We start from the raw sequence: 115,343 nt of genomic DNA, 5'->3' as shown, positions 1-115,343 counted from the left end.
CATAAGGGCTGTGCCGCAAAAAACGGCTCCGGCCGCTCCATCGGATTTCCCTGATAGGAATTTCTTCTATTTTCATACACTCTATCCTGATTCATGCCTGTTTTATTTCCTTTTTGCTCTTCCTTATACCATATGCACACCGCCGCCATTCTGCCGTTTTCCAGATCTCAAACACAATTTCACTTGCCAAAACCGCCGTTCCGTACTAAAATACAACCTGTATCTATTTTTCCGATACATCATATAGGAGTGAATATCATGAATCTGAATATGCAAGCTTTTAACATCAACACGCTGCTTGGCGGTCTCGATAAAGTCCGGGACGTCATGGGTGTTTACCAGCAGCAGCTTCTTCTGATTGTGATTGTTTTTGCCCTGCTGAACTGTTTCTTCGGCTATGCGCTCCGCAAACTCTGGAGCGTCATTCCCGGATTTTTTCTCGGCGCGGCCGCTGGTTATGCAGCGGGTACCTACACGAATCAGACCACGACGATCACCCTGGCGCTTGCCGTCGGCACCGGTCTTCTGACCGCAATCATTGCCTTCGTCCTCTACCGGATCGGACTTTTTCTTCTGATCTGCGGGCTCGTCGGCTTTTGCCTCTGGCATCTCGTTAATCCAAACGATATCACAGGTTATGGACTCGTCGCCCTCGTTGCTTTCGTGATCGGCCTGATCTGCGTTCCGTTCGAACGCATTTCCGTAATCCTGGTCACCTCCATCTGCGGCGCCCTCACGACGATCCGCATGGCATATTTCTTCAAGGACCTCGATCTGAACATGATGTTCTGGATTGTCTCTGCCATTCTCGCCGCAGCAGGCATGCTCTTCCAGTTTAAACCGTGGAAAGAGGCGGACTACTGGGAGGATGACGACGAAGAAGAACGCGAACACCGTGCAAAAGTTCGCGCCAGACGGAAGCGCAGATCCGGTTTCGATCCTCTTCCATCCAGAAAGAAGAAAAAGAAACGCCGCGGCTCCTCTTCCTCTTCTTCCGGCAACGCAAGAGATCCGTACCGCAGCTATCAGAAACCGTCGAACCGTACCCGTGTTTCGCAGAACACCATGTACGATTTCCGTTTTGTTCCGGAAGAACCTGACGATGACGACGATGAGAAAGATCTTCCGAAAATCATCCGCCGCCGGCCATCCGCAAAACCGGCCGCTCCGGAGGAGTTTGACGAAGAAGAAACATCCCCAAAAGCTTCCATGGGCGACACGAAGCCGTATACCTCTCCTTCCAAACCGCAGATCACCGAGGACGGCATCCCGGATGTCGATCTCTCCGCGATCCGGCAGCAGATTTCCGAAGAGGTACAGAGAATTTACGAAGACGATCAGAACTCGTAATCCGCACTGCAGCGCAGAAAACCCGGCAGGCAAAGGAACATTCCCTTGTCTGCCGGGTTCATTTTTTATCCTGATTTTCAGTTATAAAGATACTTCTGATTTGTCTCCAGATCGATCGTGTCTTTGTCGAGCCACTGATATCCCGTATCGATCTTCTGATCTACCGGAAGTCCCTGAATCGCGCGGACGGCCGCCACGATTGCCGCATAGCCAAGACCGTACGGATTCTGCGTTACAGTACCGTACTCGCGTCCCTCCTGGATCGCTTTCTGCTGTTTTTCACCGGAATCAAAACCGACAATCTGAATCTGCTCAGTATTTTCCATATCTGCCAGCGCATCCAGCGTCTGGTCTGCCATGTCTTCGTTCGTACAGAAGATGCCCTTCAGAGCCGGGTAGGTTTCAAGTGTATTTTTCAGCATGTCCGCGATGGATTCTTCTCCATCTCCGTAATTCACCTGAACCACTTTCACATCGGTATATTTTTCTTCGATCTCTTTTTTAAATGCTTCCACGCGCTCTACGCTGCTCTCGGTGTTGTACTGATGTGCAACAATCGCAACCTCTCCGCTGTTGCCGATGGCCTCACAGAGATGATCTGCCGCAAGCTTTGCTGCCGCTGCGTGATCAGTCGCACATGTCGAGGTGATCAGATCACTCTCGATACCGGAATCCGCGATGATGACTGGAATCTGGCTGTCGGAAGCCTCTTCCATCTGTGCCTGTCCCGACTGCTGGTCAATGATACCAAGGATCAGCGCGTCCGGATTTTCCGAAATGACAGAGTCGATGATATTGATCTGAGAGTTGGTGTCACTTTCATTTTCCGGGCCTTCAAATGTCATATAAACTTTGTCGTTTCCGGTGTAGCCAAGCGAGGCGTTCAGATCGTCAAGTGCCTGCTGCGCACCGGCTTTTACGGCTTTCCAAAAACCGGCACTTAAGTCTTTTGCAACCACGGCGATGTAAGAGCCTTTTTCAACGTTAAGTCCATCCACGGTGTCGTACAATGCTTCCATGCCGTCTTTGTGCGGAACGGTGATTTCTATTCGTTTTTTGTCTGCTTCTTTTCCTTCATCTCCAGAGCTTTCAGAAGATGTGGATGCACTGGCTGACTCTGCTGTAGAATCTGCGCTGGACGATGAGGCCTCCGGGCTTTCTTCTGCCGCCGGAGTTTCTGTCACTTCCTGAGACGACGATGCTGCGGTGCTCTTGTCTGTCACTGCTTCTTTTCCGCATCCAGCTGCCGAGCACAGCAGGATTCCGGAAAGCAGTACTGCAATCATTCTGCGTTTCATAATTCTCCCTTTCTGCTTTGCCTGATGAATCATTTTCCATTACTTTTTACAGTTTTGTTACATAACCTTTCTCTATTATACACAAACCGTAAAAATAGTCCAGTCCTGTTTTCTTATGATTTTCTGAACTTTTTTGCAATTTCACATAGTTCTGAATAGTTACACAAAGCTGTGGAAGATTTCACCTTCTGGTTTTACGGTAAACGAAAGCCGTTTGCCTGTCCGCGGATGCTTCAGCTCGAGATGATGCGCGCACAGCGCCAGAGATCCTTTCTCCTTCGCCCCATATTTTGCATCACCCGCCAGCGGATATCCCGCATGGGAAAACTGGACGCGGATCTGGTGGTGGCGGCCCGTTCCGAGGTGGATCTGCACCAGGGTTCGGTTCTCCTGTGTCCTTATCACTTCATATTCCAGCACCGCTTTTTTCGCTCCGGCGGTGCCTGGCTGTACGACGCGGGATGTGTTGCTCCGTCCGTCTTTTACAAGGAAATCCTCAAACTTCTGCACGCCCTGTTTTTCGATTTTTCCCTCACAGACGGCGAGATACTCTTTCTTCATCGTCCCGTCCTTCACCTGCCGTCCCAGTTTTCCTGCGGCGTCTTTGTTTTTCGCAAACACCAGCACGCCCTCAACCGGCTGATCGAGCCGGTGAACGACCGCCAGATATGGAATCTGAGTCCGCGCCTGACCCGGTGTTTCCGCCCTTGTCTGCTTCGCCAAATAATTCAGCAGCGCATGCTCCAGATCCATCTGTCCCATCCGCGCATTCTGCACTGCCATACCCGCGTGCTTGTGAACAACAAGAATATCGTTATCTTCCATTAAAATATCTTCTCTGCAAAATCCAGCCACTTTCTTCTCCTGTTCTGACTTCTTATTTTCGATACACGGATTTCTCCGCTGTTATGCTTTAAGAAGTATGCACCATTTCCGCCGCATCTGTCAAGAAAAACATGCCCGGCGGACGAATTACACAACACAGAAAGCGATCGCCATACCAATCATTTTTTCTGATACAGCGACCGCTTTTTCTTTATTTTCCATATTCAGTTTTTTCTCTACTTTCAAGGATTTTCACTGGTTTTCTTTCTTTACCGATCTGTGATCTTTGTTTTCGCTTTCGTTTGATATTTCAAAGATCGTTTCTCTTCCATTTCCCTGTTGTAGATTTTCTTTTTTTCGGGAAGATGTTCTTTTTCAGAGGCTTTTCCTTTGCGGTTAAGATTTCCACTCCGAAAATCTTTTCCTTAGGATTTCCTAAGATCTGCTCTGATCTCATGTTTATCAAAAGGTTTTCTTTCGAACTTCTTTTGTATGGATCTTTATCTCAGGTTTTCTTTCCTTTCGGAAGTCTCTCATCTTAAGAACATCTTCCTTTTCCCTTTTTTTCCATTCTTCTATAGAAGATTTCTCGTCTCTTTCTATGAAAATGGTTTGTTCTCTTGAAAAGGGGGTCCCAAGTCTTTCTCTTTGTACCTCTTGGTTAGGTTTTTGTTTTCTTGTTTCTTTGTGATTTTAATATAACAGATCCGCCAGTATTTGTCAACACATTTTTAAAATATTTTTACTGTTTTTTTATATCGCTTTTCCTTTTCTTAATTATTGTGTTTATTTTCTGAATTTTATATTGTTTTCTGATATTTTGTTTCAAATAAGTGCGCAGAAAAAGAGCTATGAAACAGACTTTTCTCCTGCCACACAGCTCTTTCTCAAATACTTATCCTCTATAATAGTTGATCAGGCATCCCTTGCGGATGATTTCTCTCTCATAATCGGTCAGCGCGCCTAACGTCATCTCGAACAGAACAAGTGCTCCGTCTTTTACAACGTACGCTTTGATCACATCAGCTTTCTCTTCCACTGCCTTGCGGATCTCCGGTACAAAGATGTAATCTCCGTTTGTAAACGGCAGATCTCCCTCCGGGATCAGGAATGGAAGCATGCCCCAGTTGATCAGGTTGGAGCGGTAGCGCTTCGTTGCATACTCGTTGGCGATGTTTGCCCAGCCGCCTAATACCTTCTGGCAGGAAGCTGCCTGCTCACGCGCAGAGCCGTCGCCCGGTTTTACAGCGAAGATGGTGGATCCGACACCGACGTTTGTCTTGTCGATATCCGGGTACTGGGTGTGAATTGCTGCAAAGACCGGTTTCAGTTCCGGAAGTGCCTCTGCCGGGCAGTTGCCTTCCTGGATGGCTTTCTCTGCAACCTGTACTTCTTTTGCACGTCCCACATAAGCCGGATCTTTTCTGGACAGGGTAAACTCTGCCAGTCCAAGCGGGTTGGAACGGAAGGACGAAGTCTCGCCGGATGGAATCAGCTCGTCGGTGGTCGTAACCGGATCATGGATCTCAGAGACAACCTTCAGAATCAGGTTCTCAGCAAGCTGCGGCATTGCCGGCCAGTCTTTGATGTTTGGTCCGAACTGAATTTCAACAGATGGATCTGCCACGCCCTTGCTGTCGAAGACACGGTTCTCGTAAATCTTCTTGTCGAAGTGGTATGCCGGTTTGGTATACGTTCCGGTAAACTCATCTGCTGCAGTCAGAAATCCCTTGTTTGCTGCGGTTGCGGCGATGGAACGTGCATCCATCAGGGCAACGGAAGAAATCTGTCCGTTCTGGATTTTGGATCCCTCGCGGTTCGGGAAGTTTCTGGTGGAGTGACGGATTGAGAATGCATTGTTTGCCGGGGTATCGCCTGCGCCGAAGCACGGTCCGCAGAATGCAGTCTTGACGATCGCACCGGTCTCCAGCAGGTCTGCCAGTTTTCCGTTTCTTGCCAGCTCCATATAAATCGGAGTACTTGCCGGGTAAACACTTAAGGTGAACGCATCGTCGCCAATGCTGTGGCCTTTCAGGATATCGGCTGCGTCGCAGATGTTCTCAAATCCGCCGCCGGCGCATCCTGCGATGATTCCCTGGTCTACCAGGAGTTTTCCGTCGTGTACTTTATTTTTCAGAGTGAACGGAACTTTTCCGTCGAGGCTGATGGCTGCTTTCTTCTCTACATCGTTCAGGATGTCATCGAGGTTTGCTTTCAGCTCTTCAATGGTATAAACATTGCTCGGATGGAACGGCATCGCGATCATCGGTTTGATCTTGTCGAGTTCTACTTTTACAACGCCGTCATAGTAAGCAACCGCGCCAGGATTCAGCTCTTTGTAATCTGCGCTTCTGCCGTGGATCTGATAGAACTCGCTGATCTTCTCATCGGTTCTCCAGATGGAGGACAGACACGTTGTCTCGGTTGTCATAACGTCCACACCGATCCGGTAATCTGCGCTTAAGGAAGATACGCCAGGTCCTACGAACTCCATAACTTTGTTCTTTACGTAACCATTTGCAAAGACTGCACCGATGATGGCAAGTGCAATATCCTGCGGTCCTACGCCCGCCTGCGGTGCGCCTGTCATGTAAATTGCGATCACTCCCGGCATAGCGATATCATATGTTTTGGAGAGAAGCTGTTTTACCAGCTCCGGTCCGCCCTCGCCCATGGCCATGGTTCCGAGTGCACCGTAACGGGTGTGGGAATCGGATCCGAGGATCATTTTTCCGCCGCCGGCAAGCATCTCGCGGGCAAACTGATGAATTACTGCCTGATGAGGCGGTACATAGACGCCGCCGTACTTTTTCGCACAGGTAAGACCAAACATGTGGTCATCTTCGTTGATGGTTCCGCCGACTGCGCAAAGGGAGTTGTGGCAGTTGGTCAGCACGTACGGTACCGGGAATTTTTCCAGTCCTGACGCGCGCGCGGTCTGAATGATTCCAACAAAAGTAATGTCATGCGATGTAAGTTTGTCAAATTTGATCTGCAGATTTTCCATGTTGCCGGAAACATTGTGGTCTTTTAAGATTCCATAGGCAATGGTTTCTTTTGCAGCATCCGCCGGACACGGCACAGCGCCGGTACGCGCTTTGAGTTCCGCGCGGCCTTCTTCTGTATCCGGGATGATGTCGATTCCGTTGACAAGGTATGCACCTGTGTTCAGTAATTCAATCATGTCGTTCCTCTCCTCTTGTTGTTGATAAAATGTCAGGGTCAAAAAGTCTTTTGACCCCTTCGATACCCGGATTGCTCCGTGCTTTGCACTCCCGCAATCCTGTACGGCTCTGAACGGTTTTACAGATTTTCGCTGTTGTTCATATACGTCATGTAGCTTACGACCATCATGGCAATTTTAAAGGTCAGCGCATCGTCAAATTTACGAATGTCGAGTCCTGTGCTCTTCTCGAGCTTCTCCAGACGGTACACCAGAGTATTTCTGTGTACATAGAGCTGACGGGATGTCTCGGACACATTCAGGTTATTTTCAAAAAATTTATTGATTGTGGTCAGTGTTTCCTCATCGAACGTATCCGGCAGATTTTCGCCGAAGACTTCGGTCATAAACATTTCGCACAGCGGAATCGGGAGCTGATAGATCAGACGGCCGATGCCGAGGTTGTTGTATGGTACCACGTTTTTGTCTGCGTAGAAAATTTTTCCTACTTCGAGTGCCATCTTCGCCTCTTTGTAAGAACGCGATACACTCTTGATCTCGTTGACCGGATTTCCGTAGGAAACGCGCACCTGGGACATGGCCTCCGCATTCAGCATATCCACCAACATTCTTGCGGTCTGGTTCATATCCTCGAAGGTGTCGGTGTCTTTCAGTTCTTTTACAATGATAATGCTCTTCTCATCGACTGCGGTGATGAAATCTCTCGGTCTTGAAGCAAAGAGGCTCTTTACTGTCTCCTGTGCGCTGATGTCTTTTTCCAGCTTCGTCTCTACCATGTAAACAACGCGGCGCACATCTGTGTCGATGCGAAGCTTTTTCGCGCGGTTGTAGACATCCACCAGAAGAAGATTGTCGAGAAGAAGGTTCTGGATAAAGTTGTTTTTGTCCAGACGCTCTTTGTATGCAATGATAAGATTCTGAATCTCACATACGGCAACCTTTCCGATCATATATGCATCGTCGCTGCTTCCTTTAGAAATCAAAATATACTCCACATTCTGGTTGTCATATACTTTAAAATAATGATATTCCTGTACAATCTGGCTGTCCGCAGCGGATAATACAAAAGAACGGATGCTTTCTGCATCAATCGCGGTTTCCGGGAATGTGGTCACCAGCAGAACACCATCCGTATTCGTCACACATAAATCAATTCTCGTAATATTTCTTAATTCATCAAGGGTTTTCTGTAATACCTGACTTGATACCAAATCTGCCACTTCCTTTCTCCTGGCGTATTTTACTCCAGGGTGCGTCTTATCTATAACTATAGCTTATTTTTTTCTCATTGGCAACTATTTTTTGCTTCGCAAAAGGAGGGCGGTGCATATGCAAAAAGGACCGGCATCCGAACGGATGTCGATCCTTTTCTCTATGTTTGCGCATACGCGCTGATGTTCATATGGATTAGTTGGTAATGGTGATCTCTGTCTCTTTGTCGAACAGATGAACTTTCTCCATATCCAGAGCAAATTTAACGGTATCTCCGCTTCTTGCAGTTGTACGAGGATCTACGCGGGCTGTCATTGGGAAGCCTTCGCAATCGAAGTACAGGTAAACTTCTGCACCTAACAGCTCGTATACGTTGATCTTGCACTCAACTACGCTGTCTTTGGAAGTTTCGATGAACATCTGAGAATCATGTACGTTCTCAGGACGGATACCCATAACAACGGTCTTTCCGTCATATCCGCCGTCGATAACAGCTTTTGCTTTGGAAGCCGGCAGTTTCATGTTGTATTTACCAACAGTAAGAGTAACGTCGTTTCCGTTAACTTTTACTTTTGCATCCAGGAAGTTCATCTGCGGAGATCCGATGAATCCTGCAACGAACAGGTTGCCCGGTGCGTTGTACAGGTTCTGCGGGGTATCTACCTGCTGAACAACTCCGTCTTTCATAACAACGATTCTGGTACCAAGTGTCATAGCCTCGGTCTGGTCATGTGTTACGTAGATGATGGTAGCGCCCAGTCTCTCATGCAGTTTAGAAATCTCGGTACGCATCTGTACACGAAGTTTTGCATCCAGGTTTGACAGAGGCTCGTCCATAAGGAATACTTTAGGATCACGTACGATTGCACGTCCCATAGCAACACGCTGTCTCTGACCACCGGAAAGAGCTTTCGGTTTACGGTCAAGCAGTTTCTCCAGGTCAAGGATTTTAGCTGCTTCTTTAACCTGTTTGTCGATCTGATCTTTCGGAACTTTTCTCAGTTTCAGACCGAATGCCATGTTATCATATACGGTCATGTGCGGATACAGAGCGTAGTTCTGGAATACCATTGCGATATCACGGTCTTTCGGCTCTACATCGTTTACTACTTTATCGTCAATTTTCAGAGTACCATCGGAGATCTCCTCAAGACCTGCGATCATACGAAGTGTTGTAGATTTACCACATCCAGATGGTCCTACGAAGATGATAAACTCTTTGTCAGCGATTTCCAGGTTGAAGTCTTTTACTGCTTCAAAACCGTTCGGATATCTTTTTGTAATGTGCTGTAAAGATAAACTTGCCATTTTTGAATCCTCCCTAAATAAACATCATGCGTTTTATTATGAGTTTTGCATTTGCATCTCTCTTGCTTATGGGACTAGTATACCTTTTCTACCCGCATTCGACCATGCCACAATTACACAAACTTTCCTCCGGCAGATTGGCAATTCTGCTTTCGGATTTTCTCGAACCGTTCTCTTCTGTCCACTTTGCACAAACAAAATGTTCACTCTTATACAAAATGACGAAACGAAAAGTTTATATTCTCTTCATTGCATTTTTCTGAAAAATTCGCTATACTTTTCTATGATGTCTGCCAGCCGGAACGTTAATCGGCGGCACACTTAATTCAACAGAAAAGAGGAACAAATTATGAGTTTTTTCAGCCTGGACAGTAAGTTCTCGCAGATTATGGGCCGTGTCTTCGACCTGATGATGCTGAACATTATTTTCCTTATTATGTGTATCCCGATTGTGACAATCGGCGCCAATTTCACAGCAATGTACTACGTCACGCTGAAGATGATCAAAAATGAGGAGACGTATATCTTCCGTACCTACTGGAAATCCTTCCGCGAAAACTTCAAGCAGGCAACTGCCATCTGGCTCATCCTGCTGGCGGTTCTGATTGTTCTGATTCTTGATCTTCTGCTGGTCATGAGAATGCCGGGTACCATCACCTACCTGCGTTTTGTTTTCCTGGTACTGATCTTTTTCGAGGCCATGGTACTTTCCTATGTATTTCCGGTACTGAGCCGCTTTGACAATACTGTAAAAAACACGATCAAGAACTCCATCCTGATGGCAATCCGCCACCTGCCGTGGACCATCATGATCCTGCTCGTCAATCTCTGTCCGCTGCTGATCTATGTATTCTCCACGACAAAGATTGTCAGCTATCTGATTCTTCTGATGTTCCTTCTGGGCTTTTCCACGGTAGCGCTTGGATGCTCCTGGTTCTTCGTAAACAAAATCTTCCCATTCTATATGCCTGAGGAAGAAAACGAGGTTCTGACACCGGAAGAAGAATCCTTACGGGCACTCGAAGCGATGGACAGACCAAGCCCGCTGACTGAACGTTCCGATGACGCTGCTCCGGCTGAAACTACCGATGCTGCAGAAACTGCTTCGGAAGAGGAATCTGCAAGCCCGGCTGAACAGCCAGAAACAGACGAATAAATAAACTGCATTTCATAAATAACGCCCCGCCGGGAACCGCATCTGCTGCGTGTTTCCCGGCGGGGAGTTGTCGTTTTCTATTCTCTTTTATTTTTCAACACTTCTCAGGCATCCTGCTGTGCTTCCTCCTGTACCGCTTCCGGTACGATCATCGGAGGCATCGGTTTTTTCTCCTTTACAGCTTCATCAAACGTAATCGTAACCTTGAACAGGTCGCCGTCCAGATAAATGTTGAAGCTTCCATGCTGCAATACCGTTAGGTTCTTTGCGATTGAAAGACCCAGGCCGCTGCCCTCGGTGCTCCGGCTGACATCGCCGCGGATAAAACGCTCCGTCAGTTCATCTGCCTGGAAGTTCAGCGGGTTCTCGGAAATGTTCTTGATCGAGAGCTGAATCTTTCCGTCTTTTTTGATGGCATCCACATAAACCCGTGTTCCCGGCATGGCATATTTGCAGACATTTACGTACAGGTTCTCAAGCACGCGCCAGATGCGGCGGCTGTCCGCACGGATCAGAAGCGGTTCCGGCTGGAGAATACAGATCAGGTCGAGATTGCGGCCTTCGAACCGCTCCGCAAATTCTCCGTTCACCTGCTGTACCAGTTCATTCAGGTTCAGGTTCATGAATTCCAGTTTAATATTTCCGGAACTGATCTTCGATGCCTCGACAAGGTCCTCCGTCAGCTGTTTCAGGCGCTGTGATTTTTCGTCGAGTACGCGGATATAATCTTTCGCTTTCTCGTTTTCAATATTTTCCCGTTTCAGCAGATCGACATAATTAATAATAGAAGTAAGCGGTGTCTTGATATCGTGGGATACGTTGGTGATCAGATCCGCTTTTAAGCGCTCGCTCTTCATCTGCTCCTGCACTGCCGCTTTCATTCCCTCTCCGAGCGAATTGACAATTCCGGCAAGCTGAAGGTTGTCTTCCCCCTGCAGCTCCGTCAGGTCAATCTTGTAATCCAGATCGCCCGCAGCAATCTCTTTTAAGCCATGTTCAATCTGTTTTCTTCCGGATGCCTCGCGCAGCAGAAGAAGCAGCACTGCGGCATCCATCACCAGGGTAAGGAATACGCCGAACATTCCGAAGCCGCAGCAGAGAATGATCTGCACGCCGCAGAAAACGCAGAACATAAGGATCGTTCGCTCCGACTCCTGTCTGCCTTCATAGAAGGTTCTTCCGGCAGACACGATCCGGTGGCCGACGCAGTACAAAAACGACTGTTTCCAGACGTTGCGTGCTTTGATCCGGCGCACCAGTGAGCAGTACGGAATCAGTGTGATCAGAAATCCGGCGAGGATGCCCGATGCGGCCACCAGGCTTCGCCATGTATCTGCTTCATTTCCATAGGATCCGCTGTAGATGTAGTTTCCGTCAAAATTCTGGATATAATGAACGCCGCCGTAGGAAAGTTCGATGCAGACAGCAACGATTCCAACTGCTCCCATCACAATCAGGATGGCGGCTGCAGCTGCGATTTCCGTGTACCACTGATCGAAAAAGTAAAGGCGGATTTCTTTGTTTTTTCCATTTCTTCCTGCCTGCAGTGTGAACAGGACCAGGCAGACCAGCGTTCCGATTCCGCCAACTGCAATCATCAGAAGAAGGAGCTGCATTTTCGGAAGCCACTGGCTGTAGATCTCACTGTACTGGGAGAAATAGTCGCTTGCTGCCAGATCCGGATCCAGTGCAACAAAGATCTTCTGATAATTATCTGCAATCTGATTGTTCAGTAGATAGCTTCTCGCTGCTTCCACGGCCGGGCTGTTTTTTCTTGTTGCATAAGAACGGACTTTGTCGGCACCGCCGGTCCGGTCAACAGCAAAGGCGAACGGATAGGGCGATTTCTGCGCAATGGCTGTTGTGTAACTATTTTTCCAGGAATCCACATTCGTATAGATATTTCCTTCTTTATCCTCCAGACAGTACCAGAGATTGGCATCGTCCGCATCGACGCTGATGCCGCTCTCCTGGTTTTTAAAAGCAGCAACTTCTTCCGTGACCCCGGAAAGTGTCATATACAGATCGCGGATGGATACCTTTTTCAGATTTGCCGCCGCGTACTCATAGAGGTACGTTCCCGCTTTCGTTTTCTGCGTTTCCAGGCTCATTCCCTGATCGTATAGATACAAAAACTGGGAGGAAACATCAGCAGGATCAATTTTTTTCTCTTTCAGGCTTTTCACTGCATTATCGGAAGGAAAGTAGACCTCGCCGTCCGGGGAAAAGCTGTCAAACGTCTCTGCATCTGCCGCGCTCACTTCTTCGGTGAGTGCGGCTACATCCGTCTCTTCTGTTTCCTGGCTCACGTCAGTTCCATCTTCGTATGCAAGATAGGCTTCTTTGTCAATTCCGGCATCGTTCGTCGCATAATTGTCCGCAGTATACGCTGCCACCTCATTGAGGTCTGCGCTGCTGCCGTCATCGTACATCTTGACAAGCTGGTCAATGGTGTACGTTGTACTTATCCCGCCGCTTCCCTCTCCATCGGTTGCAAAGGCACGGTAATCAATCTCTTTTGTTCCGTCGTATCGACCGTTTGTGCCGAATTTACTCATATCATTATAGTAGCTCATGACGTTATGAAGCTGCCGCTGCACCAGTGTGCCGCATGCGGTGGTTTCTTCAAACGCATACTTTTTTGCTGCCGCATTCGGCGTCAGGCCGACGCTGGAAAGCATCAGTGTCTGAATGCCCCCGAACAGCGCACTGGCGGCAAAAACGATCAGCAGAAGAAAAACGATCAGCTTCCCCGTCAGGCTGTAGAGTTTTCGTTCTTTCACAATTATTCACTCCTTATTATTGTTTCTCAATCTTATACCCAATTCCCCATACAACTTTCAGATAGCGCGGCTCCTTCGGGTTGATTTCGATTTTCTCACGGATGTGACGAATGTGGACCGCAACGGTGTTGTCCGCACCGATCGCCTCCTCGTTCCAGATGCTCTCGTAGATCTGTTCAATCGAAAATACCTTGCCTGGATTTTTTACCAGCAGCAGGAGAATGTTGTATTCGATCGGGGTCAGTTTGACTGGTTCGCCCTCGACGCTGACTTCTTTTAAATCGTCATTGACGAGAAGCCCGCCGACCTGATACACATTTTCTCCGTCGTCCGCCGGAAGATTTCCAAGTTTCGTGTAGCGCCGCAGCTGAGATTTCACCCTCGCCACCAGCTCGAGCGGGTTAAACGGCTTCGTCACGTAATCATCCGCGCCGATGTTCAGTCCCAGAATTTTGTCCACATCCTCTGATTTTGCGGACAGAATAATGATCGGAATACTGCTCTTTTCCCTGATTTTCAGCGTCGCACGGATGCCGTCCAGTTTCGGCATCATGACGTCGATAATCAGCAGCTGAATCTCCTCCCTCTCGAGCATCTGGATGGCCTGCATGCCGTCATATGCTTTCAGCACATGATAGCCCTCCTGGGTCAGATAAATCTCAATGGCGTCTACAATCTCTCTATCATCATCACATACTAAAATGTTGTACATTTCTTCTTTCTCCACCTTTCATTTTTTCTTTTCCGGCACTTTTTTTCCGCGCCGGACCTCCCACATGATTCAAAGATGATTGTACCGCAAATTCCCTCAAGTTGCCAGATGTCTTTTGTTTTCATCCTTACTGTACCAAAGGAATCTTTAGGTCCGCAAAGGAAAATCTTAAGTTTCTATAAAGTTTTGTCTGTGAATTCAGAGCTCAAACATTTTTTAGACAATTGCAATTATTTTCTTAGCACATCCTGCTTGCCGTCTATGCGGATCTCAATAATTTAAAGATCATCAACGACCGGTACGGGCATGAAGAAGGGGACTTCTCCATCCGCCTTGTCGGACAGTTTCTGCAGGATTCCATCGGCAAACGCGGTGTCTGCGGACGCATCGGCGGCGATGAATTCGCATATCTTGTTCCGTGTTCCGACGAAACAATGTCCAGGGATCTGTACCGGACGCTGCACTCCGCATTCGACATTTTTAATAGAACGAACGAAAAAGCATATAATATTACCGTTTCCACCGGCTTTTATCTGCTTCCGAAAGACATGGATTCCACACTTCCGGAGATGCTCGCGCATGCGGATGCAATGCTTTACGAGGAGAAACAGAAACGAGATAAGAATGTTGCGAAAATTTTACCAAAATAGGAATTGATTTTTTTCTGGAAAGCAGTTAGAATACTTGAGGGATGATTTTTGAATCCCGTATTTCAAGCGAAACAGACCGGCAAAAACGGCTGTTTGATCAAAAAATTTCTAAAAAAAGGCAGGTGAACAGAATGGATAGTTGTGATTCTCATGGGCGAAGTACCAGCATAGGACGGGAACCGGAAAATATGCAGGATGACGGCCATCCTTCTGTCCTGCTTTAATCTTAAATATTTTCCCTTCTTATCCTATGAAAACCCGAAGTAAGACACATGATCCAAACCAGTTTTGAAACGTAATTCTCTGGTTCTTTTTTCGTGTGCTTTTACTGCCCTGTGAGGGTTCCAACATGCTTTTTCGCACCGACAGCACGCATGTTTTTTTCTGCTGTCAAAAAAAAGAATGGAGGATAACGAAAAAATGGAAAAACGAGTACAGGATTATACCCAGGAGATCCTGGATACAATCCGCAGTAACTCTTCTCCGGCTGTCATGGGCAGCCGCCTGGAAGATTACCACGAAAATGACCTGGCAGATGTTCTGCCGCTTTTAACGGTTCCGGAGCGATGCAAACTGTACCGCATTCTGGACACGGACATGCTGTCCGATATTTTTGAGTATGCTGAATCCGACAACGTAGCCGAGTACCTCGAAGAGATGGATGTCAAAAAAGCCGCTTCCATCCTCTCCAAAATGGAGACCGATGCACTGGCCGAGGTTCTGCAGAAACTCGACAAAGCAAAGAAAAAACTTCTGATCGAACTGCTCGATCCGGAAGTACGCCACGATATTGAGATGATCGCCTCCTTCGATGAAGATGAAATCGGTAGCCGCATGACGACAAACTGCATCATCATCCGCGAGGATCTGAATGTCAAACAGGCGATGAGCAGCCTGATCGATCAGGCCGCAAAGAACGACAACATCTCTACCATCTTTGTTGTCAATGCGCAGCAGAAATTTTACGGAGCGATCGATCTGAAAAACCTGATCATCGCAAGACGCGACGAGACGCTCGAGGATCTGACCGTAACTTCTTACCCGTACGTATATGCAGAGGAGCCGATCAACGAGTGTATCGAAGAACTGAAGGATTATTCCGAGGATTCTATTCCGGTCCTCGACAATGACAACCGCCTGCTCGGTGTCATCACATCATCAAACATCATCGACCTGGTTGATGATGAGATGGGTGAGGACTACGCGATGTTCGCAGGTCTGACCGCAGAGGAGGATTTAAAAGAGCCGTTAAAAGACAGTATGAAAAAACGTCTTCCATGGCTGATCATCCTGCTCGGTCTTGGCATGCTGGTTTCTTCTGTAGTCGGTATTTTCGAACAGGTTGTCACAACCCTTCCGATCATCATGACCTTCCAGTCCCTGATCCTTGACATGGCCGGAAACGTTGGTACCCAGTCCCTGGCTGTTACCATCCGTGTCCTGATGGATGAGTCCCTGACCGGAAAACAGAAATTACAGCTTGTTTTCAAGGAAATGCGCATCGGTTTCTGCAATGGTCTTCTGCTTGGTGTTCTGTCCTTTGCTGTCATCGGACTTTTCATCTTCTTATTCAAGGGAAAGACCATGATGTTCGCATTTTCCGTTTCCGCCTGCATCGGCATCGCACTGCTGCTGGCAATGCTGATTTCCAGTGCCGTCGGCACCTGCATTCCGCTGTTCTTCAAAAAGATCCACATCGATCCGGCGGTTGCTTCCGGTCCGCTCATCACGACGGTCAACGACCTTGTCGCTGTCGTTACATTCTATGGCCTGAGCTGGCTGTTCCTGATCGAGATGCTGCATCTCGCAGGCTGATCTTTTGATACGACTGAAAAATTTTTAAGAGGCAGATATCAACTTTTTCTGGTTTCGGAAAAAGCTGATATCTGCCTCTTATCTTTTCTCTTCCCTTCTTTACATTCCAAACAGAAACCGATATAATAGCAGGTAACGGTGCTTTTATGCTTTGACGTTTCACAGTGCCGCAAATATTTTGAAATGAGGGTTTTTGAAAACATGATTGTCAATCTCATCACCACAGTCTACAACTTTCTCTGGGGCGATCTTTTTACGATTCCGCTCCCGGGCGGCGGCAGTCTCGGAATCTCCCTTCTGATTCTTCTGCTGATCCCAACCGGCATCTATTTTACGATCCGGACACGTTTTCTTCCTATCCGTCTGTTCCCGGACATGATCCGTGCCCTGTCGGAAAAGAAAAATGAAAAAAGCAGCCTTTCTTCTTTTCAGACACTGATCGTTTCCACCGCAACGCGTGTCGGTATGGGAAATCTGGTCGGCGTTGTCGCTGCAGTCTCCGCCGGAGGCGCAGGTGCTGTGTTCTGGATGTGGGTGACGGCTATCATCGGCTCGTCTACCGCGTTTATCGAAGCTACGCTCGCACAGCTTCACAAAGAAGAAGATCCTCTGTACGGCGGCTACCGCGGCGGTCCTGCCTACTACATTCACGATCTGGTTGAAGACCACCTCAAGAAGAAAAAACGATACGTTCTGCCGGCTGTTCTGTTTGCCATTGCCGGTCTGATCTGCTGGTGCGGTATCAGTCAGGTAATCAGCAACTCCGTGGCTTCTTCTTTTAAAAATGCATTTTCCATTCCGCCGCTTTACACCAGTATCATGCTGGTGATTCTTTCTGCAATCATCGTACTGCGGAAAAATGCAACCGTAAAGGTGCTGGATTTTATAGTTCCTGTCATGGCAGTCTGCTATTTCTTTATCACACTGTTTATCATCGCAGTCAACCTCCGTCAGATTCCTTCTGTGTTTGCACGCATTTTTGAGGAAGCCTTCGGACTTCGTCAGATGGCAGCCGGCGGTTTTGGTGCTGTTCTGATGAACGGTGTAAAGCGTGGTCTGTTTTCGAATGAGGCCGGTTCCGGCTCCGCTCCATGCGCCGCTGCCGCCGCAGAATGTGACCGCCCGGCCAAAGCAGGCCTTGTACAGGCGCTCGGCGTTTTCGTTGACACGATCGTCATCTGCAGCTGCACCGCAATGATCATGCTGCTCGCACCAAAGGATCTGATTGATGGCCTTTCCGGCATGGATCTCTTACAGACCGCCATGCAGTATCATCTGGGAAAATTCGGTGTGATTTTTATCGCACTTACGCTGTTTTTGTTCAGCTTTTCCACGTTCCTCGGCATTTTGTTCTATGCAAGAAGCAACGTTGCCTACCTGTTCGGTGACAAGTGGTGTTTCCAGACCGCTTACAAGGTTCTTGCACTTGTGATGCTGTTTATCGGCGGTATTGCCGCATACACTTTTGTGTGGGATCTTGGTGATGTCGGCATCGGACTGATGACAATTTTCAACATTATTGCACTGTATCCACTTGCAGGCGAGGCACTTTCTGAGTTAAAATCATATGAGGAGTCGAAGAAATCGTAAATCCTGTGGATTGCTGTTTCGGACCGAAAAATGGGTTTTTGAAAAAGGAGGTTTTTACACATGATCATTGAACCATCAAACTACACGTATGAGACAATGCCGGACTACACAGACGCGGTAGACGGCGCCGTGGAAATTCCGGTGACCGGAGAGGAAATTGAGATCCGCTATGCGCATGAAGTTGTCTACGACGAGGCACACAATCTTCATCTGGAAATTTTCACACCATTCCAGATGGCGCACCCGGAGCGCACCTGGCCGTGCATCACATTTATTCAGGGATCCGCCTGGATGAAACAGTATGTCTACCAGAAGGTCGGCATGATCGCCCGTCTGGCGCAGCGCGGCTACGTTGTTGCAATCGTCGAATACCGTCACAGCGGAATCGCACATTTCCCAGCGCAGATCATCGACGCAAAAAATGCGGTACGTTTTCTGCGTGCGCATGCGGAGGAATACAAGCTGAATCCATCGCAGATGTTCCTGATGGGAGATTCTTCCGGCGGACAGGTTTCTTCCGTTGCCGGCATGACCGCAAAGAGCGGAAAACTTGACGAGCCGATCAATGAGGAAAGCTGCGAGGTATGCGGTATTATCGATCTGTACGGAGCTGTTGATGTGACACTGCCGTACGGCTATCCGATAACGCTGAACCATCAGAAACCAGACAGCCCGGAGGGCATGCTGATGGGCTATGACATTACCGAGCATCTTGAGGAGGCTAAGGCAGCCTGCTCCAAAACATACGTGAACGAGGATTTCCCGCCGATGCTGATCGCACACGGCACCAAGGACACGATGGTGTTCTGCCAGCAGAGTGTCGATCTCTACCACGCATTAAAGGATGCCGGAAAAGATGTACAGCTGTATCTTCTTCGCGGCGCAGACCACGGCGGTGCCGCATTCTGGACCGAGGAAATGATTACCGTTTACGATAACTTCTTCAAAAAATGTTTAGGTGAATGACATGAGAATTGCTTACTGCGAAGATGAACCGGCGCAGCGTTCCCGGATGGAACTGCTGCTCCGCACCTTTGCGGAGCGAAAAAGGCTTGCTCTGACCGTGGAAGCCTTTTCAGACTCCGCCGCTTTTCTGTTCCAGTATCCCGGCTCGTATCCGTTTGATCTCATCTTTCTCGATATTGATCTCGGCGGAATGGACGGCATGGCGCTGGCGCGGAAAATCCGTGAAACGGACAGTGAGGTGCCGATTCTCTTTCTGACGAATCATAAAGAATATGTTTTCGAAGGATATGAGGTGCAGGCGTTCCGGTATCTCTTAAAGCCGGTGACAGAGGATACACTGTTTCCGCTGCTCGAGGAGCTGCAGGCGATGCGCGGACAGGAAAAGCCGCATCTGCTGCTTTCACTTGGCGGGGAGACGCAGAAGCTGTTTCTCTCCGACCTGCTTTTTGTGGAATCCGATAATCATTATCTGACGCTGCATACAGCCGCCGGAATGGAAACTTTTAAGAAAAATCTGTCGGAGTTCCGCGAAGAACTTTCTGCCGCATGGCAGGCTTCTGGTGAGACGGGGGAATGTTTTGCGGCCGCACACCGGAGTTATCTTGTGAATCTCGCTCATGTGGAGCGGATCACGCGGACGGAATGTCTCTTGTCGGACGGAACAAAAATTCCGGTCAGCCGCGGATGCTATGCATCACTCAACCATGCGTTCCTGCAGTTTTACCGGCCGAATGCGTTTTAAAGGTTTTGCATTTTTTAATTTCCAATTCCGAACGAACCGAGGTGATGTTTCATGGCGCACATTCCATTTTTATCCCATTATCTGGAACGCAAAAATATCGAATACCAGAACCAGCTTCTCGCCCGCCAGGTCGAGGAAGTGCAGAATATCTATCTGACAATGCGCGGCTGGCGCCATGATTACCACAATCATCTGCAGTCAATGAAGGCATATGTTGAGATGGGACAGTATGATAAGCTGCAGGAATATCTCGGGCTGCTCGAAAATGATCTCGATCAGGTCAACCAGCTCTGCGACTCGGGGAATGTGAATCTCGATGCGATTTTAAATTCCAAAATTTCACTCGCCGAAAAGAACGGCATCCGCGTGGATTACAAGGCAGCCTGCCCGGCCAATCTTACGGTGAGTGATATTGATCTCTGCGCGCTGATCGGAAATCTGATTGACAATGCGGTGGAAGCATGCGAGGGCCTTGCGGATCCCTATATCCGGCTTTATATTGGTGTGCTGAAAAACCAGCTGTATATTTCCGTTACGAATGCAACAAAGGATACTGTGCGGAAGCTGGACAGCGAGTATATCACCACGAAGCGCGGAAATCACGGGCATGGGCTGAAACGGATCAATCTTGTTGTGGAAAAGTACGAAGGATATATCAACCGGCAGAACGAGCCCGGCGTTTTCGTGACGGAGATTATGCTGCCGCTGTAAAAAGCTCTTTCCAGAATTTTTTGATTTTGTCCGATGATTCTACAGAAAAATTTTGCAGAACGTGAACACTTTTTTTTGCTGTTCGCGTTCTTTTTTGTTCCATTTACGTACTTTTCCCCCGTGTTTTGCATGAATATGGTAGGATAACTACAGTTCACGAAAGACATGTGACAGAGGAGGTCTTTATGTATTCATTATGGTCTAACTACATTTATATTCATCGGGAGCTGTGGCATTACAGCAAAAAGCCGTTTCTCTTTCAGGCACTCGAAATCGTCTCACAGGTGCTCACCGGCTTTTTCGGGATTCTGCTTCCTGCCGGGATTCTCCTGTTTCTGGAACAGAGCAGCGGCTTTTCCGGATTTGCACTTGGAACGCTCGTTCTCTTTCTTTGCTATGCCGTTGTTTTTGTCAGCCACACCTTTCTGCAATCGCGGAACGCCTGGCAGTATACCGAATTCCGGACCGGCTTTTTTACGCGCCGCCTTCTCTGTCATTTCATGCAGATAGATTATGCGGTTCTGACAGAACCAAAAACGCTGCAGCTCGCCGAAAAAGCCGTCGGAGCCACCTGCAGCAACTGGGTCGGCGTGGAAGGCATGTTCCGATACGATGTCACAATTTATTCTTCGTTTCTTGGGCTGATTCTCTACGCAGGACTGATCGGAACCGTCCATCCGGCTATCATTCTTCTGCTGCTTGTGCTCTCGGTTCTGCAGTTTCTCAGCTACCGCCGCGCGGCTTCTTACGAAGTCCGCCGCAGAGACGATCTGTCTGAAATTGAAGTATCGCAGCGCTATTTCCAGAAACAGTCGTACAACACATCCGCCGGAAAGGATATCCGTCTGTATCAGCTGAACGGATGGCTCGATGGTGTTTATCGCCAGCTCAACAAGCGGTATCAGAAAATTCTGTTCCGCATCCGCAGCGCCTACTTTGCAAATGATCTGCTGACACTTACACTACAGCTTCTGCGCGACGGAATCTGCTATGGCTTTCTGATTTACCGTCTATCCCACGGCACGATGACCGTATCCGGCTTTGTGCTTGCGCTCGGTGCCGTCTCCGGTTTTTCTTCATATTTTAACGAGATCACCGCCGCGCTCTCCAAATCCGTGCTCTGTCTCGAGCAGATCCGCTGGCTGCGGGAATTCTTCGATCTTCCGTTCCCGGCCGGCCACACGCTGCCGTTCCGTCCGGAACTTGCGGAAGAAAAACCGCTGGAAATCTGCTTTTCCCACGTCTCGTTTTCCTATCCGGGCGGCGATAAAAGGATCCTCGATGATGTCAGTTTTACACTCCATGCGGGCGAGCATACGGCACTTGTCGGCATCAACGGCGCCGGAAAATCCACAATTGTCAGGCTGATCTGCGGGCTATATCAGCCGACGGAAGGGAACATCACCATTAACGGCATTCCCCTTGGCAGTCTGAATCCGGCGCAGTATTACAAAGCAATCGCAGCGGTTTTTCAGGACCCGTTTGCACTTTCGTTTTCGATTGCAGAAAATGTGAGCTGCTCCCCGCTGGAAGAGACCGATCGTAACCGTTGCCGAGAAGCACTCATCCGCGCCGGACTCTGGGAAAAAATTGCAAGTCTGCCGCAGAAAGAAGAAACCTATCTTGGCAAGGATATGGCGGACGACGGCATTACGCTTTCCGGCGGTGAAATGCAAAAACTGATGATGGCGCGGGCACTCTATAAAAATTGCCATCTGCTCCTGCTCGATGAGCCGACGGCTGCGCTCGATGCAATCTCGGAAAATAAAATGTACGAAACCTACAGCACACTGCTGAAAAATAAGACTGCGCTTTTCATCTCGCATCGTCTTGCATCGACACGCTTCTGCGATACGATCCTGTTTCTCGAAAACGGAAAGATCAAAGAATGCGGAACCCACGATGAGCTGATTGCCCTCGGCGGATCGTATGCGCATATGTTTGCGGTGCAGAGCCAGTATTATCAGGAAACGGAGGAAGATATCTGATGAAAATGAAAGAACGGTTTCATGCCATCTGCCGCTTTTTAACTATGGTGAGCCAGGGCAATCACCGCGTGCTGTTCTGGCTTCTCGGAAGCGCTTTTGCAGCTGCAACGCTGCCGTATCTCTCCTTGTTTTTCTCGGCGCGAATTTTGAATTTACTGCTTGCAAAGTCGTACCGCGCCTGTCTGTATACTGTTGTCGTCTTTCTGCTTACGCAGTATGGGCTGGGATTGTTTGAAAAAATCTGCCGTCAGTATCTCGACGGCCAAAAAGAACTCTGTCTTGCACGCACGGAACAGAAAATCACCGCAAAGGCGCTGGAGCTGGAGTTTGAGAAATTCGAAAAAACAGAGACGATGGATGCCATCCGGCGCACCAACGTCTCCTCCATGGGATCGGGAAATGTGGGTGACCAGCTCATTGTCATTCATACGCTGATCACTTCCCTGCTCTCGGTTCTCTATGCCCTGTTTTTCCTGCTCCGTCTGTTTCTTCTGTCCGACAGCAGCAGGAAGAACTTTTTCACCTCGCCGTTTTCGATGCTTGCACTGCTCCTGCTCTGTGGTGTACAGCTTGCACTTTCCTCCCGCATCAACCGCAGGAGTACGCAGAAAAAGATAGAGCTGAACCAGGGCAACGACCATTCCAACTCGGTTGCCAATTATCTCGTTAATGTGATGCTTGAAGAACGGCGCGCGGACGATATCCGCATCGGTCATCTCGATCATTTTCTCGACGTACAGTTTGGAAAAGCCATGGAACACTTTCTGCCGATGTACCTCGACTTCGCCCGCTTCTCCGCCATCACAGACGGAAAAAACGCGCTGCTTTCGCTCCTTTCCAATTTCGCTGCGTACCTTGTGATCGGCGCCAGGGCTCTGTACGGCGTTCTCCCCATTGGGGATGTTCTTCTGTATGCCGGTTCCGTGACACGCGCCATGAGTGATCTTCAGACATTTCTCGCAACCGGATCGGAGTTCGACTATATCAATTCCTATCTCTCGACCTATGAGGATTTCATTGCGCAGCCGTCTATGGCCTACGACGGTACACTGCCGATTGAGAAACGCGACGACGGCCAGTACGAATTTGCGTTCCACGATGTCTCATTCTCTTATCCCGGTACGAATATTCCGGTACTCGAACATGTGACACTGTCCTTTGCCGTCGGCGAAAAAACCGCCCTCGTTGGCCGTAACGGAGCCGGAAAGACAACACTCATCAAGCTGCTCTGCCGCCTGTATGAGCCAACTTCAGGTTACATCACCCTGAATGGCATTGACATCCGCAAATATAGCTACAAAGAGTACACGCAGGCATTCTCCGTCGTTTTCCAGGATTTCCACCTGTTTTCCCTCCCGCTCGACGAAAACATCGCCGCCGGAACCGAGATTGATGAAGCTGCTTTGCAATCCTCTCTTGCAAAAGTCGGTCTCACCGACCGTGTACAGCAACTCCCGCAGGGCGTCCGCACCCGCCTTTACAACAACAACGGCTCCGGTGTCGACCTTTCCGGCGGCGAGGCCCAGCGCACCGCCATCGCCCGCGCCCTCTACAAGGATGCCCCGTTCGTCATCCTCGACGAGCCGACCGCAGCCCTCGACCCGATCGCTGAGGCCGAAATCTACAAACAGTTCAGCCAGATGACCGCCGGTAAAACGGCTGTCTACATCTCCCACCGCATGAGCAGCTGCAAATTCTGCGACCGCATCATCGTCCTCGACCACGGCCGCATCGCCGAAGACGGAACCCACGACACCCTCCTCGCAAACCACGGCATCTACGCCAATCTTTACGAAACCCAGGCCCAATACTACACCTGAGTCCTCACCCTCCCGTCCCCCACAACGTAAATGGGAGTCAGAAAAACACAACCCCTGGCAGTTCGTGCTAAGAACTTCCAGGGGTTGTGTTTTTCTGGCTCCCCTCCACTTATTTCAGGAATGCAAACGGCTCCTCATCATGAATAAAATGCATCAGATGATAAGAACACATAATTGCTACATTTTCTTCCTTTAAGATTCTCTTTGCCTCCTCGCGGTCAGCAAGGACAACTTCGATCACTTCGCTCTCTTCGAGGTATTTGCGGCTGATCTCGCCCTCGCACCAGCCGTAAACGGCAGAGCATGCTTCATCGGTCAGGCCGATTGTGGTGAAGAACGGTTTCTCGTAGCAGGGATCTACTTTCAACGGGTGAAACGTAAGACCGGTCTCCTCATGCATCTCGCGCACGGCAGCCTCATGGAACTCCTCGCCCGGTTCCACCAGGCCTGCCGGGAATTCGTAAATGTAGTCATCAATGGAAACGCGGTACTGGCGCACCAGGACAATTTTGTCGCGCTTTTCCCCGTACAGACTGTACATCAGCACGCCGTCCGGCGTATTTTTTCTTGTTTTGATCTTCATCTGCTCGATGGATTTTGCGCGGGAAGCCACATAATAGCGGAAGTGATGGTTTACTTTGTTTGTTCCTTCCACCAGGTAAAGATTTACGAACGGATTTTCCGTCTGTTTTGTGATTTTTTCAACATTCGGCATAAGTAACAACCTCTTTCTTTTCTCTTTTACTGGTCAAAATCTGTCTCAAACACGCCCTCCGGGGTGCGCATCGTCAGCACGCCGAGGTTGAATTCATCATCCATCACCGTGATGTGGTACTCGAAAATCACATCATCATCAAATTTCGATAATACCACATAGGAACCGTTCTCTTTTCCCTCGATCTGGTCGCAGATGTCATCGTAAACATCGCTTCCCGAAATCGGCCGCGGATAGCCGGATTCTTTAATTTTCTTTTCAATCATTTCATATAATTCGTTCATGTTCTGCCCTCGTTTTTCTTTTTATCGGTTATGTTTCATTGTACCACGAAAAGACCCGCGGGGACAATCCATTGCGGCGATTCACCGTGAACTTTTTTTATTTTCATACATCTTCTGGTCCGCCTGTTTCATGATGACGGATTCCGAGATTTCCATGTTTTCCCGGACCATTCCGCCGACGGTGCCGTTGATTCTGTTGTACGCCGTCATGATGCCCTCTGCACCGCTCTCCTCAATACATCTGCGGAACGGCTCGAGATACAGCTCATATTTATTCCGCGGGTCAATCGAAGAGTTCTTCCAGCCGCGGCCGACCTCGGTGTTGTTTCCATAGAAGTGTTTCAGGGTTGATGCACAGCGCAGATATTTTGGATCGTCGCCCTGCATTCCCTCGATGTAAGCGCCGGCCATTTTTCCGGTCAGCACAGGGTCCTCGCCGTAGCCCTCCTCGTTTCTTCCCCATCTCGGATCACGCTCGAGGTCAACGGTCGGTGCCCAGCGGCTGCGGGAAGGATGTCGTCACGTCCGGCTTTCCTTTACGATCTCAACCGCCTCTTTCACCAGCTCTTCAATGCGGTCGAATTCGTTGTTTTCAATCATCATATTTTTTACCATCCAGCTTCCGCCGCATGCTGCGATGCGGTCGTATGCCAGGTATTCTCTTACATTCTGCGGGTTGATGCCGCCGGTCGGCATGAATTTCATCATGGTGTACGGTGCTGCGATGGCACGGATGTATTTCAGTCCGCCTGCCGGTTCTGCCGGGAAGAATTTCACCATGGTGAGCCCAAGACCGATCGCCTGCTCCATCTCAGTCGGGGTCACGATGCCCGGGATCACTGGTACTTCGTGTGCCTGGCACCATTTTACTACCTCCGGGTTGAGGCCCGGGCTGACGATAAATTTTGCTCCGGCTTTCACGGCGCAGTCCGCCTGCTCGATTGTGAGCACAGTTCCGGCTCCCACCAGCATCTCCGGGAATTTTTCGCTCATAATGCGGATGGATTCTTCTGCCGCATCGGTGCGGAAGGTCACCTCGGCGCAGGCAAGTCCGCCCTTGCAGAGAGCTTCGGCAAGCGGCTCTGCTTTTGCTGCATCCTGTAAAACGACAACCGGCACAATGCCGTATGTTCCAAGCTGTTCGAGAATCTGATTCATGATAGCTGTTCCTCCGTTTTGATCTTTATCTGAAAATTATTCTGCATTCTGTTTTTATTTTATTCCCTTGTATCATAACCGGACAGGTTATTTTTTTCTATTGTGCGGATTGCCGAATACATTGTAAAACTTGCTGTTTTGTGATATGCTGGGAATTGTTGTTATGGTTCAAAAATATCATTTTTTTGCAAGGATGCTTTTATTATGAAAGAAAAACTGCAGACGAAATTTGCCACCCGGCAGTACATGATTTCGGATACGTTTGAGTTATACTATTACAGCACCGACGATGTGCCCGGCGTAAAAGAACATACGCATACGCATTATGAGTTCTATCTCTTTCTCGAAGGGGCGATCTCACTGGAAATCGACGGAGTGCTCTACACACCGACGCCCGGCGATCTTCTTCTGATTCCGCCCGGCGTGCCGCATCATCTGGTGATGCACGACCTGTCTGTGCCGTACCGCCGCTTTGTGTTCTGGGTCAGCGCCGCTTTTGCAGAACAGCTCCGCGCCCGTTCCGCCGACTACGTTTACCTGATGGAATACGCTGCCGAAAATCAGAAATATCTGTTCCCGCTCGATTCCGTCGAGTTCAACACGATCCAGTACCGCACCATCCGACTGATTGAGGAAATGCGGTCCGATCATTTTGGAAAAGAGACGCAGATTTTTCTCTACGTCAGCGACCTGCTGATGCAGATCAACCGCACGGTGTATGAACAGCACCACCCGCTCACCCGGAAGGCGCAGCTTTCGCTGTATGAACAGCTCTGTTTCTATATTGATGAGCACCTGTCCGAGGATCTGTCGCTCGAACGGCTGGCGGCGGAACTTTTTGTGAGCAAATATCACATTGCACACGTTTTCAAGGATGAAATCGGCATGTCGATCCACCAGTACATTTCCAAAAAGCGGCTGGCAAGGTGCCGTGAAGCGCTGCTCGGCGATGTACCGGTCACGAAGGTGTATCTGCTGTTCGGATTTCACGACTATTCGAGTTTTTACCGCGCGTTTAAAAAAGAGTACGGGATCTCGCCGAAGGATTTTAAAGAACTGCATACCGTTACCAGCGATTAACACGGTCGTTCCAAATGCACTGTTTACTTTGTACTTTTCAGGAGGATTTTTAATATGTTTCAGATGTGGGGAAAATTAGTGGAAAACAATCATATTCTTCAGGATCTTACCGTCTGCATCGACGATGAGGATACCAGAACGCACAAGGTCTTCCGTGCGCTCGATGAAATCTGTGATGCCTGGAATCTGGCGAAGCCGATCTGGCTCGATACGAATATTTCGGAGTTTAAACGGAGATCGAAAACACGGTTCACACAGGATAATTTTATTGAATCGCTGGAGTTTGATTATCTGGAAATTCAGATTACAGAGGAATAATGTTCTCTCGTTTTTGCAGCGAATAAAGCAAATGCAAAAGCCGGGCATCCGGCGGAACTTGGGAGCGGCTGTTCTTGCAGTCCCCTCTGCGGTTCCGTCGGATGTCCGGCTCTTTTTATGTATTTTGTCCCTGGATTTGTATCCCTTTTATACCACGCGGTTTTCCATGCCGCCTTCCAGGTACGAAGCAATATTTTTCTGCACCAGCCCGATCAGGCGCGTGCGGGCTTCCTTCGATGCCCAGGCGATGTGCGGCGTGATGTACAGGCGGTCGTCGTCCGCCATTTTCAGTAACGGACTGTCACTGCGGATCGGCTCGCTGGAAAGTACATCGAGCGCTGCTCCGGCGATCAGGCCCTCGCGCAGGGCACAGCAGAGGTCACGCTCATTCACGATCGAGCCGCGGCCGACGTTGATCAGAATTGCGTTCCGCTTCATGTTGGCAAACGTTTCGATATTCATCAGGTTCTCGGTCGCCTCATTTAACGGGGCGTGGATGGAAACCACATCAGAATCCTTCAGCAGACGATAGAGATCGACCCGCTCGTAGTCCGGATCGTCGTGTGTACCGGAGGTGGAGTAATAGATCACACGGCAGCCGAATGCCTGTGCAATCGAAGCCACTTTTCTGCCGATCGCGCCAAGGCCGATGATGCCCCACGTCTTGCCCTCCAGCTCGGTGAACGGTCTGTCCATGCAGGTGAAAAGACTGCTGGCGGCGTAGCTGCCGTTTTTTACGTAATCATCGTAATAACGGAGTTTTTCTGCCAGATAGAAGTACATCGCAAAGGTGTGCTGGGCCACGCTGACGGTGGAATAGCCGGCGACGTTCGTCACGGCGATGTTGTGGCGCTTCACATAATCGAGATCGATGTTGTTGATGCCGGTTGCGGTGACGCAGATCAGTTTCAGGTTCTCCGCGCCGGACAGGGTGCGGCTGCACATGCGCACCTTGTTGCAGATGACGATATCCGCCTCCCGCACACGCTCCGGGCATTCCTCCTCCGTTGTTTTTTCATATACTGTCACTTCTCCAAAACGGGAAAAGCCGGACAGATCCATGTCCTTTCCCAGTGACTCTGCCTCAAGAATTACAAGTCTCATGTTGGTTCCTCCTTTTGCAGATGATGATTCTGCTTTATCCGGGAAAGCAGTGCCGCCTGTCTGTTTTGAAAGACGGCACTGCCTGAAATATTTTTATCTTAGATACCTGCGGACTGCCGATTCGGAAATATGGTCATGTCGATATGCCATGCTCCCCGGCCTGATCCCCTGGTATTTACACGTATTCGCTGATAATCTCCCTCATCAGCTTCTCTTCCTCGGGCGTCAGCATTCCGGCAAACCTGCTCTCGGCCGCGGCGGTCTGGCGGATGCCCTCCCTGACTTTCGAAATCCTCGCTTCTTTTTCCGGATCTGCGAACAGTTCATTCCGCTCTTTGGCGGACTCGCTTCCCGCAGTCTGCGGTTTTGCTTTCGCCGCTCCGGTTCCTGCCTGTGCCATGGTTTCCGCCTGCACCGGCTGCCGTTCGGTCTGCTGTACGGTTTCCAGCACCGCACTCTGTTTCGTCGCTGCAAACTCATTTTCCAGATAGTCTGTCCAGCCGTTCAGCAGAATTTCCTCTTTTCCGCCGAAATCCAGACAGAGCCGGAAAAAGACAAGGCCTCCGGCGAGCGCGGTGCCCGTTCCGAGGTAGCGCATCAGCTCCGCCTCTCCATAACGGTATCGGTAGATCGCCCACAGCGAAAGAATCGACAGCGCCAGAACCGTGAGGATCATATTCTGGCTTCCGCGCAGAAGCGTCGGGACTGCCATTCCCGCTGACCTGCCCTGTGCAATCTGGCTGCGCATAAACGCCCCGGCATTCGAAAAGGGATGCGCTTTTCTCTGACACGTTTCCAGCACCGACCTGGTCCATTTCGACTTTGGTTCCTTCAGCCTTCCGAGATCGCGGATGGCCCGGGTGTAGAAACGGTTATTCCAGAACAGGCACCACACACCGGCGATTCCTGCTGCTATCATTGCGTATAAGAACACATTTTGTTTCACACAAAACTCCAGCATTCTTATTCCCCCTGATGATTTTTGAATTTGCCTGTCATGATCATATGCCGGTGCTCCCGTTCCGTTGCGGTGCATCGGCGGATGCCGCGGCAGAATTTGCGCGCACAGGATTCTTCCGCAGGCATATCGGCAGTGGAGACGTGTTACAGTTCCCAGGTACCTGTGAACTGTAACATTCGCAGCCCTCATTGAAAATTTTGCTTCGCAAAAGTAGGGCTGCTCACACCTGAATCACTTTCTTACGCAGCAAAACAGCAAGTGTTTTACTGCTGAGCAATCCGTAGTGAGAATCTTCTTGTTCCGATGTGCCACAGTATAGCACTGCCGGAAAAATTTGGAAACAAAAAACGTTCGTCAAATTCTTTGTGATTCTGTGCTTTTTCGCGTGAATTTTTATTTTTCGTTCCTTCAGGGGACTGCTTTCGTGCCGGTTCGCGTGGTTTCGCTGGTTTTCGCCTGCCCGTTTGTCGATTTTTTCTTCTTGCTTTTTTTAGATTACAGGCGTTTTACCATTTCCTGCAGCAGGTTGACACAGTGGCGGGCTGCCTCGCTCTCAAAGGTCGGGTAGTCCATTGTTGCGCTGTCGTCTGCTTTGTCGGAGATGGCGCGGAGTACGACGTATGGAATCTTGTTCAGATAAGCGCCCTGCGCAATCGCAGCGCCTTCCATCTCGGCGCAGGAACCGTTGAATTCCTCGATCAGATGGTTTTTCACTTCTTTGCTGGAAATAAACTGGTCACCGCTGACCACGCGTCCGCGGAATACCTGGATTTCCGGATTGACTTCCTTGCAGACTTCCTCTGCCACCTCTGCGAGGTGCTCGTCTGCCGGGAAGCTCAAAACGCCCATCTGCGGAATCTCGCCGAGCGGGTATCCGAAGATGCGCACATCCATGTCGTGCTGAACAGCATCGGTCGAGATCACGATATCGCCGATGTTGATTTCATTCCGCAGGGAGCCTGCGATTCCGGTGTTGATGACACAGTCCACGCCGTAATCATCTACAAGAATCTGCGTGCAGATACCGGCGTTTACTTTACCGATTCCGCTGCGCACAACAACCACTTCTTTTCCGTTCAGGTAACCGTGGTTGAACTCCATGGATGCTTTCGTGCGGATTGTAACGTCCGTCATCATTTCCTTTAAGCTTGCAACTTCAACTTCCATTGCACCGATAATTCCGATTAACTTCATGTTTATGATATCCTCCAATAACTTTACATGTACTCTCCGATTCTTTCTGTTCTTGCTTTTATGAAATCATTTTTGTCAGCGGTCAGCCGCTAAAGTAAGAACGGAAAACTCCGGGAGTCCATTTTCTTTTCCTTCTGGTTTCTTTGTAATTCCTGTTACAGTATACAATAAATTTGGGATCTGTGGTATCTTTTTTCTTTGCTGTTTTCGTAATCTATGGTATAATAGCAGGAACCGAAGAATTATCGTGGCTAAAGTTCACGATAATGTTCTAATTTTTTATTCACAAAGGAGGATCTTATCGATGGAATATACAACAAAAGGTACCTGTTCCAGAAAAATTCTGTTTGAGGTAGAAGACGGTAAAGTACACAACGTACAGTTCGTAGGCGGATGCAACGGAAACACACAGGGTGTTGCAAGACTCGTTGAGGGCATGGACGTAAACGAAGCCATCTCCCGCATGAAAGGCATCGACTGCAACGGACGCGGAACATCATGTCCAGACCAGCTTGCAAAAGCACTGGAACAGGCTATCCAGAAATAACTTTTTTTACGCTTGCTCTTTTTTATTATAATAACTCCCCGGGGAATGCTCACCCCGGGGAGTTTGTAATTTATCCACTTCTGTTTTTTCTTTTCTGATGCAGCACAGCTTCCCTGCCGCCTGCTTTCTTCCGGTTTTTCTTCTATATTAATAGCTCAGTCTTTCTTCCAGCCACCGGACTGCTTTATCTGTCCCATTTGTCGCAGAGACTGTTGATCTGATCAGCAAATTTCGAAAGGTCTTTGTTAGCACCGCCTTTGTTTCTTGTAATGACGGTGAGCAGCCGCTGACCAGCCGCAACGAGACGATCGAAGACGGCATTTCCGCTGCTTCTCGTGCGCAGTGTTCCAGCGTTTGCCGTTGTTTCCTTCTGGATCGGAATGCCAACGGTTTTTTCGATGAATTCATTTTCTTTCAGGTCAAATACCGTGCCGGAGAACGGAGCCATCGCCGGGTAGCGGAATTCGTCCCACAGTTTTTCTGCAAAAATTTCCGTCACTTTATCTTCGCCGTGCGTTACGAAAACGCGGTCCGGTTTTGCCCGCAGACTGCCCGCCCATTTGAGCAGTCCTTCCTGATCTGCGTGGCCGCTCATGCCCGGGAACTGGATGATGTGCGCGTTCACATGAACCTCTTCCTGGAACAGTTTCACCTCCTTCGCGCCTCCGATCAGCGCCCGTCCCAGTGTACCGACGGCCTGATAGCCGACGAAGAGAACCGTACTCTCCTGCCGCCAGAGGTTGTGCTTCAGATGATGCTTGATTCGTCCTGCATCGCACATACCGCTCGCGGATATGATGACCTTCGGGGTTTCGTTGAAGTTGATGGCTTTCGACTCATCGGATGTAATCGAGAGCTTTAAGCCCGGAAACAGAATCGGATTAATGCCCTGCGCAAGGAGCGCAGCTGCATCGGAATCGTAGCACTCTTTCTGATGATCGCGGAAAATATTGGTTGCCTCAACGGCAAGCGGACTGTCCACGTAAACCGGGAATTCGCCGTGGCCGTGAACCAGATGTTCTGCCTTAATTTCACGAATAAAGTACAGCATCTCCTGCGTTCTTCCAACAGCAAACGACGGGATCACGAGGTTGCCGCCGCGGTCGAGCGTTTCCTGAATGATTTTTGCCAGCTCCGGTACATAATCCGGTTTCGGACCGTGGCTCCGGTCACCGTAGGTGGATTCCATAATCACGTAATCAGCGCTCTCTGGGTACTCCGGGTCGTTGATCAGCGGCTGATGGATATTTCCGATATCGCCGGAGAAGAGCAGTTTTTTCGTCACACCGTCCTCTGTCAGCCACAGCTCAATGGATGCGGAGCCGAGCAGATGACCGGCATCGAGGAAACGGATCTGAATGCCGTCCGATAGTGTCACACGCTGATGATACGGAATGCCCTCCAGTAAGCGGATCACGCCGAGGGCATCCTCCATTGTGTATGGTGTGACGTAATCTTCTTTTCCCGCCCGGCGGTTCTTGCGGTTCCGCCACTCGGCCTCGGCAAGCTGAATGTGTGCGCTGTCCCGGAGCATGATGTCCGAAAGCGCTACCGTCGCCGGAGTCATATAGATTGGGCCGCGGAAGCCGTGCGCATACAACAGCGGCAGATTTCCGGTGTGATCGATGTGCGCGTGCGTGATCAATACAAAATCAAGCTGGGATGCCGGGACCGGAATTGGTTTGTTTTCGTAAATATTCGGTCCCTGTTCCATACCGCAGTCCACTAAAAACTTCTTTCCGGCAGCCTCCAGATAATAACAACTGCCCGTCACTTCATGTGTTGCTCCAAGAAATGTAAGACGCATAAGATGCCTCCTGTTCTCCCGTTTTGTTCGGGGACAAAATGTTGTCACTACGGGTCAAAACACGCGTTATGCGTTTGGCCCGTTATCGCGGCCAGCAGTCATCAAGTTCTCATGCCAGCATGGTCTTTGACGCGTTGTCCGCGAAAATAATCTGAAATTTCCTTTGTATTTTATGCTTATTCTCTCTTTTTTGATTATTATAGCATAATATCTGGCGGATTCCAACGGAATTTTAAGGCAGATTACACAACAATCTTGATATTTTTGTTCAATTATGGGCATCGGCTTGTAGAAGCGTACAGAAAAGAGGCACCGGTATTCCTGCAGTAATACCGATGCCTCACTTATCGGGGTCAGCCGATGTTCCGTATGATCACTCACACGCTGAACATAGTAACACATGATGACTCAGATCTGTGTTGTGGTTGGAAAAAGGAATTTCGACGCGTTGAAAATCCTGAAAGATCTGCGTTTTCGTCTTAATATATTCATTGTTATAAGGTTTCTATAGGGGACTGGCCCCGGGATTTTTAAGGGGTGAGGGAGTTGCAAACTACTAGTCTAAAAATTGTTTCCGTTCATTTACTCTACTCTCTTGTGCTTGTATGAATTATACTTTTGCTTGTTTTCAATATTGATATCTACATGTTAGGTGAAAAATTATTATCCAATATAGATTCCATTGGTTGAACTTCCACCATTCTCAGTAACACCACTCTTAGTACAGGAATGATAACCTCTTAAACGGTAATAATAACCTTTTTCTACTTTTATTTCCTTACTCATAAATAAAGAATCCGTATTATAGTCTACATTTTCCCACTTTTTGTAACTATAAAAACTGCCTGATCCTGTCGAACGTTCCAAATAAATATTTAATTTTACAGTTCCACAAGTAACATTACACTCTGTTCCGCCACCTATTCCAATATATCCATTACCATTATTTGTAATTCTCACAAACCCCTGATGAAGATATGTACTTCTTGCCACGCTTTGGTAATTCCCAATTGATTCTGTTTCATTTGTCAATACAGATCCATCAATTGTATTACCTAAATAATCTAATGCATCTGCCTGTACACTCACCGTATTTACAGCCAGCGTCAAAACGAGCATCGCACAAAAAAGTAAGCTTTTTAAATTCATAACCTTTTTCATACTTCCTCTTTCCCCTCGTCTCATCTACATGATATATACGTATTAATTTTAAATCAATTACATATTATACTGCATTTCATTCAAAATTTTTATCAATTCCTCTTTTTCTATTTGACCACTTAACTCATAATATCCATCTTTATATTTCCATATAACATAATAATTTTCTTCACCATTTTCAGATATTGTTCCCATTTCAACCTCTACAGTGTCATCAAGCGTCTCTACTTCAACTTTTTCCCTATCTTTCCAATTACCTTGCGATAAATCTTTCTCGTTTGCTGATAATTGAAAATACACTATGTGTTCATTATATCTGTACTTGATAATAGCCACCTGTATTTCTTGTAATATAGAACTCCCGCTATATTCCATTCCTTCCGGAATATAATAAAATTCAGGTACCGCTATATGCAACTTATCCCTTATTTCTTCTTTTACCTTATCCCAATCTTCTGCTGTATATTTTCTGTCTTCTCCATTATCAACCCATGTAGTATCTCCTGAATTCCGAACCCCACTAATCGTCTCCACCAACCGAATCCGATTCGCCTCGCTCGTCATACTGGCTCCAAACACGCAAGCTCCCACAACCAACACAACACCAGCCGCCTTTGCCGTCTGTACCCAGTGTTTTGTTGTTTTCGCTCTCTTTGCAATCTTCTTCTGTCTCTCCGCCTGCTTTTCGCGTTCCACCTTTCTCTCCACGATCTGGCGGCGGATCTCCAGTGTTTTTTCTGTCGGGTTGCCTTCCGCGTCCGCGAGTCCTTCCTTCTGGAGTCGCTGCTGGAAGCGCTCGTACATTGCGTTCAGTTCTTCCTCTGAAAGTGCAGGCGCAGCCTCCGGCTCCTGTTCTGTTGCTGTGTTTCCTTCCTCTGCCTTTACAACTGCCGATTCCCCTCCCACCGTTTTCGAATCCGCAGCCATTTTTTCTTCCATCGTCTGCTCCAGTTTCTTTTTCAGCTGTTCTTCTTTTTCTATCTTTTTCATCTTCTTCCGTTCCTCGGCATTTTCCATGTTGTAACCGCTCTTGACTTTTTTTCTTCTTGAGGGGATAATAAAAGCCAAATGATATTATCAAATTCCAGGGAGGAATTCTCATGAAGCATATTGTTCTGACAGGCGGAGGTACCGCCGGCCATGTTACCCCGAATATTGCCCTGATTCCAAAATTAAAGGAAGCAGGTTATAAAATCTCTTATATCGGTTCCTACGACGGTATGGAGCGCAAGCTGATCGAAGATCTCGGCATTCCGTACTACGGAATTTCATCTGGAAAGCTGCGCCGCTACTTCGATCCGAAAAACTTTTCCGATCCATTCCGCGTCGTAAAAGGCTACTTTGAAGCAAAAAAACTGCTCAAAAAGTTGAAACCAAACGTTGTCTTCTCCAAAGGCGGCTTCGTTTCGGTACCGGTTGTCCTTGCCGCCAAAGCATGTAAAGTCCCGGCGCTCATCCATGAATCAGATATGACGCCTGGCCTGGCAAATAAGCTATGTATTCCGTCCGCTGCAAAGGTCTGCTGTAATTTCCCGGAAACCGTTAAATGTCTCCCGGAAAACAAAGCCGTTCTGACCGGAACGCCAATCCGCCAGGAACTGCTGTCCGGCGATGCGCGGGAAGGCCTGAAGTTCTGCGGATTCAATGCCGCAAAACCGGTTATTCTCGTCATCGGAGGAAGCCTCGGTTCCGTCGCTGTCAATAATGCGGTCCGTTCTATTTTACCAGAACTTCTGAAAGATTTCCAGGTGATTCATCTCTGCGGTAAAGATAAACTGGATGCATCCTTAAACGGCACCGAAGGTTACGTTCAGTTCGAGTACATCAAAGATGAGCTCCCGGATCTCTTCGCCGCAGCAGATCTGATCATCTCCCGCGCCGGCGCAAATGCGATCTGCGAAATCAGTGCTCTGGCAAAACCAAACATTCTGATTCCGCTTTCTGCCAATGCCAGCCGCGGAGACCAGATTTTAAATGCGCGTTCCTTTGAGCGTCAGGGTTACAGTAAAGTTCTGGAAGAAGAATCCGTGAATGCGCAGACTCTTCAGTCCGCAATCCGTGAGGTTTACGAAAACCGTCAGACCTATATCAATGCGATGAAGAAGAGCAGCCACACCGATTCCATCGGCCACATCCTTTCCCTGATCCAGGAATGCGAACGTAAATAGTAACTACAGAAATCCCCTTTCTCTGGCTTTGTCAGCAAAGTGCTGGCAAAGCCATTTTTTCGTCCGGGTCATTTTCACCCGCAGATTTCCTATGGTGATACCCATTTCGGATGCTACTTCCTTTTCCGAACGCTCATGCACCTTGATTTCACGCGTAATATAATAACCCGATTCATCATGATCTTTCAGTGCATCCATCACTTCCCGAAAAAAATGATTTCTCTCCTGCTTTTCTTCCTCTGCAAGCGTCGGAAGTTCCATCTCTTCCGCCCGAAGATCCTCATCCAGTTCGTTCCAGTCAAAACGTTGTGCTTTTCTTTGATAATCAATTCCCAGATTCTTTGCAGCGACACGGACCCAGCCTTCTACTCTGTCTTCATCCAGCGCATCAATATTCAGGTACAGTTTCACCATCGTTTCCTGTGCGATATCATCCGCATCGGCTTCATTGTGCACCACCTGCATTGCGGCTGAATAGGCTGTCATTACATACTTTTTATATATTTCTGAAAAGTTATTTTTGTCCATTGTTCTCCGCCCCTGTTCGTCTGTCATTGATTCTTTTTCTGGCTGCTGCCAGCCTTTTCTCAGGCCTTCAGCTCTGCCGTCACGCTCTCAATGATCTGCTCTTTTACCGCATCCTCGAGAGTTCCCTGCTTCCATGCAGCAATACCGGCATTGTCACCTTCATATCTTGGAATCAGATGCATATGGAAGTGGAATACCGTCTGTCCTGCTGCCTCACCATTGTTCTGTACCAGATTGAAGCCATCGGAATGAAGCGCTTTCGTCATGGCCGTCGCCATTTTTTTGCCGAGAATCATTGCTTTCGCTGCGGTTTCATCCGGAATTTCATAAATGTTTGCAAAATGCTGTTTTGGAAGAATCAGCGCATGTCCTTTCGTTGCCGGTCCCTGATCCAGAATGACACGGAACTCATCATCCTCATACAGTGTCGCGGTTGGAATTTCTCCGTTTGCTAATTTACAAAAAATACAATCCATGATCTTTTTCTCCTTTACTTTTTTTAATTTTTCTGTTGTTCCGAATCCCGTTCTGCACGGTTCCGAACAACTCTATTTTCTCACTATTTGTCGAAAAATGTCAAATAATGCAGAACGCTTTTTGTTGCGCGCTCCCCCTTTCAATGCTAAACTTTTGCCTAATCAAAAATCATTACCTACGCATCATAAGGAGGATACGGCTATGTCAAAAGAACCAACAACCAATTCACAGGGCTTATCGGAAGAATGTCACGCTATGATTTCCCGGATTTCACATGAGGTTCGAAATCCTGTTGCGGTTATCCACAGCTTTCATCAGCTTCTTCTTTTAGCGCATCCGGAGCTTTCCAACGATCTCTATTTTCAGAAAATCCAGGAAAATATGGCTTTTCTGAACTCCCTGCTCGATGAGCTCTCCTGCTATAATCATTCATATCGGGCGGTACGCGCTTACGTGAATCCTTATCTTCTGCTCCAGAATCTCTGTGCCGATACCGGCGTTCTCCTCGAAAAACAACAGGTTTCCATTGAACTTGTCAAGGAATCTGCCATTCCGCGCTTTGCCCTTGATACCACGCAATTTCGTCAGCTTTTTCTGAACCTGATCCGAAATGCGGCGGAAGCAATGCCTTCCGGCGGAACGATCAAAATCTCTCTCTGTTTCGACGGTGACTTTCTGACCATCCGTGTGCAGGACACTGGCTGCGGAATCCCCGCCGAGGATCTGCCGACTCTCTTTGACCTTTTTGTCACACATAAGAAAAACGGAACCGGCCTTGGACTTGCCATCTGCAAGGAAATTGTAACCGCACACGACGGCACGATTTCCGTTTCTTCCGTTCCCGGGGAAGGAAGCACCTTTACGGTCGTTTTCCCCTTTTCCTGATCCTTGCCATTCCCGGATAGAGAACCGCCATCAGGACTGCACCTGCCAGAAAACCGCCGATGTGTGCGAAGTTGTCCACATTTGAAGACTGGAATCCGACCAGCAGCGAAAGGACAGCCATGACGGCCATCCTCCGGAAGGTGAGATCCTCCAGCCTTCCTTTCCGAAATGCCAGAAGAACAAGCATCGCTCCGACAGCAGAAAAAATCGCTCCCGAAGCGCCGGCGGAAACTGCCGGTGCTTCCCCTGTTTTCATCAGGGACAGTTCATGCAGATACGAGCACAGATTTCCGACGAGTCCGCCGCCCAGATAGATGACCAGATAACGGATCTTTCCAACTGCGCGTTCTAGGTAATCCCCAAGGAACAAAAGAAGCAGCATGTTGTTGATCAGATGCTGGATGCCAAAGTGAAGAAACATACTCGTAAACAGGCGATAGTATTCTCCGCTCTCAATCAGCGGCGCATACGCCGCACCGCAGTCCATCATATGTCTGGAGCTCTCTGTCCCTCCGGTCAGTGTGACTGCAAGGAATACCAGAATATTGCATACGACGATGACCAGATTGATGCTGTTTTTTGACCTCTTCCACATACGGTCCACGATATCTTCGTTCGGATCGTAACTGTTTTTCCTTTGTTCTTCCATTACATCATTTCCTTATCTGTGCTATTTTTTTATTATAATTTAATTCACTTGTAAATGCAAGAAATCGTCAAATTTTTTTCTTTTTTGATAAACGTTTTTCGACAATTATTGACGCTTCACGACGGCTTTCGACGTTTTATGACATTATTTTTTACATTATTTCTTTTTTTAATTTTATGCATAATTTTCTTTTCTATAATATTTTTGTTTCATTCGCATAACTTTTTTCTTTGATCATTCTGCCATATTAAAAATAACGCATCCAGCGCTTTCTCCAAATCGAAAAAGTGTAATGCGTCATTTTTCTCTAATTTCTGTTTTTCTCTCCCGCCTTATACCGGTATTTCTTCCCGGCAAATGAGATATCGTCTCCATCCTCCAGCTTCTTTTTTGTCTCGCCCATCAATGGAACGCCATTCACCGTTGTTCCGTTCCGCGAATTCAGATCCAGCAGATAATCTCCCTCTTCTGTACTGACCAGCTTTGCGTGAAGGCGGCTTACCGTACGGTATGGCAGAATTACATCTGCCGCCGCTGACAGTTTTCCAATCAATGTGCTTCCGCGTTCAATCGGAATCAGCGGAAGATCAATCGGATCTATCGGAATCAGATATGCCCTTCCCTCATCCTCCGGGCTGGTCAGCAGTTCCGTTTTTCCAAACAGATCCTCTTCATGCCCCTCCAATTCCATCAGGCTGTGCATCTTTCTGTTTTCCTGTTCTTCATTCTTTTCCCATGTTTTCTCTTTTTCGACTGAGGAATCCCTTTTCCATCCCTGCTGTTCTGTATCGCTTTTCGGATTCCATGTTCTATCTTTCTGTTTTAAGCCCTTCCGATTCTGATATTCCGAAAATACATCTCCTGTTTCTCCTTGTTTCCGGATTCCTGCGGCCTTCCCATAGCTTCCTGTTTCTGTTCCCGACTGCCGCTTTTTCCATCGGCTGGCAAGTTCCAATGCCAGACTTACAATTCCCACAACAGCCGCCGCTCCTCCCAGCACCAGATACCAAACAGTTTCGGCCTGTGTCCACCGCAGTGCCAGCACACCTCCCAGAAATCCGATGCAGATCACTGCTTCCACAATATTTTTCCAGCGTCCTTCATCCTTTTCTTCCTCCGCTTCCACAAAAAAATTTTCCGCCGCTTCCGCTTCTTGTTCTCCCCAAAGTGTTTCCTCCATCTGTACAGGCGGATTTTCTTCCCTAGGACGCTCTTTTCCCTCCTGCTCCGTCGTTTCTTTCTTCTCTTTCCCTGTCTGATATAAGAGTGCCTGAATCATCTCAACCGAAAAGATCTCCGCCGAAATCTCCCGATACAGTCCATACCCGAGTACCACCGCATCCTGCTCCTGGTGATCCAGCTTCGGCAGCAGATATTCCATCAGCTCCCGGATCTGCTTCTGAAAACAGCCTGTGTGTCCCTGCTTTCCCGGCAGATAACAGAAGGAAAAGTTCTCCAGATTTGCATCTGCAAAAACCAGCTCCGGCTGCAGAACGAGACCGTCCGGTGCAAGCAGGTACTGCCCCAGTTCTTCGAGAAGATCCAGCAGCTGTTCAAACAGTTTCCGCAGCGCCTCCGCCCCAATCGAGCGCTGTTCAAACACACTCTGAAGCGACTGCTTTGATGTCACCTCATAGTAAAACAATGTTTTATCATCCATTTTCCCGATTTTGCAGTCCAAAAGCCCTGGGATTGTGTTTGTCAGCAGCATACGGATCTGATACGACGCCGTGTCCGGCTCTTTTTCCTCCTGTAAAATAACATATGTATGATTCAAATCTCTTTTATAATCAATCTGCATTTCTCCGCTTCCGTCCTTACTTCTGGTTCCAGATCTGTTTTACTGCCCGTATCTTCCGGATCGTTTTCACCGGATTGTTTCTCCTGATTTCACTCAAAACCGAATATTCCCACGCGTTCCGGCTCCAGATTGGCAGAATGTTTCCTTCTGCTTTTATCTGAATCTCTTTTTCTCTGCACACCGTCTGTACGGTCACCGGTTCAGCCGGAAGCGGTATCTGGGAAATCCACCATTCCATCCGGCTTTGGGCGGCTGCCTCTCCTTTTTCCACAGACAGGCGGCCTTCACTGGCGGCAAGCATTGTGCTTTCATATGCCGCAAATGTATACCAGCTCCGTGCGTGCACAAAAAATGTCAGCGACAGCAGAAGAAAAATCACCATCAGAACAAGCGGCACGACCAGAACTGCCTCTACCGTAATACTTGCTTTTCTCATTTTCACTTTCAAAGCATTCCGCACCTCCCCACAAATCCAAGCAGCAGAAACGGCACCAGCGGTATAGAATCCTGTTTCCGTATTTTCTTCCGCATCAGAAGAACTCCGCAGAGTACCGAACAGAGAATGAGTCCCAGCGTCAGAACGCCGAACGTCTGCCCAAATCCCAGCCAGATTCCAACCGTCAGAAGCAGAAGGCCGTCCCCGTATCCCACCTGTTCCCGTGATATATAACTGAGCGTCAGAAATCCTGCTCCCGGCAGCAGGGACAGCAGCCATTCCAGCCACGATGTCTGTTCCACCAGAATCTGCCATCCAATGCCTGCAAGGAATAAAACACCGGTCAGGACAAGGCTGATCTGCCGTTTCCTCACATCCATCCCGGCAAGAATCCCAAGATACAGCAATATAATTGCACTCTTTACTTCTTCCTGATACACAGCCGCGGCCTGCCACTCAAAATGTGATTAAATATACTTATCACATCGAGATAATGTAAGTTCTCACGAATCTTACTTACTGCTTCAGTGTGTATACTTTTGATTGACCGAAATCATATCTACTCGTAGGTCCATGTACACTCCACAGTCGTTAATTCCCGAAATAGCCTTCGGTACATACTTACATTTGCTTCCTTATGCAATCTTGTAAGTTTTTACGTCCCTCAGATTCAGTGCCGCATTGAAATCCCTGTCTTCGACATAGCCACAATGACATCGAAATGTTCTATCGGAAAGTTTTAAATCTTTCTTGATCGTTCCACAACAATGGCAGATTTTTGATGATGGATACCATCTGTCTGCAACCCGAAGTTCAATGCCATTTTCTTTGCTTTTCGCCTTCAGTTTTATTCTGAATTCGTAAAACTTCTGCGAAGCAACTGCTCTTGAAAGATGTTTGTTCTTCATCATCCCCGATACATTTAAGTCTTCAATCGTTATATAAGATGGTTTGGTTTTTACGATCTCTGCGATTGTCTTATTGATGTAATCCGTACGGATATTGTCTATTTTATGATGAAGTTTTTGTACCTTAAGTTTTTGTTTTTGTATATTCGCTCTTTGAGTGGACTCTCCTTTCTTTAGATTTTCATACTTTCGGGAGAGACATCTCTGTTCCCGAACGAGTCGTTTTTCTAATTTCTTTAATCTTGCTGATTTGTTGATATTCTTATAGGTCTTACCATTTGAAACAATGGCAAAATCCTTTAGCCCCAGGTCGATGCCGATTCCTTCGTTAGAAGGATCAGCAGTTTTGTTGTCAGGAATTTCTATAAGAGCCGAAACATAATATCTGCCCGCTTTCATGGAAACATGCCCGCTTTTTATGGTATATCCTTCTTTCGTCGTAGGAATGTATCCTTTTTCTTTGATGCGAACCCATCCAAGCGACGGGATGTTAACTCTGTGTCTCTCGCAGCGACAATCTTTCGGATTATTCTTTACGAAATACATCTTCACATCAGATCTGCCTTTCTTTTTGAACTTCGGAAAAGCACTTTCATGATCGAAGAATTTTTTAAATGCAGTTTGTCCATGATTTACCGCCTGGGTCACTGCTTTTGAGTATGCTTCCTTAATCCATAAATATTCTGGATATTGTGGAAGATATTCATGATTCAGCCAGACTCTGAATTTACTGCTGCTCATGAATTTTTCGCCATTTTGATAAAGTTCCTTGTTATGGGCCAGATAGAAATTGTAAATAAATCTACAAGTTCCTATTGTTTTATGAATCCTGACTTTCTGCTCTTCTGTCGGATGGATTTCCGTCTTGAAGCTCTTTAGCAATTTCCTCGTCCCTCTCTATTTGTTTTTTATACTTACGAAGTCCATACAATCTGCAGGAGAACACATGAAGTATGGAAACAATGTCCTGTACAAGTTCTTCCTGTGGTGATAATTCTTCATTGTTTACCACCACGATCGTTGTATTGAATTTCATACAGAATTTTTCAAACCAATCATAACCGAATCGGATAAATCTGTCTTTGTGGGTTATGATGATCGTTTTTACTTTCTGTTCCATTACTTCATCTAATAATTTATTCCACTTTTTGCGGTTGTAATTAAGACCACTTCCATACTCTTCGATACATTGGTCTACAATGATTCCTCTGGCATTACAAAACTGTCGCAAAAATGCGACCTGGTTTTGCAAATCGTCTTTTTGATTTTTTGTAGATACTCTGGCATAAATAACTGCCTGACGTTTATCATTTTCGATATTTATGCCTTTGAATTGAAGATATTGGTCATACGTATAATAACGCCTGTCGGTCGGAGTTCGATTTGCTTTTAAAATTCCTTCTCTGTCCCAACGCTGTAACGTTTTAACAGATATCCCTAACAGTTCAGCAAAATCTTTCGGCTTGTAGTTTGTGATATTTGATGTGTTCATAATATGATTCTCCTTTTACATATTTAAACACGTTATATCACATTTGACAATATATTTAGTTACTTATATTTTCCTCCTTTCCGCAAACCCGAGTTTCTGTTTACCGTCCTTCTTTCCGGTCTCACCCGGAAAGAAGACACCTGCTCTGCTCATATCCGGCTTTCTTACGCCGCCTTTTTCGCGCATTTCGAGCACTGCGGCAGTCCATCCGTCTGTTCCAGTGCTACAAGTTTTACTTTACGTTTCAGCCCTTTGCAGGAAAGACTGTTATGATACCGGTTTCCGTATTTCGTATAGTAAACTTCCGCACCCGCAGCGCCATTTCCCACGCACTGTTCGCATTCCTTATATTTTTCTCCATCCTGATTCCGTTTCCACGCAAGCGCACCCGGTGAGGAAACCTGGATCGAAAGATTGATATGACTGCACGACGAATCGGTATGATACACACTGCCGTTCTCAGTCACCCACACCATCTGTTTTGCTTCGCCCTCTTCTTCATCCGCCTCCTCTTCTGTCTTTCCGCAGAACAGATGCACTTTCGCACACGCTGCAATTCCCCGGTTCCGCACCGGAACGAGGCGGTTTCCCATTTTCGGCCAGTAAATCGCTTTCAGTTCCAGCCATCCATTTTTCACACGGCTTCCTGCCAGTGTCACCATTCCATTTTCGCGGATTTCTTTTGGAATCTTTGCTTCTGCATAAGCAATGCACGCGGCCGTTTCCGGTATTTCATACGTTTCTTTTCCCGTCTCATCCACCGCGTAGGCACAGACGGAAAGATACCGCGCGGACTCCTGCAGAGATACCGTCAGCATTCCATGCAGCCGGTAAAGATCCACGATTTTTAATAACACAAGAACCGCGATCAGAAAGACAGGAAGTGCCAGTGAAGCTTCCACCGTCAGGCTTGCCCTGTTCCATTTTCGTTTTACAAAAGGCTGCTCTCCTGATCCGGATTTATAAAAATTCCCGGAAGAGTGGATAAGTTTTTTGATAAGGTTCCAGAAATAAATGTGCCGTTCAGAAGAACACCCTTTTGTATCCCTGCCGGAGTCATCCCATTTTTCAGGCTGCTCCCTGCATCTCATATCCATAATTTCTCGTAATCTCATACTCTCGTTTCCCAATTACCGCCGTAAAACCGGCTTCCAGTTCATCGACACAGCAATCCAGTCGGAAACCCGGCTGCTGCTGTTCTGTCCGCATATTGTATTCCACCAGATCCATCGCTCCAAACGTTACCGCTTTTCCCGATTTCTGCATCAAAAGCAGCCGCAGATAATCGGAATACTCCATGCCGCCCGGTGCATTTTTTCTGCTCTGATCCCCTGTTTCCAGCAGTTTCGGAAGCTGTTCCAGAGAAAGCTGCCACGATTCTGCCGTTTTGAACAGTGCTACTTTTCCACCATCCAGCAGTTCCCGCAGATCCAGAATGCTTTCTGCAAATGCCCAGCACACGGCAAGTGCCATTTTCACAACCGGCATCGCCGCCGGAACTCCAAATGACGCGGCAATTACCCCCGCCATTGCTTCCATCTCGCCCTGCTTCTGCGCATCTTTCGCCAGATACACCAGATTTGCCGCCTCCCGCAGCGCCAGCAGACGGTTCACGGTTCCCGCCAGATTATCCTGGTCACTGTTTTTTCCGCAGAGCACATATTCCACCTGGCACTGCAGCCCTTCCTTCTTCTCCTTGCTGGTAAAGCACGGAAATTTCCACAGAATATATTCGGACGAAAGCATCTTATCCACAAAGCTCAGTTCTTTTCCACACTCTGCCATGCCAAACCCGCTCTGCAGCTCCCGTTTTGATGCAAGAAACGATACACCCGTTTCCCCCTGCGACAGTGCCTGCCCTTCCGGGAGGACCAGTCCTAAAATTCCCATTTTCATTACTTTTTGAATGACCTCAATCGGATTCACAAAATCTTCCGGTACCGGCTGCTTCTGATCCGGTTCCGAAGGCGTGCCGTTTCCAGATTCTCCTTCACCTTCTGTTTTTTCTGTTCCCTCTTCTGGCTGTTTGGATTCTTCATACTGTTTTAAAACCTCCTCTTCCTCGTAACCGCTCTGTCCGTCCTCCTGACGTTTCAAGGTTTCCTGTTCTCCTCTTAATTTCTGGGAAAGCTGCTGTATTCCATAAGTTCCAAGGCTGGCTTTCATTGCCTCACAGATCTGACGGGAGAAAGCACTTCCCTCCTCGTCTGTCGCAAGACGATAGCCGCCGAGATAAACTTCTGTAACCTGTCCGCCAGATAAACTGCCTGATAGAATTCCCATCCCCGATGCAGTGGGGGACAGAACTTCTCCCGCAGTTTCTGCGACTTTTCTGCTCATGGTTTCAGGTTTCCAGACACCGCTCTTATCCCCGCCGTTATAAAAAAACAGCTCGTACTGTCCCAGCAGTGTTCTGTCATACCCGGCAAACAGAGAATACAGTCCCTGTTCCATTGCGCAGGCCGTCATCACCCGTGCATGGGCATTTCGCACCGACGCAATTGTCCCGGAAATCAGGGAAAGCATCAGTATCAGAACGAGACACAAATATGCTGTTATGCTTCCGGCTGCCCATCTTTTCTGTCTTTCTGTTTCCCTCATGGGATACAGCTCCTTCCACTTTACTTTTACTTTTTCGAACTTTAGATGCCGTGGATCGGATAAAGGATATACCGAGACACAGATATGCAAATGACATATAGGTCCGTACCGGCTTCTAAATTTTTCTTTGGAGTTCCGTATTGGACATTTTCCCGTTTATACGGTGTTGCTCTGGTTTGTGACCTTCTCCATCAGACTGTTGACCAGACTCACAAGCTGCTTTTTAAAGATTAGTACGAGTCCGATCAGCACAACGAGAATCAGAATCACTTCCACAACACCCACCGCATCTTCCTCTTTCCAGAACTCCGATATCAGCTTCATAATTCCCACCTCCCTCTCTTTACCAGCTGTTGTGGGGATAAAAACATCCCCTATGCATAAAAGGACAAAAATGCCGGAACCGTGAGTATGACCAATACAACCGCAAGCATCATGCCCATCGGAAGAAGAAGCTTTGTCGATGCCTTTTCTCCTGTTGTTTTCGCCTGCCTTCTTCTCTCCTCAAAGGCCTCCTGCGATTCCTGTTTCAATAATTCCAGCAGTCCTTTACTGCCTTTTTTCAGATTCTGCGTCAGCAGAACAGCAAGGGAACGATACGCTCCGGTTCCCATACGCATTCCCATGCGCTGGTACGCTTCCTGCTCGGAAACACCGTTTTCCATCTCCTGGCAGGTAAATACAATCTCTTCATAGGCAAAACGTTTCTGCCCGCCAAGCGCCAGATTTTTCCGGTAATCCACTGCAATCCGCTCGAGTACTTTCCGCATCCCAAGCCCAGCACCCAGAAGAAGAACCATTTTGCTGACAATTTCGGGATAATCCCGCAGCATCTGTTCTTCTCTTTTCTGCCTTTCTTTTTCTTGTTCCTTTCCTTTTGCCGCCCAGCAGACTGCTCCTGCCGCCGCGGCAAGTGCCATAAGTTCCAGACCTGTCAGATCCGGCACTTTTGACCATGTTACAGTTTCTCCGTTCAGTGTCTCCGGCAGATAATAGGCTGTTTCTTCGGGATGCGCTTCGTTTTCTTTTTCCACTGCTTTTTTCAGTGCCCTAAGAACCGCATCCCGCCCTTTTATCTCCGGTGGATAGACCTGAACCTTCCGTATATATTCTGTTGTTTCCCCCTGAAGTTCCAGTTCCGCTTTCAGCGTAACCTCCACTCCTTCTTCGGGAATCTCGTCTGACAGCAAACCCCGGCTGTCAATCAACAACGGCCTGTCTGTTTCCCAGCTAAGCGCCACCGGGCTTCCCGGTATTTCCGTAACCAGATCCATGTTTCTGTTTACCGTATGAAAAGACAGATTCTCACCTAAGATGATTTCATCCAGCGCCTCTATCGCCGCACTGAACGCCTCTTCTATCTCTTCTGCGCTGTAAGCTCTTGCAGGTACAGACAGTGTAATTCTTTCCGGTTTCTGATTTCCAACAGAAACCTCAAGTTTTTCCTCTGTCGGTTGGCTGCCTAAGGCACCCCGTTCCAGTTGAAGTTCCGCTTTTTCATCTCCTGAAACTTTTCGCACTCCGATCGGAAGGCAGAGTGCAGTGCCCGCTATAAACCCTGTCGCTGCAAGGCAGAAAATCCGTCTCACCAATTTGTGATCTTCCGCCTTTTTTCTCATCCGGAAATACCAGATGAACAGCCCCGCCCATGCGGTCAGACAAATCCACAACATTTGATTCCTCCCCTTTTTTGCGGACGAATCGTTATGATTCGCAGTCTTACTTTTTAAACTTCAATTGCTTCTTAAAATTCAATGTCCAGAATCTTCTTTCCAAGCACCCATGCCGCCAGATACACGGCAAGGCATCCGCTCATGAAGAAAACCCCGATTACATTCCCATACATCACACTTAAGAATTCCGGAAAGGAAAGCTGTACATATCCCAGAATTCCAAACGGCACAACACTCATAATATTCTGCTCGAACCGCCGGGAAGAAACGCCCGCACGGATTTCCCGCATCGTGTCAATTCTCGTACAGAAAATATCCCACGTATTCTGAAAGATCTCGCAGACATTTCCTCCTGTCCGCTTCGCAATCACCAGTACACTTGCAAACGTCGCAATATCGTCAATGCGGCTTCGCACCGCAAGATCCTGAAACAGTTGTTCCACCGGCACGGAAATCATCATTTTATGACGCATCCGGCGCAGTTCCTGTACCAGAATGTTTTCTTTTCCCAGCGACTGTTCCAGCTGTCCTGCCGCCTCCAGCACTGCATTTTCCATGGAATAGCCGGAACGCAGTGCCGTGTGCATCCACGCAATCAGATCCCGGAAGCTGTCGTACAGCTCCTCTTTCCGTCTCTGAATCCGGTTTTTCCGATACGTGTGAAAACATACGATTCCAACCGGAACCACAGCAATGCATGCCCACCACGCCCGGTAACAGAGCAGGTTCACAGCGGCGGCAATCCCAAGACTGATTCCCGCTATTTCGAGATATTCCCGACCGGTAAATTCCCAGGTCTGATAGTCAATCCCCTTCGTCTCCTTCTCCTCTGCCATGCCCGTCTTTACCTGGCTTCCCTCACGTATTCTCATCCTGTTTTCCCCTCCAGTTTTTCTCTGTGTACCAGTTCGCCTGTCTTTTGCAGGCCTCTCCCATATTCTCTTCGAAACAAAGAAACCGTTTTGATTTCGTCCTCCTCCATCCCTGTGATCTCTGCGATCTCCTCCACCCGACGGCTTCCATCCTCCCCGCGTCCTAAATGCACGAGAATTTCGATTCCCGATGCAATCTGGCGGCGGATTGCTTCCAACGGGAGCTGCACTCCCATCAGTACCATCGTTTCCAGACGGGAGATCATATCTTTCACGCTGTTTGCATGTGCCGTGCTCAAAGATCCCGCATGCCCGGTATTGAGTGCGGATAATAATTCAAACGTTTCCGCTCCGCGCACTTCGCCGATAATTACACGGTTCGGCCGCATACGCAAAGCTGCGCGGATCAGATCGCGGATCGTAATTTCTGTTCCTGATTCCAGATTTGCCTCTTTTGCTTCCAGCCGCACCAGATTCTCCACACCCTGGATCTGCAGCTCTGCATTGTCTTCGATGGTTATGATGCGCTCGCCCTTTGGAATGTAGGCGGAAAGCACATTCAGAAATGTCGTTTTGCCAGATCCGGTCGCCCCGCCGATCATCATGCTGTAGCGGGTCCGGACGAGGGCCTGCAGAAACTCTGCCGCCTCTTTTGTAATACTCCCGATGGAGACCAGAAATTCCATCGTCACCGCCTGCTCCGGAAAGCGGCGGATGGTCAGAATCGGTCCGTTTAATGCGACCGGTTTCATGACAACGTTGACGCGGTCTCCATTTTCCAGCCGTGCATCCACAATCGGATTCTGTTCATTCACCACGCGGTTGCACCGGCCTACAATCTGCTGAATCACATCCTCCAGCTTTTCCGCGGAGGTAAAGCTTTTGCCGTATCTCTCGATTCTGCCGTTCCGTTCCACGAAGATATGTTGATAACCGTTTACCATAATTTCGGTAATTCCCGCATCTTCCAGCAGCTCCTGCAGGACATCGAGCCTCCGCACACTGTAGAACAGCTGTCTGCGCAGCTCCGCCTTCTGTGCCACCGGAAGATACCGTGTTTCTTCTTCCCCTAAAATCAGACGGTCAATCTCTTCGAGAACCTCTCCGTCATCCGGTTCGGATGCGATATCGATCCGCTCCATCAGTTTTCTCCGCAGAATTTCCGGCATTGTCATGTTTCTTCTCCTCTTCTGCCGTCCCGCAGAATCTGACGCACATAGTCGCCCAGCTCGCTCCAGACAAGCTCCTCAAAGTAGGCTTTTCCCGTCCGGTTTGCCGTGTGGAACGGAACGTGGATTTTCCGCATCTTGTCCAGCACCGACTGGCAGTCCCACCGGCGCAGCAAATTTTCAAACTGCTCCATTTTGGCCGCAGAAATCACATCATTCCTTATCGGAACGTAAATTTCATTGCAAAAGTCCAGAATCTGATACAGATCCGCCACGCCATCCCCGAGGTCGAGAATCAGCACTTCATAGCTGCTGTTCTTCTCAATCTCCTGAAACAGCCATTTCCATTCTTCATATTTTGCAGTCTGAATGTCCATCGGCGATGCGGCGGGCGGCAGATAATCCAGGTTCTGCATTGACTGGACCATTCCGCCCAGTTTGTAGATGATGCCCTGATTTTCCTGTCTCGCATAATACAGAATATCGCTCATTCCCCTGTCGTAGCTGCATTCCAGCAGCCGTTCAAATCCGGAATAGCTCTCCATATTGAGATACAGCACTGCCCGCTCCTTCGCCAGAATCTGCCCCATCGTCAGGGCAAACGAGGTCTTCTGCGTCCGTCCGACCGGCGAATAAATGCCGATAATACGCATTTCCTTTTTCGGCAGCAGTGCAGGCGATGTATCGACACCGTTTTCTACGCCGTAGCACGCCATGACCTCGCGGATCACCTTTTCCGACGACTGGTATTTGTAGACCGCCGGATACTGATCCAGCACCGGACTGTGTACGCCCTCAGACAGAATGATAATCTGACGAATCGGATACCGGCGGATCTCTTCTTTCATCGCTTTATCCGAAATCAGAAGAATCTCTGTTTCGTTATTCTTTGCGAACTCCAGAAACATCTCCGCACTGGAAAATGCATGCACTTCGAACGGAATATTTCTCTTCTGGTTCAGATATTCCATAAAATTGCGTGCATATTCCATTTCCGTGTCACAGACTGCAAAAACACTCTTTTTCTTTGCAGTATTCAATAAAATCCCCCAATCCAGAGCAGCACTCCCATCAGCACGGGAACGGAAAAATGGATACACTCCATGCCCCACTTCCCATCGTAATAGGGAACCGGCTCTGTTTTTTTCTGGTATTTTCTTTTGGTAAAATAAGTTTGGAAATAATTGAAAAATTTGGTAAGACGCTGCGGTAAATTTCCGCAGACGAGAATAATTCCGATAGATAAGACCGCTCCAGACAGGAACGACACAATCATACATTTCAGGATCGCTGGCACACCGAGAAAGCCTCCAACAGCGGATAGGAGTTTGATATCTCCCGCGCCCAGCATATGAAAATAGAACAGAATGTAAAGTGCGAGTATCGGGAAAAGCATCCCAAAAAGAAAAATACCCGCTCCCGCGGCGCCATAGCGGATGAGCTGTGTAACCAGCCCGGCGATCCATGCGGTGATAATCCATTCATTTGCAATTCTGCGTGTTCTTAAATCCATCCATACCGCCCCTGTCGCAACTGTCAGTACCAGACAGTGCTGCAAAGACATTTTGTCTCTCACCTCCTGTTTCGTTTGGGTCAACTTGATTGTGAGGTCATTATAGTTGCCTCTTTTCGATTTGTCCAGCGGTTTTCGATAACTTTTTCCGGTTTGTGAATTGCCTCCAAAAATGCGAGGAAAATTTCTCACGCCGATTTGAAAAGTTGCGTGAAAGGTTTTTCGATTTTCACGGATTCGTAGAATCGTATCGCAATTTCTGCACTGCTTTTTGGCTATAATTTTTCAGGCTAAAACGATGTGCAAAAAGCACGCCGAAAAATTCCGACGTGCTTTTTCGAAAGGAGATTAGCATAAAATTCATGTTCACGCACAGGGGCAAAATCCTGCACGAGAAACATCTTTACTTTAAATTTCCGGATACAGCTCCGCAATAATCGACAGCCACCGTCCGGCCGGTGTCAGCCATACTTCTTTATACGTGGCGTTATTTCCAGACGGCCAGTACGGCTCGTCCTCATTTTCCAGTGTTTCAATGCCAACCGGCATTTCACCTGTCATTTCACCCGGATAATTCGCATCCTGCTGCGAATACCGTGCTCCTTCACCGTAAATCAGCGACTGGCAGAACGGATTTTTCCCCGACATCCAGTAGAGCTGTTCGCGGGCAATTTCTTTTAGTTTTTCATCACCAAAATATCTTCCCACGATACCGGCTGCCTTACCCATTCCGAGCATAATTGCTGAATTTCCGCGGAAAGAAAACCATACCGGGAACATTCTGACATAGTAATCATTGCCGAGAACAATTCCGTTTTTCAGCTGCTTCGCATAATTTTCTTTTTCCTTTTCAAATTCTACCAGGAGATGCAGCAGTTCAAACGTCTCTTTATCTTCTGTCTCTGACATATGATGAATACCAGCAGGGATCATACCGTACGGTGTTGCCATCGCATACAAACCTTTCAGATAATCGCCATACAGCCGCAGACTCTTCTCCCATGCCGGTTTTTCTTCTGCCTCCGGAAATGCACGGCAAAGCATCTCAATCGCCTGAACAAAGGAATGATCTCTTCCCTGATGCGTGAAATGCACGATTGCTTTGTGGCTCTCATCACGATAGAAGAATCCCTTCATTGGAACCCCATCTGTTTCGGTCTCCTGGCATGCCAGCAGTTTCGCGCCAAATTTTTTTGCCTCTTTTTCAAACTCTTCCGATGGCTCATTCGCACAGATCGAAGCTGCCGCCCACACAGCCGCCGCATAATACTGGGATTTTCCACTGTTCAACGTATGCTCCCACATAATCGGCTTTTCCATTCCCTTTTCCAAAAAACGCTGCTTTGCAAAGCGGAAATCTTCTTTCGCCGTTTCTACGCACTTCCAACCCAGATCCCGATCGAACTCTTTTAAGACAAGACCTGCCTGTGCCTCCACTGCCGCACAGAAAAAGTTCTGGAATGCCTGATTATGCACTCTTGTTTTAACATCATCACCATCTCCAATCAAACCTTCTGTCCAGATTCCAAGTCCGACACTGCTCGCACGAAATCCATCTCCAAAACGGCTTTTTAACGTAAATTCCAAACCCCAGAGTCCCTCTTCCATCAGGCGGTGATATAGAAGCGGATCATCTTTCACACGGCTCGCCAACTCCAGAATTTCCTGCGCTACTTCCGCAGTCTGAAGCATCTGTTGTGACATATCGCCCGCATCGTGCCAGCCTCCGCCAAACGAAAGAATCGCGCCGTTGTGCTCACAAATGACATCAGTGTGACACTTTCCATGCTTATTCGGCACCGGGCAGCCACAGCGCTCACAGAAGATAAAGTTCAGTGCCTTCCATATCGCATCTTCCATCACCTTCTCTCCGATTTCAAATGGATCACTCAGAAGTTCACCAATCTGCAGCCGATAAAATCCCGGCTTTATAATTTCACTAAATTCAAGAATCTCAAAGGTGCCATAACGGTCTTTCTGTACAACAACCGGTTTACTTAAAACCTCATTTCCCGCTGCATCCAGCACACAGAAGCTCTTCTTTCCGGTATTGGCAATTGCTGTCTTTTTACCGTTTTTCTGATAGCCGGAAGTGGAATACGAAATATGATCCGTCTCACACTCCCAACCTTTTTCCTTTTCCGCCTTTTCTACTCTCTGTAATTCAAAATTCTCGAAATCAAAGGCTGCTTCCGGTCCGGTTGAAGTATCTTTTCCGTCTGCATCAATGACGATAGAAATCTCGGTGATCACATCCCGCGGCAGCTGTGCAAATTCCCAGATTACCTGATTCCACTCATGGTTCACCAGGTTCACTAGATGCTGTCCCTCTCGGAAATACGGATCCGGAATCGGGAATTTTCCCTCGTTTTTAATATGGATACGAAAGTGAATACTGTGACCGCCCATGCACTCCGGTTTTACCCGGAAATACAGACGGTTATAACGCTCCCAGTTTTCTCCTGCAAACGGAAAACGGATCACACAGCGAAAATCATCCTGCGCTTTTTCCTGGCTGTGACTGTCTGTTTTTCTTGCAGTCGGCAGCGTAACATAAATCGTTTTACCGCCTCTGCTTCCCATTCCGTCCCGTCCGGCAACGGCTCCTCTTCCACTGTGTTCCGGAAGTTTCTGTGTGCCGTCCCAGATCACCTTTTTTGCAAGAATAGGCTTTTCTTCCCGTTCTCTTTCCAGTGATTTTTCCTGATGCAGCGGAAGCGGCGAGTGGACGTAACCTGTCTGGATCAGTTCCTTTCGAAATGTTTCTTTCACAGAATTATGCCTCCTCTTTTTCGCTGTGTGTTCTGAAATAACTTCCCATAACTTTCAGACGATCGTTTGGTTTCGTCAGATCTCTTCCGCCGTCCTCGGTCAGATAATATGCCATTACCTGCGGCACTGCTGAAAATTCGAGACATGCAAACTCACCTCCGCGGATATCCAGCTTCAGATCACTCTCATCTACCGTCTCTGTTCCGATCATCAGTCCATTATGATTTACTTCTTTCATGAAACGAGCCAACGATTTTGCTTTTTCCGATTCCTTTCCGCCATCATTTAAAACGATCACGCAATGATTGTAATCATATCCATAATTCGGTCCATGCATGCCCTCTTCCAGCTCATAACCGATGGAAATAACCTGCGGCATCTCCCAGAATTTTACAGCAGCCTCAAGTGAAACACCATACAGACTCCCTGCTCCTGTAAACACAATGCAGCGTGAACGCATCAACTGACGTTTTCTTGCTTCGAACCAGGTATATGCCTGCTCTGTAATTGCTCTGTGACTGTCCGGCACTTTTGCCACATCCCACTGGTAATTGTCATACTGTTCTTTCGTCAGATGGCCGCGCATCAGACCAAGCTTCAGACCCATCAACATATGGTTCAACACGCTTGTTGTATAGCCGATCGTTCTCTGTCCATACTCCTCCAGTCCACAGTTCAGGCAGACATGGCATGGCGAAATTTCTGCCAGCATCGTCTTCGGTCCTTCGGTAAAACTCATGCACAGATATCCAAGTTCCGTCATTTTTTTCATCACTTCACATACCACTTTGGATGAACCAGTCTGCGAGGTAAAGACATGCAGTGCGTGCGGATTATATACACGGCCTTCTTCAATATAATCGTTTGGATATACGACTTTCGTGCGAATGCCGGAGGCCTTCTCCACAAATACCTGTGATGTCATCGCAACCGTGTTGGAAGTTCCTGAACCGATAAAAACGATTTCATCGATTGTACTGAGATGATCTTTTACATAAGCCTCCATCGGCGAAAACGCTTCATCCTGTTTCTCCAGAATATACTCGATACAGGAAGGAATTCTCTTGATGCAATCCATTAATGTCACCATGATTTTTTCTCCTTTTCATTCATGTTTTCGTTATCGTATTTTCCCTGAAATCCAAGTCCGATTGCTGCAGCCCCCATAAGCCCTGCATACGCCGGATCCAGTCCGCTGATTTTGATTCCGCGCTCCAGATGTGATTTTGCTTTTTCCGTTACGTTCTCTACAATCCGTTCCGCCAGATGACCTTCCCCGGAAATCAGTCCTCCCCCAAGGATCACAATTTCCGGCGAAAGCACGCACGTCAGATTGGAAATCATCAGTGCATTCATGGCAACAAGTTCATCCAGAATCCGCACTGCCATCTGGTCTCCCTTGTCTGCTGCTTCGATCACATCCCATCCGGTCACCGTTTCTGTCAGTTTTTCTCTCAGAATGGAATCCGGATACTCTGAAATCATCTTTTTTGCCTGTGCCATCAGTGCCATGCCCGATGCAAGCATCTCTACACGTTCTCCCTTTCCCCCTGTGAAATTCATAAATCCCACTTCTCCTGCCCACTCGTCTGAGCCGCGCACCAGAAGTCCGTTTACAATCATTCCGGCTGCAAGACCCGTACCAATGTTCAGATATATCATGTTTCTGCAGCGTTTTCCTTCTCCAAATTCATTTTCTGCAATGACAGTGCATTTGACATCGTTGTCCACATGGCAGACTACGTCAAATTCTTTTTCGATTCGTTTTCTCAATGCAATCGGCTCTTTGTCATCATAACCGATCCAGACACCCCCATGCGGATCGATGTTATCGTTGATGCCGATACCCATTTTTTTCGGACGTATCCGGTGTTCCCATCCGATTTCACGTTCATAACATCGGACACCTTCCACCAGTTTTTTTACTTTTTCCTCTTTGCTGATCGCTCCTGTGGCAAAACGGAGTTTATTTACAATAGTTCCGTCTTCCCGCACCTCCGCAACCAGCATTTTTGTTCCGCCGATATCGACGGCAATACAGTTTCCCATATGTCTGCCTCTTCTCATTTTTCATTTACATTATGAATCCATTTTCCGCTCCGCAGCCGCCATTCGCTTGTAAATACTTTAATGACCTGATCACACTTCAACGTTGCATATACAGCCATCACCGGTGCTTTCACGAGAAATGCCATCACAAAGCCCATCGGCACGGTAACTCCCCACAGGAAAATCAGATCGTTTGCCATCTGGAATTTTACATCTCCGCCCCCACGGAGAAGCCCCATCATGTTCATCGACTGAAGTTCCATAAAGGGAAGAATAAATGCCATCACATACATCAGCTGCCGGCAGTATGCCATCGTTTCTCCCTTGATGTGGTAAATTCCCGGAACCAGCGGTATAGCCACCAGTGTAAGCGCACTGCATATCAGACCCATGAAAACGGCAATCCGTTGAAACGTCTTTTTCAGCGGCAGAATTTCCTCATATTTTTCTGCTCCGATGGTATTTCCGATGATGACGCATGCTGCCGCCGAGAGTCCCTGGCAGAGTACACTTGTCAGCTGTGTGACGGAACCCGCTACACTGTTCGCAGAAACAACTTCGTTGCCAAGCCTGCCCAGTACGATTGCCTGTGCAGAAACGCCGAGTCCCCAGAACATCTCATTGCAGATGACAGGAATACCGGTCGAAAAAAACACGTTTGCAAGTTTTTTGTCTACATGCAGCATTTTTTGCACGCGGATTCTGATTTTATCCTCTTTCCGATAAACATACCATACAATCAGAATGAATTCTCCGATACGCGCAGCCAGTGTTGCAATCGCCGCTCCTGTCACCCCAAGAGCCGGAAATCCCAGATGCCCCTCAATCAGAAGATAGTTTCCGGAGATATTTAAAATCAGGCTGACAATCGCAGAATACAGGCAGATATTTACCGTCCTTACAGAACGGAGAACACCTGTTGTAATATTCGTAATCGTATAAAAAAAGTACGACCACACAATAACCCTTAAATATTCACTTCCTATTCGGATGGTTTCTTCTTCCGGTGTATAGATGCTCATCACCTGTTTTGGAAATGCAATGACAACAAACATCAAAATCACGACAAACACAAGTGCTGTGCGATAGGCGTATGCCAGAACCTTATGGATCCGTTCGATATCTCCCTTTCCCCACGCCTGGGAAATCAGAACACTGGCTCCCGCCGCAATTCCCGGGACTGTCATCGCCACAAGAAAGAAAATCTGGTTCGCCTGAGATACTCCCGCCAGAGCAACTGTGCCAAGTTTTCCCACCATAACTGTGTCAACCAGGTTGACCAGAAAACCCAGCATACTCTGCAATCCAAGCGGCACCGCGATGGCAAGAATATTCTGGAAGAGCGATCTGGAATCTTTTTTCATCTTGATTTTTCCTCCATCTGACGTTCCAGCTTTTCTCAGATCACGGAACCGTCCAGTTTGACCTGCCTTTTCAGAACAGGCCGGGAAACCTGTTTTCTTTCTTCCCGGCCCGCTTTACCTTTTGCTTTTTCCTGTTTTTTTAATTTCCATCCGGACGGAACAGTTTCTCTGCTTCCTGTAATCTTGGAGTCATCCATTCTGCCAGGGAATCTACATTCATAGCATCAAGCTGATCGATGAATTCCTGATAATTCGCATCAAACTCTGCATCATCTGCGGAAAGAATGACTTTTGCTTGGCCCGTCTTGATGTAGTCTGTCATCTTATTCTCCAGAACCTTCCAGTCGCCGTCAGATTCCTTCGGAGCTGCATAAACAAACCACTCCTCATTGTCATACGTTTCACGGATTGCATCGTTACTTTCCTGATACTGCTCCGGCTGAACTGCACAACGGGACTCTGCTTCCAGAATCTTGGAACCGCCGAAGTAGAAGTTGGTATTGTACAAATCTGTGTTAGTGTTATCATCAATCGATTTCTGCCAGTCCTCGCTGAACTCTGGCAGACCTTTGTCATTTAATGTATAGTCGATACCTTCACGTCCCCACTGTGTCAGTTTCTGTCCTTCATCTGAAAACAGGAACTTCATCAGACGAATGGAGGCTTCTGGGTTCTTATTGTTTTTGGTAATAAAGGTTCCGCACCAGCCAATTTCAGAGTTGATCAGTTTATCATCCGAGAGCGGTTTCATCTGATAAATCTCTGCATCTGGCTCAATATCCTTCAGTCCTGTCAGAATATCCGAAGCAGTTCCCTGTGTATTTCCAACTCTTGCGAAGGCTTTTCCGCTGGACATTGCTGACTGTGCATCCGCAGACTCCCAGGAGAAGTTATCTGCGTTGATATAGCCTTTCTGATACAGATCGTTGCAGTATTTCAGATATTTTTTGAACGCTTCTGTTTTGGCTGTGATGGAATAGGTTCCGTCATCATTCAGTGCATAATTCTGTAAAGTACAGCCATTATATGTTTTGAATGGATCCAACGTCCAGGTTGTCACTGCAAATACAAGAGGTGTCACCTCCGGCCATTTCTGTTTGACAGCCTCAAATACATCTTCCAGTTCATCCAGATTGGTCGGCTCATCCATGCCCAGTTCATCCAGCATGTCTTTTCGATAATCGATGCTTGCAACCATCGGAACGGCCCTCGTATTCTGCCAGTCTTCATTCGAGGATGCATGAGAAAATACAAAGTAATAATGGTCATCCTGTGAGAATGCCTTTGCGTTGACGATATGAGAATTGTCCACATCCCAGTCCACGTTGTATTTTTCGATTAGCTCATCATACGAATAGCTGATATCCGGGTCGGATAAGGTATCGAGCATCTGGCTTGTGAAAACGAGATCCGGAAGTTCTCCGGAAGACGCCATAACACCGAGCTGTGTATAATCCGTTGCTTTTGTCGGCACGAGACGAATACCGGTTCGCTTTGTGATCTCATCTGGAATAACACCCGTAAAGCTTTCCGTACTGTACCAGGTATGATTTAAAAATACGGTAAGTTCAATCGGATCATCTGGATCGCCAATCATCCACGGGTTATCCGGGTCAACCGTTGTGGTTGATCCTGTTGTGCCTCCGGTTTCCGAACCGGATTTGCTGTCCGAACTCTGTCTGTCCGAACTCTGTCCGTCCGAACCACATCCTGCCATACTTCCTGCTGCCAGAATTGCTGCGAGACATGCTGCTGTGATTTTTTTCATCTCTTTCATTCGCTTTTCTCTCCTTTACTTAAAATAGATGAATCGTTATCTACACCCGTCCTGAAACAGGTCATAGTTCTTATGATTTCACTGCTCCGACTGTCATTCCGGTAACGAAATACCGTTGAAAGAACGGATAGATACAAAGAATTGGAACGACCGCCACAACCATTGCCGCAAGCTGAATGGACAGTGTTGTCGTCTTTGCAGCTGCCTGCATCGCCGCATCTGCTGCATTTCCCGAAGCACGGGAGCTGTTGATGACGGAAATCATCAGATATCCTACTGTACGAAGTCCTTTATTGTTTGGAATAAAGAATGCGGACTCATACCAAGAATTCCAGTGGCCAACCGCTGTAAAGATGGAAATCGTTGCCATCAATGGTTTACAGATGGGAAGGATAATCTTTCGGAAAATCGTGAATTCGCCTGCCCCGTCCAGCCTTGCCGACTCACGTAGTTCTTTGGGAATATCCTGGAAGAACGATACCGCGACAATCAGGTAAAACAGGCTCAGACATCCCGGTACCACGTACACCCAGAACGTATTTAACAGATGCAGAGTACGAAGCAGAATGTAATATGGAATGACTCCACCGGAAAAATACATGGCAAAAATAAAAATGCTGTAATAAACTTTTCGGAATACCAGTTCCTGAAAACTCAGGCCGTAACTTACAATCAGGGTGAAAAATACGGTCATGAAAGTTCCAAGCACCGTACGTGCCAGGGTAACCGCAAATGCCTGTCCCCACTGTCCATCGCGGAACAGCTTTGCATAATTTTCGAGTGTAAATATTCTCGGCAGCAGATAAATCCCGCCTCGCTGTGCATCCAGTCCCTCGTTGAAGGACATGATGACTGCAAGATAAAACGGGTAGATACAAATCAGAACCATGATGATCATGACAATCGCTACAAAAATATCAAATCCGATATCTCCCTTACTTCTTTTTCTTTGTTTTTTCTTTTCCATACGTTCACCTCAACTAGAATAATCCGTTTCCGGAAACTCGTTTTGATATAAAGTTGCTGATGAAAACCAGCGTTACAGAAATCACCGACTGGAACATGCCAACGGCAGTCGCGTAGGAATATCGTCCGTTAGAAAGTCCTGTTCTCATAACATATGTCTGAATGATATCCGACACTTCCATATTTCCCTGATTCCCAAGCAGATAGCACTGTTCAAAGTTGGAACCGCTGAGTCCTCCGCCGAGCAGGTTGCCGAGCGCCATAATCAGAACCACCGTGATCGTTCCTGCGATGCAGGGAAGTGTAATGTAACGTATCCGTTGTGTACGGGTTGCTCCATCCATCTCGGCTGCCTCATACAATGATGGATCGATTCCGGTAATCGCTGCGAGAAATACGATTGCCCACCAGCCAGTATCTTTCCAGATGGCCGTCAGAACCGCCATTGCAGTAAAATACTTCGGACTGGTCAGAATTTCCAGCGGCTGTTTTGTCAGATGCAGCGCCATCAGCACATTGTTGATGACTCCTGTGTCCGATGCCAGGATTCGAAGCATACCTGCTACAATAACCCAGGAAATAAAGTATGGAAGATAGCTCACTGTCTGGATAAACTTTTTCGCTGCCTTATTCCGTACCTCATTTAAAAGCACAGCAAACAAGATCGGAATGGGAAAACTGAAGATCAGCTTCAGGATACTGAGTACCAACGTGTTCCGCATCAGCTCCGGAAATTTATATTCCGTAAAAAATTCTTTGAAATATTTCAGACCCACCCATTGACTTGTAAACATTCCTTTCAGTCCGCCGGTGATCTTGTAATCTTTGAAGCCGATAATCAGCCCCACCATCGGAGCATAGTTGAAAATCAGCACGTAAACGACCCCCAGCAAAACGAACATCTGCAGATACCGTTGCTTCCAGAACACTTGCCATACACTCTCTTTGTTCTTTTTCTTCCCTTCTTTCATATTGTACCTTCTTTCTCAAATTTCCACCGCCTGTTCCGTTCCGGCTGCGGTACTTCTTTTTGATACTTAAAGAATACAGGATTTGTTTTTATTTTTACACTGTCCGATTTTTATATTTTATGTCATTTCTTGCGGTTTCCTGTCGTTTCTTCTTCTCTTTCTTGCAATTTTCACAAATCACAGCTATGTGCAAGCAGAAAAAAGCTCCGCGTCAGAATTTTTTCTCACGCGGAGCTTTTTCTTTGCATTTTTTTATTCTATTTTATTTTCTCCATTTCGAAGCTGCTGAGGAGTGATTTCAAGCTTATTTTTAATCAGCCGATACAACTGTCGTTCTGTTTTATATCCCACTTTCCCGGCAATGTCCTGCACCGAAATGGATGGCTCGTACAGCAGCATGTAAATTGCCTGCTGCAGCCGCATTTCATTTACAATTTCAAGAAATGTCGTATCCCATTCTTTTTTAAAAAGGCTGCTCAGATAACTTTCTGTTTTTCCTGTGTGCTCTGCCAGCATGGAAAGTGAAATGGCATCCTGATAATTTTCCCGGATAAACTGAACACTTCTCTGCAGTGGTCCCGGAATCTGACCTTCCTTCAAATGCGGAAAATAGCATTCATACTCCTTCAAAAGATTTGGCTCTTTCTTTCCCTCATCTTCCAATTCTCTGGCTATCCGGCAGATATCCCGTCTCAGTTCTTCCTTGTCTACCGGTTTCAACAGATAATCTGCCGCATCCAGTCGAAGGGCCCGTCTTGCATATTCAAACTTATCATAGCCGGACAAAATCATAAAATGACGACACCAGCCTTTATTCTTTGCCTTTTCAACCAGATCCAGACCGGACATGCCCGGCATTTCCACATCCGTAATCATCAGATCCACGGGATTTTCTTCCAGCAGCAGCGCCGCCTGTTCTCCGCTCATCGCCGTCTGCACTTCACAGGATAAATCCTCAATTTTCCCGATCACAGCTTTCAGCCCCATCAGAATCAGACGTTCATCATCTACGATCAGTATTTTCATTGCCGTTTCGCTCCGCCCCCTTTGGATACATATTGATTTTCAGCCGTACACGGCAGCCTTGATCCAGCGGTTCCACAAAGATACCGGAACCAAGGCCACACAGCAACTGAACGCGCTCATTGACATTATACAGTCCTACGGAAGTGCTCTCTTTTTCTTCGGTTTCCTCCGCTTTCCCGGCAAGCCGCCGATGGATCTCTTCCAGGCGCTCTGCTGTGATTCCCGTCCCGTTGTCCTCTACGTCGATAATCACATATCCATTTTCACACCATGCATGAATATGAACCCAGAGTACACGGTCCTGATAGCGGAAAGCATGCTTAAAACAGTTTTCCACCACCGGCTGCATCATACAATATGGACATTCCACTTCCGCACAGGTCGGCTCCATTTCCACCCGATACTCAAAATCGTCCCGCATTCGGTAGGAATACAATTTCAGATAATCCTCCGCATGCTGAATCTCTTTTTCCACCGTAATCATTTTCCGCTGATACGACAGGTTATAGCGAAGAATTTTCCCAAACAGATTCATCATCCTCGATGCCTTTTCATTTTCTCCGAGTTCTACCAGCATGTCAATATTTTCCAGGGTATTATACAGAAAATGCGGCTGAATCTGAGACTGCATCGCATAATAGCGGGCGTGATTTGCAAGGCGCACTTTCTGGATGACCTCTTCGTTCAGTGCATTGACACGGCTTGCGGTCTCATTATAGCTGTGGATCATCGCACCAATTTCATCCCGGCTGCCGTTTTCCTGATACAGTTCCATCTTTTTTCCTTCTGACTGCTGCATATGTTCGGAAAAACGCGTGATTCGCTTTGTGATGGAAATATAGAAAATATAATAGACAATAGAAAAAAATGCAAACAGTAGCAGCGCTGCAATCACACCATTCCACAGCGAAGAATTTCCCAGCACGGACAAATTAGGATAATAGTAATCCATTGTTACATCCAGTTTCTCCAGTTTTCTCGATGCATGATTTTGAAACACTGTGTCCTCTTCTGGTGCTTCACATAAATATATAGCTCCGTCTTTCTCGCAGACCCGCCAGGTCTGCTCTCCATACGTCAGCAACAGCAGTTCTTTGTCTCCTACAAAACGCATGGTTCCGAACAGCGTATTAAAATCGCAATCGACTTCCACATAGCCGATCCCGTGAAATCCATTCACATTATACAACTCCTGATAAATCCGACATACTATGTTCTCCTCTTCCGTTTCAAACACAAGTTGTTTAGAGGTATACTTCATCGGAAGATTCTGGTCCAGCTCCTCATTCTCCTCTGCATTTAAGACATACCGCGGATCGTTGCTTTCTTTTGTCTCACCGCGCCATACACAGATATTTGTAAAACCTGGATTGGCCGTTTTTATCTGGTCAAATGCCGGTTTTACGTATTGCAGCCACATCTGTACACCTTCTCCGGTAGTCAGATCATAGCTGCTGACGTATTGCAAAAACATGGAATTGTACTGAAACGAATTCCTGCAGTATTCCACCTGCGATGAAATATGATCAACAGCAAGGCATGCCTGTTCCAGTACTTCTGCCTTGCTTTTGTCATATTCCCCATCCAGCCTTTTTACCAGCGTGCCAACATAAAACGCCCCCATGATGGCCGCCGGAATACATAAAAGCATAATATAAAAAAACATCATTTTGCGGAACAACGGCATATCCCGCAATTTATCCCCAAATTTCTTTTTCCACCTTCTCATACGATTTTACTCGAACACGTTACTGTATAAAATCCGCATACTCCGCCCTGCTGACCTTCTTCAGGTCTTCCGGCGCCATGCACAGTGTCGTTCCGATTCGTCCTCCGCTCACGTAAACCTTGTCAAAATCTGCCGCACATTCCTGAATCACTGTCGGATACTGTTTTTTCATGCCGATCGGGCTGCAGCCGCCACGGACGTAGCCGCTGACTGCGGTAATGTCTTTCACATGGATCATCTCAATGGATTTTTCCCCTACCGCTTTTGCCGCTTTTTTCAGATCCACTTCCTCTGCAATCGGAAGAACTAATACATAATACTGTTTACTTTTTCCCTGTGCCACAAGCGTCTTAAACGACTGCTCGACCGGCGCACCGGTTTTTTCTGCAGTATGGAGACCATCGATAAATTCGTCGCATTCGTACTGAAGAACCTCGTATTTGACCTTCTGCCGGTCCAGAATACGCATTGCATTTGTTTTAATTTCTTTCTCTTTTGCCATGTTTGCTTTCTCCCTGCTTTTGCTGTCTTACATGATATGTTTCTTCACAGTCGGAAATTCTATTTTTTACCCTCCGGTGCTCCCTGCAGTGCATACAGTTCTTTTTTGAGCTGTTTAATTTCTTTTTTCATCTCAATATTTTTCTGTTTCAGCCGTACCACGGCATCTCCGGCCTCCTCCGGTTTTACGGAAAGCAGGCGGGCGATTCCAAGCGTATTCACATGCTTTAAGCAGTAATCCGCATACGCTTTTTCACCGGAAAGCATGGTCACGCGGACGCCGCCTTTGTATTTCTGGGCACTTAAGATTTTGATCAGACGGATTTCCCCTGTTTTTGCAACGTGGGTTCCGCAGCACGCACAGCTGTCGCAGCCTTCGATCGTCACAATCCGCACCTGGCCCTCGATCTCTTTTTTGCTCCGGTAATCCATGGTTTCCAGCTCTTCCTTTGACGGATAACTGATCGTAACCGGAACATTTCGAAGCACGGCTTCGTTTGCCTCCTGCTCCACATCGTAGAGCTGCTCCTCGGTCAGAACGCCGTCAAAATCAACGGTAATGACATCACTTCCCATATGGAATCCAACGTTGTTGAAACCGTAAATCCGATGCACGATACCTGACACGATATGCTCTCCGCAGTGATTCTGCATATTGGAAAAACGTTTTTCAAAGTCAAGTTTTCCAACTACCGTTTTGCCCGGCTCGAGCGGTGCTTCCACGGTATGCCAGATTTCGCCGTCGATTTCCTGTACATCCGTTACAAAAATTCCATCCAGTGTTCCCTCATCTGCCGGCTGGCCGCCGCCCTCCGGGAAAAATGCGGTCTGATCCAGCAGCACGCGGTACATGCCGCCCTCGCAGACGCTCCGTTCTACGGTTGCCTCAAATTCACCCAGGTACGCATCCTGATCAAATAATCTTGTTGTGCTCATAATTTTTCCTCTTTTCCGTCTATTCGTTTACAATGTCAATCTGGCACATTTTCATAGCTTCCAATGCATTTTTATGACTCTGCGGCGTTACGCCCGCGCACGCGGATGCATCGACAGAAATCGGCACTTCCGGATAAAATGCTTTCAGCAGCATGGCATTGGAAATCACGCAGATGTCGGTGCAGAGTCCCACGAGTTCAATGAATTCCGGCACGCCGCCTGCCAGTTTTTCGATCTCCTCCGGCAGATTTTTTGCACCGAAGGTGATTTTATTCATCACCACGGCCTGTTTTTTCTCCGCCATTTTCTGAATTGTATCCTGCAGTGCATGACCCTTCGTTCCTTCGATACAATGCTCTACCGGAAGTTTTCTGCCCTCGGACGTTTCCAGATAATCCGCAAAATGGGTATCTCTGGTGCAGATAACAGCTCCGTCAAACGAATCCATCACCTCTGCAACGCGGTCAACAATCCCGACCGCCTCTTTCGTGCCGAGACTTCCGTCGATAAAATCATTCTGCATATCTACTACAATTAATACTTTCATCTTTGTTCTCCCTTCTGGGATATTTTTTTATAAATGCTGCATCCAGCTCAGTGCCAGTGAAATCCAGCTCTGGCACTCTTCGCGTACTGCGTTCTGGTATTCATAGCTCTGTGTCTCCTCGCTTGCAAGGCCAAGGCCGTGGCCGCCGACCGGATAAATATGCATTTCTACCGGAATCTCCAGTGCATGCAGTGCAGTAAAGAACAGAATGGAGTTTTCTACCGGCACGCAGTCGTCCGGCGCGGTATGCCACAGGAAGGTCTTCGGCGTATCGAGGCTGACCTGATTCTCGAGAGACATCTCGTCTACCAGCTCATCGTACCGGTCTCCCAGCAGATTGGTGAAGGATCCGCGGTGCGCTTTCGGACCGGATGTGATAACCGAGTAGGATAACAGCAGACCGTTCGGACGAAGCTGCTCTGCGTCTACGCCAAGTTCTTCTGCAAGGAATGTTTTCTTTTTCCAGAACACACCGTACGATGCTGCCAGATGGCCGCCTGCGGAAAATCCCGCTACTACTACTTTGTTCGGATCAATATGATATTCTGCCGCATGCTCCCGCAGATGTGCAACGGTCCAGGCAAGCTGGCGGAGTGCCGTCGGATAGTGAGCTGCCGGAGCAACACTGTAATGCAGAACAACAGCGTGGTAACCGGCTCCGACAAACTTCAGCGCAATCGGCTCTGCCTCACGCTCGGACACCCATTCATAACCGCCGCCCGGGCAGATCACGATGACCGGGCGCACGCGTTCCGGAGCAATCTCACGCGAGTTGTCCAGAAAATACGTATATAATTTTGCAGTTTCTTCTGTATCTTTTACTTTGACATCTAATACCTGATAATTCATAAATTCTTCCTTTCCCCCAATTTTTCCGGGCATGGGCACGGCCACAGCCGCCAATTTTTACTCTGTTGTCATTATACCGTATCAGCGCAAAATATCAAGCGTATCGCACCAGACACTTTTTTCTTTTCAAATCCAATTGCTCATAGTATAATAAATTTATATTTGCATGTTTTTGAGCGGCAAAAATAACACATAAAGGAGTATATTGCAATTATGGATTCCAATCTTATTGTCCTTACCGATCAGGACGGAAATTCTGTCCGTTTTGAGCTTCTGGATATCGTAGAATACAAGGAGGATGAGTACGCCGTTCTCTATCCGGCCGACGGCGGCGATGACGAACCGGTACACATTCTGCGCATCATTTCCGAGAATCTCGATGTCAACGAAGCCGAGTTCGAAGGCCTCGATGACGATGAACTGATCGACACCATTTATCAGATCTTCCGCGAGCGCAACGATCTGGACGACTGATTCTGCCACGCAAAAAGAGCAGCATTTTTACCTTTCACACGTCGGTAAAATGCTGCTCTTTCTTTATTCTAATTTTTCCTCTTTCTTTGTTTCAATCCACAGTCGGTAATTTCACAGAGTCTGACATGTCAGCAAAATGCTGACTGTGGTTTGCCTCATGTCAGTGGGGGATACCGATTTCTCTCCGCCCGCCACTGCCGTTAACTTTCTTATTTGCAATTCATCTCACCACCTATAGAGGTGAGAGAATCCTTGCTATTATTTGTTGAATATTTTTCCAATATCGCAGCCAGTGGAGAGAATATCTCTTTCTGAGGGACATTACAATTTATACTGCATAAAATTTCCATTATGCACAAATCCAAAATCTGTATACAACTTAACGCCCATATCCGATGCCGTAATCTGTATTGTTCCGCATCCATATTCTTTTGCATCTTCTATCACACGGGACAGCAATTCTTTTGCAATACCTCTTCTTCGATACGCCGGATCTGTAAACATACTGGACAGTAATCCAATTCTGCCGCTCGGGCATCCAAAGTATGGAGGTTTTTCTACAAATGACATTCCACTTGTTGCGATGATGCTCTCTCCGTCAACAGCAATCCAAGATACAAAAGTACCATCCGCCATATGACGTTCATAGTAATCTTTTAACGCAGGTGCTAAATCAATTTCTTCTTTTGCCCCCTCTTCGCGAAGCTGATGGATTCTCATCTGAATGAAAAAATCCAGTTCCTTTTGGGTAAGTCTTTTATATTCGATTGCCATTTTTATTTCCTTCTGCTTATTTTCTCACATCCAGCACCTGCACATACGGGTCGTCCTTTGTGCATGGTTTCCAGTCGTCTTTTCCCTCTGCGTTCGGGTTTCCGGTTTTCATGAAATTGGTCCAGTCGTCCATCATTTCTTTGCTGAGGGCATAGTCGCCTTCGGTTTTCGGGCGCCAGCTTCGGCCCAGGGTTCCGAACATGTACCAGAGTTCGGAGGAATGGAACGCTCCGGCGTCGTCACCTAACAGGGCACGGGTGAAGTAGTAAACGTAAGCCGGTTTTCTTCCGAGTTTTTCCAGCGCAATGCTCCAGTTGATGCATCCCTTATAGATGCCGCCGTGCTCGCCTTTTTCTTTCATCTCCGGGAACACGCCGATGTCGTCTGCGGTTGATCCGAGCATATATGGGATGTCCTTGATTTTTCCTTCGGTTACGGCATCGTTATAGCCGCAGGTCAGCAGATGATTGTCGATGTTCGGTACGAAGCTCAGCATTCTCGATGGATTTACGCGGCCAAACTCCTCCTGCAGCTCCACAATTTTCTCAGCCGGAATCGCACGCAGTTCTTCCAGCGATTTTGCTCCGCTAAGCTCTATAAATTCCTGGCCGATGGTTTCTGCCTCGGAAAGCGGCATATCGCGGTTCAGTCCGGTGTCGTAGCCGCCGGCGCTCTGGAAAATGGCTTTGCTGATCCAGTTTTCAGTCAGCGGAGAACTGACGAGTGTCTGTACGCTCATGCATCCCGCGGACTGGCCGAATACGGTGATATTTTCCGGGTCGCCGCCGAATGCTGCGATATTTTCTTTTACCCATTTCAGTGCTGCGATCTGGTCGAGAATCGCGTAGTTTCCGCTTCTTCCGACACCGCTCTCCTCGGACAGCCACGGATGTGCCAGAAATCCGAAAGCACCGAGACGGTAATTGATCGTAACGAGAATCACGCCGCGTTCGCAGTAAGCAGATCCATCAAATTCGGATTCGTGGCTGAAGCCGTGCATAAACGCGCCGCCGTGAATCCAGAAAGCAACCGGCAGTTTTTCATCCACTGTATTTGCCGGTGTCCAGATATTTAAGTACAGACAGTCCTCACTCTGCTTCATGCCGAATTCCGGGTCGAGATAAAACTCTTTTCCATAGAAGGAGTCCGGCTCATGCTCGGTCTGCGGGCAGACGCATCCGAAATGATCCGCCTTATAAACGCCCTCCCAGCACGCCGGCTCTTCCGGCGGGCAGAATCGTTTTTCGCCTACCGGCGGCTTTGCGTACGGAACGCCGCGGAATACCGTGTAGCCGTCTTTTTGCACACCATGAATCTGTCCATATTTTGTTTTTGTCTCTGTAATTGCCATAAGTAAAAATCCCCTTTCCATTTCTTATAACTGTGATAAAAACCCTCATACAGATTTAGTATAGCAAATCTTTTTCTTCGCTTCTATATGCACAATTCCAAATAATGGCACCCAGTTTTGTAACTATTGATTATTGGTTATGCAGACATTTAAAAATCCTCTTGATTTATTAGCACACAGAAATAATAATATTTTGTATATAAGATTGACTTATTATCACTGACAAAAACCTTTCATGACTGATCTGGTTTACTTTGACCGGTTTTGGTGCTACACTTTTCTTTGCTTCAAAACGACATATTTCATAGTGAGGAGGAGTATTTAGTATGAAAGCCATTTTAACAGATCTTCTGGCAATCATCGGCGTTGTGCTGAATGGTCTGCCGCAGGGTCTTCTTGCTCTGACGTTTGGATTTGCATCGGTTCCGACGGCGCTGGCATTCTTTGTTGGTGCGGTGGGCAATACGATTACGCAGAGTGTCGCACCAATTTCCTTCCAGGCGGAGACGATCACTTACGCCGGAACGGCTGGAAAAGACCGTTCGGAACGCTGTACGATGATTTTTATCGGCGGTGTGATTATGGCTCTGATCGGAGTGTTTGGACTGCTGACAAAAATCGTAAACTTTGTAGGTGAGGATGTTGCCTATGGAATGATGGCCGGTGTCGGTATCATTCTGGTAAAGGCCGCGATCGATATGATCAAGAGTGATGCCATTTCCGGCGGTGTTTCCCTGGCCGCAGCACTGATCACCTATTACTTTACCAAAGCCAGTGCCAATACCCTGGTTTATACCATCGTCATTTCCGTTGTAGCATCCTGCATTGCCAATGCATTTTTCAACAAAGAGAAATCCAGCATTGTCGTAGAGGATGATAAATTTGTCCGCCAGAAATTTACAATCAATGCCAACGTAATTCTCGGCGCACTCGGTATGGTCTGCCTGAACATTGGTTCCAACATTTCCTTCGGCGGAATTACCGCAGGAATGGCAACCGGTGGAAATTACAACGTCGATAACCTGACCGTGATTTCTTCCCTGGCCGATATGTTTTCTTCCTTTTTCGGAGGAGCCCCGGTTGAGGCAATCATTTCCGCAACTGCCAATGCACCGCACGCTGTATGGGCTGGTGTCATCATGATGGTTGTGATCGGTGTAATTCTGCTTCTGAAACTGCTTCCGAAAATCGGAAAATTTGTTCCGTCTTCTTCGATCGCAGGTTTCCTGTTTGTACTCGGTATCTTCAAAACCGTTGTACTGGATGCGCCGTCTGCCTTCGCTGTCAATGCAGCCGTCGGCGGAACCACAATGGTTGTCACTGCAGTAACAAACCCGTTCCTCGGAATGCTGGCCGGTGTTGCTGCAAAACTGCTTGGATTATAAATTCAGTAACATAAGAGGAAAATCGTATGAAAGAATACAGCATGGAGCTCTGCGGAGTGAAAAGAACACTTCCATTTATCCCGATCAGTGAGGAGATGGCGTTTGCAAGCTTTGTTGTCCTTGGTGACACCGAGCTGGTAAGTGCATGTGCGCCGGAGCTGGTCGCAAAAATCGGAGAAGTCGATGCCATTGTCACCGCAGAAGCGAAAGGTATTGCCCTAGCGTATGAAGTAAGCAAAGAGCTGGGCCATAAAGAATTTATCGTTGCACGAAAAAGCACAAAATCCTACATGAAAGATGTGGTTTCCGCATCCGTTCATTCGATTACAACAGCGGGTGAGCAGCATCTTTATCTGGATGGAAAAGACGCAGATAAAATCCGCGGCAAACGTGTCTGCCTGCTGGATGATGTCATTTCCACCGGCGAGTCCCTGCACGCACTGGAATGCCTGATGGCGAATGCCAGTGCAGAGGTTGTAAAAAAAGCAGCGATCCTTGCTGAGGGCGATGCTGCTGATCGAAAAGATATTGTATTTCTGCAGAAGCTTCCGTTATTCAAAAAGACGGGCGACGGAGAGTACGAAGTCATCGAATAATTGCCAATCCTTCTAATGCATATAGAGAATAGAAAAACGGTGCAGTTCTGAATTTCTGCCATGAATTCAGAACTGCACCGTTTCTTTTTAAAAGAGACGCAGAAGCATCATATACGAAATGGTTCCAAGAAGGATGGAGACGAGGGTCTGGTGTTTCCATTTGTAGGTGATAAAAACGACCGCTGCTGCGAGCAGTTTCGGTACTGCGGCAGAGATACCGCCGGTGGGAATATCTTTCATACAGTAAATGATCAGTACCGCCATGATGGCAGACGGCAGTGCCTGGCCGAGTCGTTCGAGTGATGCGGGCATTTTACGGCTGCCGGAAAATGCAAGAAACGGGAGTGCACGGAGTCCGAAGGTGATCAGAGCGGAGACAGCGACAGCGTGTGCTTCTCTGCTTTTTCCCATTGGTCAATGAAGATAATGAGAAACAGGGCTGTCATACAGAAATCAAGGCCCGTCAGGTCAAATGGAACGATCTGGCCTAAAATGCCGCCAAGAACCGAACCAACTATCCAATAGCAGCGGCTGAACAGAGCGACGAGGAACATGGTGTCCTCTTTTTCTTTTTTCGGAAGATCTAAGGTACAGTTTACGGCGTATGTCTCATCGGTCATCGTGTGAATCATGTACAGCTTGCGGCGCCCCATCTGTTTGAATTCCTTCAGGAAGGTAATGCTGTAAAAACTCTGGCGGCTGTTCATCAGAAGTGCAGTGAGCGCAATGGTGATGAGGGAAGCGCCGCTAGAAAGAAACGTAATCAGAACGAACTGGAACGCGCCCGTATAGACCGTCAGACTTACCAACAGTGAATCATACCAGGGAAAGCCGGCGGATGCCATCATCATGCCGTAGGCCATGCTGACGAAAACGTAGCTGCAGAAAATCGGGATGGATTTTACGAAAGCAGTTTTTAAGGTAGTGGAAGAAAATCGTTTCATAGATAAAATATCCTCACGTAAAAATAAATTTTAAAAATTAAATTTATCATACTATCTATATCATAGTGAGTCAATAGGAATACCATTTTACGCCAAAAGAAACGGATGACCTTCATCACCCGTTTCTCTCATTCTGCTCCAATCAATACATTCTTCCCCGCAAATGCAAACCCATAATGCCGGATCCTTTCCTGCGGCACGCCAAGGGCCACCAGTTCTGCGTCGTATTTTTTATCCACGATCTGTTTTAAAGCCTCCTGCACCGCATCTTCCAGTGTCTCCTTTTTTACCCGGCTGCAGACTTTAAATTCAATAATAATCGCCGGATCTTTTTCTCTATTCTTCGGAATCATCATCACATCATACCGTCCAAATCCACTTTCCCGATTCGACCGGATCTGATAACACTCCGCACGCTCTGCCATCAGTCCCAGGACGAAGCCATGATAGAATCGTTCCGGCTCCAGACTTTCACTGTTCTCTCCGCCAACGTCAAAATGGCTGAAGGTTGCAAGTGACACTTTATTCATATAATAATTCATCGCTTCCAGATCGCCCTGCATCAGTGCTTTCACAAAGCTGCTGTACCCAGCTTCCGATGCTTCAAACCATCCGCGGAACATATCATCAAACATGCTCACCGTTTCCAGATTGGTGATACGGAGCTGATACCACGGCTTCAAAGTAATTCCGCGATACTCCACCTCTTCCGCTTTCAGATAACCGCTCGCGAGAAGCAGACTCCAGATTGCATTTTCATTGTAATCCAGCTGTTCAAACACCATCTGCTCATCAAAGTTCACCGTGACTGCCTGTCCGTTCAGTAGATCTTCCATATACTCTTTGATTTCCGGCGAGGCGGTGCGGATCAGCTTTCCTGCCAGACCGTTCGAACTCGTATCTGCCCAGTACGGGCGCAGTTTCTTTTCTTTTAAATAATTGGTAATCGACCATGGATTGTAGATATCGCGGTGTCCGCCAAAGATAAATCCATCATACCACTGCTTCACAACGTCCTTTTTGTCTCCCATTCCGAACTCGTCCAGAGATGCAAAAACTTCCTTTTCGGTAAATCCAAAACAGTCCGCATACAGATCCGATGTCGTCGTCACCACACGCAGATTATTTAAGTCAGAAAAAATACTTTCTTTCGAAACCCTCGTGATTCCGGTCATCATCGCACGTTCCAGATAAGGATTCGTTTTAAACGTCGCATTAAACAGACTCCGCACAAACGTTGTAAATTCCGCCCAGTAGCCATGGACATACGCTTCCTGCATCGGCGTGTCGTACTCATCCAACAGAATAATCACTCTTCTGCCGTAATACCGCGCCAGATACATACTCATATTATTGAGTGCCGCTGCGGCCTCCGCATCGCCCATATGCAGATTGACCTCGTTGTATGCTTTCTTCTCATTTCCGCTCAGCAGATCCCCATCCAGAAGATACCGGTTTTCTTCATATACTCTCGCAATCTGCTGTTTGATCTGGATTTTCGCTTCCGAAAGCTGATCTGCTTTCACGGCTGCAAAACTCAAAAAGATCACCGGATATGTTCCCTGAAGTTCCCGATATTTTCCTTCTTCCCAAACGCCAAGTCCTTCAAACAGATCGCCCCGGACGGCATATTTATTAGAGAAAAAGCAGTCCAGCATGCTCATATTCAGTGTCTTGCCAAAGCGGCGGGGGCGGGTGATCAAGGTGATTTCATCCCCGTTTTCCCACCAGTCCTTGATGAAGTGAGATTTATCCACAAAGAAATAATGGTTTTCCCTTAAGGATGCAAAATTCTGTTTTCCTATACTGATTACTTTTTCCATCCATCACACCTGCTTTCGGAATTTGTCCTTTTCTCGATTATACACTATCCTTTCCTGAATTCCAATCTTAAAACATCCTATTCGCCGCAAACGTAAAAAACAATAACGCCAGAAACAGCACTTCCAGCACCGCTCCCAGAATGGTAATGATCTTTCCCGTCTTCTCTTTCCAGATTTTTTTCATCCCCAGATACAATAGAATTCCGATCACCGCGCCAAGCGTATTATCGATCACATCCGTAATATCACTCGCGCCGATCGCAAAAATATACTGCGTCACCTCAAAAAACAGGCTCAGTCCCGATGCAAGGAGAATGCGGTTCTGGATTTCGCTGTCCGGATAGAAGGCTGAGATGCAGAGGCCGAACGGCAGAAAGACCAGCATATTTTCGATAATTTCACTAATCTGCACTTTCCCGTTCACCACAACCGACGCCGCATACGGAATCAGATTAATCCCCCGCAGGTGCGGAATTTCTTCCGGGCGCAGAGCGAATTTGAATAAAATGCACCAGACAAGTAGCGCCAGGTAAATGCCGAATACCACAAGTAATGCTTTTGATTTTTTCTCGTTTTTCCAGGTCATGTTCTTTCCTCTCTCATCTTCACTTGATAAGAGGATTCTACCAAAACATTCTTAGGATTCCGCTTCTTCTTTTCCAAAGAAATCCCTATAGATTTCCTAAGATTTTCTGATGCTCAGATTCTTTTACATTTCTTCATCATGCCAATTTATTATATCTTTCATATCAATTATATCTTTTACATATCGCAAAAAACTGTGTATAATACCCCGTGGGCAGAGAAAAGAAGCGGGATGAAAATCCCATATTCCCCTGGGACAGCAGTATTCTCCCCACTGCTGTCTCTCCTTTCAGTGAAGGCTGTCGCAGACAGTTTTCTGTGGTGTAGGTAAAAGAGGAGGCCGTGCACTGAGCACAGCCTCCTCTTTTCGTGTTTTTCATCTTTATTTTTTCATCTTTATTTCTTAATCTCATATCCGCAATACTGCATCACCAGCTCACAGAACATTGCGTTTGCCCAGGAGAACCACTCTCTGGTGTAAACGGTCGGATCATCTACGAAAACACCCTCGTGCATCAGTCCTGTACCGCCGTCGGTTGCCATCAGTTCGTGGATCATCTGATGTTTCTCCTCTTTTGTCGGTGCGGTCAGTCCCTCGATGGCTTTGGAGATGTGCCATACGTAGCGGACCGGTGTGTGCGGGCTTCCGATACCGGAAAGCTTCGTTCCTGCATAATAGAACGGGTTTGCCTCGCTTAAGATCAGCTTTCTTGTGTTGTCAGCCACTTCCTGGCTTTCCGGCTCGTAGCCGAGATAGCTCATAGCCAGAAGACTCGGTACATTGGCATCGTCCATCAGATTATACTGGCCAAAGCCGTCTACCTCGTAAGCATAAACATCGCCAAGTCCCCAGATATGGGTGGTACCGTAAGTCTCAATGGCCTGTTTTACGGTCTTTGCCATCTCTTCTGCTTTCTTCGCAATCTCCTCTTTTCCGCCGACGAAATCTGCGATCTCCTTCAGATAATTCAGAACGACAACCGCAAACATGTTGGACGGAATCAGATAACCGTAACGGCAGGAATCATCGCTTGGACGGAAGCCGGACCAGATCAGGCCGATGCCGGATTTTACCTGCGCACCTTTTCCATCGCGGGAAAGCGTATCGGTGTAGGAGCAGTTTTTACGGATGAAGCTGTACGGGGATTTCTCCTCGTGGTTCATTTCAGTCTCAAATACAGTCAGGATTTTGTCAACACCTTCCCAGAAAACCTCGTCAAACTGATCCGTTCTTCCGGTGTTCTTCCAGAACAGATAGGAGAACTGCAGCGGATAGCAGAGAGAATCGATCTCATACTTTCTCTCCCAGATCCACGGTCCCATATCGGTCTCGTCCTTCTCCCAGCAGTTGCCGTTCGGTCCTTCGTTGAATGCGTTTGCGTATGGATCAATGTTGATGCACATAAACTGGCGGCGGATCAGGCCTGCGATCAGGTCAGCCAGCTCCGGGTCGTTCTGCGCCGGAACAAGGTACGGGCGCAGCTGTGCTACCGAGTCACGCAGCCACATGGCCGGGATATCTCCGGTGATGACGTAGGTGCTGCCGTCCTCCATTTTCTTTACGGTTGTGTCGAGGGTATTGGAGTAGCATCGTTCAAACATATCAACGATTTCCGGCTCGTCTTTCAGTTTTTCTCTCAGGCTTAAAATCAGCTCCTGAATGGACTTTGGTAAGGTCTCTTTCATTCTTTTTTCATCCTTTCGCTCAATTTTTCTCATTTCCCGTTATTCTACAACAGGGCATCTCCGCAATCGAAAATGCCCTGTTGTAGTTCTTATAAAATTAATGTATCAGACTTATTTCTGTGCGTCAATCTGTTTCTGAGCTTCTTCGCGGATGGTCTCCCAGCCTGCGGTCTCAAGCTCTGCATCGATTGTTTTTACAAGCTCTCTCGGATCCTGTGCGCCGGTGAATAACTCAGAATAGTATTTCTCATATACGGCACGGCAGTTTGCAAGCTCTGTTTCGATGTTGGAGGTATCCAGGTTGAATCCAAGCATCTCAGACGGAGTTGCTTTCTCGTTCAGCTCTTCTACTTCATCCCACTGGTTGAAGTCAACATCGTCTGTCTGAGTTACGTTGAAGAAAGTACCCTGGGTATATCCGGCCATACCCCAGTCAGTGGTCAGGCGGTGTACCTTATTGTCATCGGTGTACTCGAAGTCTTTTCCTTCTGCTCCATAGTAGAACCAGTCACGTACTTTGGAATCCGTATTTACCAGGTTCAGAAGCTGAAGTGCTTTGTCCGGGTGCTTGCATCCGGAGTAAATACCATTGATGGAACCACGTACAGTTGTGTTGGAAACGACTGTGTTGCCATACTGTACTGCTGAACAATTGGCGATACCATTGTTCGGACCCCATGTTGTTTTTGCAGCGCCGCTCCATCCCTGTGCAACAAAGAACATTGCGTATTTGCTGGAATCATCTGCTGTCGGAGCGTCTCCGTTGATGATGCCCTCCTGATACATTTTACGAACGATATCCAGGTTGGAAAGGATTTCTTCGTCATCCAGCGGATTGACAACGGTCTTGCTGTCATCGCCGTATTTAACGCCGATTGCCGGAAGTCCGGAGCTTAAATCATCGTAGTTCAGGTTCAGCAGGAAGTTTGCACCATTTTTGGACATGAAGTACGGAGATCCGCCTTCGCCCTCTTTTACTGTCTTCAGAGCATCGTACAGAGTATTGAAATCTGTTACAGAATTTACATCAATGTTATATTTGTCTGCAATATCCTGATCCCATACAAAGTACTCGGAAAGGGAGCTGTCTTTGTAGGTCGGTACGCCGTAGATTTTTCCATTTACTTCTACTGCTTTCCAGTAATCTTCCGGAATCATGTCATACAGCTCGGAAGCGTTGTCTTTGAGCAGATCTGTAATGTCCATCAGTGCGCCGGTGTTCACCTCAGAAGAGTAACGGTTCTGGTCGGTGAACAGGATATCGAAATACTCGCCGGAGTTTGTGATAACGCTTCTTCTGTTATCCCAGTCACCCCACGGAACGATTTCCATGTCTACATTAACGCCGATTTTCTCCTCCAGATATGGGTTGATCTGTGCAAGCCACTCATCATAATCCTTCGGCATTCCGTTACCAACCTGAATCCATTTCAGTGTAACAACTTCATCTTTTGCATCACTCTTTGAAGAGCTGCTGCTTCCGTTGCTGCTTCCGCAGCCTGCCAGCATGCCACCGGCCATAACAGCAGAAAGTGCAAGAGCTAAAAACTGTTTCTTTTTCATTGTAGCATCCTCCTGATATAAAATATAGAATGTTGAAATTATCCTTAACCGAAGCCTTTTGCTTCAGTATGAGATCCATAAAGGTAAATGGTCGATCAGCCTTTTACCGCACCGACCGTCAGACCGGAAATGAAGTATTTCTGGAAGAACGGATAGCAGCATGCGATCGGGATGATGATGATGATTGCCATCGCCATACGGGCGCCCTCTTTTGGCATCGAGTTCATGTACTGTGCCGTGGTAACGCCAAGAGACGGGTTGTTTGCCATCACCTCAATATTTCTCTGTACGTGATCCAGCAGAGCCTGCAGGGAATACAGCTTGGTATCGCTGATGTACAGGGAAGACTGGAACCAGTCGTTCCAGTAACCGAAGGTGAGGAACAGGGCGATCGTTGCCATCAGCGGTTTCGACAGCGGCAGGGCGATCTTTCCGAAAATCTGGAACTGGGTTGCTCCGTCGATCTGTGCCGACTCAATGATGGATTCCGGAATGTTGGTCTTGAAGAACGTTTTACAGATAACAACGTTGAACGAAGAAACACAAAGCGGAAGGATCAGCGCCCAGATACTGTTTTTCAGGTTGAGGAACTGTGTGTTAACTACATAAGAAGAAATCATACCACCATTGAAGATCATTGGAATAAAAACGACCATGGTGAAGAATCCGTTCAGTTTGTAGGTGCTTCTGGAAAGAACGTAACCCATCAGCATCGTAAGGGCAACTCCGATTACCGTACCGATAACCGTTACCGCAACGGAAACGCCAAGTGCAGTCACAATCATCTGTCCTTCCCGAAGAAGGAATTTGTAGGAATCCAGCGAGTATGCACTCGGGATAAACTGGTAGCCATTCATCTTGATCGAATGCTCGGAAGAAATCGAGATCATGAAGATGAATACCACCGGGATAATGCAGGCCAGGGCAAGGATCACAAAAATAACATTGAAAATTGCATTTGTAGATCCCTGGATCTGATTTAAATGTGAAGAGGAAGCCAGATCAAGATCTTTTTTCTTTTTTGCCATTTTTGTACCTCCTTAAATAATCGCGCTGTCTTCATCAATCTTCTTCACAATGGCATTGGCAAGAAGGATGGTGATGCAGCATGCAACAGACTGGAAGAATGTTGCCGCAGAAGTCATTCCGATCGGAGTGGAAGACTGCAGTGCGTTGTATACATATGTGTCGATAGTTGCTGTCGTTTTGAAGATCGAACCGCTTGCTCCCTGAGAAAGCTGGAAGAACAGTCCGAAGTCGGAGTAGAAGACCTTTCCGACATTCAGGATGAACATCATGATGATGACACTCTTTAAGCAAGGCAGGGTAATGTGCCATACCTGCTGTCTCTTATTGGCGCCGTCCATAACGGCTGCCTCGTACAGTGTGGTATCAATACCGGAAATGCTGGACAGGTAGATAACCATGTTGTATCCGGTAGATTTCCACAGATACATGAAGATCAGGATAAATGGCCATACACCGGCACTCATGTACCACTGAATCGGTTCCTTGCCTGCATTTCTCATTATACTGTTGATCAGACCGTTGTCCTGGTTCAGGAATGCATCCAGGAAGTAGGAAGCTACAACCCATGACATGAAATATGGGAAGAACATCATCGTCTGATATACCTTCGACGCTCTTTTGTTGTGCAGCAGGCTGATCATGATAGCCAGTCCTACGGAAAATACCATACCAAGAACGATAAATGCAAGGTTATACAGGATTGTGTTTCTCAGGATGACGAACAGGTCGTTGGATCTGATCAGGAACGAAAAGTTTTTGAAGCCGGCCCAGTCACTGTGGAGCAGGTTATAAATGAAACTCTTTCCGCCGGTGATTTTGTAATTCTTGAACGCAATGATCAGACCGAACATAGGCAGGAAGCAGAACAGAATATACCAGATGGTGGTCGGCAGCGCCATGACGGTCAGCTCCGTGTCATTCTTGGTCCAGCGTCCTTTTTTCTTTTTGCTTGGTTTACTCAAGATTTTTTCCTCCTTCTCCCGATTGCTCGGGCTTATCACTTGATCCGTTTATCTTACAAACGGAATCCCGGTAAATAATCTTTCCGGGAATGCGGTATACCTCGCCGCTCTTTTTCTGCGGTTCATTCATATGTTTGATCATACGTTTTGCCGCAAGACGTGCAATCGCGTCGGTGTCAACCGCAACCGTGGTGAGCGACGGACTGCACAGTTGTGCATAAATGGAATCATCAAAACCGGTCACGGAAACATCCTCCGGTACGCAGATTCCACGCTCTTTTAATGCCTGCACTAATTTGAATGCGGTGGCATCGCAGTTACAGACAAATGCGGTGGGCAGCTTCTCCGGTAGCAAAAGCGGAATGGCAATGCCTTCCTCGCTTCGGTCCGGGATTCTCCACTCATTTTTCGGGGAAATTCCCTCCTCCAGCATTCTCCGCAGATATCCGAGATATCGGTCGGAAATACTGGTTGTACTTCCTACGGTTCCGACAAATCCGATGTCTGTGTGGCCCTGCTGGATCAGGTAATTGGTCAGCTCATAGGAGCTGTAAATATTCTCGGTGATGACGGAATCGGATTTGTGGGTTCGATCGTAGATGTCCACATACACTTTCGGGAGATCAATCTGTGCAATCTGCTCCCGGACACCCTTATCGAGAATACCAAGAAAGATCAGGCCGTCGAACAGCCCTCTGGTCTGTATCGTGTTCATGTCCGACGGGAGTGTTGCTGTTGTCGGAGAAATCATGATACTCGAACAGGATGCTCTCTGCAGCTCGTAGATGATCCGCTCGTACATTGCCATATAAAATTTTCCTTCGTCTCCGGAGCTGAACCGCGGACTCATGATGATACCGACTTTTTTGCTCTTCCGTTTTCCGTAGTCCGGAAGGACATAACCGGATTCTCTCGCAAGCGCAAAAATCTTTTCTTTCAGTTCTTCTCCCACGCCGTCTTTTCCGTTCAGCGCCTTGGAAACTGTTACTTTACTGATGCCCAGCTTATCTGCCAGGTCCTGCATGGATACTGATTTTCTCTCTGCCATGTTACCAACAGCCCCTCTATTTGTTTCTTAACTTGTGTTTAGATGTTAACATCTTTTAGAAAGATTGTCAATAGCCTTTTCGTTATTTTGTATATTAAAATTCTTATTTTCCAGTCCTAATTTGTATAGATCGAGGAGTATTCTTCTGTTTCTTTTGATTTTTTAGACAGAAAATCTGTGTTCTTGTGTTAAGTCACATAACATCTTAATATTAACGCAGTACTTTTTCGCCTGTTTTCATTTTTAACGAAAAAGCAGCGGAAAGTCTGACTTTTTCGTCTTGTTGTCGCCCTTTCGCTGCCTTTCACTTTTCTATTATCTTCCGTACTGCTGCCGGATCGCCATAGCCGCATTGATTGCCACCGCCAGAAAAAAGACGGCTACAGATATCCCTGTTCCCATTGTTACTGCTTTGAACACCCATAAAATTGTTCCGCCAATCCCGGAACCCAGATTAACAATATAGGCATTTTTATAACAGGCCGCCAGTCCGATACAGGCAATCGCACTGCAGACAAAAAAGAATGTATCAAAGAAAACATTGATATCCAGTGTTCCATTTACTTTTGAGAGGACAGCCGCTATAATTCCAAACAGTATCATCGCTCCAAGAACCGTAAAGCTCAGCTCCCTGCGGTTCATCTTCCGCATAATGGTTTCCGTCTGTTTCTTCTTCCCTCTCCATTTCCAAAAGCTGTAAAGAGCCATCGGAGCCTGCATAAAAATCATAAATACAAAAGTTGCATATATCTTCGTCTGCCATGCCAGAATGCCATTGCAGATCGCATAGACAAAGCCAATCAGGAATCCCGGTGCAAAATTCATGGACACCATAAAATTAAACGTAATGCCGATCAGGGCTGTTACCAGGGCAAACAGCGTGTCCCCGCCAATCACCCCGGCTGCAGCGACTGCTGCAATCTGCAGCAGCAGAACAATATATTTTTTCTTTTCCATATTTTTAGTTATCCGCAAATAAAAGTAACCACACCCTTGTCATTATCCGACAGGCTTTCCATATCTTTCTCTGCGGTTTCCTGCTCCACAATCTCCACTCCATAACGGAACTCACTGAATCCGGACAGGTCCATCTTGAAGTTTGTTTCCCATGTGTTATTCATAATCCAGCTGTAAACCGGCCGTTTATTATTCTCCTCTTTGTTATCGCACAGAAGGATTGGGTGGGATTCCATCTCCCCCATGTAAAGTAACGGTGTGTCAAAAGTATTAACCAGAATCGTCTGATCTTTTGTCCGGTAAACGAGCCCTTCATCCGCAATATAGTATTCCATATTGGTGCCAGGAAGCTGATCAATACCAGGGCGCATGGTAACACCTCCGTTCTGGATCATCACTTCCGCATTCGGAAGATTTAACGATAACGGAAGGTACAGGCTTTCGATATCCTCGCTTAATGTTTTTGCTACCCGGTAAGAAAACTCAATTTTCGGAAGATGACGGTACATTTTGATCACAACACTGCTGTGATACGTTCCCTCTAGGGTAAAGATCAGTTCTACTTTGGTAAACACCGGTCCGTGATCCAGAATTTTCACATCCGTAAGGTCACCCTGATACTGCTCTGCGTGAAGTCCGCGGATATTTCTTCCGATCAGACTGCGTTCCGCATAAACCCCCTTCCGTATTTCGGTGCGTTCATAAACCGGCGTGAAGAACGTTTCCAGACCGGATTTGCACATTTCAACCTCTGCTTTTTTATTGTAAAAGGAGGTAATACCCTCTCCGACTTTCCATTTGATCTGAAAGAAATCGTTTTCCAGACCGTAAGGCAGTTTGTAACTTTCCGGATCGTACGTGTTCACAATATCGCGCACCCGCTCTGCGCCTACCCAGGCAGTTCTGGTGAACAGGGTCTGGGACGGAGCCGGCTGCTCTTCGTACGTGAACGTTTTCTCTTCCATTGGCTCAAATTCTGCCAGAAAACTTATCAGGACTCCGCGCGGATGAGCAGACAGCTGCACCTCCATCTCCTGTTTTGTTTTGTCATCGGTTACTTTAACTGCAGAAAGACTTAAAGTTTCTACGTAAAATTCTACCGGAAATACTCTCTTTTGATGGCTTGTGGAAACAGCTTTCACTTTGCCGGACAGATTGTAATACCGCAGGATATCACCCAGTTTATGGCACTGCTCATTTTTACGCATTGCCGCGGCCTCATGTGCCTTGGAAGCATAGCTGTTTTTTCGCATATCCAGATTTGTTACCATGGTATCATACGGATTGGTTACCGTAGCAGAATGACCCCAGGTGTGCTCTGCATATAAAAGAGAATTATCGCCATATGCCTGAATCAGTTCTTTGTTATGTACCCCTGTTTTTTCTTCCAGTCGGTCGCAGATATGGTTCAGTCGTACGGCTTCTTTGTAATGTTTTACCGCATATGGTGTACTTCCAACGCCATTGCCCCACCAGTCATTGATGGCACCCCGATACACTGGTGCATCCTGCACTTTATCCCGGATTTTGTCATACAATTCCTGAAGCGTCACCATATGCATGGTGACTTCTTCGCCATATTTTTCATTAAACAGCGCAACCGTATCTGCAATGGCCGGGTTGATCGGCGCATTATCCGAAAAAACGCCGGAAACACTGGTGATATAGAAATCGTACGGATAACCGTTTTCTTCATATTCCTTTATGCTCGCAGCCAGATTCGTGTGCAGATTTTCCAGAAGTCCTGTCACATCACCATTCTTTTTGCCGAAGTAGTTTTCCGTCATAAAATTAACATTTTTGTTCAGAACAATGCCGAGGGCATTTCCCAGGTTATAATGCTCACCATTCCATACCAGCAGACGCTGTCCGTTCTCATTTTCCCAGAAATACGGTTTCTGGTTCTGATACAGCGGATACATGCCGTGATGGGTATGGATATTGGTATACAAAAATTCTACTCCGTTTTCGATCAGGGCATCGCGCTGTCCCATGGAGATACCATTAATATCTGCAATCATGGCTGTTTTGATCTGGATTCCTTTTTCGCCGCAGATTTCCTGCATCGTATGGATTTTTTCTTTCAGATATTTGCAGTCGGCAAGATCATTAAAGTTCAGATAATTGGCAGACAGACCGATGTTTCCTTTTTTTACCAGATCGAAAAACTTTTCTTTTTCTTCCTCCGTTGCCATTTTGAAGAACTGCTCCACGCAGTACCATGTCTCACAGTTCCATTTCAGATCTTTCTGGGTTGTGTTGTTTTTGATTCCATTTTCAATCAGTTCGACTGCCCGGCGGATGTTGTTTGCCTGATTGTAGATCACCTGCTCCTGCAGATCGGTGTATCCCACGTCAGTGTGGGAATGATGTACGATGTAGACTTCTCTGATTTTGTGTGTCATGATAATTTCTCCTTTTCCTGTTCTATGTTGCTCAAAATTTTTATCTCTCTTTACCCCACAGATGCCACCAGCATTTTAATCATTTCGCCCTCTTCCGGTACAATCCGGTATGTTCCGACCGCTGCAGGAACGATGGCGGTTTCTGCGTAATGTACCGTGAACGGTGCAAAGCTGCCATCCATGCTCTCGATGCGGGCACTTCGTCCCTCCACAAGATTCATCACATGAACCGTGTCATCCATCGAGATGGTGTGCGGCCCGGAAAGTGTATAGCGGATTGTGTCGATAAACTCGCGGCTGTGCAGTCCGGTGCGCTCTACTTCACAGTTTTCTGTTTTTTCCAGCGTTTTCTGCTGGCCGACGATATTGTCGTACACCCATTTGGTATCGCGGTTCCACTGGATATTTTTCATACCGTGGTCGAGATGGATCGGACGCGGCAGTCCATCCATGCCAAGGCGGCCCCAGTCCCAGAGCTTAAAGGTAAAAATATACGGTGTCGCGCTGATTTCCAGTACCATTGTATTCTTGCCGGAACAGTGCACCGTTCCTGCCGGGATCAGCACATGATCGTGTTTTTTGACCGGAATTTTGTTGACATATTTTTCAGCTGGGAAAAGTTCTTCTCCTTTTTCTGCTGCACGAAGTTCCCGCCCCATCTCTTTTTTATCCACGCCTTCTTTGAGACCGAGGTATACATACGTTTCCTCGTCTTCATCGGCATCCAGAAGATAGTAGCTCTCATCCTGCGTATATGGCATGCCGAATTTTTCATAGATATATTCGGTCAGCGGATGTACCTGCAGGGAAAGGTTCTGACCGCCCATCGTATCCAGCAGGTCAAAACGGATCGGGAATTCTGCGCCGAACCGGCCGTGGACTCTTTCACCCAGCAGTTCATGCGGCGCATAGAAGACAAGATCCTGTGCCGGTACTTTTAAGACTTTTCCGCCGATTTCCAGATTCAGGCTGTTTTCCTCCGGAACTCCGTCAAAGCTCCACGCGAAATTTTCCTTCGATGCATCCAGACCAAAGTTTTCCTTCATCCACTGACCGCCCCATACGCCAGGGTCGAAATACGGCTCCATACGAAATGGCTTTCTGGCAAGCTGCTGCAGTGCGCCTCGGAAGGCATTTCCCGTTGTAAGAACCGGTGCATTTTCTTTCTCCGTATCCAGAAGATACGTGAATTTTTCATACCGCTCTTTTTTATAGCGGTCCGCCAGACGCCATTCAATGAAAAATCCCCGTTTATATTTCGTCAGGATCGGATCATTATAATTGGTACTGTGCCAGTTTGGCATGCCGCTCCGATAGCGGAGCTGAACTTCCCAGCGGGTCAGATCGCAGTAAACAAGTAGATCTGCCTCGGTCAGAAGCTCTGCCGCTGTACCAACGATCACGATCAGACCACCGTTTGTATCTTTTTCTTCCGCACGTTCTGTCTCAATTGCTTTTTTCATGGTTTCCAGCTTTTCGCTCTCAAACCAGGTGTCTATGGTTTTATGACACATAATGCCGAAAACACGGTCATCGGTGATGTAATCTTTAAATTCTCTTAACAGCGTTTCTTCGTCTTTGGCACAGTCTTCGATATCAAAAATCCGGTCTGGCTGCAGCGCATTGGCCAGTTCCATTATTTCTTCTTTTCGTACACCCGGGTACAGATCAAAGGAAAGAATACAGGTTTTCTTTTCTTTCTGTTTTTCCTGAACCGCCCGTTTTAATTCTTCAATGATCTCCTTTTTTTCATCCCAGATTTCATTTTCATATCCTGTGATTTTCATTTGCGGATGTAATTCGTAGTTTCCATATTTCTTTTTTAAATTCATTTGGATTCTTTTCCTTTTCTTAATTTTTCTTCCATCCATTGGGGTGTTTCCTGCGCCGATCAGACCTATCATCTTTGTTTCAACGCTTTCGCATCTGGCGGATTTCGCACTTCTGTCCGGTTTCGTTTTTTTACATGTCATATGTTTACAGTTCCACCGTGTACTTATAACGATTTCCCGGATAATAGCAGATCGAATATTCAAAAACCTCGCCGCCCTTCCGGAATGTCTGCCGTGTCCGGATAAAAATAGGCATCTGCGCATCAATTTTCAGTGCTTTCTGCACCTCTTCCGATGGAAGTGCCGCCTCAAGCGTATCCCGGCCGGATTCAATATAGATTCCATGTTCCTCCCGCAGATACTGATACAGCGATTCCATGTATGGCTCCGGCTCTGTTGGCAGTTCGCAGATTTTTTTCAGATACGTAATGGTATAGACCATGGGTTTTCCCACAGCATTCCTCACACGTTTCAGGCAATAACATGGCTCCGTCAATGGAATCTGCAGACTTCTTGCTACCGTTTCCCCGGGACTTATCAGTTCCATCTTGCAGTATGTTGTCTGCATTTCGATATGATGCTTTTTCATTTCTTCCGTGAAACTGATGACACCTTCCATCTGCTCTTCGACTTTCTCGTAGACAACATCTGTTCCGATGCCACGCCGTGCACGTGCGTAACCGCTCTGTACCAGATTCGCCATCGCCTGGCGTACTGTCACACGCGAAAGCTCGTACTTTTCCATCAGCTCTTTTTCTGTTGGCAGAAAATCTCCTTTTTTGTACGTACCGCATTCGATCTGCTGTTTCAGAATCTGTTCCAGCTGCGCATATAGCGGCGGTGCTCCCGGATTTCTATCCATTTTTGCAGTTTCTCCTTCTTCTTTTCTCTCCATAGCATTATATTTTTGTTTCTGAAAATATTTTTGCTCTATTGTGTTTTTTCAGGAAACTGTGACAACAGGCCTTCCATGGCACGGCCGGATGTTTCCGTTTCTATCTGAATCCGAATCTTTCTTTTCTCGCACTCTCTTTCCAGTTCTTTTCCAAACCAGGAAAAACTTTTTGCAATCTGTCCGCCCAGAAGCAGCAGATCCGGCTGATATTTCTCCAGCACAGGAAGAAGGCCAGCCGCCACATCTGCTCCAAATCTTCTCCAGACTTCTTCTGCCTCCATGTTTCCCGCTTTTACCAGACCATACAATTCTTTTCCACTCCACACTTTTCCTGTCACAGCCAGGCTAATCTGCTCCAGACCGCGCACAGAAAGATAATCGTCCAAAATGGAATCTCCAAACGGCTGTTGATAAATCCATCCATTTTCCGGCACACCTTTTCCTGTTTTCACCGTTTTCCCGTTTTCTACAAAAGCCGACCCGGCGCCGGTTCCGATGCAGACGCACAGAATTTTATCCGCATCACGACAGTTTCCGTACCAGCTTTCTCCCAGTGCAAATGCTTCAATGTCATGTAAAAACAAAAATCGTGCTGATCCAAGTTCCGGCACGCGCGCCTTGATTTCTCTTTCCAGTGGAATCCCGTAAATGGCATCGTACTTATTCAGTCCCTGCATCCGGCTGATTCCATTTTCATAATCAAACGGACCCGGAATCGCCATCCCAACTCCGACAACACTTCCGTCTGCTTCTCTCATCAGTTCCCGGCAGATCTTTGCAAAATTGTCCAGAATCTTCTCTGTGCTCTTCTGCGCCTGTGCTGGAAATTTCCGGATTTTTGTTCTTACTCCATTTCTGTCCGACACACTTCCTTTGATTTCCGTTCCGCCAACATCCAGAAGGATATATTTTTTCTTCTCCATCCCGCTTCCGTCCCTTTTCATCTTTTCCCTGTATTCTTTCTGTTTATATGCCACTAGGATCTCATTTCTTTGTATTGGTTCTCCTGCCACCTTGTTATAATGTTATAACCTATTCATTTTTCTGTTGCAAGCGCCTGTCTGCAATTTTGTCTGCTTTTGCAAAACTTTGTGAAAACGCGATAATACGTTTTATGCACTTGGCGCAGAACGCAAAAAATCCCCTGTTTCCGGGGTTTTTTATACACTCCGGACAGAGGATTTTTCTTATTTTCTACTTATTTTAATACATTTTCCAATTTAACAAAAAGGTTATTCATCTCCTGCACCACGCTCTGCAGACTCTTTTCCCCGACATAGTTTCCAATCGCAAACAATGCCTTATACAAAAAATTAACCGCCCCCTGCAATTCTTCGTTTTGCTCTTTTGTTTCTTTCCGAAGCTGCTGCAGTTTTTCTGCCATCGGAAACAATTCCGCAAGAATCTGCTCTTTTCGTGCCCGATCCGACGGTTCATCTGTCTCCATTTCTTCGAGATCATAGTTATCTGTTCTGCCGCATTTTCCCTTGCACACTGCGCAATCCGGATTCAGACGGTTCTTTTCTGCCTCCACGCGTACAATCCAGGATTTCCCCTCTTCTTCCCTCAGCTCTTTTTCCGGATTTGCCGCACAAATTCCGCCAAGCAGAATCTCATGCGTGGCTTTGTCCGGGCGGTGACCATTGCTGTCACCGCTGGAAAACTCCTGCGATTCACCTTTTGCTGCTTCTCCTCTTCCATCTACCGACCGGGCCAGACCGATCAGCGCACCAAGAAGCTCCTTTTGTATCTTCGTCATACTCATTTTTCTAATACCTCTTACCGAGCTTTTCATTTTTTTCGTCTTACATATTCCACAAAGCAGAATGTACCAATTGTAAAAATACTTTTAAGGGCACACGCTAATTACTATATCTGATTTTCTACAAAATTTCCCCCTCCGTAGAAATCACCACGGTTTTCACCGGAATCTTCTTTCCACTCTCTTTCAGTGCCATCTTCACGGCACGCTCCATTCCTGCGCAGCACGGAACCTCCATGCGTGCAACCGTGATACTCTTAATATCATTGCACATAAAAATCCGCGCAAGTTTCTCGGAATAATCGATATCGTCAAGTTTTGTACAGCCTACGAGAACGACATGATCCCGAATAAAATCCTGGTGGAAGTTTCCATACGCATACGCTGTACAATCCGCCGCAACGAGAAGGTCTGCTCCTGCAAACATCGAAGCCCGCTCCTGCACCAGCTTGATCTGCACCGGCCACTGGCGGAGCCGGGACGGAACTGCTGCAGAATTTTCCTGCGCATCTGCACGGTCAATCGCCCAGCTGTTTTCACCTGCTTTTCCTGCTCCGGTATTCTCCTGTCCGGCCGCCTCTTTTGCCTTCCGCTGGTTCTCTTTTACCGCCTCCTCATCATACGGCAGCGCCTCCCGCTCCACAAACGAAATCGCATCTGCCGGACAGACCGGCAGGCAGTCACCGAATCCGTCGCAGTAGTCATCCCGGATCAGCTTTGCCTTCCCGTCAACCATCGCAATCGCACTTTCATGACAGGCATGCGCACAAAGCCCGCATCCTGTACATCTGTCTTCCTCTATCTGAACAATTTTTCGAATCATCGCTGAATCTCCTTTTTTCTCTTTATTTCTCAATACCTGTTTGTTTCTCAACTATGATATCATACTTTATCCCTGTTTTGACAGTTGTTTTTTCTAGTAGTTTTTTCCTACAATACCAACTCTTCATCCAGTGCCAGCGAATAAATAATTTTCTCTTTCACTTTCTTCCCTGTCGTCCGCTCCAGTGCCTGCTGGTAGTAGGCGAGCTGTTTTTCATACCTCTTTTTCAGCTCCCCGGCTTCTCTCACACGATCCGTTTTGTAGTCCACAAGAACAATCTCATCCCCCTCCGGGAACCATGCGTCAATGATTCCCTGCACGAGAATGGTTTCATCTTCCGGATAGGACGGATCTGCCTCACTTGCCGGAACGGACATCACAAACGGCTGCTCCCGCTTCAGGGTTCCATTTAGAAAGGCATTCCGCATCCGCATTCCGACCGGACTCTTTGCGAACGCCAGAACAGATTTGAAATAAATGCATTCCACTGCCTCTTTCGTCATTTTTCCTTCTGCAATCAGTTCCTCCGTCTGTGCCATCAGCTCTTTGATGCTGTACGCCCTGCGGTAATCGAGACATTCCAGCAGGCGGTGGTACGCCGTTCCGCGGTCAGCTCCCGTCAGGGCCTCAGCGTGATCCTTTTTCATAAAGCCCGGCACAATCGGTACGAGTTCTTCCTGCACAAACAGCTCTTTTCCGATCTCCGATTCCTCCATCCCTGCCTTTTTCAGCTGGGAAACCGTTACCTTTACCGGAATCTGTTTCTCATTCTCATAAGGATACTGATATGCAAACCGTTCTTCCACAAGCTCTTTCAGCGTCTCTTTTCTCGACGGCTGTTTCGGAATTTCCATGATTTTCTGTTCATTGACCGCGCGCTCCATCTGATGCAGCACCTCGCCCTCGACAAGTCCCGCCGGTGATACAAGACGGATTGTGACCGGAATTTTCTCCGCATACAGCGGATTTTCCTCATTTCCCGCAAGGCCGAACTGCTCATACAGCCCATCAAAACAGCGATTTCGTGAAAAAGCCGGGAGAATCCAGTCAAGATAGCCGGATGCGCTGCTTAAGGTTTGATACGACAGCAGTTCTTCCTGCCGTCCCGCATGTGCCGCACACTGTTTTACACGGCTCTCCAGCTTCGATGCCATGCCTGTCATGATCAGCTTCTCCTTCGGGCGTGTCATCGCAACGTAGAGCACACGCAGCTCCTCCGCCAGATTTTCCAGTTTCATGCTCTGGCGGATGATCTGCCGCGGCAGTGTCGCCTGGCGCACGCGGTGTTCGGGATCGATCGCATCTGCGCCGATGCCCATCCGGGAATGCAGCACCAGTGCTGCACGGCTGTCCATCTGGTTGAACGATTTTCCCATACCGGAGAGAAATACAATCGGAAACTCCAGTCCTTTACTCTTATGAATACTCATGATGCGCACGGTATCTGCGCTCTCACCGTAAATATTCACCTCTCCGAAGTCCACTTCATACTTCTGCAGCTGTTCGATATAACGAATGAAGTTGAACAATCCACGATAACTCGTCGCTTCAAATTCCACCGCCTTTTCCACCAGCATTTCCAGATTCGCCCGCCGCTGCACACCGCCCGGCATCGCAGATGCATAGCCACCGTAACCCGTCTCCTCGAGAATCTGTGTGATCAGCTCATGAATCGGCGTATACGGCACGCGGCATCGCAGCGTCTCAAGCTGTGCAAGAAACCTCCTAAGTTTCTCCCTGAGCGCTTCATCTTCCCCAGTCACCGCATATTTTCCACATGCCTCGTAAATTTTTACCTCTTTATCCACACAACGCACCGCCGCAAGCTCCGCGTCTGTGCATCCGCAGATGGGGGAACGCAGAATGGCCGTAAATGGAATTTCCTGACAAGGATTGTCACACAGATGCAGGTAATTCAGCACCGTCACAATTTCCTGCGTGGAAAAGTATCCCGTTTTTGATGTACTGTAAGCCGGAATTCCAGCCGCCTGCAGTACGCGCGAAAACGTCTCCGACCAGCCGCTGACCGCACGGAGCAAAATGACGATATCCCGGTACTGGATTTTCCGGTATTCCCCGGTCTCCTTATCCACAACTTCCTCATTTCCAACCATTTCCCGGATGCGCGCCGCAACGGCAGCCGCCTCCGTTTCCATCTTCGTCTCGCGGGATTTATCATCTTCCAGCTCCGGCGCCTGGTCGTCCAGCAGCAGAAGCTCCGTTTCGTATGCCGTCTGCCACGGATCCGTCTTTCCCTCTTCTTTTTTCGGGAACGCCGCACCCGCATGGAGGCTCGCCGCCTCGTCATACGCAATGCCGCCGAGCTCCGGGCTCATGAGTTTCCGGAATACATAATTCGCCGTCGCAAGCACCTCCTGCCGGCTTCGAAAGTTTTTGTCGAGATCAATCCTCTGCTGACTTTCTCCCTCTTTTTGATACGTGTGATATTTTTCCAGAAACAGCTCCGGCCGCGCCAAACGGAAACCATAGATACTCTGCTTGATATCGCCGACCATAAACCGGTTCCATCTGCCGTCCTCCTCGCCGGACACGGCAGAGAGGAGCGCCTCCTGGATAAAGTTACTGTCCTGGTACTCATCGATCATAATTTCCCGGAACTGCTCCGACAGCTCCCGCGCCGCATCGGTCCGCACCAGGCAGCCGTCTTTTTGCTGCACGAGAATTTCAAGCGCAAAGTGTTCCAGATCAGCATAATCGAGAATATTTTTGCTCCGTTTTTTCTCCGCAAACGCTTTTGCAAACTGCTCCGTCAGATCAATCAGCACCCCGATGGGCTCCCGGCAGTCGGCAATCTCCTCCGCAATCGCAGCGCTGTCCTTCTCAAAGAACTGCTCTTTTAACTTCTGCAGCTCCTTTTTGCATGCATCGCGCTCCGCCTTTACCTGATCTTTCAGCGTTTCACTCACATCGTCTGCCTTTTTCCGCGAAAGTGCTTTAAACTTCATTCCGGCCATCGCGCACACCAGTTCATCAAACGATTCTGTTTCCAGCAGTTCTTCCACCATCTGCTGGTCAGAAGCCAGCGCCTCATCATATAAATACGGTCCTCCAGAGCTTGCTGCTGTTTTCCGGTTTTCCTGAATCCCTTCCAGAATACTCGAGAGCCGCTTTTTCGCCTCGCTCATCAGCTCCTGTACCCAGATACTCTCCTGCACTGCTTCCGGTGAATCCATCTGGTACGCCGCCCGGCACTCTTCGAGCCACTGCTCCGGCCATGGATAGCTCATGGAAAACTCATACAGTTTCAGCACAAGTGCATCGAGCCCGTCATCCTGCTTTCCCGCCGCGTAGCTCTCCACAAACCGTGTAAATGCAGACTCCTTTTCCGTAAAGCGTTCTTCCATGACCTTCTGGATCACATCGCTTTTCATCAGACGGATCTCCCCTTCATCCGCCATGCGGTACACCGGATCGAGATCGATCATCTGAAAGTAATTTTTTATCACATAGGAACAGAAACCGTGAATTGTGCTGATCTGCGCATGGTGAAGCAGGGTCTGCTGCCGCTGTAAATGCTCATTTTCCGGGTTTTCCGCAAGGCTCTGCTGCAGAGCGCGGCCGATTCTCTCTTTCATTTCTCCTGCCGCCGCACGCGTAAAGGTTACGACAAGAAGCTGGTCAATGTCGATTGGATGCACAGGGTCTTTCACCATTGCAAGGATCCGCTCTACCAGAACCGCCGTCTTTCCGGAACCCGCCGCCGCGCTGACCAGAAGATTCCGGTCTCTCGCATCAATGACTTTCTGCTGTTCCGCTGTCCATTTTACTGCCATGTTCTTTCCCTCTTCTTTCTGGCTGATTTTCTTTCCCTCACTTGGAAAAAATGCACCATATTTCACTTTTTCAAAAGCAGTCACTCTTTTTGATCTCTTTGTGCTGTCTCCTGCATTACCTTCATCAGCAGTTCTGTATCCATGCCCTTTAATTTACGGTATTCATATCCCTGAATTTTCTGATCGAATCCGCAGATTCCCTGATATTCGCAATATGCGCATGCCGTTGCTCCATCCCGCTGAAACGGCGAAATTTTTACATTTCCCGAGAAAATGCCCTCGCCGATCTCACGTACCTTCTTTCTGGTGTATGTCCGAATCACGTCAAACTGCTCCGACGATGCCACTTTCGAATAGCCTGTGTAGCTTCCGTCCTTCTTCTTTCCAACCGGAATCACATCCGACGTCGTTCCGTCCTCGAGTACACGGTCGAGCAGCTCCACTACCTTCCGATCTGCATTTACAAGGCCATCCATCCGCAGTGCTTTCAGCATCCGTCTGCCCCACGCCTCATCGGTCTCATCTTCTTCCTGGTCGAGGATCGGATCATCAATATGATAATAAAATACCCCTGCAGGCTCCACCAGCTTACCCGGATGCTTTTTCTGCTCCAGCTCCACCGCCGCATCGAGATAAACTGCCAGCTGCAGCTGTAATCCATAGTAGAGTGCCACCAGATCAAGTGACGTATTTCCTGTCTTGTAATCGATGATTTTCACATACACCTTATCGTCCGTTTCGCAGAGATCCACACGGTCAATCCGTCCGCGCAGCCGCATCTTCTCATGCTCCGACAACTCAATGTTGATCGCAGACAGGGAATCCTCCATGGAAAAGGAAACCTCAAACTCCCCTGGCTCAAATTCTCCCTGCCGGATCTGCTGCTGCAGTGCCCAGACAGTTCGTTTCAGAATCCGCTTTACGCGGATGATGCGGTACTGATTCCGGCTTGAACTCTGAAAAATTGTGTTTCCATAGTCCGCCATCGTCTCCTCGACACACTCCTCAATCAGACGGTCACGCGTGTCATCGGTCACCGTCTTCCAGGTCTCACCGTTCTCCTGCAGCTTTTTCGAAAACTTCTCAAGCGCTTCATGCATGACCGTTCCCATATCCGCCGCTTTCAGCTCATACTGATCCCGCTCGCGAATCTGGAGACCAAACTCCATAAAATGGGCAAACGCACATGCCGCATACTTTTCCAGCCGTGTCGCACTGTTTTTTAACGTATCCCCGTACAGCGCCGATGCCGCACTCCTTCCGATCACACCATCCGCACAGCGCAGAAAGGCCGCTTTCCGATACGTCTCCGCCGGAATCCCCGCCTCCGGATGCGCCGCATACCAGCGGTAAAGCTCTTCAAACAGCGGATTTATCTCGCCCTCTGCCGCCTTTCCAAGCTCCTCCAGAAACAGTGCCTCCCCGGAACGCGGCATTTCCAGTTTCTCCTCCGGATTTTCTTCTTTTTCGATATCCCGCACCGGAATTTCCGGGAAGAGTTTCCGGATTTCATTGATCAGATACGACGGATTCTGCGCCTCGCCGGATGCACCTGCCTTTGCAAACGAAAGATACAGCCGCTCCGACGGCTTCGTCAGATTTCGGTAGAGATGGAATTTCTGCTGATACATCGTCTCACGCGCCGTCGGGGACAGCTTTGCATCCGCTCGCTCCAGCTCCTCACGGTCATACTCCGACAGGATACCGCCCCCCGCATCGTGGCGCGGAATCAGTCCATCGTTCACACCGACAAAAAACAGCACGCGGATATCCTTCAGACGTGACCGTTCATTGTCTCCGACCAGCACCTGATCCGCTGTCGGCGGAATAATGCCAACAGAAGCCTCTGCAAAGCCCGCCTCCAGAATCTCCTGATACTCTGCCAGTGTCATTTTTTCCTCGCCCAGCACCTCGACAATCTTATCCAGAAGCTCCATGACAATACCGTAAATCTGGCTGTATTCTTTTGCAAATGCCTCCTGCCCCCGCTCTTCAAACTGCTGCCGCCGCTCCTCAAGTTTTTCCTGCATCCGATTCTGCACCGCCAGTGCGTACAGGGCCTCCGTCCGCTCCCGCACCGTGGCGTCTTTTTTCTTCATCTGTTCTGCAAACGGCTGCACTTCGGCATAGAATTTTTCCCGCAGGAGATTGCGCTGCGGCACTTCATCCGGTTTGATGCCGCGGTATCCCCGCGTCCACGTCTCCCCATACGCTTTCAGCCCGCGGATGCCAAGTGCCAGAACATAGTTTTCCATCGCATCTGTCTCCTCGCGGCTCAGACTCGAAAGGCCGCAGCGCAGATAACGGAAGACGCTCTCGTAGGAAAAGCTCTGTACCACCATCTCGATCGCCGCGCGCAGAAATTCCACGAACGGATTCATCAGCACAGAATGCTTTTCGTCCACAAAGTACGGAATGCCGCATTTTTCAAAAATTTCCCGCGCATATGTGCCATAAATGGAAAGATCTCCGGTCAGAACGGCAAAATCCTGGTACCGCATCTTCTCCTCACGCACCATGCGGCGGATCAGGCGCACCGTTTCCTCGAGCTCCGCACGTGGAGATGGCGCTACACTAATGTAAATACCCTGCTGTTTCAGATTTTGTCCGGACTCCAAATGCTCCTTTTTCGTTTTCTGTGCATTTTCCAGCGTGCTTGGCCCAATTTCTTTTTTGTTCTTTCCATTTGTTCCTGCCCCTGCTTTTGACTCTGCTCTTTTTCCTGCCTCTGTTCCGACAATCCTTCTTATTCCATATCGAAACAGGTTCTGTTCCAACTGATCCATCATGCTTCCCGACTGAAAACGGCCATATCCCGAGCGTCTGACCCAGATTTCCGGCTCCACTGGGCACCCTGCTTCGTCTGCCGCTTTCATAAGCTGTTGAATCAGCTGGCGGCTCATCGCAAAGAGCTGGTGCGGGATTGCCTTTTTATACGGATCCTCCCGCTCATCCATAATAATCGTCACATAGACCTTTTCACAAAGCCGGAACAGTTTTCCAAGCACACCGATCTGTACTGGCGTAAATCCGGTAAATCCGTCCACCAGTACCTCACTGTTTCGAATGAGTGATGATTCTTCCAGCTTTCCCGCCAGAACCTCCAGCACATCCTCCGCCGTCACGTAGCGATTTTCCAGATATTCTTCAAATGCACGGTAGATTACCCCGGTGTCTTTCAGCTTTGCTGCCAGCAGCTTTTTCTCTCCCGTCTCCTCCGCCCACGTATCAAGCTCGGACGGCGCAATCTGATACTGCTTCAGCTCGGAAATCAACGATTTCATCTGCGAAACTGCGCCGGTTCTCTTTAACGTACTTCCAAGAATCGTCAGCTCCTTTTTCTTCTCCTGTGCAACGCGTTTTACCACAAGACTCTTTCCCGTTTCTTCGAGCACCGGGTACAGACTGCCTCCGGTCTCCTCAAAAATACGGTAAGCCAGACGCTGGAAGCTCAAAATATCAACATTTAAAATACCGCCCGCCGGATGCAGTGACACAAGCTCTTTCTGCGTCTGCATTGTAAACTGCTCCGGCACAATGATCAGATAAGTTTTCTCCGGGTGGCGCATCGCTTCCGCCAGAATTTTCTGATACGCATATCTCGACTTTCCAGCCCCCGAATTTCCCATGATAAACTGCAGACTCATGTTTCGCTCCTCCTGTTCTGATCCACTTCTGCTCCAAAGATAAACATATCTACAGTATAGCAGACTCCTTTTTTCGATGCAATCAACCTTCAGGCAAACAGTAACCATTTCCTTCTGAAAATACTGCCATATATTTCTAACGTAAACGGCCGCTCTCAACAGCTAAAAATATTCAGCATTAAGAGCGGCCGTACATTTTAAGAGCAATGACAGCGTCATATATTTTTATTGTATTATACTTTTCAAACGTTCCATCAGTGTTTCCATGCGGCACAAAAAAATCGTTGCTGCAAGTAAATCCGCAGCTCCGCCCGGACTCATATTTTTCCGGATACAAATCTGATTCAGTTCTCGCACTTTTTGCAAACCCTCCGCGCAAAAAGCACCACCTGTCTTAAGAATTGCCTTTGCTTCCGTTTGCAGCCATCGCATTTCTTTCTCACTGGTTCTGCTGATGACATTTGTGTCCGTAAGCTCTGCTATAATTTCAAGAAGAATCTGTACATTGATCTGATTTTGATCCCTGTTATTTGCTATATACTGCTTCATATGAGGAACCGTACGTTCACACAGAATCGGATATCCGCTCATCGCCAGTCCCCGGACTCCTTTCTCGCCCAGATGGCAGTAAATTTTTTCTCCATGCGTGATCCCCGAGCTTTGTTTTAATTTTCTCAGATCCTGTTCCAACTCTTTTTTTGTCATTTCCAGACTGATCCGGCAAACATCCTCCGACTCGATTTTTCCGTAATTTCTCAGGGAAATTCCGGCTGCAGCTGCAAGAATGCCAATCGTAAAAATGATTCCTTTGTGCGTATTGACTCCTCCGGTTGCAACAAACATTTTTTCTTCCGTCTTTTTTCCTCTTTCTCTGAGAAGGGGAAACAATGTCTTCGGATCTGCCTCCCAGGAATACCCGGCTTCAAACATTGCCGCCAGATCTTCGGCGATCGCCTCTGTACTCTTTTGAAATGTCTGACAGTTCATATCTGTATGCGCACCGGTATCCTCCCGGTCTACTAAGCCTGGTTTTGGTGTTGTATACACTTCCTCCATCAGTGCCTGACTGATCTCAGCAGCTACGCCTCTTTGCAGCTGTTCTTCCCATATGATACCATAGATCTTTTTTCTCAATTCTTCGATCGAATGTTTTCTGCTTCTGCCACACTGGCAGGCCGGGTTGTCGCATAACAGACATTTTCTTTCCGGAAATCCAAGATCCTTTCTGCTGATTTTCGTATTTTCTTTTTCCAATACATCAATATCATACAGTCTCCCGATCTTCGTCTCTTCCAAAGCAATCATAAGCTTTTTCACCTGGCAGCCGTCTGCTTTCACAACCAAATATCCTTCATATCCGGTTATGTTTTCTTGTACCAGCCGGACTTCCGTCGAAATTTTTTCCGTTTCCAGCTTATTCTGTATCTTTTCTAGTCCTTCATAAAAGACCTTTTCGAAAAGTTCATTTACCTTTTCCGGACCCGGAATATTGAGCATAAAGCAGATTAAGGTACCCGGATATTTTTCAAGAAGCTCTTTCTGCGTTGCCACCCTTTTTTCTCGGCTCCACAATACCTGCTCTAAGGAAACCTTATTTTCCGTTTTCATTCTTTTTCCTTTCCAGATAGCGCCAGGTACTTTCCGGAAGCATCCCGCAGACGCTTTTTAATTGATTTTCCGCATATCTTTTTCTGACCTCAGATGCACTGATGATCTGGTCTCCATATGTTTTTCGGGGAATTTCATGAAAGCGGATCTGATAGCACGGCAGCTGCTCCCGTAAGCACTGGTTATAGGTATGTGTCACATCGCAGGCCGGTTCACTGCCTACATAGCGATCCGTTATATTAAGTTCCGGTGCAATACGCTCTCCAAATAACTGAATATCCAACTGGCAATTCATCTCATAGGCTTTCGCTTTTTCTTTGATAAAATATGTCGGAAACACAGCCGGCGAAATCATGTATTCTGAGGTCTGGTGAAGAATCACATTTGGAATTTCCTGTATTCCTTCTTTTACCAACTGATACCGTTCTCTCGTTGTCAGAAAGCTCTGTTCTTCTGAGAGGATAAAAATGTGCAGCCATTTGTTTTTTTTTGCCGCCTCCCGGATCAGGTATTCATGTCCCCTGGTAAAGGGATTACAATTCATAACCACTGCCCCAATACCGTTTTCATGCCTGTTTTCCACTTTGCACTTCTGTTGTTCCTGTGTTTCTTTTTTTAATCGTTTCAGGAATTTTTCCAGTCCGTTTTTGTCATTTTCCAGAAGAAGAATTTTTTCTGTCTGTGTCACCGGATACATTCCCATACTGCAAAACAGTTCTTTGTTCTGAGGCTTGGTAAATCCAAAAAAATGAGAAATTCCCATTCCATAAAAATATTCAATCAGAGATGTCATAAGATGTGCCAGCAGATTCTGTCCTTGATACTCTTCTGATACCGCAACACATTTTATGATATTTTTCTGGCAGGAAGCAGTTGCTATGATTTCTTTCTCTTTTCGCAATACAATGGAATGCGTAATCTGCTCATCATAAGTAAGTCCCATGTATTCCAGAAATTTTTTGAGTTCCTCTTTCTTTTTCCCGGTAAAAGGATCCCCTGTTTCTTCCATATAGTCCCCCACTGCCTGCCCTCCTTCTCTTATTTATGTACTGACTCCGGGAGTACCTTCTTTTCCTCTTTAAATTGGAATGGTTTAATCTGACGAACTACATCCATGATGGTTCCGTCTCTGCTTTCAATAATTCCTACAATACGTTCGCCAAATTCTACTTTCTCCGGTTCTCCTGCAATCCGGTAAGCCAAATCCCGAAGTTCTTCTATCGTTTTCAGCGGAAGTCCACTGTTTTTTACCGCTTCCAGCAGATCTTTTCGCAGTGGATTAACTGCAACTCCATATTCCGTGATGACTACATCTACAGATTCTCCCGGTGTTGTCACTGTTGTTACTTCCGTACAGATTGCCGGAATTCTTCCTTGCAATAATGGAGTCAGTACAATGGTGCATTTTGCGCCTGCCGCCGTATCCGGATGACCTCCCTGCGCGCCTGTTATAACGCCATCGGAACCTACTACAACATTGCAATTGAAATTTACATCAACTTCCAATGCTGCCAGAATCACAAAATCCAGTTTGTTGACTACTGCGCCCTTGTTAAAAGGATCTGCATATTCACCGGCACTGATTCTGAAATGCCTGATATCTTTTACTGATTCTACCGCATCCAGATCAAAATCCTGCGTATCCAGAAGTACATCAACCTGATTGTTATCCAGAAGATCACACATCGGTTTCGTCAATCCTCCGACGCCGAAACGCATACGGATTCCACGTTCCTTCATGATTTTTGCCAACGAAATGGTGGAAGCGATAGATGCGCCTCCCACACCGGTCTGATAAGAAAATCCATCTTTAAAGTACGGGGTAGAAGTGACAAATCGTGTACAGTAATCCGCCATCATCAGTTTTCTCATATCTTTCGTCGGTTTCGCTGCACCTGTTGCAATTTTCTTGGGATCTCCGATTGCATCTACCACTACTACATAATCTACCTTTGTCATGGAAATATGTGTCGGAAAATTAGGAAACGGCACCAGACAGTCCGTAATTGCTACGACCCGGTCCGCATAATCAGCATCTACCATCGCATAGGACAATACTCCGCAATCTGCTTTTCCACCGATACCACGACAGTTTCCATAATCATCACACGTCGGTGCTCCGATAAATGCAATATCCAGGTGTACTTCCCCTGTTTCGATTGCCCGAACTCTGCCGCCGTGGGAGCGCATCACTGCAAGCCCTTTCAGTTTTCCCTCAGAAATCGCTTTTCCAATCTCACCGCGCACACCAGAAGACTGGATTCCTGTAATCGTTCCATCTTCCATGTACGGTACCAGTCCTGCATGCGCTTTCCCCAGAGAACTGGCACAAATGGTAATATTTTTAATACCCATTTTATGGATTTCTTCCATCACCATATTTACAACCAGATCACCATCCCGGAAATGATGATGAAATCCAATTGTCATGCCATCCCGGATTTCACATTTCACCAGTGCCTCATGAATTGTTTTCACCAATTTGCTGCCATCGGAATTCACCACGCAGCGGGTTTTCGGACCATCTTTCTGATATTCATAACCATCATAATAATGCACTCCGTGAAATACTTCTTTTCCTGTTGCCTTCAATATTTCCTCGGGAATTTCTCTCCCTACTGCATTTTTCATCTTACAGTTCCCCCTCGTACACACCGGAAGCCTTGGCCAGTTCGATTATTCGCTTTGCACCATCATAAAATGCAATATCAATCATCTTTCCGTCCACAGTAAATACACCGATTCCCTGTGCCTTTTTGCTATCAATCTCACGGACTACTTTTTCCGCAAAAATAATCTCTTTTTCTTTCGGTGTAAAAATTTCATGTACAATATGAATCTGTCTTGGATTGATAATTGATTTCCCGTCAAATCCCATCAGGTGAATCGTATTGACATCTTCTCGAAAACCATCTTCGTTCTCCAGATCTGTATAAACGGTATCAAAACATTGCACACCTGCTGCCCGCGCAGCAATGACAAGCTGCTGTCTTGCTCCCATCAGTTCTATTCCGGTTCCCGTAATGTGGGTATGCAGATCTTTCGTGTAATCTCCACCGGACAGTGCGATACCAAACAGCCTTTTCGAAGCCTCGCAAATTTCTAATGCCTTCACCACACCTCTTGCCGATTCTATCGCTGCCATAATTAAGGTACTGTTCTCCGGTCTGCCAAATTCATTCTCCGCCTTTAAAATTTGCTGCTCCACTATTTTTACATCCTGCGCTGTCTCTGTCTTAGGAATACGGATGCCATCACATCCACCGGCTACTGCGCAGCGGATATCTTCCTTCCAGAAAGGCGTGTCCAGACCATTAATACGTACAATCCGTTCTGCTCCATGATAATCAATCGTGCGCAGTGCATGAAACAGGGAAAATCTGGCTGCATCCTTCTGATTTTCTGCCACTGCATCTTCCAGGTCCAACATCAGAGAATCTGCCCCATAAATATACGGATCCTTAATCAGTCCCGGCTTCTGTGCATTTAAAAACATCATGGTACGGCGTAATCGCTTTTTTGCGTCTCTCATCTGATTGCACCTCCCCATGGCAGCTGCTCCGACTGTCCGGCGGAACGGTATACCGCAGCTTCCACCCTCGCACGGATGGTGCAGTCCAGAGCTCCTTTATCTACAATCTTAATTTTTACGTTCTGAACTCCCAGACTTTTCAGAGTATCCAGAACCACATGACGGATCTGATTTCCATACTGATGAATCACTGTGCTTTCCAGTACCAGATCTATGTTTCCATCTCCATCTTCTACCGTAACCATACAATCGCTGGATTCCAGTGTTCCGGCTACGGCTGCTTTTTCTATCTCCATTTTCCTCTTCTCCCTGTATTTCCCGTGGGGCTGTCGCACTAAAAAAATCTGGCGAGACAACCCCCTTTATACTCTGCAGATTTTACTCTTCTACTGATTTTCCCGCAAAGTTCATCCAGTCCAGAATCTTCTGAATATACTCATCAAAGAAAATATCATCATGCCTTCCCGGTCCCTCTTCAAACAGCAGCGGAACGCCCAGCTGATCCGCAAACTCCTTCAGATCGACCGAATCCTGGTGACGTCTGTCCTCTGTACCGCAGCAGGTATACAATCTCGGAATATCTCTTCCTTCTTCTTTCCGGTTTTTCAACAGTGTAAAAACATCATGAACCTCCGGTGTAATCGCAGGCGGATCACCATATAACGCTTCACAAAGGGTGGATACCGTGTTAACCTTTCCCTGATAACGATATTCGGCATGGTAAGATCCCGCAACGCCTCCGATTGCCGCAAATTTTTCCGGACAGGTAAGTCCCCATTTATAGGCACCGTAACCTCCCATCGACATTCCTGCAATAAAACGGTTTTCCCGCTTTGTTGCTGCCGGGAAATTTCTCTCCACAAAATCTGTCAGTTCTTCTGTCAGATAAGAAAAATAATCCAGTCCGTATTTCATGTCCGTATAGGCGCTGTTATATACGCTTGGCATAACCACCATGATCTGATGCTCATCTGCATAACGCTCAATTTTGGAGGTCCGCAGATACGTAAGGTGGTCACCTGTAAATCCATGCAGCAGATACAGGGTCTGATATTTTTTGTTTTTTCCGAAAGTCTCTCCCTTTTTTCCCTGCTCCACATCTTCCATCCGCTCCTTTTCCGGAAGCAGAATCGAAACATCTACCTGCATCCGCAGGATACAGGAATGAAAATTACAATGTACATATGCTGCCATCTGTTTCTCCTTTCTGTCAGCCTTTTACAGCGCCGACAACCACACCTTTGATAAAATATTTCTGAAGCATCGGATAAATAATAATGATTGGTAAAATTCCGACAAATGCCAGTGCCATTCGGATGGAGTTGCCCGGAAGCGAAACTGCCTGTCCTTCCGCTGCCAGCTCTGATGCTCCGCTTCGCAGATATTCAATGTTTTTCATGATACGCATCAGCAGATTCTGAATACCAAAATATTTTGGATCCTGTACGTAATATAAAGCATTGGTCCAGCTGTTCCAGTAGGAAAGACCTGTAAACAGTCCAATGGTGGCAACTACCGGCTTCGACAACGGAAATACAATTTTGGTGAAAATTCCAATTTCTGACGCTCCGTCCAGCTGCGCAGCTTCGTATAATGCTTCCGGCAGACTGTTGCTGTAATAGTTTCTTACCAGGAAAATATTGAATGCTGTCATCAGAAGATTCGGAAAAATCAGTGCTGCATACGTATCTTTAATGTGAAAAAATGTTGTCCACATAATATACTGTGGCACCAGTCCTCCATTAAACAGCATGGTAAAATACACAAAAAAGGATAATGCATTTCTATATTTGAATGTTTTTCGTGCCATCGGATATGCGATCGAAGTTGTCAGTAGCACGCTTAATCCGGTTCCGACAACGGTTGTTCCAATCGTAACAAGATACGATCTTACAATTGTTGCTGCCTGTTTTACCATGTAGGTATATGCTTCCAAGCTGAGTTTCTTCGGCAAAATCTGATATCCGTTTGTAATCAGTTCATTTTCATCGGTAAAGGACGCAACCACCAGAAGAATCATCGGAAACAACGCCACAATACTGATTACCACTAAAATAACTGTTGCTATTGCAATAAATCGTTTTTCATCGCTGACTGTCTTTTTCATATCCTGCCTCCTAGAACAATGCGTTTTCCGGATCTTTTTTCCGCACAATAAAGTTTGCAATCATTACCAGTGCAAAACCAACTAATGACTGATATACACCTGCTGCCGAAGACATTCCTACATTACCCTGTTCCATCAAACCGCGATATACATACGTATCTATCGTCTGTGTCGTAGAAAACAGGGTTCCCGCATTCATCGGTACCTGATAGAACAAACCAAAGTCCGAATAGAATACACGGCCGATTGCCATTAATGTCATAATAATAATGGTTGGTCTCAGAAGCGGAAGTGTAATGGCAGTAATCTGTTTCAATTTAGAAGCGCCATCAATCTTTGCTGCTTCATAAATTTCCTTATCAATGCCTGCAATACCTGCCATATAAACGATCGCATTATATCCGGCATTCTTCCAAAGATATACAATAACCAGGATAAACGGCCATGCCGTTTTTGCGGTATACCAGTCTACGCCCTTTTTCCCCAGCGCATTTAAGATTGTATTGTTCACAAAACCGGTTGTACTTCCCAATAACGCATATACCAGATACGCCGTTACAACCCAGGACAGTAAGTGCGGAAATAACAGCACGGACTGGAAAAACTTTCCGCGTAACAGTTCTCCCAGCTCATGCAGCAGGATTGCAAAAATCACAGAAACTACTGTTCCGATCACAATAAACGCCAGATTATATAACAACGTGTTTCTCGTAATGACCCATGCATCATCTGTCAGAAACAAAAATTTAAAGTTATTCAGTCCACACCATGGGCTTCCCCAGATTCCTTTTGCATAACTGAACTTTTTAAACGCAATAAAGGTTCCCACAATCGGGATATAGTTATTAATAATCAGATATGTAATACCTGGCAGTGCAATGAAAAGCAATGCTAATGTATTTTTACTGGCATATTTCTTCTTACTCTTTGGCATAATTCGAGCTCCCTTTTATAAATAAGGCTGCGGTGATATTCCGCAGCCCTTTCCTTTTTTCAAAGTCTTTTCTACTTACTACTCATCCATGCATCCAGCTGCTCCTGCTTTGCCTGAATCAGGTCATCCATACCAGCTGCTTTCAGTCGTTTTGTCATCTCGGCAAGTGTTGTATCTACATCTGCTGCACCAACCCACAGAGATTTTTTATACTCTTCTACAATGTTCTGGCATGCGGTGTATTCTGCTTCTTTATCACTGTAGTCGTAAAGGAAACCATAATAATTTGAATGATCTCCATCATAATTCTGCTGTTTATTTGTCTCTTTTTCTTCTCCATACAGACCGCCTGCAACCGGATAGGTCAGCCATTTATTTCCCCAGAAATAGTAGTTCATATTATTGGTATATGCTACACTGTTCAGATCCGTATATCCATCCGGTGCTACTGCACAACCATTTTCATCCAATTTGTAATCCACTCCTTCTTCTCCATAGACCAGAAGGTTGTCTACATATGCATCCGTGTACAGCAGGTTCATAAATTTGCAGGCTGCTGAAGGATCTTTACAACCGGAATTTACCATCCATGCTCCGCCGTTTCCAGACCAGATCATAGAATCACTGATCTGTACGTTTTCAAAAGGATGACCATAGTTGTTTGTATACTGCTGCGCAATCTTTGGATTACCCAGTCCACAGAATGTACCAAAGCAGTTGCCGGACATCAGTAATTCTGCGGTAGTTGCCGTTGTGGTAGCTGCATCACTTGCATAATAACCAGCTTCAAACCAGCTTCTGGTCAGTTCGCACAGTTCTTTGAAATCTGTCGTTTCATACATATCCACTACAGTTGCATTGTCCTGATAAGCCACACCGGAAACTGGTGAGGCAATATTGTCGCCTAATGGATCGATTTTATCAATCTTGCCCAGGTAACTTTCAAATAATGCATTCGCTCTGTTCGGATCAATGATTGTCATATCCGGATAAGCTTCTTTTACCTTTGCAAACACTGCAGTCAGATCTTCCGGTTTGGTAACCTGGCTCATATCAATTCCAAGTTTCTCTGTAATATCTTCACGATAGGTAAATCCACCCGGTACATAGTTAGAACCCATATTCAGAATTCCATATGTTTTTCCCTCTACCGTTGTCGGCGCCAGAAAACCATCGTAAAGAGTTTCTGTTGTCTCTTTCAGATCATTGTCCAGATACTCTGTAATATCCAGCGCTGTTCCATCCTGGATATATTTCAGATGAGATGTATTATATGCCTGAAATAAATCCAGCTGTTCTCCGGATGCCAGCATCAGATTCACCTGATTCATATAATCAGAATTGGAAAACAGTACCAGTTTGACCTTCGTATTGATCTTATCTACTGTATAATCGTTGATCAGGTTCTGAATTCTTTCCAGTTCTGATGACTCCGGGATATTGTTCTGCGTCATGTACGCAAATACAACCTCTGCCGGTTCTTCGCTGTCGCTGCTTTCCTGTTTGCCGCTCTCCTGCTTTCCGGCTGCATCACCGCTCTGTGCTCCACCACATCCGCTCAGCAGAGATCCTACTGTCAAAGTAGCCATCAAAATCGCCAAAATCTTTTTCTTCATTTGTTTCTCCTTTCTTCTTTCCGGTTCCTTTTGATAGACTTATCATAACGCAAAAAAAACGAAAGTTCTTACACAAAAAAGTACAAAAACTTTCGTTTTTAAGATATCTATTCTCTTTTCCGAAACTCTGCCGGTGAAACTCCCGTATATTTTTTAAATACAGATGAGAAATACGGAAGCGTATCAAATCCGACTTCCAGCGCAATATCAATCACCTTTGTATTGGTGTTTTCCAGCAAATGTTTCGCTTTTTCCACGCGCAGAGAATTAATATAATCATTCAACGACGTTCCGATATCCTTCCGGAACATTTTTCCAATGTATTCCGGTGAAAAATGAAACCTCTCCGAAAGCGTATTTCTGTTAATATCTTCCGTATAATGTTCTCTGATATAATCAATTACCTGATCTGTGATCCTTTTTTCTGTTTTTTCTTTCCGTTCCTCCTGTGTCAGATCAAATACCTTATTCATCAGCCAGGTCATCCACTGCACCATAGAAAATTCCGATTTAACCGCATTCATATCCAGTCGCAGATAGATCGGATCACGAATCACGCTGTTCATATTTTCCTTTTTATCATGGAGATATTTGCTTACAAGCTGTGTCAGTTCCACCTGAAAATTGCGAAATCCTTCTACGGAATGCATCGTTTGCTTTACATGCTGCAGCGTTTTTTGTAAATATTCCATTGTACTTACCCTGAATCCCTTGTTCAGACACTGCAGGATATAATCTTCGTCCAGAATATGTCCGGACGCCTCCTTTTCTCGAAGCAATACCATAAATTCCTTTATTTCCCCTTCGTCATAAATATGCGTTTTGTCATATTCCATTATTTTTTCTTTTTCCAGACCCACTTCATAAAAAGGAACACTCGGGGAAATGTATCCGATCTGCAATGTCTCCGGAAAATATTTTTCAAATATGTTTCTGACCTGCTCTGCTCTCTCTTTCGTCTCCTTTTCCGAAAATTCCGACAGAATTCCAAGATAGGTTCCCTTATTTTCTTCCCAGCAGATCACATTTTCCATTTTGATTTTTTCTGTGAATGCTTCTGCCAGAATGTTTTCCATTGCAAATTTATAAATGGATTCCTGTCCCTTTTCTTTACCCAAGTCCAGTTTTCCACTGGCAAAATGAAGAATCACAACACAATATTTTTCCTGAATCTCTTCCTCTATCCCCTGCTGCTTTATTTCCTCCTCGAGTCCCTGTTTCTGCACACCGGGTTCCAGCAATACTCTTGTCCAGAAATATCGCACCATCTTTCTTATTCCGCTCTCCCAATATTCCCGGATTTCCTCCGTTTTTTGTTTCCAGACTATTTTTTCTGTCACACGAAGCAATGTCTGATTGATTTTATTCATGTCAATCGGCTTCAGCAGATAGTTTGCCGCACCATTCTGTACAGCTCCATAGGCATATTCAAATTTTTCATGGCTGGTCAGAAAGATAACCTCTGTCTGGATTTTCTGTTCTCGTACCCATTTCAGAAAATGAATTCCATTCTCCTTTGGCATTTCAATATCACATAAAATCAGTTCCACTTTATTTTTTTGCAAAATATCTCTGGCCATAGAAGTATTGTAGGCCACATAGATCTGGTCAATAGAAAGTAACTCGCGATCCAGCTGTTCTTCCAATACCTGCGTTGTCACAATTTCATCATCTACAATCAGCAAATTCATCTCTCTTCGTCTTTCTCCTCATCTGTACATTTCAGTGTTTTCGGAATCCATATGGTTATTTTAGTTCCTTCCGGTTCCAGATTCTCAAAATACAGAAGATGATCCTGCTGGTACATCATCTTCAGAACCTCTTTTACATTTTTTATTCCAATTCCACTTCCATCTTCTTTTTCTGTTATTTCCATATCTTTATTCACAAAGTCCAGTATTTCCTGCGAAAATTGACCCTGCGATATATATAGTTCCAGTTTTAAGTAAACTTCCTTCCCCGAAAAGCTCAACAATGCCTGAATCAGAACCGTAGTGAACGAATCAATACTGATCACGTGCTTAAATATATTTTCCAAAAATGTATGCAGGATCATCTGCGGCACCGGATACTGCTGCGTTTCTTCCGGTATATCCATATAGACATAAAAGCAATCCCGGTACATAAGTCGCTGCATTTCCAGATATCCACTGGCATTCTTTATTTCATCCTGCAGCGGAACGGTATGCAGACCGGTTCGAAACATATAGCGGATATTCTGTGAAAATGCCTGAATAAAGGTATGGACATTCTCTTCCTCGTGCTGATAAACCATGCTGTTGATTGTTGATAAAGCATTCAGGAAATAGTGTGGTTTTAATTGCATATGGATATACTTCAGTTGTACATCCTTCATTCGAAGTTCCTGTTCGTACTTTTCTACCCTCATTTCAAGAATCGTCTGTACCATATCATTATATGCCTGTTTTACTTCTTCCATTTCGTAGCTGTTCGTATTATATTCCGCTCTTGCCCTGAAATCCCCACTGTGAATTTTTCTGGAAACCCAGGACAGGTCTGCAATCGGCTGAAAAATTTCTTTTTGCATATACCAGACAATTGTTCCAAAGAAAAGTAAAGACAGTACTAAAAATCCAAAAATAACGATACCGGATGTAGAATATGCGGCATACTCGGAGGATTTTACGCTGTAATACATCTGATATGCATCTTCCAGAACAGATCCCCGATAGATACTGATGGATGGATCCTGTTTCTGCAGATTCTCTATCGCTTCTCCATATGTCCAATCCTCTCCTGAACCGCACAGAATTTTCCCTTTTTTGTCTGTAAGATAGAACGCTGCCTCTTTGATGGACATATCATTATAGTTTAACAAAGAGTCCAGTCTTTTTTCTGATATCAATACAGCGATCGTATTTGCACCATAATTATAATATTTTACCAGATACACCTGCTCCCCCATGACAGTAGAAGTCCAGCCGGATGTAGGAGTTTTATCAAACGTATTACGCTTTTGAAGATACTTTTTGATATCTTTTATTGTATCATATGTTATATTTCCATTTCTCTGAATCAAAATACTGTTGTCTTTGCAATTAACAATCGCATAGGCATCCGCTTCTTTGGTATCTTTACATCTTTCCTTAAGAATCTGCAGCATTTGATGCTGCGCTTTCACTTTCTCCAGATTATTTTCTCCATTCAGCTGTGTCAAAAGCAGCCGACATCCCAGTAAAAGATCCAGGTTATCGTCAAGTCGCTCCAATACACTTTCCATCGTATTATGATAAATTTGCAGTGTATTTTCCACCAGGTTTTTCTCGTTTTTTTTAGCAATATCAACAATAAATGATTTGTACAGAAACAGTAATATAATCTGCAGAAGCAAAAAAGTAGTTAAAAAAACACTCATAGTACTTCTGATTTTTCTTTTTTTCATCTTTCCCCTCTTCTTTTCCCAACTCTTCTCTGAAATCTGTTATCGTGACCGATTACATTATATACTAATTCTCGGGCAGAAGAAAGACTGTCCAAAGATTATATTCGGAATTTGCATGTTACGAAACTTTCTTTCATAAACGATTTCTCTTTTACATACATTATAATAAAAACGCCCGTCCGTTTGCCCCTCGTCCGCTCACAGACGGTTTTTCAAAAAGGAGTGTGCCCGCCCATGAGTTCCAAAACGAAAATCATTGTACTACATATGAAAGAAGTGGTTTACACCACTGTTTTTCTCGCTCTCGCGATCCTTCTGCTCGTGGTTTTTCTGATTATGTTCGGTTCCGGAAAAAAGGAGTCTGCGAAGAAACCTGCGGCCTCATCCACCGGTTCTGCCGAGAGTGCACGCTACATTCCCGGCATCTATACCTCCACAATTTCTCTCGGTGACCAGACCTTCGATATACAGGTCGATGTCGAGCAGGACCGCATTACCGCAATCTCAATGAATAACCTAAGCGAGACCACGGCCGCTATGTACCCGCTTATGGAGCCTGCACTCGATTCCATTGCAAGTCAGATCTACGTAAACCAGACAACCGAAGGCCTCATTTACGGCGAGGATAACCGCTACACCTCCGAACTGCTTGTCATGGCAATCGACCAGGCTCTCGATCAGGCCCGCAATCCTTCTGCAACCAAATAAAGTTAAAAATGGCTCCTGAGTGTTCTCACTCCGAAGCCATTTTTCTGTTGTTTTTCTATTGCTTTTCTGTTGTCTTATCTGTCAATCCTTGATTCTGTGAACCAGACACACTCTAATGCTTATCGTCCGAACAGTTTACCGCGTCAATCGCAAGCACCAGAAGAAGCGCCGGAATCTCATGCGATGGATTACAGCCGGTCAAGCTGTTCTCTCCAGAGTTTCACGCTTGCATCACTTGGCATGCGCAGATCGCCTCGCGGGGAAACCGCAACGCTTCCGACCTTCGGTCCGTCCGGCAGGCAGGAACGCTTAAACTGCTGTGCAAAAAATCTCCAGTAGAAGGTTTTCAGCCACTTCAGGATTGTTGTATCATCGTAAACACCGGCAAACGCAAGTTTCGCCACACGGTAAATTTTCAGCGGCTCGTACGTCACACGCAGCATATAGTACAAAAAGAAATCGTGGAGTTCGTACGGTCCGACAAGATCCTCTGTCTTCTGGGAAATGACACCGTCTTTCGGCGGAAGCAGCTCCGGGCTGACCGGCGTATCAAGCACATCCAGGAGAATATCAGAAAGTGCTTTCTCTCCGCAGGTATCCGCATAATACTGCACCAGATGGCGCACCAGTGTCTTTGGCACAGATGCATTGACTGCATACATTGACATATGATCGCCATTGTACGTTGCCCAGCCAAGTGCCAGCTCGGAAAGATCACCCGTTCCGATAACCATACCGCCGGACTGGTTGGCAAGATCCATCAGAATCTGCGTTCTCTCACGCGCCTGTCCGTTTTCATACGTCACATCGTGTTTCTCCGGATTCTGTCCGATATCACGGAAATGAAGATTGACAGCCTCCTTGATATCGATCTCTTTTAAGGTTGCGCCAAGGCATCTCGTCAGCTCACATGCATTCTGATACGTACGGTCTGTCGTTCCAAAACACGGCATCGTTACAGACAGGATCTGCTTTCTCGGAATCCCGAGCAGATCAAATGCTCTTGCCGTTACAAGCAATGCCAGCGTCGAGTCAAGTCCACCGGAAATACCGATAACTGCGCTCTGGCAATGGGTATGCGCCAGACGTTTTTTCAGTCCCATAGCCTGAATATTTAAAATTTCGTCGCATCGCTGATCGCGGTTATGCTTATCCGACGGTACGAATGGCCGTGGATCGAAGTAACGGGTCAGCTTTGTCTCTTCTATTGACAAGGAGAATCGAACGACCTGATACCCATCGGTTCTCTGCTCCGGATACGTGGTCATCCTTCTGCGCTCACTTGTGAGACGATCCACATCGAGATCTGCACAAATGATCTGATTCTCAAATCGTTTTGCCTCGGCAAGAATGGTTCCGTTTTCAGCAATCAGATGCTGTCCGCCAAAGACAAGATCTGTCGTCGACTCGCCCTCACCTGCTGTCGCATAAATATAGCCGCAGATCAGACGCGCCGACTGTGCGCTCACAAGGCTTCTCCGGTAACTGTCTTTTCCAACCATTTCATCACTGGCAGAAAGGTTTACGACCACTGTCGCACCTGCAAGCGCATGCGCCACACTCGGCGGATTTGGGGTCCAGAGATCCTCACAGAGCTCTGCCGCAACCTTAAGACGCGGCATTTTTTCACACTGGAAGAGCAGATTCATGCCAAACGGAACCTCTTTTCCAAAAAATTCCGTTGTTGTCACCGCTTCTTTTCCCGGCGTAAAATGACGCAGCTCATAAAATTCATTGTAGTTCGGCAGATACTTTTTCGGCACAATGCCGAGAAGCTCTCCGTGACAGAGCACAGCGGCTACATTGAACAGCTTTCCGCCCTGTTCCCACGGCAGTCCGACAAAAATCAGCGCATCGGTCTCTTTCGTACCATCGGCAATTTCCTTTAATCCTTCTTTCGCCGCATCAATCATCTGACTCTGCCAGAATAAGTCACTACAGGTGTAGCCGGTGAGAGCCAGCTCCGGGAGCACCATCACCTTTGCTCCCTCGCCCTCCATTTTATGAATCGTTTCCAGAATGACTCTCGTATTTTCTCTGACATCCGCTACCACTACCGCACAGGAAGCGGCGGCAACTTTTACGAATCCCTGTTTCATCTCTTTCTTCCTCCACTATCTGGTTCCCTGTTACAGATTTTCTGCAAACAGAAGCTCTCACAGCCTCCGTTTCGCCTGAAACAGTACTGCTATTTGCTCTTACGCAATAATTCTTTCAGATCCTCTGTGGAAAATTCATAGGCGCTGTTGCAGAAATGGCATTTCAGCTCCACCGGTTTTGCTTCCTGAATCATCTCGTTCAGTTCTTTTCTTCCGACCGCTATCAGCGCTTTCGATACACGCTCACGGCTGCAGTTGCAGTAAAACTGGGTCGGCACGGTATCGTTGATCACAAGGTCCATGTCTCCAAGCAGTTTTTCAAGAATCTGCTCCGGAGTCAGGCCCTCGTCAAGGAATGCGGTAACGGAATTGACTTCTGCCAGACGCTGCTCCAGTTTTTCAATGACTTTCTCATCGCAGAACGGCATCAGCTGAATGATAAAGCCGCCGGCCTGACGGACGGTATTGTCTTTGTTCATCAGCACACCGAGTCCGACGCTGGACGGAACCTGCTCACTCGTTGCAAAATAGTAGGTCAGATCCTCTGCGATCTCACTCGTCTGCAGAACGCACTGTCCGACGTACGGCTCTTTCAGTCCCAGGTCTTTGATGACATCCATGAATCCGACGCCGACAGCACCTGCCACGTCAAGTTTTCCTTTTTTGTTGGCCGGAATCACGACGTCCGGGTTTCCGACGTAACCTTTTACATTTCCTTTGGAATCTGCTGTTACGGTAATGCCGTTCAGCGGTCCGCCGGCATGGATGCGCAGGGTCAGAAGGTCTTTATCTCCCTTCATCATAACGCCCATCATTGCACCTGCCGTCAGAAGGCGGCCCAGCGCTGCGGTTGCAACCGGGCTCGTGTTGTGATCCTGGCGTGCTGTCTCTACGGTTTCTCTTGTTGTCGCTGCAAACGCACGAATCTGTCCGTCTGCCGCTGTTGCTCTTACAATATAATCCATGTTTCTCTCCTATTTCTCACTTTTTCCTTTTTCTCTTGCTACGACATAAATACGTTCGCTCTCCGGTCTCGGCGCATCCTTTGTGAATGCATCGTAGGCCGTTACAAACTCCATGCCTGCCTCTTCCAATAAGCGGCAGATCGTCGCAAGATCGTACGCTCTCTGATAATGTACCTCCTCAAATTTACGGTACAGATCGGAATCTTCTCCCTCCGGGATGAAAATGGCGAGCTCATATTCGTTGATTTCTTCCTCCGGGTCATAGTAATTATCCCAGATGAAGCTTGCCTCTTCGCGGTTTTCCGCAATCGTAGTCTCACCCATCTGTTCATATTTATACTTTGTATTCAAATCAAAAATAAACATGCCCTTCGGATCCAGATAATTGTTGACAAGTGAGAATACTTCCCGCAGATCATCTTCCTCCAGAATATAGTTGATAGAATCGCAGATGCTCACAACCGCCTTCACGGTTCCGTAGAGCTCAAATTCCCGCATATCCTGAAGCAGATATAAAATGTTTAAGCCGGACTCGGCGCGTTTTTCACTGGCAATCTCGAGCATATCCTCAGAATTGTCCACGCCGATCATATCGTAGCCCTCTTTGGCGAGCAGCTCGGTCATGTTTCCCGTTCCGCAGCCAAGATCGAGCACCAGTCCGTCTTCCACCTGATATTCTTTTAAAAGCTGAATCAGATATTTGCTCCAGGCAGGATAGTCCACGTTGTCCATGAACATGTCATATACCTGGGCAAAACTGGTATAACTTTCATTCATCTTTCTTTTCTCCTTCATCGTTTACAGTAGCTACGCCTTATTGTATCACATCACACAGGGCAACTCAATATACGAAAAGACCTGCAGGATCCCTGCAGGTCTCATTCACTCCCCGAGTTGGGCTCGAACCAACAACCCTTCGGTTAACAGCCGAATGCTCT

The 115,343-nt window shown here is 47.1% G+C and carries 99 protein-coding genes and 1 pseudogene (1 of these 100 running past the window's edge); 19 read left to right on the top strand and 81 right to left on the bottom strand.

Translation table 11 applies throughout. The annotated features are described in order from the left end of the window. Window positions 1-95, bottom strand: partial view of a hypothetical protein gene (locus DWX32_RS06850; RefSeq protein WP_117762052.1) — the 5' portion only. The gene continues 331 nt to the left of window position 1, outside the view; only the first 95 of its 426 coding nucleotides appear in the window; its start codon is at window positions 93-95; its stop codon lies beyond the left edge, outside the window. 163 nt (window positions 96-258) lie between these two features. Here DWX32_RS06850 and DWX32_RS06845 point away from each other — a divergent pair, with 163 nt between their 5' ends. After that, a complete protein-coding gene (locus DWX32_RS06845) occupies window positions 259-1,350 on the top strand; it encodes a TM7S3/TM198-like domain-containing protein (protein ID WP_158579561.1) in 1,092 nt (363 codons plus the stop codon). A 77-nt stretch (window positions 1,351-1,427) separates the two neighbouring features. Here DWX32_RS06845 and DWX32_RS06840 read toward each other — a convergent pair whose 3' ends face one another. The 5 genes from DWX32_RS06840 to DWX32_RS06820 form a co-directional block, all read right to left on the bottom strand. After that, on the bottom strand, window positions 1,428-2,648 hold the full coding sequence (locus DWX32_RS06840) for an ABC transporter substrate-binding protein (protein WP_158578815.1): 1,221 nt from the start codon (window positions 2,646-2,648) through the stop codon (window positions 1,428-1,430). A 159-nt stretch (window positions 2,649-2,807) separates the two neighbouring features. Beyond that, window positions 2,808-3,473: an RluA family pseudouridine synthase gene (locus DWX32_RS06835; protein ID WP_117802482.1), complete on the bottom strand. Its 666-nt coding sequence runs from the start codon at window positions 3,471-3,473 to the stop codon at window positions 2,808-2,810. A gap of 895 nt (window positions 3,474-4,368) precedes the next feature. Continuing rightward, window positions 4,369-6,657, bottom strand: coding sequence for a hydratase (locus DWX32_RS06830; RefSeq protein WP_199671270.1), 2,289 nt, complete (start codon window positions 6,655-6,657; stop codon window positions 4,369-4,371). Window positions 6,658-6,776: 119 nt separating this feature from the next. Further along, entirely contained in the window at window positions 6,777-7,868 is a 1,092-nt protein-coding gene (locus DWX32_RS06825; RefSeq protein ID WP_117762063.1) for a PucR family transcriptional regulator, read from the bottom strand. A gap of 196 nt (window positions 7,869-8,064) precedes the next feature. Continuing rightward, window positions 8,065-9,177, bottom strand: a complete 1,113-nt coding sequence (locus DWX32_RS06820; RefSeq protein WP_055219170.1) for an ABC transporter ATP-binding protein — start codon at window positions 9,175-9,177, stop codon at window positions 8,065-8,067. 349 nt (window positions 9,178-9,526) lie between these two features. Between DWX32_RS06820 and DWX32_RS06815 the strand changes: the two genes are divergently transcribed. Next, window positions 9,527-10,333, top strand: a complete 807-nt coding sequence (locus DWX32_RS06815) for a YesL family protein (protein WP_243037562.1) — start codon at window positions 9,527-9,529, stop codon at window positions 10,331-10,333. Between the two features lie 104 nt (window positions 10,334-10,437). Here the strand turns inward: DWX32_RS06815 and DWX32_RS06810 are convergent, their stop codons facing one another. Both DWX32_RS06810 and DWX32_RS06805 read right to left on the bottom strand, forming a co-directional pair. After that, window positions 10,438-13,116 (bottom strand): sensor histidine kinase, encoded by a 2,679-nt coding sequence (locus DWX32_RS06810; protein ID WP_118659464.1) that lies wholly within the window; start codon window positions 13,114-13,116, stop codon window positions 10,438-10,440. A 16-nt stretch (window positions 13,117-13,132) separates the two neighbouring features. After that, window positions 13,133-13,828 carry a response regulator transcription factor gene (locus DWX32_RS06805; protein ID WP_022461396.1) on the bottom strand — a complete coding sequence of 232 codons (696 nt, stop codon included), beginning with the start codon at window positions 13,826-13,828 and terminating at the stop codon, window positions 13,133-13,135. Between the two features lie 245 nt (window positions 13,829-14,073). Between DWX32_RS06805 and DWX32_RS06800 the strand changes: the two genes are divergently transcribed. The 8 genes from DWX32_RS06800 to DWX32_RS06765 all read left to right on the top strand — a co-directional run bounded on the left by DWX32_RS06800 (window position 14,074) and on the right by DWX32_RS06765 (window position 24,110). Then, window positions 14,074-14,478, top strand: coding sequence for a GGDEF domain-containing protein (locus DWX32_RS06800; RefSeq protein WP_118659462.1), 405 nt, complete (start codon window positions 14,074-14,076; stop codon window positions 14,476-14,478). A gap of 420 nt (window positions 14,479-14,898) precedes the next feature. Continuing rightward, a complete protein-coding gene (gene mgtE, locus DWX32_RS06795; protein ID WP_022461398.1) occupies window positions 14,899-16,293 on the top strand; it encodes a magnesium transporter in 1,395 nt (464 codons plus the stop codon). Window positions 16,294-16,494: 201 nt separating this feature from the next. Continuing rightward, entirely contained in the window at window positions 16,495-17,883 is a 1,389-nt protein-coding gene (locus DWX32_RS06790; protein WP_118659534.1) for an alanine/glycine:cation symporter family protein, read from the top strand. A gap of 60 nt (window positions 17,884-17,943) precedes the next feature. Next, a complete protein-coding gene (locus DWX32_RS06785; protein ID WP_055219163.1) occupies window positions 17,944-18,849 on the top strand; it encodes an alpha/beta hydrolase in 906 nt (301 codons plus the stop codon). A gap of 1 nt (window position 18,850) precedes the next feature. Further along, the gene (locus tag DWX32_RS06780; protein WP_118659460.1) at window positions 18,851-19,591 is read left to right on the top strand and encodes a LytR/AlgR family response regulator transcription factor; all 741 of its coding nucleotides are present in this window, start codon (window positions 18,851-18,853) and stop codon (window positions 19,589-19,591) included. Window positions 19,592-19,642: 51 nt separating this feature from the next. Continuing rightward, window positions 19,643-20,302, top strand: a complete 660-nt coding sequence (locus tag DWX32_RS06775) for a sensor histidine kinase (protein ID WP_055219159.1) — start codon at window positions 19,643-19,645, stop codon at window positions 20,300-20,302. Window positions 20,303-20,487: 185 nt separating this feature from the next. Then, window positions 20,488-22,290: an ABC transporter ATP-binding protein gene (locus DWX32_RS06770; RefSeq protein WP_118659458.1), complete on the top strand. Its 1,803-nt coding sequence runs from the start codon at window positions 20,488-20,490 to the stop codon at window positions 22,288-22,290. Then, window positions 22,290-24,110 (top strand): ABC transporter ATP-binding protein, encoded by a 1,821-nt coding sequence (locus tag DWX32_RS06765; RefSeq protein ID WP_118659456.1) that lies wholly within the window; start codon window positions 22,290-22,292, stop codon window positions 24,108-24,110. The genes DWX32_RS06770 and DWX32_RS06765 overlap by 1 nt, the downstream gene beginning before the upstream one ends. Before the next feature lie 109 nt (window positions 24,111-24,219). Here DWX32_RS06765 and DWX32_RS06760 read toward each other — a convergent pair whose 3' ends face one another. The 4 genes and pseudogenes from DWX32_RS06760 to DWX32_RS06745 form a co-directional block, all read right to left on the bottom strand. Next, entirely contained in the window at window positions 24,220-24,825 is a 606-nt protein-coding gene (locus tag DWX32_RS06760) for an NUDIX hydrolase (RefSeq protein WP_055219153.1), read from the bottom strand. Between the two features lie 26 nt (window positions 24,826-24,851). Beyond that, window positions 24,852-25,109, bottom strand: a complete 258-nt coding sequence (locus DWX32_RS06755) for a hypothetical protein (protein ID WP_055265559.1) — start codon at window positions 25,107-25,109, stop codon at window positions 24,852-24,854. An 81-nt stretch (window positions 25,110-25,190) separates the two neighbouring features. Next, window positions 25,191-25,598: pseudogene (locus tag DWX32_RS06750) on the bottom strand (glycoside hydrolase family 3 N-terminal domain-containing protein); the annotation flags it as partial. Between the two features lie 30 nt (window positions 25,599-25,628). Then, entirely contained in the window at window positions 25,629-26,267 is a 639-nt protein-coding gene (locus DWX32_RS06745; protein WP_118659454.1) for a bifunctional 4-hydroxy-2-oxoglutarate aldolase/2-dehydro-3-deoxy-phosphogluconate aldolase, read from the bottom strand. Window positions 26,268-26,471: 204 nt separating this feature from the next. Here DWX32_RS06745 and DWX32_RS06740 point away from each other — a divergent pair, with 204 nt between their 5' ends. Continuing rightward, entirely contained in the window at window positions 26,472-27,347 is an 876-nt protein-coding gene (locus tag DWX32_RS06740) for an AraC family transcriptional regulator (RefSeq protein ID WP_055265553.1), read from the top strand. A gap of 54 nt (window positions 27,348-27,401) precedes the next feature. Beyond that, window positions 27,402-27,665, top strand: a complete 264-nt coding sequence (locus DWX32_RS06735; protein WP_055219147.1) for a hypothetical protein — start codon at window positions 27,402-27,404, stop codon at window positions 27,663-27,665. A gap of 147 nt (window positions 27,666-27,812) precedes the next feature. Here the strand turns inward: DWX32_RS06735 and DWX32_RS06730 are convergent, their stop codons facing one another. The 3 genes from DWX32_RS06730 to DWX32_RS06720 form a co-directional block, all read right to left on the bottom strand. After that, the gene (locus DWX32_RS06730) at window positions 27,813-28,769 is read right to left on the bottom strand and encodes a D-2-hydroxyacid dehydrogenase (protein ID WP_118659452.1); all 957 of its coding nucleotides are present in this window, start codon (window positions 28,767-28,769) and stop codon (window positions 27,813-27,815) included. Window positions 28,770-28,944: 175 nt separating this feature from the next. Then, window positions 28,945-29,730, bottom strand: coding sequence for a hypothetical protein (locus DWX32_RS06725; protein WP_117802479.1), 786 nt, complete (start codon window positions 29,728-29,730; stop codon window positions 28,945-28,947). A gap of 495 nt (window positions 29,731-30,225) precedes the next feature. After that, window positions 30,226-30,924, bottom strand: coding sequence for a 5'-methylthioadenosine/adenosylhomocysteine nucleosidase (locus DWX32_RS06720; RefSeq protein ID WP_022461363.1), 699 nt, complete (start codon window positions 30,922-30,924; stop codon window positions 30,226-30,228). Window positions 30,925-31,228: 304 nt separating this feature from the next. On the opposite strand from DWX32_RS06720, the gene DWX32_RS06715 reads away from it, so the two are divergent. Continuing rightward, the gene (locus tag DWX32_RS06715; protein ID WP_022461364.1) at window positions 31,229-31,471 is read left to right on the top strand and encodes a TIGR03905 family TSCPD domain-containing protein; all 243 of its coding nucleotides are present in this window, start codon (window positions 31,229-31,231) and stop codon (window positions 31,469-31,471) included. A gap of 184 nt (window positions 31,472-31,655) precedes the next feature. Here the strand turns inward: DWX32_RS06715 and DWX32_RS06710 are convergent, their stop codons facing one another. The 3 genes from DWX32_RS06710 to DWX32_RS06700 form a co-directional block, all read right to left on the bottom strand. After that, complete coding sequence (locus tag DWX32_RS06710; RefSeq protein ID WP_055219142.1) at window positions 31,656-33,278, bottom strand: MBL fold metallo-hydrolase RNA specificity domain-containing protein; 1,623 nt, start codon at window positions 33,276-33,278, stop codon at window positions 31,656-31,658. Between the two features lie 663 nt (window positions 33,279-33,941). Next, window positions 33,942-34,439: a DUF6147 family protein gene (locus DWX32_RS06705; RefSeq protein WP_118659450.1), complete on the bottom strand. Its 498-nt coding sequence runs from the start codon at window positions 34,437-34,439 to the stop codon at window positions 33,942-33,944. A 57-nt stretch (window positions 34,440-34,496) separates the two neighbouring features. Then, on the bottom strand, window positions 34,497-35,378 hold the full coding sequence (locus tag DWX32_RS06700) for a DUF4367 domain-containing protein (protein WP_158579560.1): 882 nt from the start codon (window positions 35,376-35,378) through the stop codon (window positions 34,497-34,499). 161 nt (window positions 35,379-35,539) lie between these two features. Here DWX32_RS06700 and DWX32_RS06695 point away from each other — a divergent pair, with 161 nt between their 5' ends. Continuing rightward, window positions 35,540-36,607 carry an undecaprenyldiphospho-muramoylpentapeptide beta-N-acetylglucosaminyltransferase gene (locus DWX32_RS06695; protein WP_118659446.1) on the top strand — a complete coding sequence of 356 codons (1,068 nt, stop codon included), beginning with the start codon at window positions 35,540-35,542 and terminating at the stop codon, window positions 36,605-36,607. A gap of 3 nt (window positions 36,608-36,610) precedes the next feature. Here DWX32_RS06695 and DWX32_RS06690 read toward each other — a convergent pair whose 3' ends face one another. Both DWX32_RS06690 and DWX32_RS06685 read right to left on the bottom strand, forming a co-directional pair. Beyond that, the gene (locus DWX32_RS06690; protein WP_158568584.1) at window positions 36,611-37,135 is read right to left on the bottom strand and encodes an RNA polymerase sigma factor; all 525 of its coding nucleotides are present in this window, start codon (window positions 37,133-37,135) and stop codon (window positions 36,611-36,613) included. A 59-nt stretch (window positions 37,136-37,194) separates the two neighbouring features. Then, on the bottom strand, window positions 37,195-37,611 hold the full coding sequence (locus DWX32_RS06685) for an HIT family protein (protein WP_172680766.1): 417 nt from the start codon (window positions 37,609-37,611) through the stop codon (window positions 37,195-37,197). Window positions 37,612-37,813: 202 nt separating this feature from the next. Here DWX32_RS06685 and DWX32_RS06680 point away from each other — a divergent pair, with 202 nt between their 5' ends. After that, window positions 37,814-38,497: a two-component system sensor histidine kinase NtrB gene (locus DWX32_RS06680; RefSeq protein WP_055219129.1), complete on the top strand. Its 684-nt coding sequence runs from the start codon at window positions 37,814-37,816 to the stop codon at window positions 38,495-38,497. Here the strand turns inward: DWX32_RS06680 and DWX32_RS06675 are convergent. The 27 genes from DWX32_RS06675 to DWX32_RS06545 form a co-directional block, all read right to left on the bottom strand. Next, the gene (locus DWX32_RS06675; RefSeq protein ID WP_226906363.1) at window positions 38,472-39,146 is read right to left on the bottom strand and encodes a rhomboid family intramembrane serine protease; all 675 of its coding nucleotides are present in this window, start codon (window positions 39,144-39,146) and stop codon (window positions 38,472-38,474) included. The two genes, DWX32_RS06680 and DWX32_RS06675, sit on opposite strands and share 26 nt — an antisense overlap. Before the next feature lie 307 nt (window positions 39,147-39,453). Then, window positions 39,454-40,947: a DUF6382 domain-containing protein gene (locus tag DWX32_RS06670; protein WP_118659444.1), complete on the bottom strand. Its 1,494-nt coding sequence runs from the start codon at window positions 40,945-40,947 to the stop codon at window positions 39,454-39,456. A 16-nt stretch (window positions 40,948-40,963) separates the two neighbouring features. Beyond that, complete coding sequence (locus DWX32_RS06665) at window positions 40,964-41,389, bottom strand: TadE/TadG family type IV pilus assembly protein (protein ID WP_243004587.1); 426 nt, start codon at window positions 41,387-41,389, stop codon at window positions 40,964-40,966. A 2-nt stretch (window positions 41,390-41,391) separates the two neighbouring features. Continuing rightward, the gene (locus DWX32_RS06660; RefSeq protein ID WP_022461943.1) at window positions 41,392-41,823 is read right to left on the bottom strand and encodes a prepilin peptidase; all 432 of its coding nucleotides are present in this window, start codon (window positions 41,821-41,823) and stop codon (window positions 41,392-41,394) included. A gap of 195 nt (window positions 41,824-42,018) precedes the next feature. Then, window positions 42,019-43,173 (bottom strand): RNA-guided endonuclease InsQ/TnpB family protein, encoded by a 1,155-nt coding sequence (locus tag DWX32_RS06655; protein WP_055265539.1) that lies wholly within the window; start codon window positions 43,171-43,173, stop codon window positions 42,019-42,021. Then, window positions 43,112-43,768, bottom strand: a complete 657-nt coding sequence (locus DWX32_RS06650; RefSeq protein WP_172680768.1) for an IS607 family transposase — start codon at window positions 43,766-43,768, stop codon at window positions 43,112-43,114. Before DWX32_RS06650 ends, DWX32_RS06655 begins: the two co-directional genes overlap by 62 nt. Window positions 43,769-43,947: 179 nt before the next feature. Next, entirely contained in the window at window positions 43,948-44,898 is a 951-nt protein-coding gene (locus DWX32_RS06645; RefSeq protein WP_147342475.1) for a TadE/TadG family type IV pilus assembly protein, read from the bottom strand. Further along, window positions 44,852-46,384 carry a DUF5702 domain-containing protein gene (locus DWX32_RS06640; RefSeq protein WP_117761922.1) on the bottom strand — a complete coding sequence of 511 codons (1,533 nt, stop codon included), beginning with the start codon at window positions 46,382-46,384 and terminating at the stop codon, window positions 44,852-44,854. The genes DWX32_RS06645 and DWX32_RS06640 overlap by 47 nt, the downstream gene beginning before the upstream one ends. Window positions 46,385-46,540: 156 nt before the next feature. Then, window positions 46,541-46,708: a Flp1 family type IVb pilin gene (locus DWX32_RS06635; RefSeq protein ID WP_022461946.1), complete on the bottom strand. Its 168-nt coding sequence runs from the start codon at window positions 46,706-46,708 to the stop codon at window positions 46,541-46,543. A gap of 50 nt (window positions 46,709-46,758) precedes the next feature. Beyond that, entirely contained in the window at window positions 46,759-48,057 is a 1,299-nt protein-coding gene (locus tag DWX32_RS06630; RefSeq protein WP_117761921.1) for a type II secretion system F family protein, read from the bottom strand. A 71-nt stretch (window positions 48,058-48,128) separates the two neighbouring features. Then, complete coding sequence (locus DWX32_RS06625; RefSeq protein ID WP_117761920.1) at window positions 48,129-48,929, bottom strand: type II secretion system F family protein; 801 nt, start codon at window positions 48,927-48,929, stop codon at window positions 48,129-48,131. Continuing rightward, window positions 48,926-50,104, bottom strand: coding sequence for a CpaF family protein (locus DWX32_RS06620; RefSeq protein ID WP_117761919.1), 1,179 nt, complete (start codon window positions 50,102-50,104; stop codon window positions 48,926-48,928). The genes DWX32_RS06625 and DWX32_RS06620 overlap by 4 nt, the downstream gene beginning before the upstream one ends. After that, window positions 50,101-51,138 (bottom strand): hypothetical protein, encoded by a 1,038-nt coding sequence (locus DWX32_RS06615; RefSeq protein WP_226906364.1) that lies wholly within the window; start codon window positions 51,136-51,138, stop codon window positions 50,101-50,103. The genes DWX32_RS06620 and DWX32_RS06615 overlap by 4 nt, the downstream gene beginning before the upstream one ends. Beyond that, window positions 51,135-51,662, bottom strand: coding sequence for an A24 family peptidase (locus tag DWX32_RS06610; RefSeq protein WP_022461951.1), 528 nt, complete (start codon window positions 51,660-51,662; stop codon window positions 51,135-51,137). The genes DWX32_RS06615 and DWX32_RS06610 overlap by 4 nt, the downstream gene beginning before the upstream one ends. Window positions 51,663-52,019: 357 nt before the next feature. Continuing rightward, window positions 52,020-54,383 (bottom strand): glycoside hydrolase family 9 protein, encoded by a 2,364-nt coding sequence (locus DWX32_RS06605; RefSeq protein ID WP_117761918.1) that lies wholly within the window; start codon window positions 54,381-54,383, stop codon window positions 52,020-52,022. Window positions 54,384-54,387: 4 nt separating this feature from the next. Continuing rightward, window positions 54,388-55,473: an SIS domain-containing protein gene (locus DWX32_RS06600; protein WP_117761917.1), complete on the bottom strand. Its 1,086-nt coding sequence runs from the start codon at window positions 55,471-55,473 to the stop codon at window positions 54,388-54,390. Beyond that, entirely contained in the window at window positions 55,467-56,432 is a 966-nt protein-coding gene (locus DWX32_RS06595; RefSeq protein ID WP_158568576.1) for an ROK family protein, read from the bottom strand. Before DWX32_RS06595 ends, DWX32_RS06600 begins: the two co-directional genes overlap by 7 nt. 14 nt (window positions 56,433-56,446) lie before the next feature. After that, window positions 56,447-57,796: an MATE family efflux transporter gene (locus DWX32_RS06590; RefSeq protein ID WP_117761915.1), complete on the bottom strand. Its 1,350-nt coding sequence runs from the start codon at window positions 57,794-57,796 to the stop codon at window positions 56,447-56,449. 139 nt (window positions 57,797-57,935) lie between these two features. Further along, window positions 57,936-59,573 (bottom strand): extracellular solute-binding protein, encoded by a 1,638-nt coding sequence (locus DWX32_RS06585; RefSeq protein WP_117761914.1) that lies wholly within the window; start codon window positions 59,571-59,573, stop codon window positions 57,936-57,938. 70 nt (window positions 59,574-59,643) lie between these two features. After that, entirely contained in the window at window positions 59,644-60,540 is an 897-nt protein-coding gene (locus DWX32_RS06580) for a carbohydrate ABC transporter permease (protein WP_117761913.1), read from the bottom strand. Window positions 60,541-60,553: 13 nt separating this feature from the next. After that, window positions 60,554-61,510, bottom strand: coding sequence for an ABC transporter permease (locus DWX32_RS06575; RefSeq protein WP_117761912.1), 957 nt, complete (start codon window positions 61,508-61,510; stop codon window positions 60,554-60,556). A gap of 252 nt (window positions 61,511-61,762) precedes the next feature. After that, a complete protein-coding gene (locus DWX32_RS06570; protein ID WP_117761911.1) occupies window positions 61,763-62,536 on the bottom strand; it encodes a response regulator transcription factor in 774 nt (257 codons plus the stop codon). Then, window positions 62,514-64,160, bottom strand: coding sequence for a sensor histidine kinase (locus DWX32_RS06565; RefSeq protein WP_158568575.1), 1,647 nt, complete (start codon window positions 64,158-64,160; stop codon window positions 62,514-62,516). The genes DWX32_RS06570 and DWX32_RS06565 overlap by 23 nt, the downstream gene beginning before the upstream one ends. 124 nt (window positions 64,161-64,284) lie before the next feature. Beyond that, entirely contained in the window at window positions 64,285-64,767 is a 483-nt protein-coding gene (gene ybaK / locus DWX32_RS06560; RefSeq protein ID WP_117761909.1) for a Cys-tRNA(Pro) deacylase, read from the bottom strand. Window positions 64,768-64,826: 59 nt separating this feature from the next. Next, window positions 64,827-65,702: an alanyl-tRNA editing protein gene (locus DWX32_RS06555; protein ID WP_117761908.1), complete on the bottom strand. Its 876-nt coding sequence runs from the start codon at window positions 65,700-65,702 to the stop codon at window positions 64,827-64,829. Between the two features lie 19 nt (window positions 65,703-65,721). Beyond that, window positions 65,722-66,249 (bottom strand): cysteine hydrolase family protein, encoded by a 528-nt coding sequence (locus DWX32_RS06550; protein WP_117509965.1) that lies wholly within the window; start codon window positions 66,247-66,249, stop codon window positions 65,722-65,724. A 27-nt stretch (window positions 66,250-66,276) separates the two neighbouring features. After that, window positions 66,277-67,098 (bottom strand): alpha/beta hydrolase, encoded by an 822-nt coding sequence (locus DWX32_RS06545; protein ID WP_117761907.1) that lies wholly within the window; start codon window positions 67,096-67,098, stop codon window positions 66,277-66,279. A gap of 213 nt (window positions 67,099-67,311) precedes the next feature. Between DWX32_RS06545 and DWX32_RS06540 the strand changes: the two genes are divergently transcribed. Further along, a complete protein-coding gene (locus DWX32_RS06540; protein ID WP_022461956.1) occupies window positions 67,312-67,572 on the top strand; it encodes a DUF1292 domain-containing protein in 261 nt (86 codons plus the stop codon). A gap of 321 nt (window positions 67,573-67,893) precedes the next feature. Here the strand turns inward: DWX32_RS06540 and DWX32_RS06535 are convergent, their stop codons facing one another. Both DWX32_RS06535 and DWX32_RS06530 read right to left on the bottom strand, forming a co-directional pair. Beyond that, entirely contained in the window at window positions 67,894-68,346 is a 453-nt protein-coding gene (locus DWX32_RS06535; RefSeq protein ID WP_117761906.1) for a GNAT family N-acetyltransferase, read from the bottom strand. 16 nt (window positions 68,347-68,362) lie between these two features. Further along, a complete protein-coding gene (locus DWX32_RS06530; RefSeq protein ID WP_117761905.1) occupies window positions 68,363-69,697 on the bottom strand; it encodes a carboxylesterase/lipase family protein in 1,335 nt (444 codons plus the stop codon). A 326-nt stretch (window positions 69,698-70,023) separates the two neighbouring features. Between DWX32_RS06530 and DWX32_RS06525 the strand changes: the two genes are divergently transcribed. Together DWX32_RS06525 and DWX32_RS06520 are read left to right on the top strand one after the other, a co-directional pair. Next, complete coding sequence (locus DWX32_RS06525; RefSeq protein WP_117761904.1) at window positions 70,024-71,082, top strand: benzoate/H(+) symporter BenE family transporter; 1,059 nt, start codon at window positions 70,024-70,026, stop codon at window positions 71,080-71,082. A 26-nt stretch (window positions 71,083-71,108) separates the two neighbouring features. After that, window positions 71,109-71,678: a phosphoribosyltransferase family protein gene (locus DWX32_RS06520; RefSeq protein ID WP_117813466.1), complete on the top strand. Its 570-nt coding sequence runs from the start codon at window positions 71,109-71,111 to the stop codon at window positions 71,676-71,678. A gap of 87 nt (window positions 71,679-71,765) precedes the next feature. On the opposite strand, the gene DWX32_RS06515 is transcribed toward DWX32_RS06520, so the two are convergent. The 29 genes from DWX32_RS06515 to DWX32_RS06375 form a co-directional block, all read right to left on the bottom strand. Then, window positions 71,766-72,089, bottom strand: a complete 324-nt coding sequence (locus DWX32_RS06515) for a branched-chain amino acid transporter permease (RefSeq protein ID WP_117509970.1) — start codon at window positions 72,087-72,089, stop codon at window positions 71,766-71,768. Beyond that, window positions 72,044-72,622 (bottom strand): AzlC family ABC transporter permease, encoded by a 579-nt coding sequence (locus tag DWX32_RS06510; RefSeq protein ID WP_117509971.1) that lies wholly within the window; start codon window positions 72,620-72,622, stop codon window positions 72,044-72,046. The genes DWX32_RS06515 and DWX32_RS06510 overlap by 46 nt, the downstream gene beginning before the upstream one ends. 128 nt (window positions 72,623-72,750) lie before the next feature. Beyond that, window positions 72,751-74,445, bottom strand: coding sequence for an AAA family ATPase (locus DWX32_RS06505; RefSeq protein ID WP_117509972.1), 1,695 nt, complete (start codon window positions 74,443-74,445; stop codon window positions 72,751-72,753). A gap of 67 nt (window positions 74,446-74,512) precedes the next feature. Further along, window positions 74,513-75,031 carry a VanZ family protein gene (locus tag DWX32_RS06500; protein WP_055226594.1) on the bottom strand — a complete coding sequence of 173 codons (519 nt, stop codon included), beginning with the start codon at window positions 75,029-75,031 and terminating at the stop codon, window positions 74,513-74,515. 395 nt (window positions 75,032-75,426) lie between these two features. Further along, window positions 75,427-76,716 carry a glycoside hydrolase family 125 protein gene (locus DWX32_RS06495; RefSeq protein WP_055219311.1) on the bottom strand — a complete coding sequence of 430 codons (1,290 nt, stop codon included), beginning with the start codon at window positions 76,714-76,716 and terminating at the stop codon, window positions 75,427-75,429. Between the two features lie 111 nt (window positions 76,717-76,827). Beyond that, on the bottom strand, window positions 76,828-78,279 hold the full coding sequence (locus DWX32_RS06490) for an ABC transporter substrate-binding protein (RefSeq protein ID WP_117509974.1): 1,452 nt from the start codon (window positions 78,277-78,279) through the stop codon (window positions 76,828-76,830). A 95-nt stretch (window positions 78,280-78,374) separates the two neighbouring features. Next, the gene (locus DWX32_RS06485) at window positions 78,375-79,307 is read right to left on the bottom strand and encodes a carbohydrate ABC transporter permease (RefSeq protein WP_117509975.1); all 933 of its coding nucleotides are present in this window, start codon (window positions 79,305-79,307) and stop codon (window positions 78,375-78,377) included. Window positions 79,308-79,319: 12 nt separating this feature from the next. Continuing rightward, window positions 79,320-80,207: an ABC transporter permease gene (locus tag DWX32_RS06480; RefSeq protein WP_055265684.1), complete on the bottom strand. Its 888-nt coding sequence runs from the start codon at window positions 80,205-80,207 to the stop codon at window positions 79,320-79,322. A 55-nt stretch (window positions 80,208-80,262) separates the two neighbouring features. Next, window positions 80,263-81,318 (bottom strand): LacI family DNA-binding transcriptional regulator, encoded by a 1,056-nt coding sequence (locus DWX32_RS06475; protein ID WP_117761903.1) that lies wholly within the window; start codon window positions 81,316-81,318, stop codon window positions 80,263-80,265. 315 nt (window positions 81,319-81,633) lie between these two features. After that, window positions 81,634-82,275: a nicotinamide riboside transporter PnuC gene (pnuC, locus tag DWX32_RS06470; protein WP_117761902.1), complete on the bottom strand. Its 642-nt coding sequence runs from the start codon at window positions 82,273-82,275 to the stop codon at window positions 81,634-81,636. Window positions 82,276-82,283: 8 nt separating this feature from the next. Then, on the bottom strand, window positions 82,284-84,680 hold the full coding sequence (locus DWX32_RS06465; RefSeq protein WP_117761901.1) for a hypothetical protein: 2,397 nt from the start codon (window positions 84,678-84,680) through the stop codon (window positions 82,284-82,286). 50 nt (window positions 84,681-84,730) lie between these two features. Then, complete coding sequence (locus DWX32_RS06460) at window positions 84,731-86,512, bottom strand: class I mannose-6-phosphate isomerase (RefSeq protein ID WP_117802496.1); 1,782 nt, start codon at window positions 86,510-86,512, stop codon at window positions 84,731-84,733. A gap of 145 nt (window positions 86,513-86,657) precedes the next feature. Further along, a complete protein-coding gene (locus DWX32_RS06455; protein WP_117761900.1) occupies window positions 86,658-87,374 on the bottom strand; it encodes a GntR family transcriptional regulator in 717 nt (238 codons plus the stop codon). 68 nt (window positions 87,375-87,442) lie between these two features. Continuing rightward, a complete protein-coding gene (locus DWX32_RS06450) occupies window positions 87,443-88,330 on the bottom strand; it encodes an ROK family protein (RefSeq protein WP_117761927.1) in 888 nt (295 codons plus the stop codon). A 275-nt stretch (window positions 88,331-88,605) separates the two neighbouring features. Beyond that, window positions 88,606-89,172 (bottom strand): hypothetical protein, encoded by a 567-nt coding sequence (locus DWX32_RS06445; protein WP_117761899.1) that lies wholly within the window; start codon window positions 89,170-89,172, stop codon window positions 88,606-88,608. Window positions 89,173-89,290: 118 nt separating this feature from the next. Then, window positions 89,291-89,992: an ATP-binding protein gene (locus DWX32_RS06440; RefSeq protein ID WP_117761898.1), complete on the bottom strand. Its 702-nt coding sequence runs from the start codon at window positions 89,990-89,992 to the stop codon at window positions 89,291-89,293. 107 nt (window positions 89,993-90,099) lie between these two features. Next, window positions 90,100-93,786 (bottom strand): helicase-exonuclease AddAB subunit AddA, encoded by a 3,687-nt coding sequence (gene addA / locus DWX32_RS06435; RefSeq protein ID WP_117761926.1) that lies wholly within the window; start codon window positions 93,784-93,786, stop codon window positions 90,100-90,102. 80 nt (window positions 93,787-93,866) lie between these two features. Further along, window positions 93,867-97,433 (bottom strand): PD-(D/E)XK nuclease family protein, encoded by a 3,567-nt coding sequence (locus DWX32_RS06430; protein ID WP_117761897.1) that lies wholly within the window; start codon window positions 97,431-97,433, stop codon window positions 93,867-93,869. A 225-nt stretch (window positions 97,434-97,658) separates the two neighbouring features. After that, complete coding sequence (gene citX, locus DWX32_RS06425) at window positions 97,659-99,041, bottom strand: citrate lyase holo-[acyl-carrier protein] synthase (RefSeq protein WP_117761896.1); 1,383 nt, start codon at window positions 99,039-99,041, stop codon at window positions 97,659-97,661. After that, window positions 99,025-100,062, bottom strand: coding sequence for a [citrate (pro-3S)-lyase] ligase (gene citC / locus DWX32_RS06420; RefSeq protein WP_082424868.1), 1,038 nt, complete (start codon window positions 100,060-100,062; stop codon window positions 99,025-99,027). Before citC ends, citX begins: the two co-directional genes overlap by 17 nt. A gap of 17 nt (window positions 100,063-100,079) precedes the next feature. Further along, entirely contained in the window at window positions 100,080-101,672 is a 1,593-nt protein-coding gene (citF, locus tag DWX32_RS06415) for a citrate lyase subunit alpha (RefSeq protein WP_055226576.1), read from the bottom strand. A gap of 1 nt (window position 101,673) precedes the next feature. Next, window positions 101,674-102,573: an aldolase/citrate lyase family protein gene (locus tag DWX32_RS06410; RefSeq protein WP_055226574.1), complete on the bottom strand. Its 900-nt coding sequence runs from the start codon at window positions 102,571-102,573 to the stop codon at window positions 101,674-101,676. Then, window positions 102,570-102,869 carry a citrate lyase acyl carrier protein gene (gene citD / locus DWX32_RS06405; protein ID WP_055226572.1) on the bottom strand — a complete coding sequence of 100 codons (300 nt, stop codon included), beginning with the start codon at window positions 102,867-102,869 and terminating at the stop codon, window positions 102,570-102,572. The genes DWX32_RS06410 and citD overlap by 4 nt, the downstream gene beginning before the upstream one ends. 82 nt (window positions 102,870-102,951) lie before the next feature. Then, window positions 102,952-103,767 carry an alpha/beta hydrolase gene (locus DWX32_RS06400; RefSeq protein WP_117509984.1) on the bottom strand — a complete coding sequence of 272 codons (816 nt, stop codon included), beginning with the start codon at window positions 103,765-103,767 and terminating at the stop codon, window positions 102,952-102,954. A 16-nt stretch (window positions 103,768-103,783) separates the two neighbouring features. Beyond that, window positions 103,784-104,680 (bottom strand): carbohydrate ABC transporter permease, encoded by an 897-nt coding sequence (locus tag DWX32_RS06395; RefSeq protein ID WP_055226569.1) that lies wholly within the window; start codon window positions 104,678-104,680, stop codon window positions 103,784-103,786. Between the two features lie 10 nt (window positions 104,681-104,690). After that, on the bottom strand, window positions 104,691-105,614 hold the full coding sequence (locus DWX32_RS06390) for an ABC transporter permease (protein WP_055226567.1): 924 nt from the start codon (window positions 105,612-105,614) through the stop codon (window positions 104,691-104,693). Between the two features lie 71 nt (window positions 105,615-105,685). Next, window positions 105,686-107,230, bottom strand: coding sequence for an ABC transporter substrate-binding protein (locus DWX32_RS06385; RefSeq protein WP_055226565.1), 1,545 nt, complete (start codon window positions 107,228-107,230; stop codon window positions 105,686-105,688). A 107-nt stretch (window positions 107,231-107,337) separates the two neighbouring features. After that, window positions 107,338-108,921, bottom strand: a complete 1,584-nt coding sequence (locus tag DWX32_RS06380) for a response regulator transcription factor (protein ID WP_055226563.1) — start codon at window positions 108,919-108,921, stop codon at window positions 107,338-107,340. After that, window positions 108,918-110,633 (bottom strand): sensor histidine kinase, encoded by a 1,716-nt coding sequence (locus DWX32_RS06375; protein WP_117761895.1) that lies wholly within the window; start codon window positions 110,631-110,633, stop codon window positions 108,918-108,920. Before DWX32_RS06375 ends, DWX32_RS06380 begins: the two co-directional genes overlap by 4 nt. A gap of 234 nt (window positions 110,634-110,867) precedes the next feature. Between DWX32_RS06375 and DWX32_RS06370 the strand changes: the two genes are divergently transcribed. Next, window positions 110,868-111,341, top strand: a complete 474-nt coding sequence (locus DWX32_RS06370) for a hypothetical protein (RefSeq protein ID WP_055226560.1) — start codon at window positions 110,868-110,870, stop codon at window positions 111,339-111,341. Window positions 111,342-111,529: 188 nt separating this feature from the next. Here the strand turns inward: DWX32_RS06370 and DWX32_RS06365 are convergent, their stop codons facing one another. The 3 genes from DWX32_RS06365 to DWX32_RS06355 form a co-directional block, all read right to left on the bottom strand. Beyond that, on the bottom strand, window positions 111,530-113,440 hold the full coding sequence (locus DWX32_RS06365; protein ID WP_055226558.1) for an NAD(+) synthase: 1,911 nt from the start codon (window positions 113,438-113,440) through the stop codon (window positions 111,530-111,532). 89 nt (window positions 113,441-113,529) lie between these two features. Further along, the gene (gene hslO / locus DWX32_RS06360; RefSeq protein WP_022462421.1) at window positions 113,530-114,405 is read right to left on the bottom strand and encodes an Hsp33 family molecular chaperone HslO; all 876 of its coding nucleotides are present in this window, start codon (window positions 114,403-114,405) and stop codon (window positions 113,530-113,532) included. Window positions 114,406-114,414: 9 nt separating this feature from the next. Further along, complete coding sequence (locus DWX32_RS06355; protein WP_117509992.1) at window positions 114,415-115,182, bottom strand: class I SAM-dependent DNA methyltransferase; 768 nt, start codon at window positions 115,180-115,182, stop codon at window positions 114,415-114,417. Between the last annotated feature and the right edge of the window lie 161 nt (window positions 115,183-115,343).

Origin of the sequence: Blautia sp. AF19-13LB, from assembly GCF_003479105.1 — a bacterium.
GTDB classification, from domain to species: Bacteria; Bacillota; Clostridia; order Lachnospirales; family Lachnospiraceae; genus Fusicatenibacter; species Fusicatenibacter saccharivorans.
This window is presented reverse-complemented; position numbering and strand designations above follow the sequence as displayed.

What these genes read in the sequence shown, in the direction of transcription:
- DWX32_RS06845 (WP_158579561.1), top strand. Translation starts at nt 259, where the DNA reads ATGAATCTGAATATGCAAGCTTTTAACATCAACACGCTGCTTGGCGGT.
- DWX32_RS06840 (WP_158578815.1), bottom strand. Translation starts at nt 2,648, where the DNA reads ATGAAACGCAGAATGATTGCAGTACTGCTTTCCGGAATCCTGCTGTGC.
- DWX32_RS06835 (WP_117802482.1), bottom strand. Translation starts at nt 3,473, where the DNA reads ATGGAAGATAACGATATTCTTGTTGTTCACAAGCACGCGGGTATGGCA.
- DWX32_RS06830 (WP_199671270.1), bottom strand. Translation starts at nt 6,657, where the DNA reads ATGATTGAATTACTGAACACAGGTGCATACCTTGTCAACGGAATCGAC.
- DWX32_RS06820 (WP_055219170.1), bottom strand. Translation starts at nt 9,177, where the DNA reads ATGGCAAGTTTATCTTTACAGCACATTACAAAAAGATATCCGAACGGT.
- DWX32_RS06815 (WP_243037562.1), top strand. Translation starts at nt 9,527, where the DNA reads ATGAGTTTTTTCAGCCTGGACAGTAAGTTCTCGCAGATTATGGGCCGT.
- DWX32_RS06805 (WP_022461396.1), bottom strand. Translation starts at nt 13,828, where the DNA reads ATGTACAACATTTTAGTATGTGATGATGATAGAGAGATTGTAGACGCC.
- mgtE (WP_022461398.1), top strand. Translation starts at nt 14,899, where the DNA reads ATGGAAAAACGAGTACAGGATTATACCCAGGAGATCCTGGATACAATC.
- DWX32_RS06790 (WP_118659534.1), top strand. Translation starts at nt 16,495, where the DNA reads ATGATTGTCAATCTCATCACCACAGTCTACAACTTTCTCTGGGGCGAT.
- DWX32_RS06785 (WP_055219163.1), top strand. Translation starts at nt 17,944, where the DNA reads ATGATCATTGAACCATCAAACTACACGTATGAGACAATGCCGGACTAC.
- DWX32_RS06780 (WP_118659460.1), top strand. Translation starts at nt 18,851, where the DNA reads ATGAGAATTGCTTACTGCGAAGATGAACCGGCGCAGCGTTCCCGGATG.
- DWX32_RS06775 (WP_055219159.1), top strand. Translation starts at nt 19,643, where the DNA reads ATGGCGCACATTCCATTTTTATCCCATTATCTGGAACGCAAAAATATC.
- DWX32_RS06770 (WP_118659458.1), top strand. Translation starts at nt 20,488, where the DNA reads ATGTATTCATTATGGTCTAACTACATTTATATTCATCGGGAGCTGTGG.
- DWX32_RS06765 (WP_118659456.1), top strand. Translation starts at nt 22,290, where the DNA reads ATGAAAATGAAAGAACGGTTTCATGCCATCTGCCGCTTTTTAACTATG.
- DWX32_RS06760 (WP_055219153.1), bottom strand. Translation starts at nt 24,825, where the DNA reads ATGCCGAATGTTGAAAAAATCACAAAACAGACGGAAAATCCGTTCGTA.
- DWX32_RS06755 (WP_055265559.1), bottom strand. Translation starts at nt 25,109, where the DNA reads ATGAACGAATTATATGAAATGATTGAAAAGAAAATTAAAGAATCCGGC.
- DWX32_RS06745 (WP_118659454.1), bottom strand. Translation starts at nt 26,267, where the DNA reads ATGAATCAGATTCTCGAACAGCTTGGAACATACGGCATTGTGCCGGTT.
- DWX32_RS06740 (WP_055265553.1), top strand. Translation starts at nt 26,472, where the DNA reads ATGAAAGAAAAACTGCAGACGAAATTTGCCACCCGGCAGTACATGATT.
- DWX32_RS06735 (WP_055219147.1), top strand. Translation starts at nt 27,402, where the DNA reads ATGTTTCAGATGTGGGGAAAATTAGTGGAAAACAATCATATTCTTCAG.
- DWX32_RS06730 (WP_118659452.1), bottom strand. Translation starts at nt 28,769, where the DNA reads ATGAGACTTGTAATTCTTGAGGCAGAGTCACTGGGAAAGGACATGGAT.
- DWX32_RS06725 (WP_117802479.1), bottom strand. Translation starts at nt 29,730, where the DNA reads ATGCTGGAGTTTTGTGTGAAACAAAATGTGTTCTTATACGCAATGATA.
- DWX32_RS06720 (WP_022461363.1), bottom strand. Translation starts at nt 30,924, where the DNA reads ATGAAGTTAATCGGAATTATCGGTGCAATGGAAGTTGAAGTTGCAAGC.
- DWX32_RS06715 (WP_022461364.1), top strand. Translation starts at nt 31,229, where the DNA reads ATGGAATATACAACAAAAGGTACCTGTTCCAGAAAAATTCTGTTTGAG.
- DWX32_RS06710 (WP_055219142.1), bottom strand. Translation starts at nt 33,278, where the DNA reads ATGCGTCTTACATTTCTTGGAGCAACACATGAAGTGACGGGCAGTTGT.
- DWX32_RS06705 (WP_118659450.1), bottom strand. Translation starts at nt 34,439, where the DNA reads ATGAAAAAGGTTATGAATTTAAAAAGCTTACTTTTTTGTGCGATGCTC.
- DWX32_RS06700 (WP_158579560.1), bottom strand. Translation starts at nt 35,378, where the DNA reads ATGGAAGAAAAAATGGCTGCGGATTCGAAAACGGTGGGAGGGGAATCG.
- DWX32_RS06695 (WP_118659446.1), top strand. Translation starts at nt 35,540, where the DNA reads ATGAAGCATATTGTTCTGACAGGCGGAGGTACCGCCGGCCATGTTACC.
- DWX32_RS06690 (WP_158568584.1), bottom strand. Translation starts at nt 37,135, where the DNA reads ATGGACAAAAATAACTTTTCAGAAATATATAAAAAGTATGTAATGACA.
- DWX32_RS06685 (WP_172680766.1), bottom strand. Translation starts at nt 37,611, where the DNA reads ATGGATTGTATTTTTTGTAAATTAGCAAACGGAGAAATTCCAACCGCG.
- DWX32_RS06680 (WP_055219129.1), top strand. Translation starts at nt 37,814, where the DNA reads ATGTCAAAAGAACCAACAACCAATTCACAGGGCTTATCGGAAGAATGT.
- DWX32_RS06675 (WP_226906363.1), bottom strand. Translation starts at nt 39,146, where the DNA reads ATGGAAGAACAAAGGAAAAACAGTTACGATCCGAACGAAGATATCGTG.
- DWX32_RS06670 (WP_118659444.1), bottom strand. Translation starts at nt 40,947, where the DNA reads ATGCAGATTGATTATAAAAGAGATTTGAATCATACATATGTTATTTTA.
- DWX32_RS06645 (WP_147342475.1), bottom strand. Translation starts at nt 44,898, where the DNA reads ATGAGATTACGAGAAATTATGGATATGAGATGCAGGGAGCAGCCTGAA.
- DWX32_RS06640 (WP_117761922.1), bottom strand. Translation starts at nt 46,384, where the DNA reads ATGAGGGAAACAGAAAGACAGAAAAGATGGGCAGCCGGAAGCATAACA.
- DWX32_RS06635 (WP_022461946.1), bottom strand. Translation starts at nt 46,708, where the DNA reads ATGAAGCTGATATCGGAGTTCTGGAAAGAGGAAGATGCGGTGGGTGTT.
- DWX32_RS06630 (WP_117761921.1), bottom strand. Translation starts at nt 48,057, where the DNA reads ATGTTGTGGATTTGTCTGACCGCATGGGCGGGGCTGTTCATCTGGTAT.
- DWX32_RS06625 (WP_117761920.1), bottom strand. Translation starts at nt 48,929, where the DNA reads ATGAGAATACGTGAGGGAAGCCAGGTAAAGACGGGCATGGCAGAGGAG.
- DWX32_RS06620 (WP_117761919.1), bottom strand. Translation starts at nt 50,104, where the DNA reads ATGACAATGCCGGAAATTCTGCGGAGAAAACTGATGGAGCGGATCGAT.
- DWX32_RS06610 (WP_022461951.1), bottom strand. Translation starts at nt 51,662, where the DNA reads ATGTCTTTGCAGCACTGTCTGGTACTGACAGTTGCGACAGGGGCGGTA.
- DWX32_RS06600 (WP_117761917.1), bottom strand. Translation starts at nt 55,473, where the DNA reads ATGGTGACATTAATGGATTGCATCAAGAGAATTCCTTCCTGTATCGAG.
- DWX32_RS06595 (WP_158568576.1), bottom strand. Translation starts at nt 56,432, where the DNA reads ATGGGAAACTGTATTGCCGTCGATATCGGCGGAACAAAAATGCTGGTT.
- DWX32_RS06590 (WP_117761915.1), bottom strand. Translation starts at nt 57,796, where the DNA reads ATGAAAAAAGATTCCAGATCGCTCTTCCAGAATATTCTTGCCATCGCG.
- DWX32_RS06585 (WP_117761914.1), bottom strand. Translation starts at nt 59,573, where the DNA reads ATGAAAGAGATGAAAAAAATCACAGCAGCATGTCTCGCAGCAATTCTG.
- DWX32_RS06580 (WP_117761913.1), bottom strand. Translation starts at nt 60,540, where the DNA reads ATGGAAAAGAAAAAACAAAGAAAAAGAAGTAAGGGAGATATCGGATTT.
- DWX32_RS06575 (WP_117761912.1), bottom strand. Translation starts at nt 61,510, where the DNA reads ATGAAAGAAGGGAAGAAAAAGAACAAAGAGAGTGTATGGCAAGTGTTC.
- DWX32_RS06570 (WP_117761911.1), bottom strand. Translation starts at nt 62,536, where the DNA reads ATGAAAATACTGATCGTAGATGATGAACGTCTGATTCTGATGGGGCTG.
- DWX32_RS06565 (WP_158568575.1), bottom strand. Translation starts at nt 64,160, where the DNA reads ATGGGGGCGTTTTATGTTGGCACGCTGGTAAAAAGGCTGGATGGGGAA.
- ybaK (WP_117761909.1), bottom strand. Translation starts at nt 64,767, where the DNA reads ATGGCAAAAGAGAAAGAAATTAAAACAAATGCAATGCGTATTCTGGAC.
- DWX32_RS06555 (WP_117761908.1), bottom strand. Translation starts at nt 65,702, where the DNA reads ATGAGCACAACAAGATTATTTGATCAGGATGCGTACCTGGGTGAATTT.
- DWX32_RS06550 (WP_117509965.1), bottom strand. Translation starts at nt 66,249, where the DNA reads ATGAAAGTATTAATTGTAGTAGATATGCAGAATGATTTTATCGACGGA.
- DWX32_RS06545 (WP_117761907.1), bottom strand. Translation starts at nt 67,098, where the DNA reads ATGAATTATCAGGTATTAGATGTCAAAGTAAAAGATACAGAAGAAACT.
- DWX32_RS06540 (WP_022461956.1), top strand. Translation starts at nt 67,312, where the DNA reads ATGGATTCCAATCTTATTGTCCTTACCGATCAGGACGGAAATTCTGTC.
- DWX32_RS06535 (WP_117761906.1), bottom strand. Translation starts at nt 68,346, where the DNA reads ATGGCAATCGAATATAAAAGACTTACCCAAAAGGAACTGGATTTTTTC.
- DWX32_RS06530 (WP_117761905.1), bottom strand. Translation starts at nt 69,697, where the DNA reads ATGGCAATTACAGAGACAAAAACAAAATATGGACAGATTCATGGTGTG.
- DWX32_RS06525 (WP_117761904.1), top strand. Translation starts at nt 70,024, where the DNA reads ATGAAAGCCATTTTAACAGATCTTCTGGCAATCATCGGCGTTGTGCTG.
- DWX32_RS06520 (WP_117813466.1), top strand. Translation starts at nt 71,109, where the DNA reads ATGAAAGAATACAGCATGGAGCTCTGCGGAGTGAAAAGAACACTTCCA.
- DWX32_RS06515 (WP_117509970.1), bottom strand. Translation starts at nt 72,089, where the DNA reads ATGGGAAAAAGCAGAGAAGCACACGCTGTCGCTGTCTCCGCTCTGATC.
- DWX32_RS06510 (WP_117509971.1), bottom strand. Translation starts at nt 72,622, where the DNA reads ATGAAACGATTTTCTTCCACTACCTTAAAAACTGCTTTCGTAAAATCC.
- DWX32_RS06505 (WP_117509972.1), bottom strand. Translation starts at nt 74,445, where the DNA reads ATGGAAAAAGTAATCAGTATAGGAAAACAGAATTTTGCATCCTTAAGG.
- DWX32_RS06500 (WP_055226594.1), bottom strand. Translation starts at nt 75,031, where the DNA reads ATGACCTGGAAAAACGAGAAAAAATCAAAAGCATTACTTGTGGTATTC.
- DWX32_RS06495 (WP_055219311.1), bottom strand. Translation starts at nt 76,716, where the DNA reads ATGAAAGAGACCTTACCAAAGTCCATTCAGGAGCTGATTTTAAGCCTG.
- DWX32_RS06490 (WP_117509974.1), bottom strand. Translation starts at nt 78,279, where the DNA reads ATGAAAAAGAAACAGTTTTTAGCTCTTGCACTTTCTGCTGTTATGGCC.
- DWX32_RS06485 (WP_117509975.1), bottom strand. Translation starts at nt 79,307, where the DNA reads ATGGCAAAAAAGAAAAAAGATCTTGATCTGGCTTCCTCTTCACATTTA.
- DWX32_RS06480 (WP_055265684.1), bottom strand. Translation starts at nt 80,207, where the DNA reads ATGGCGCTGCCGACCACCATCTGGTATATTCTGTTCTGCTTCCTGCCT.
- DWX32_RS06475 (WP_117761903.1), bottom strand. Translation starts at nt 81,318, where the DNA reads ATGGCAGAGAGAAAATCAGTATCCATGCAGGACCTGGCAGATAAGCTG.
- pnuC (WP_117761902.1), bottom strand. Translation starts at nt 82,275, where the DNA reads ATGGAAAAGAAAAAATATATTGTTCTGCTGCTGCAGATTGCAGCAGTC.
- DWX32_RS06465 (WP_117761901.1), bottom strand. Translation starts at nt 84,680, where the DNA reads ATGACACACAAAATCAGAGAAGTCTACATCGTACATCATTCCCACACT.
- DWX32_RS06460 (WP_117802496.1), bottom strand. Translation starts at nt 86,512, where the DNA reads ATGAATTTAAAAAAGAAATATGGAAACTACGAATTACATCCGCAAATG.
- DWX32_RS06455 (WP_117761900.1), bottom strand. Translation starts at nt 87,374, where the DNA reads ATGGATAGAAATCCGGGAGCACCGCCGCTATATGCGCAGCTGGAACAG.
- DWX32_RS06450 (WP_117761927.1), bottom strand. Translation starts at nt 88,330, where the DNA reads ATGGAGAAGAAAAAATATATCCTTCTGGATGTTGGCGGAACGGAAATC.
- DWX32_RS06445 (WP_117761899.1), bottom strand. Translation starts at nt 89,172, where the DNA reads ATGAGTATGACGAAGATACAAAAGGAGCTTCTTGGTGCGCTGATCGGT.
- DWX32_RS06440 (WP_117761898.1), bottom strand. Translation starts at nt 89,992, where the DNA reads ATGATTCGAAAAATTGTTCAGATAGAGGAAGACAGATGTACAGGATGC.
- addA (WP_117761926.1), bottom strand. Translation starts at nt 93,786, where the DNA reads ATGGCAGTAAAATGGACAGCGGAACAGCAGAAAGTCATTGATGCGAGA.
- DWX32_RS06430 (WP_117761897.1), bottom strand. Translation starts at nt 97,433, where the DNA reads ATGAGTCTGCAGTTTATCATGGGAAATTCGGGGGCTGGAAAGTCGAGA.
- citX (WP_117761896.1), bottom strand. Translation starts at nt 99,041, where the DNA reads ATGAAAACGGAAAATAAGGTTTCCTTAGAGCAGGTATTGTGGAGCCGA.
- citF (WP_055226576.1), bottom strand. Translation starts at nt 101,672, where the DNA reads ATGAAAAATGCAGTAGGGAGAGAAATTCCCGAGGAAATATTGAAGGCA.
- DWX32_RS06410 (WP_055226574.1), bottom strand. Translation starts at nt 102,573, where the DNA reads ATGAGAGACGCAAAAAAGCGATTACGCCGTACCATGATGTTTTTAAAT.
- citD (WP_055226572.1), bottom strand. Translation starts at nt 102,869, where the DNA reads ATGGAGATAGAAAAAGCAGCCGTAGCCGGAACACTGGAATCCAGCGAT.
- DWX32_RS06400 (WP_117509984.1), bottom strand. Translation starts at nt 103,767, where the DNA reads ATGGCAGCATATGTACATTGTAATTTTCATTCCTGTATCCTGCGGATG.
- DWX32_RS06395 (WP_055226569.1), bottom strand. Translation starts at nt 104,680, where the DNA reads ATGAAAAAGACAGTCAGCGATGAAAAACGATTTATTGCAATAGCAACA.
- DWX32_RS06390 (WP_055226567.1), bottom strand. Translation starts at nt 105,614, where the DNA reads ATGCCAAAGAGTAAGAAGAAATATGCCAGTAAAAATACATTAGCATTG.
- DWX32_RS06385 (WP_055226565.1), bottom strand. Translation starts at nt 107,230, where the DNA reads ATGAAGAAAAAGATTTTGGCGATTTTGATGGCTACTTTGACAGTAGGA.
- DWX32_RS06380 (WP_055226563.1), bottom strand. Translation starts at nt 108,921, where the DNA reads ATGAATTTGCTGATTGTAGATGATGAAATTGTGACAACGCAGGTATTG.
- DWX32_RS06375 (WP_117761895.1), bottom strand. Translation starts at nt 110,633, where the DNA reads ATGAAAAAAAGAAAAATCAGAAGTACTATGAGTGTTTTTTTAACTACT.
- DWX32_RS06370 (WP_055226560.1), top strand. Translation starts at nt 110,868, where the DNA reads ATGAGTTCCAAAACGAAAATCATTGTACTACATATGAAAGAAGTGGTT.
- DWX32_RS06365 (WP_055226558.1), bottom strand. Translation starts at nt 113,440, where the DNA reads ATGAAACAGGGATTCGTAAAAGTTGCCGCCGCTTCCTGTGCGGTAGTG.
- hslO (WP_022462421.1), bottom strand. Translation starts at nt 114,405, where the DNA reads ATGGATTATATTGTAAGAGCAACAGCGGCAGACGGACAGATTCGTGCG.
- DWX32_RS06355 (WP_117509992.1), bottom strand. Translation starts at nt 115,182, where the DNA reads ATGAATGAAAGTTATACCAGTTTTGCCCAGGTATATGACATGTTCATG.